The sequence below is a fragment of the Aliagarivorans marinus DSM 23064 genome, assembly GCF_000429485.1.
Classification (GTDB): Bacteria; Pseudomonadota; Gammaproteobacteria; order Enterobacterales; family Celerinatantimonadaceae; genus Aliagarivorans; species Aliagarivorans marinus.
The window spans coordinates 1-115343 of the sequence record NZ_KE386910.1 but is presented as its reverse complement, the minus strand read 5'-3'; the positions used below and the strand labels follow the sequence as shown (position 1 = coordinate 115343).

The following is a 115343-nucleotide window of genomic DNA, read 5'->3' as shown; positions in this document are numbered from 1 at the left end:
AAACGACATTAGCAATTCCTTCTGTTTCTGTTCACGTAACATGCACATTGCATTTACATTAATTTAACAGGTCAAACCAGAAGTGGTATTGTGATTGAAACATTTGTTTAAAGTTTGTGCTCTAGTGCACAACTAAGGAAGGATATGCACCCGATCGCCCCCCACCTCTATCAAGCCGCTGATAACTCTCTTAAAGACAAAGTGATTTTGGTCACTGGTGCCGGTGATGGCATCGGTAAACAAGCAGCACTCAGTTATGCGGGCCTAGGGGCCACGGTGATCTTGCTCGGTCGCACAGTGGCTAAGCTCGAGCAGGTCTACGATGAAATTGTGGCCGCTGGTGCACCAGAGCCGGCGATTGTGCCCCTCGATCTAAAAGGGGCTACCCGCCAGAACTATCTGGATATGGCGGCCACCATAGAGAGCCAGTTTAGTCGACTCGATGGCGCTTTGCTTAACGCCGCCAATATTGGCGTGCTCGGCCAGTTTAACCAGATCCCAGAAGATGAGTGGGACCTGATCATGCAGGTGAATGTAAAGTCCCAGTTCCTGCTCGCCCAAGCACTGCTGCCGCTGATGCAAAAATCCGCCAAGGCCTCACTGATCTTTACCAGCTCCAGCGTAGGCAAAAAGGGCCGCGCGTATTGGGGCACCTATGCCATCTCCAAATTTGCCATTGAGGGCATGTCGCAGACAATTGCCGACGAATATCAAAAGCTTGGAGTAAGGGTTAACTGTATTAACCCCGGCGCTACCCGCACCTTAATGCGCGCTACCGCCTACCCGGGCGAAGATCCGATGACCTTAAAGACCCCGCTGGACATTATGCCGACTTACTTGTACTTGATGAGCGACGACAGCGAACAGGTCACCGGCCAAAGTCTGGACGCCCAGCCCAAGTAGCCGACTCAGAGCCGGGCCGTACGCTCGGCTTCCTGCTCCCCCACCATCTGAGGTGAATGCTTATGTCTACCAGCCCGCGCGCCAAATCAACCCTCGAGCAATGGCGGATTTTTCAGGCAGTCGTAGAACATGGGGGCTACGCGCAGGCAGCAGATAAACTTAGCAAGAGCCAATCTTCACTTAACCACGCCGTGGCCAAGCTGCAAAGCCAACTCGGTATTCAACTGTTAGAAGTCGTTGGGCGCAAAGCTCAACTCACCGAAGCAGGCGAAGTAATGCTGCGGCGCAGCAAACTACTTACCGAAGGCGTACATGAGCTGGAACAGTTAGCTACTAACCTCGGCCAAGGTTGGGAGCCTCAGCTTACTATTGCCTATGACAAGGTGGTATCGCGCGCTTTAGTCATAAAAGCACTCAAGCGCTTCTTACCGGAGTGCCGTGGCACCCGGGTTAGAATGATGGAAACGGTGTTGTCGGGCACGGTAGAAGCCATAGAGCAAGCCAGAGCGGATTTGGTGATTACCGCCACCTTGCCGCAAGGGGTACTGGGCGAGTTTTTCGGCTATATCGACCTCATCCCTATTACCCACTGCAGCCATCCACTTGCCAGTGTGGATCAGTCCCTTAGCATCGATGAACTAAGCCAAGAACTGCAGCTAGTGGTTGCAGAGACTGGCTCGAAACCCCTGCCGTCTCGCGGCTGGTTGCTCGCCGAACAGCGCTGGACCGTGGAGAGTTTTGAAGCGGTGCTTGAGGTCCTGGCGCAAGGGATAGGCTTTGCTTGGGTGCCAAATCACCTAGCTGATGCGCAGGTAGCAACTGGGGACTACAAGGTGTTAAAGGTACAAGGCGGCGCGATAACCCGCCTTTCTGCCTATCTGGTTGCCCCGCAGCCTGAGCAACTCGGGCCAGCGGGTCAACGCATGAAGCAGCTATTGCTTGAGCAATCTAGTTAGAGCAACCGTGCTAGAAGCTTAGCCAGTGGCGCATAGCGTTCACCGCATGTTGTAGCTCGCTGCGCTCGCGGATCTGCTCCATCGTCTCGAGCACCATCTCCGGGTCATCGGTGATCACCCCATCTACGCCCAAGTAGAACAGACGCTCCACTTCGCTAGGCTGGTTTACCGTCCACACATAGACCTTTTGCTGGGCTTGGCTACTGGCGAGCAGACTCAAGGGGCTTAGCCAACGCTGGCTGACCATCAACATGTCGCGCTGCTGTTTAAACGGGCTAGCGCCGATACTGGCCGCTTCAATCAGCGCCAATAGCGGGGTATGTTCGAGGGGGAACTCGACCATGCGCTCAGCGGTGTACTCCAACAGTTGCGTATCCAGCGAGCTGATGATCACCCGATCCGGGTAGCCCACCAGCATCTCCAACAACGCATCCACCAGTGCAAGCGAGTCGTCATAACGCTTGAGTTCGATGTTTAACTTGATCTGCCCTTCAGCAACCGCTAACCAGTCTTCAAAGGGCAACGGCGCTGGTTTGTTGGCCTGCACAAAGGCTTGCTGAATATCGGCCAACGAGCTTTGGCTGACCACTAACGGACTGCGGGTTAGCCGGCCAAGATCGCGGTCGTGGATCACCACAATGCGACCGTCGGCAGTCAACTGAATATCGATCTCGGTAGAGGGTAGCCCCAGCTCGATCGCCGCTTGTAGCCCCTCCATAGAGTTCTCTTCTGCCATCCATCCACCGGCGCGATGGCCCATGACCTCGAAGCTACGGGCCTCACTAAACCAACCGAGCATATCCCGGTTGGTGGAGACCACCTGAAACGAAGCCAAGACAAAACCGGCTAGCATGACATAACGCACCAGAACGGGCACCCGACGCTCTTCACGGATCAGGTCTTGATGCTGATTAATACCAATCGCTCGGGTCCTGCGGCGTTGGATCCGGAAGTAGTAGTACTGTAGCGCCGCATAGAGCAGCGAATCGATAAAACTCAGCAGGTAACCAGTTAGCAGCATCGAAGCTACCAGCAGGAACACCCCCACCAACTGCTCATCACTGGGGCTGATCCAGCTGATGAGCCAGCGGATCACCCACACATAACTGGCAATTACAGAGGAGTAGATCACTGCCCGGAGCAGCAGCCAACTAAGGTTTAGCCCGAATATTTGCTTGAGATAACCTCTGCTTAGTTGGTTGGCAGTGCCAAGCATTTGCAGCAGCGGCTCGCGACTTAGCACCGCCAGCGGCAGCGCCAACCACCAGCTAAGCCAGCGACGCAGCAGCCAAACCGCGACGGGCAGCCCTACCACACTTAACACGCCCACATACAACCACAACGAACTGCGCTGCTGATCCAAGTAGAAGTTGATATCCCAATCGGCCAATAGTAAGCCAAACAATGCACGCCCTAGGAACAGCAAACACAAGGCCACGCCCATCAGCATCGCAGATTGCAGCAGCGCAAAACGCGCAATCAGCCACGCCCTGCCCAGCCAAATCTGAATCGCTTGGGAGACGGACTTGCGCTTATGATCATGCTGCGCCAGTAACAGCACGAACACCGCATGCTGGCAAAATGCGCCAAACAAGCTCATGCCGACCAGCCAGGTCGCCAGCAGGTAACCAAGCGGAGACAGGAAGAAGCCGAGCAAGTCCTCATTGGCCACGCTGCCTTCGCCATAAAGCTTCAGCAGCCCGCCGCTTACCGCCAGCGTGAGCGGCGCCATGGTTAACAGCCACAGTGATTGCACTGATACGAAGCCGGCAAACAACGCGACGCCTCGGTGTTTCAGGCTGAGATAAAAGTAGTGGAAGAAATGTCTAATTCGGCGAAAGTTCATAAGGCAAGATTCGATGATTGAACAGATTCGGTGAGTGAATAAAAGCAGCGCGAAGATGCTCACCGCTCGTCATGTGGGATAACTCGTTAAATGCGGAGACTGATAGTAGCAACACCACAAACCTTTTAATAGTAATACCAATCCATTTAGGTAACTGCGCATTCTTGCTGGTTAAAATCATTGATGACAGCGTCAACGCTTTTGTAATTAGCCCACTAGTCACGGCAAGCGCTTCCTCGTCCTCAATGACTTTCCCTGCGCATTCTCTGTTCATTTATCTATATGGATTGGTATAAGCAAATCAAAGCGAAGTGCGGAACACAAAACTGAGTTTATATTGTTAACAATGTAGACAGATGCGCGTGAAATTAGGTAAAACAACATGGCCGTCAACAACATAAGGATAGACATGCTGGCCCCTCGCGTTTTTTCACTGCTGATAGCCTCCGTTTTGCTGCTCACTACCCCACTCAAAGCCAATGAGTATTTGTTCATGGGTACCGGCAACGTCAGCGGTGTTTACTACCCCATCGGGAACGCTCTGTGTCGGCTAATGGAAGTTAACCAGACCCAACGCAAAATCAGTTGTACCGCGGAGAGCTCCGGCGGCTCCATCGACAATGTGTCCAACTTGCTCAAAGGCGAGGTAGACTTAGCCATCGTTCAATCAGACATTCACTGGCAAGCCTATTGGGGGCGTAACAGCTTTGCTCAGCAAGAGCGCTTTAGCAAGATGCGCTCGCTGATGTCACTGCACTCAGAAGCCATCACCTTGTTGGCCCACCAAGACCTTGAGCTAAGCACCCTGCTCGATCTCAAAGGCAAGAATGTAAACATCGGCCCCTCTGGCTCGGGCCAGCACACCACCATGCGTTTGATTATGGACTCGCTCGGTTGGCTGGAGCCACCGCAAGTCGCCCTTAGCGAACTCAAGCCCGACGAGCAAAGCCGTGCCCTATGCACCCGTAAAGTGGACGCGGTGGCTTACGTGGTCGGCCATCCCAACGTGTCTATCGACCAAGCCACCACCATGTGCGACTCCACCTTGCTGTCGTTTCCGGAGAGTGTGATTGATTCACTCACACAGGAGTACAGCTATTTCCGCCCGATTACCATCACCCCGGGGATCTATCAGGGTAATCCAACCAGTGTTTCCACACTCGGGGTAAGTGCCACCTTAGTGGTGACATCTGATATGTCCGAGCAGACTGCCTATAACTTTGTCGCAGCAGTAATGGAAAACCTCGATTATCTGCGCAGCCTGCACCCGGCGTTAGCGCAGCTCAGCGAAACAGAGATGGTGAAGGTGGGACTCTCTGCACCTCTTCATCCCGGCGCACTGCGTTACTACCGCGAGCACGGCTGGCGTTAGGCCAGCCCCTTCAATTGCAGTCTAACGGTCGATAATCGCATCTAACTGGCTTTCGAGCAGGCAGCACAAGCGGTCCAACTCTTGGTCGAGGTGTGCCTGCCAATCGCTTGCTACACCACTCCAGCCAAGTTGCCTTAACCACGCTTGGGTAAACACCTGGTTCTCGAACAAGCCATGCAGATAAGTCCCTGCAATGTTGCCTTGCTGCCAACCGGTGCCCTCTTCAATATATGCCTCAGCCATAGAGGTGGTGACAGAACTGCCAACGTGGATCTCGTAGCCCTCTAGCATATGTCCTTGCCACGCAACTTGCCGTTTTTCAGTAGTTTTACTAGGCGTAAGCTCGGTCTCGATGGGCAATAAGCCCAAGCCGCTAACGTCGCCGCCCTCTATCTGATGGGGATCGCGGATTGCACCGCCCAATAGCTGCATACCGCCGCAAATACCTAGCAATGGCTTATCGCTCGCGGCGAACTTCGCTATCTCCTTATCCAAACCGGTGTCACTTAAAAAGCGGCGCGCTACCGCCACCTGCTTAGCGCCGGGGAGTATCGCCGCGTCAAAATCACCAAGGGTCTCGTAACGGGTCACCGGTACGATATTAACGCCGGATTGGTAGAACAGCGGGTCAAACTCTTCGAGGTTGGAGGCAAAAGGGTAAGCGATTAAGGCAACGTTTAACTGTTTGGCACGCCAGCTATAGCGGTGCTTAAAGCTGTCTTCTTCCGGCAGTTGGTTGGCGGTATAGGGGATCACCGCAACAATCGGTACCCCGGTTTGCTGCTCAATCCACCGGTTGGCATCATCCAGCAGCGCCTGTTCACCGCGAAATTTGTTGATAACGAAGCCTTTGACCAATGCCCGTTCTTGCTCGCTCATACACTGCATGGTGCCAAGCAAATGGGCGTAGGCACCACCTCGGTCGATATCTACCACCAGATACACATCGGCCTTGCAGGCCAGCGCCACTTCCATGTTTACAATATCGCTTTTGCGCAGATTCACCTCGGCTGGTGAGCCGGCACCTTCAATTACGATTTGCTGATGCTTGGATTGCAACCTGCCGAGGCTACTCTCAACCGCGGGCCACAGTATGGCTTTGCGTTCATGCCAAGCGTGGGCATGGATATCATCCACCCGTTTGCCCTGCACGATCACCTGCGCTTGGGTGTCACAGTGAGGCTTGATCAACACCGGATTCATATCGGTAGTAGCCGCGACCTTGGCCGCTTGCGCTTGCAGGTACTGCGCGCGGCCAATCTCGCCACCATCGTCGGTGGCCGCCGCGTTGTTACTCATATTCTGGGCTTTGAATGGTGCGGTATCGACACCCCGCTGAACCAGACGGCGACACAGCAGCGCAGCAATCCAAGACTTACCTGCATCTGAGGTACAGCCCATTAGCATGATAGGTTTGTTGTTAGACATAGCTTGAAGCATGGTTACACGTTACCGCGAACCATAGCGAACTCATTGAATAAATTCAAAAAGTTGTCATCGTTTGGGGAGATAAAAGAATTTGAAGAGAGAGTAAGATGGAGGCGGAACCCGGAGTCGAACCGAGATCCACGGATTTGCAATCCGCTGCATAGCCATTCTGCCATTCCGCCGTACTTACTTAACTAGAAGAGTCTAGTTGAAGATTGGTGTTGCCTGACGATTGTCATTCACACCATAAGCCATGAGGCTTAAATTGGAGCGGCACACGAGGTTCGAACTCGTGACCTCAACCTTGGCAAGGTTGCGCTCTACCAGCTGAGCTAGTGCCGCTTCGTTGTAAAGTTTTAAGTGAGAATCTTAAAACTTGTTTCCTTTTTAAAGAAAGTGGTGCCCGGGGCCGGACTTGAACCGGCACGCTGTTACCAGCGAGGGATTTTAAATCCCTTGTGTCTACCAATTTCACCACCCGGGCGTTATGGAGGCGGAACCCGGAGTCGAACCGAGATCCACGGATTTGCAATCCGCTGCATAGCCATTCTGCCATTCCGCCATCGTACTTTCTTAAGAAAGTTTGGAGCGGCACACGAGGTTCGAACTCGTGACCTCAACCTTGGCAAGGTTGCGCTCTACCAGCTGAGCTAGTGCCGCTTCATTTTAGAATCAAAACAGTGACTATTCTGACTCCAAGCAAGAGGTCTTGCTGATATCGAAGAAGCTGGTTTAGCGCCCTGCCCCCTCGATGTGCTGTGCATTGTAGCGGCCTCAGGATTTAGGTCAACAGTCTTTTTTAATGTTTTTGACTGTTCGAGTAAAAACTAGCCCGCAACGTTTATTTAGTGCACTTAACGCATTAATTCTGGCCAAGCTGCACGTAAATAAACCACCATAGACCAAAGAGTTAGGCCGGTTGCCGCCCATAAACTTACCATGCCAACGATATGCAGCATTGGGTGTAGCTGAGCGATTAGCACAATTAGCGAGATCATCTGGAAGGTGGTCTTGTATTTGCCGATATTCGACACCGCAACCGTGGAGCGTTTACCCAGTTCTGCCATCCACTCACGCAGTGCCGAAATGATCACTTCACGCGCCACCATCACTACGGCAGGAATAGTTACCCACAGATCTTGATAGTGATGAACCAAGACTACCAAAGCGGTAACAACCATCACTTTATCGGCCACAGGGTCCAAAAACGCCCCAAATGGGGTGCTTTGCTCTAGTTTGCGCGCCAGGTAACCGTCAAGGTAATCGGTGATTGCCGCCAAACTGAAAACCAGTGCTGCAGCGATATATGCCCATTCGACAGGAAGATAGAAGGCGATAAGAAAAAACGGAATCAGTACGACTCGGAACAGCGTCAGTATATTTGGGATATTGTTCATAGTGTGTCATTAACAGCATTGATGGCGCTATGGTGCATAAAAACGGCTAGTGATGCAATGCATCATGAATATTGTGCGCCAGTTCATTGCTAATCCCTGGCACTTTACTTAACTCCTCCACGCTGGCTTGCTTAACTTGCTGCAAACCGCCCAGATAGCTTAGTAGAGCTTGGCGTTTCTTCGGCCCAACTCCTGGGATCTTTTCTAAACTGCTCTGCTGGCGTGCTTTGTCGCGGCGATTTCGATGACCGGTAATCGCAAAGCGGTGGCTTTCATCACGAATATGCTGGATGAGGTGCAAGGCCTTAGAATCGGAAGGTAGATGCTCTTCCCTGCGGCTTTCGCCTATCAGCAGCGTTTCAAGACCGGGCTTACGCGTCACACCTTTGGCAACGCCGACCAGCAATGGCTGGCGTTCCATATCGAGGGATTCAATCACGTTAAAGGCGGCATTTACCTGCCCCTTTCCGCCATCGATAAACAGAATGTCGGGGATCTTATCCGCTGACTGCTGTTTACCATAGCGGCGCAGCAGCGCTTGTTGCATCGCCGCGTAATCATCACCGCCGGTAATACCTTCGATGTTGAAGCGGCGATAATCGGTTTTAAGCGGCCCTTCCCGGTTGAACACCACGCACGAGGCCACGGTCAGCTCGCCTTGGGTATGGCTGATATCGAAACACTCCATACGCTTGATGGGCTGCTGCATATCCAACACGGCTTCTAACTCGGTAATGCGCTGATGCACGGTGCTACGCTGAGTTAGCTTAGTTTGTAGGGCGTTCTGGGCGTTGGTATTAGCCAGCGCGACAAAACGTTGCTTCTCGCCGCGCTTAGGCACCCGTAATGACACGCTCAGTTGCGACTGCTCTGACAGCACGCTGGCAATCGCGTCCCAATCTTCGTCCACGCTCGGCAGTAAGATCTCCTCGACCCGGCTACTCTGGCGCTGCTCTGAGAGGTAGTACTGCAACACAAAGCTGCGCAGCACTTCTTCTGGCTCAACTTGCGCGGGCACCTTGGGGTAATAGGAGCGACTGCCCAACACTTGGCCATCGCGGATCATCAGCAGATGGACGACCGCTACGCCATTGGAGAAGGCAAAGCCAATCACGTCGCTGTGACCGACGTTACCGGTTACAAACTGCTGCTCTTGTACTGCACGCATCGCCTGGATCTGATCGCGTAGCGCCGCGGCTTTTTCAAAGGCCAACTCACTGCTGGCTTGCTGCATCTTCTCCACCAGCAGGTTAATCACCTCTTGGCTTTTGCCCTTGAGGAACATTCTCGCCAGATTAACTTGCTGCTGGTAGTCGTCATCGCTAATCAAGCCTTTCACACACGGGCCAGAGCAGCGCTTTAACTGATACTGCAAACATGGGCGGGTACGGTTGGCGTACTCGTTATCACTACATTGGCGAATAGGAAACAAGCGCTGCATCAGGTGCAGGCTTTTGTGCACGGCCCCACCATTGGGGTACGGCCCGAAATACTCGCCTTTCGCTCGACGAGGCCCTCGGTGCATACCAATACGCGGGTGCTTATGATCGGTAACCAGAATGTATGGATAGCTTTTGTCGTCACGCAACAACACGTTGTACTTGGGTAAGTACTTTTTGATCAGGTTGTGCTCGAGGATCAGCGCTTCGGTTTCGGTATGGGTGACCGTTACTTCAATGCGCGCAATTTGGCTCACCAAAGCGCGGGTTTTCGCGCTGTCGACCCGCTTGCGAAAATAGGAGCTTAAGCGTTTCTTGAGTGACTTTGCCTTGCCAACGTAGATAACCTCGTCGGCGGCGCTATACATACGATAGACGCCACTTTCTTCGGTCACTCGCTTGAGGAAGGCTTTACTGTCAAAGCCTTCCGTATCCGCGGAGTCAGGTTGAAGCGGCTGCGACATTACAGTTTTTCGGAATCGATCATTCCGTGGCGGATCGCCAAATGGGTTAGCTCTACGTCACCTTTAATACTGAGCTTTTCGAACAGGCGATAACGGTAGGAGTTAACGGTTTTCGGGCTCAGGCTAAGCTGCTCTGAGATGTCGTTAACCTTCTCACCCCGTGTGATCATCAGCATGATTTGCAGCTCTCGCTCAGACAGCGCGTCGAAAGGGTTCTCTCCCGGCGAGCTAAACTGGCTAAGCGCCATCTGCTGAGCGATCTCTGGCGAGAGATAACGCTGACCGGCATTAACTGCCCGGATGGCGTTGAGCATCTCTTCAGGTGCCGCGCTCTTGGTCAGGTAGCCACAGGCGCCGGCCTGCATTACCTTGGCGGGGAATGGGTTCTCGGTATGTACGGTGAGTACAATGATTTTGGCATCAGGGTTATAGCGCAGGATCTTGCGGGTGGCTTCTACCCCACCAATACCGGGCATGTTCATATCCATCAGAATGACGCTGGCTTGGTTCTGACGACACCATTGCACCGCTTCTTCGCCACTCTGTGCTTCACCGATAACTTTAAAGCCTCTTACGTCCTCTAATATGCGTCGAATTCCTTTACGAACAAGCTCATGGTCATCAACCAGAAAGACATTAATCAAAGGGTATACTCCAGGCTGTTGGAAACATCGTTAGTTGAGCAGTTGCGCAACCAGAAAACTTTATATCCCAACGATATAAAAAAGAAAAGTATTTACCACTGATAATGTTAGTCGAATTAGTAGGAAAAGAGTCTAAAAGCGAAGTACCTACCAACGCAGGCAAAAACAAGACATAAAAAAACCGAGCTAGAAGCTCGGTTTAGCAGATGGCGGAGGGGGAGAGATTTGAACTCTCGGTGAGCTATTAACCCACGCCGGTTTTCAAGACCGGTGCATTCGACCACTCTGCCACCCCTCCGCAGAAGACGGGCGCATAATACTGAGCGATTTGCTGCTTGTAAACAGTTAAATCGCTAAACTGTGTTGTTTGCTTATTTGCCGATCAATCTGTGTGTTTTCAGTGCTCTAGTGCTTGGTTAAGCAAGTTGCCCGTTAAGCAAATACAAAAAGGGCCCGCCGTAGCGAGCCCTTTTATTTCAACAAACGTTTCGCTTAGCGAGGCAGGTAGCTCTTACCCATCAAGAAGGTGTCGATGGCTTGTGCAGCACCACGGCCTTCGTTGATAGCCCACACGATCAGGCTCTGTCCACGACGGGCATCGCCCGCAGCAAACACACCTTTCGTGCTAGTGGCGTACTCACCGTATTCAGCTTTCGCGTTGCTGCGTGCATCTTTCTCTACACCCAGCTCGTCGATGATTGCTGCCTCTGGACCTAAGAAGCCCATTGCCAGCAATACCAAGTCTGCCTTGATGACTTCTTCGCTGCCCGGTACTGGCTGAGGCACCATTTGACCTGAAGCATTCTTGGCCCACTCGATTTTCACGGTGTGAACGGCAGTCACTTGGCCTTGCTCGTTGCCTTCCAGTTTTTGCGTCATCACCAGGTAACGACGTGGGTCTTCACCCTGAATAGCGATGGCTTCGTCTTGACCGTAGTCACGCTTAAGGGTGCGCTTGAACTCAGGCCATGGGTTGTCAGCTGCACGCTCTTCTGGCGGCTGAGGCATGATCTCAAGCTGTGTTACCTGAGCACACTTGTGGCGCAGCGAGGTGCCCACACAGTCGGTGCCAGTATCACCACCACCGATAACCACAACATGCTTGTCTTTTGCACTGATGTAGTTGCCATCTTCCAGGTTGCTGTCCAGTAAGCTCTTGGTGTTTTTGCCCAAGAACTCCATGGCGAAGTGCACGCCTTCAAGCTGGCGGCCTTCTACTGGTAGATCGCGCGGCACAGTTGCACCGGTCGCAATTAGCAGCGCATCATAGTCATCGTTTAGGCGCGTTACTGGGATGTCTTTACCCACTTCCACGCCAGTCTTGAACTCAATGCCCTCTTCGCGCATCAGGTCGATACGGCGCTCAACGATCTCTTTCTGCAGCTTCATGTTCGGAATACCGTACATCAGCAGGCCACCGATACGGTCGGCACGCTCGTATACCGTAACCTTGTGGCCGGCAGAGTTAAGCTGCGCAGCCGCGGCCAGACCGGCAGGGCCTGAACCGACAACGGCGACCTTTTTACCGGTGCGGGTTTTCGGCGGATTAGCCTTCACCCAGCCCTCTTTAAAGGCACGCTCGATGATGTTGTACTCCTGATTCTTGATGGCCACCGGTGGCGCATTAATCCCCAGAACACACGAGTCTTCACACGGCGCAGGACAAACCCGGCCGGTGAACTCTGGGAAGTTATTGGTCTTGTGCAGACGGTCGATGGCGTCTTGCCAGCGGCCGCGATACACCAAGTCATTCCACTCAGGGATCAGGTTGTTAATCGGACAACCGGCTACCCGAGGGGCGACCGATGAGTCGCCGGAGTGACAGAACGGGATACCACAGTCCATGCAGCGTGATGCTTGGTCCTTGGTAGCCTGTTCACTCATTGGGCTTTTTACTTCTAGCCAATCAATTAGACGCTCAGCCGGATCTCGGTCCGCAGCCAGCTTCCTTTCTATCTCTAAAAATCCAGTTGGATTAGCCATTTCTCTCTCCTAAACTGTCGCTGGCTTGGCAGCTTTGGCCGCTTCTTTCGCTTCGTTGACTTTGGCAAGGTGCATATCAAATGCCGCTACCGCAATATCGTAGTCGTTGTCGTACTGACCAGACTCACGCGCTTGCTTCATGTAACCCTGCATGCGCTCGTAGTCAGTCGGCATAACACGTACGAACTGCTTAACCGCTACCTGCCAATCGTCCAACAGCTCTTTAGCCACGTCAGATTCGGTGTTCTGATAGTGTTTCTCGATAAGCGCTTTCAGCTCTGAGGCTTCCTGCTCATCGTCGATGCCAGATAGGCGCACCATCTCCATGTTGCAACGCTCAGCGAACTTGCCGCTGCGATCCAGTACATAAGCCACACCGCCCGACATACCGGCAGCGAAGTTACGGCCGGTCTCACCCAAGATGACGGCTTTACCACCGGTCATGTATTCACAGCCGTGGTCGCCCACGCCCTCAACAACCGCGGTCACACCGGAGTTACGTACACAGAAACGCTCACCCGCTATACCGCGAATAAAGGCTTCACCAGAGGTGCCGCCAAAGAAGGCCACGTTACCAATGATGATGTTATCGCGCGCGGCGAATGGCGCTTGTTTAGCTGGGTAAACCACCAGCTTGGCACCGGACAGTCCTTTACCGAAGTAGTCGTTGGCATCGCCTTCCAGCTCGAAGCTCACGCCCTTGGCGGCGAAAGCTGCGAAGCTTTGACCGGCACTACCATCGAACTTCACTTTGATGGTGTCTTCGGCCAGACCTTCTGCGCCGTAGCGCTTGGATACTTCGTTCGACACCATGGTACCAACGCTTCGGTTAGTGTTGATGATGTCATAGCTCAGCGATACCGGCTTGGCCGACTCGAGGGCTTCGCTGGCATCTTTGATTAGCTGACGGTCCACGATGTCGTGGATCAAATGTTGCTGCTCGCCACTACAATAGTTGGTTTCGCCCTCGCCCAGAGGTTCCTTGAACAGGATTGGTGATAGGTTCACGCTCTTCTGCTTAGCGGTTTCCAGATCTTCACGTGGTGACAGACACTGAACCTGACCGACCATCTCATTGATGCTACGGAAGCCCAGCTCAGCCATAATCTCACGCAGGCCTTCAGCCAGCATGGTAAAGAAGTTCACCACGTGGTCTACCTGACCTTTGTAACGCTCACGCAAACGGCGGTCTTGCGTTGCGATACCCACAGGACAGGTGTTCAAGTGACACTTACGCATCATGGTACAACCTTCTACCACCAAGGCAGCGGTTGCTACGCCCCACTCTTCCGCACCCAGCAAGGTTGCGATAGCAAGGTCGCGCGGGGTCTTCATCTGACCGTCGGCCTGAACCACGATACGCGAGCGCAGGCGGTTCTTAATCAGGGTTTGGTTAGTTTCAGCCAGCCCCAGCTCCCACGGCAGACCCGCGTGCTTAATCGAACTCAGTGGCGATGCACCGGTACCACCATCGTGGCCAGCAATCAGTACCACGTCGGCATAGCCCTTACATACGCCCGATGCGATGGTGCCAACGCCCGCCTCAGATACCAACTTCACGTTGATACGCGCTTCGCGGTTAGCGTTCTTCAGGTCATAAATAAGCTGCGCCAAATCTTCAATCGAGTAGATATCGTGGTGTGGCGGTGGCGAAATCAGGCCTACACCCGGAGTAGAACCACGGGTCTTACCGATCCATGCATCTACTTTATCGCCCGGCAACTGACCACCTTCACCGGGCTTAGCACCCTGGGCCATCTTAATCTGCAGCTCTTCGGCGTTGGCCAAGTAGTGGCTGGTTACACCGAATCGACCAGAGGCAACCTGCTTGATCTTGGACAGCATCGAGTCGCCATTTTCCATCTTCTCGAAACGGATTGGATCCTCACCGCCCTCACCCGAGTTGGACTTACCGCCAATGCGGTTCATCGCAATCGCCAAGGTGGTGTGCGCTTCCCAAGAGATCGAGCCGAAGCTCATCGCACCGGTAGCGAAACGCTTCATGATATCATCGGCAGACTCCACTTCGCTCAGCGGAATACTTGGGCGATCGGAGTTAAACTTCAGCAAGCCACGCAGGGTGTATGACTCTTTAGCTTGGTTATCAACGTGACGTGCATAGTCTTTGAACACATCGTAGTTATTGGTGCTACTGGCGTGTTGCAGCAAACGAATGGTGTTCGGGTTGAACAAGTGACGCTCACCATCTTTACGCCATGCATATTCGCCGCCAGATTTAAGCAGCAAATCACCGAATGGGTTGTCGTCGGTTGGGAAGCCTTCACGGTGACGAGCCAGTGCTTCGCCAGCGATGTCATTCAGGCTCAAGCCTTCTACACGGCTTACGGTGCCGGTGAAGTATTTATCAACCACTTCTTGGTTGATACCCAGCGCTTCGAAGATCTGCGCACCTTGGTAGGATTGCAGGGTTGAGATACCCATCTTCGAGAAAATCTTCAACAGACCGCTGCCAATGCCTTTGGTGTACTTGGCGATCACCTGATCATTGCTCAGATCAGTGCTCAAGATACCTTGGTCGCGCATGTCGAACAGGGTTTCGATGGCCAAGTACGGGTTAACCGCGGCTGCACCAAAGCCCAAAACGGTGGCAAAGTGATGAGTTTCGCGGATATCGCCAGACTCAACGATGATATCAGCTTGCGCACGGATACCTTCGCGGATCAGGTAGTGGTGAACCGCCGCTGTAGCCAGTACTGACGGAATTGCAGCGTGATCACTATCGACCTTGCGGTCACTCAGGATGATGATCGAGAAACCATCTTCGATGTAATCTTTGGCGTGACGACAGATACGCTCTAGCGCCTTCTCCAACTCGCCTTCTTTGCCATTGGCCTGGAAGGTGGTGTGGATAGTGGCAGCCTGGAAGTGGTTTTGATCCACATGGCGCAGTTTGGCCAACTGTTCGTTGGTCAGCAACGGCTGTTTGATCTCTACCTTTCGACAATGCAGCGCGGTCTCTTCAAGCAGGTTCAAGTCGGCGCCCACGTAAGTGCGCAGCGACATCACCATCTCTTCACGGATAGGGTCGATTGGCGGGTTGGTTACCTGGGCAAACAACTGCTTAAAGTAGTGGCTGAGGTGCGGGTTCTGCTGAGACAGAATCGCCAATGGCGTATCGGTACCCATTGCGCCCAGCGGCTCTTTACCGCCATTTACCATCGGCTTAAGGATGGCATTAATGTCTTCTTGGCTGTAACCGAAGGCCTTTTGGCGCTTCTCCAAGCTATGTTGGGTGGCGAAACGGTCGTTACCGGTAGGCAGTGGCAGCTCGTCCAAAACAATCTTGTTGTTCTCGACCCAATCGCCATAAGGCTGGCTTGAACATACGCGATGCTTCACTTCGTCATCGGCGATGATGCGACCTTCTTCTAGATCGGCAATGAAGATCTTACCGGGCTGCAAGCGGCCCTTCTGTACCACTTTGCTTTGGTCAACGACCAGGGCGCCGGTCTCCGAGCCCATTACCACCAAGCCATCGTCGGTTACCAAGTAGCGCGAAGGACGCAGACCGTTACGGTCTAGGGTGGCGCCAATCTTTTTGCCGTCGGTGAATGAGATAGAAGCAGGGCCATCCCATGGCTCCATTACGCACGAGTAGTACTCGTAGAATGCGCGCTTAACCGGGTCCATGTCGTCCTGGGTTTGCCAAGCTTCTGGCACAACCATCATCATCACCTGCTCTAGCGGGCGACCGCTCATTACCAACAGCTCAACACACATGTCGAGGTTGGCCGAGTCAGAGCGCGACAGGTCGCACACTGGGTAGATCATCTCCAACTCTTCTTTAGAGAAGTTGATGTTGGCAAACAGCGCTTCGCGGGCACGCATCCAGTTTACGTTGCCTTTTACGGTGTTAATTTCACCGTTGTGGGCAATGTAGCGGAATGGCTGAGCCAAACGCCAAGCTGGGAAAGTGTTGGTAGAGAAACGCGAGTGGAACATCGCAATCGCTGACACGACCCGCTCTTCTTGCAGATCCAAGTAGTACTTACGTACCTGCGCGGTAGTTAGCTGACCTTTATATACGATGGTGCGCGATGACATAGAGGAGATATAGAAATCTTCGTCAACGCCGCTAACGGTGGCATCGGCCAAATGCAGGGTGTATTTGCGCAGTACAAACAGCTTACGCTCGAACACTTGCTGTTCAAGGTTAGCGGGTTTGGCAATAAACACCTGCTCGATTTGTGGCTCGTTATCCAGTGAGGCTTGACCCAAGCTGCTGTTGTCTTTTGGTACCAAACGGTAGCCCAGCAGTTTAAGCCCAAGCTTTTCAATGTTGCGGTTCAGAATCGAGCGACACTCATCACGTAGTGACGCGTCGCTTGGGAAGAACACCATCCCCACGCCGTAGTCGCCGGGCTGTGGCAGGTTAATGCCATTCTTGCTGGTTTCTTCTTTAAAGAATTCATGAGGAAGTTGGATCAGAATACCCGCGCCGTCGCCGCTGTCGACGTCGCAACCGGTTCCACCCCGGTGTTCCATGCAGGTGAGCATAGTCAGGGCATTTTCAATTACATCATGGCTCTTGCGCCCTTTCAGGTGCGCAACAAAGCCGATGCCGCAGCTATCGTGCTCGAAGTCTGGCCTGTACAGGCCCTGATGGTGTTGAGTTGTGTTTGTCATCCAGTAATTCCTATTTACTGCTACTTTGGGCGTTCCTAACCGCTAGTGCTATTCATCCCAAAGCACGTTTAGTTCTCGCTGGGAGTGACCACCTTTATTAATGGTGGCATTACCGCAGATTGTTAGTCGAATACTCTGCTTTCCCTTGATTTTCCAGTATCTACCAGCAGAAGCTTTGTCGCTTTTTCGGCAGACCGAAAGGACACCTTACCACAGGTCGAAAGTAAATTTCACACTTGACAGATAATTTAGTTAAATAATTAACTGTGGTTATGCGAAATATTGACCATATATGCCTAATATCTCAGTATTTTTGCAAATTGATGCATCATCTTCACTACTTAACTAGTGCCAACAACACGTAAGTAATTAAATGACGAAAGTTTTACTCATTGGTAAGTCATTTTACGGCGTTCAGACAGAAAAAAGCCGGGCAAATGCCCGGCTCATCAAAACCCAGTCGCTTATACGTCGAAACGGTTCTGCAGCGGTGGCATCACCTGCTTCTTACGGCTTACGACGCCTGGCAGGTCGATCATTTGACCTTCGAAGCTGCCGCCTAGTGTTTCGGTTACCAGCTCGGCTTCTTCACTGCAGATCAGGCCTTTTGAGGTTAAGGCGTTGATGTCAGTCAGAATCACCAGCGCAGTGTGGTAGCCTTCGTTGTCTTTCAGGCTTTGTAGCGCGGTTTGCAGCTCTTCTTCACGGGCCAGTACCGGGTCCAGAGAAGTCAGCTCAAGCTGAGCGATAGCGAATTGCTTGCCGCCGATCTCGTAGACTTTTTGATCACGCAGCACCAGCTCATCGGCAGGTACCTTGCTTACATCGGATTTAGCCGCAAACTGCTCGTCGGCGAAGGCTTCAACATCGCTAACGCCCGCCAGCTCGGCCAACGCCATTGCCGCAGTGCGGTCTTCTTCTACAAAAGTAGGCGAATTAAACTTCACGGTATCGCTAAGAATGGCGCCCAGCATTAGGGTAGCGGCTTCTTTACTTGGGGTAATGCCTGCTGCTTTGTACATGCTGTAGACAATGGTACAGCTGCAGCCAACTGGGCGGATCCAGCACTCTAGCGGTTCAGCGGTGGTGATATCACCGAGTTTATGGTGATCAACGATGCCACGAATGGTGGCTTGTTTGGCATCTTTTGGCGCCTGGCCCCAATCTGAGTAATCGATAAGCCAAACTTCTTCACCCGCGATTTCGGTGCGCACTTCCGGGGCATCAAAGCCGATCTTGTCTAACAGGAACTGAGCTTCTGGATTCGGTGTGCCTTGGGCAATCGCGGTAGCCGGGGTACCTTTCTTGGTTAAAAGCTCTGCCAGTGAGATAGCACCAGCGATACTGTCGCAATCGGGATTGGTGTGTCCGAGAACTAACATCTAAATATCCACTCTAAGTTGTATAACGGTAACTGTCTGGCGATGATAGGGCGCAGCGCCTTTGAGTTCAACTAGACCTTGATATTAGGCTGTAAAAACGGCATAAAATGTTAAAGGTTTGCTAATAACCTGAGTGTTTTACTCAATTATTTGACCTTGATCTTTGATCTTTTTGGGATTTTTGCCGTTATACTAGGGCGAACTCTTGCCCGAGTGGTTTGATTTGAATTACGGAGTCATGACATGAACCAACCAAGCACCATTAAGTACTCTGCGGTTTCTGCCTTAGAAACCAACAAAGTACTTCGTAACACCTACGCCCTGCTCTCGATGACCTTGTTCACCAGTGCCTTGGCTGCCTTATTTGCTATGGCGATTGGCATTGGACCTATGGCTTCTTTGGGCATGATGATTGGCGCCATCGTAATCGTATGGTTTGTTTTGCCACGCAGCATTAACTCTTCAATGGGTATCGTTTGGACCTTTGTGTTCACCTCGTTGATGGGCGCATCGCTTGGCCCAACACTCACCTACTATGTGAGCTTGGACCAAGGCCCAATGATTGTTATGCAAGCACTTGGCATGACCGGCCTTATCTTCTTTGCGATGTCAGGCTATGTACTGACTACCAAGAAGAACATGAGCTTTATGGGTGGCTTCTTGGGCGCAGGCCTGATTGTGTTGCTGATTTGTATGGTACTGAACATCTTCTTCGGTACGCCTGCAACTAGCCTGGCTATCAGCGCCGCCGTAGTTATGTTGTTCTCTGGTTTCATCCTATATGACACCAGCCGCATCCTCCGCGGTGAGGAGACCAACTACATCGCAGCAACTGTTAGCATGTACCTAAACCTGTTCAACATCTTCGTTCACTTGTTGCACATCCTTGGTGTAATGAACGACGATTAAACCTTAATTAAGCAGTACTAAACGCCCCGCTAGTCGGGGCGTTTCTTTATATGACACAGACTATTTCGACTCTTCTTAATCAACTCGATTGGCCTCGGGCACTACGTGCCGGATTACTCACAATCGTTTTTTGTGCGCTCATTCCTTGGCTCGACAGCGATACCATCCTTACGATGGTATTGGGCCTGATTGCAGCAGGCTTAGCTGACGGGCCAGATTTCTATCGCCAACCTTTTGCCAGCATCACCATGATGTTGGTGAGTTTTAGCCTTGCCAGCCTCTCAGTCACACTATTGTTCCCCTACCCCTGGCTGTTTGCGCTCGGGCTGGTGGGCTCTACCTATCTGTTTATGCTGATGCCGGTAGTTGGGCAAAAATATGGGTCCATCGCACTGAGCTCGTTGATTGTTGCGGTGTATACCATGCTTGGCTACCACAGCATCGACGAACCATTGATGCAGCCAGTCTGGCTGGTGACTGGCGCTCTACTCTACGCCTGTTCGGCGCTACTGTTCGATCGCGCCTTCCCAACCCTTAGCTTAGATAAACAGCTGCGACAGATGTATCGCCAACTGAGCGGATACGCTGTGTGTAAGGCGCGCCTGTTTCAAGATGGTGCCAATGCGCAGGAGATCTTGCAGCAATTGCGCGAGCGTGCCGCGGCGATCTCCGAACGTGGCAGCCAGATCCGCTACGGCCTGTTTTTGCAGCAGCAGCGCCGTCGCGGCCAGATTGGCTCAGAGCAAATGGATAAGTTTTTCCTTGGTCAATTATTGTTTGAACGACTTAGTGCCGCACACTTTGCCTACTCAGATATTCAGCGCCTGCAGCTCAAGCCACGCTTGCGGGCGCAAGTACGCCAGGTTCTAGTAGATCTCTCGCGTTGTATTACCAATGACGAGAACGATCTCGCAGCTGTAGCCCAACGTGCAAAGGCACTGGCGGGCAGCGAACCTGACTCGCCCGCGCTTATCGGCCTGCTGGATAACGTGCAGCACTGTATCGAGCTGCTTGCCGAACCACCTGAGTTCCCAGAGCCAGAGCATCAGTTTACAACCCGCACTGGTAGTGGGTTGATTGGCTACATTAAGCAAAGCCTGACGCTCAATACCAACATCAACCGCCATGCCCTGCGCGTGTCGAGCTTAATGCTGATAGGCTATGGCGCAGTGCTGTTGTCTGGGCACGATCAAGCATTCTGGCTAATGCTCAGTTGTGTACTTGTCACTAAGCCTAACTACCAGGACACTAAAAGCCGCTTTTCTCAGCGTAGTATTGGAACTGCAGTCGGCATCTTGTTGGCAGCGCTGTTAGCCCAACTATACCTGCCATGGTTTGCCGCATCGCTATTGTTAGCGGTGCTGGTGCTGAGCTTCTTTTTGTTCTTCCACCACAACTATGGCTTGGCGGTGTGCCTGATCACGCTGTTCGTTGGGCTGTCACTGACCTTACAAGGTAGCCAAGGCGGTGAAGTATTGGTGATTCGTCTTGTGGCCACGCTAAGCGGCAGCTTGATGGCGCTCGCTGCATTACGCTGGTTTTGGCCAGATTGGGGCGAAAAACATACTAAAGGCGCGGTAGCCGATGCCTTGCTGCACGGGCAACAATACTTGCACTCGGTATCGCTTCAATTATTAGAGCAGCAAAGCGATGAGCTGCAAGAGTTTCGTATGTCCCGCTACCACTCTCAGCAAAGTAGCGCGCATTTGCTGCGTCACTGGCAACAGCTGATGGCTGAGCCCCAATCAAAACGCGCTACCAGCCCGCAGTTGTATCGCTTTATTGGCCACTATCAAAACTTTCTTAGCCATACAGCCGCGCTGTCTGCCCACCGTACGCAGCAAATCAGCCCTAAAGCGCTTAAAGAGATTGACGGGATCTGTCAGCTATTTTGCAGCCAACTGGGAAGCTTGCATGCCTATCTGGAGAAAAACGAACTGTGGCAGGCCTCGGTGAACGACCTGACTACGGATGTGGCACTGGCCAATAGAAGGTTGTTGCCACTACTACAAGGCAGTGAACAAATCATCGCTTTTCAATTACAATTGCTCGCCGAAGACGTAAGCCGCATGCAAGCTGAGATCAGCGAAGGCGGATGGTAGCAGCTTACTAATAGAGAGAAACACCATGACACTGAGCCTTAACGGCATCGAGATCGCCACCGACAAACACGGTTACCTGAGCGACCACAACGACTGGAGCGAACAACTCGCAGAGATCATCGCCGAACAAGAAGCAATCGAACTAGAAGAACCCCATTGGGAAGTGGTGCGCTTTGTGCGCGAGTTTTATCTGGAGTTCAATACGTCCCCTGCCATGCGCGCACTGGTTAAAGCGATGGCCAAGCGATTTGGGCCAGATAAGGGGAACAGCCGCTATCTGTATAAGTTGTTCCCAAAAGGTCCAGCGAAACAGGCGACTAAGATTGCCGGGCTGCCTAAACCGGTTAAATGTATTTAGTGCCAACAACGACAAAAGCCACCGCGAACGGTGGCTTTTCTTTGTCTAACTAACTGAATGTTAGATTAGAAGTAGTAACGAACACCAACAGCGAACAGGTCGTCATCAGCTTTGCTACCACCAGCTTTCTCTTCTACGTTAGCGTATTCACCGTAGAAACGAACGCCAGCGATGTAGTAAGCAGCACCCAAGATGTACTGGGTGTCGCGAGTGCTAGCTGCATCGTAGTCCAAGTAGTTGAAACCTGCGTACAGTTGTACAGAGTTAGGGAAGGTGTAAGCTACAACACCTTCGTAACCGTTTGACTTACGGTCGTACAGATCTTTCAGGTCTGCGTAAACAACAGAAGCGTACCAAGCATCAGTTGCGTAAGTAGCAGCCAGAGCTAGTTGCTTGCTGTCTTTTTGACCAGCAGCAGTGTAGTCAGCTACGTGGTATGCAGCGCCGATGTTCAGACCAAAGTCGAAATCATAGCTAGCAGCAAGTGCGTAGCTTGAGTCACGGTTGTTGCTTTCGTTTTCGAACTGGTATTGAGCAGACAGGTTGAAGTTACCGAAGCTGTTATCGTACTTAACAGACTCATCTGCACGTGCAGTACCGCGCTCATCACCGCCACCGTAGATACCTACAGCAGTACCACCATATACCCAGAATACATCAGTTGCGCCAGCAACTTCGTAGTAGGTTGACCATTGCTTACCAAAGCTGATAGAACCAGCTGAATCGTGGTCGAAAGCGATGAAAGCAAGACGGTTGAAGAAAGAAGTACTGAAACCTACTTCTTCGTCTTCAGTACAATCAGCATCACCACAAGCAACTTTTGAGTTGTTGTTCTGAGGGTTGCCAAGACCATACTCGAGAGTAGAGCGAGCAGTTACACTGTCGGTAATAGACTTGCTGAAGTTGAAGTTAATGCGAGATGAGTTGTTAGTCAGCTCAGTTGAAGAGTCGCTGTTTTCAATCATCAGATTTAAACGACCACCAACGCTGAAGGTCGCGCTGCCATCGTTATAAAGTTCAACCGCTTGAGTAGCGCCAGTTGCTAGAAGCGCTGGTACAGCCAAAGCTAATACTGTTTTTTTCATTGTTCCACTGCCTTTGTAGTTTTAATCCATTTCCCTTGCCCATTTTTGGGCAACAAAATATTTTGCAAATGCAACACCCGTTCAGATGTTCCGTTTGCTGGATCACAATTTTGCAAAAGCTTACGCTGCGTTCAAGCTTTTTTTTCATTTTTGTTGAACTTTTATGACAGTTTGATGTCCGCTGAATAATGACAATTTCATGTCACATTTGTGTCACGCAGGATGTACCGCTTTATGCAACACGAGCAGCACATTATACCACCCAAAAAAGCTCACGCAGCTGCACATTCCTTCACGTCACATCCGGGCAACATATAGCCATCACGCGCAACATTATCATCGTAAGAGCACATCTTTCAGGCAAGCAGTATTGCTTTTAGTAAATCTCGGGCAAAAAAAAGCCACCCAATGGGTGGCTTTCATACTCAGGCCTTAAATAGCCTTAGAAGTGGTAGCGTACGCCAACAGCACCTTTGTTGTCGTTGGTCTTACGACCAGCAGACTTGTCTTCGATAGCTGCGTACTCTGCGTAGAACAGAACGCTGTTCCAGTTGTACATGCCGCCGAAGATGTATTCGCTGTAGCTGTCGTCAGAACCAGCAGTCTTGTCATTAATCAGGTTGAAGCCACCGATCAGTTGGATGCCCATAGGCAGATCGTAGGTTACAGCCAGCTCGTGACCGTGAGCTTTCTCTGAAGTCACGTTACGAGTTTCTGCGAAGTTGTATGCAGCAAACAGGTTGCCCAGGGTGTAGTTGGTGTTCAGAACGTACTGACGCTGATGATCGAAATCAGAGGTGCTCATAGACTCTGGAGTAGGCGCCATGAATACATTGTTTTCGTAGTTAGTACGGTGGAATGCAGCACCAAAGCCCAGACCGAAGTCGAAGTCGTAGGTCGCAGCGAATGCGTAGCTGTTGTCACGGCCGTTGCTAGACAGGATGTTGTCGTAGTCGTCTTTAACTACTTCCAGGTCACCAGAGAACTGGTACATAGCAGACAGGTCAAGGTTACCCAGGCTCAGGTCGTACTTGATTGCTTCGTCAGCACGTGCAGTACCGCGAGCGTCACCGCCGTTGTCGTAGATACCCAGTGCAGAACCACCGTATACCCAGAATACATCGGTAGCACCAGCTACTTCGTAGTAAGTAGACCACTGTTTACCGAAGGTAACAGAACCGAAGTCAGCGTGGTCAAGAGCAACAAAACCCAGACGGTTAGTGAAAGAAGTGTCTACGTTCTTCTGAGGATCACGCATAGCGTATTCCAGAGTAGCACGCGCTTGAACGTTATCGCTCAGCTGACGCTTGAATTGGAAGTTGATACGTGAAGACTGGTTGTCTTGAGCAAAACGACGCTCGCCATCAGCTTCTTTACGAGACTCAGCTTTCAGGTTGATACGACCACCAACGGTGAAAGAGTTGGTGCCATCGTTGTATAGTTCTACTGCTTGAGTTGCGCCTGCAGCCATCATAGCTGGAACGGCCATTGCTAGAATGGTTTTTTTCATTTGTCCACTGCCTAAAGTTGTATGTAATTCATACTCTCCTTGTAGCGATATATATAACCGCAATAATCTTTTGCGGTAGCATATCCATTTGCGGATACAGATATTTGCCGAATATCGAACCTAGTTCAAGCTTTTTTTTAAAAAATTGTGGAACTTTTATGTCAGCGAGATGACCATTGGTACTTAATCTCTTAAGTATCCAGAAGATACTAAGAAACAATATGTTGCAGTATTAGGCGGGAGATAAGTGAGTACTGCCGAGTAGCTTCTAGCTTTAATTACGCAGGACTTCAGCCACAAAAAAACCCGCCGAAGCGGGTTTCTCGTAATTCCAATTGACTTACGTCTGTCAGGACAGCTTAGAAGTTGTACTGAACAGAGATGTCCCACTGGTCATCTACACCAGAGATTTGCTTAGCTGCGTACTCTGCCCATACTTTGATGTTGCTGTTGAACTTGTAGCTTGCGCCCAAGGTGAACACATCAGAGATATCCATTGAACCACCCGCTACATCAACTTCCGAGGTTGCGTAACCTGCGTATAGATCGGTTTGACCCAAGTTGTAAGAAGCTACTAGGTCAAAACCGTCGATATCGGCATCAGCCGCACCAACCTCTACATCTGAGCTTACATAAACTGCTGCTAGGTAAAGAGCGTCCAAGCTGTAGCTAGCGGAAAGCGCGTAGCTTGTTTTCTCTGCGTCAGCTTCGAAATCTACAGAATGGAAACCACCGTAAACAGCTAGACCGAAATCAGTGCTATAACCCAAAGTAGCGGCAACACTGTTGTCGATTTTGCCGAAGGTGAATTCGTCGGTTGGGGTGTCAGGGTTACCAGCAGCGATGGTGTAAGAGTCATTGGTGAATTGGTAAGAAGCACCTACGTACAGACCACCAAACTCACCGGTGTAAACAACTTGGCCTTCTTGACGACCATCTTCAACACCTGCGAAAGCTTCGTAACCGAATTTGTTGAAGATATCGGTAGCAGCCACTGCTTGATAGAAGGCTGTATCTGTTTGGCCAAATACTACAGAGCCCCAAGAGTCGCCTTCAAAACCCGCGTATACGTGACGAGCGTCGAACTCTTTTCCATCTTCAGCGCTGTTTTCTGCAGCGACTTGCCACTCGCCGCGAGCAATACCGTAGAAACCATCGCTAATCATAGATTTTGCTTTGAAGCCCAGACGAGCAGAACCTACACCATTAGTATCTTCGCCTTTGTCGATAATATCGAACTGAGCACGGCCGTAGATGTTCAGAGTAACATCTTCACTATCGTAAACGGTTGCCGCTTGTGCTGATGCTGCGAATAGAGCTGAAGTAGCTACTGCAAGAATTGTCTTTTTCATTTTATGTGCCTTTCTTTGCGATTAAACACTTGTTCCATTATTCCCTGTGTAACAGCGATTTCTCACTGCCAAAAATAATTTATCAACTCATAATCATTTTGCAATATTTTTTGTGAACTTTTTCGCAACTCCGTAAATGCGCCATTTATCATGTGGTTACATATCACGCTGGTTGTAACTGTTCTAAAAGGCGAAACTTTCAGCGAAATATGTCAAAAATATGTATTTTTCACGTGCTGCAAATTTTGCCTAAATCAGCATATTTATCTTCGGCTTCGAAGATGGGCGAGGTATTCTAAGTAGTCATGCGGGAAACCGAGGGAAACGCCTCCATATATAATGTTGGCAGGCGCTACTTCTGGTGGCGGTAAATCAATCAAGTTAAAGAGCTGATTTTTGTTAAGTAGCAAACACAAATCCACCATTCGACACTGGTACAAACAACTGCAAGAGCAGAACCCGGGCTTTGTTACACGCCCGGCGCAGGCCTCACTCATTGCGCAGATTTCACGCGCCATTGCCGGTGATATAGATCGTAAGCAACGTATTTTGCTGGCCGAAGCAGGTACCGGTACTGGTAAATCTCTGGCCTATTTGCTTGCAGCCATTCCACTGGCCAAGGCGTTTAACAAGACCTTGGTGGTCTCCACCGCGACGGTATCGTTGCAGCAACAGTTGATTGAAAAAGACCTGCCTTTATTACACTTGGCCGCCGAAGGTAAGTTTTCATTTGCACTGGCCAAAGGACGCCACCGCTACTGCTGTACCCACAAACTTGCCAACCTTGAATTCAATGGCAAAGGGCTGAGCGATAGTCAGAAGAGTTTGGCAAAAAAGCTTCTGGCGGCGATTCAGCAAAACAAATGGAAAGGCGATCGAGATAGCTGGCCGACCAAGATCTCCGACAGCTTGTGGAAGCAGATCGAGGCCGATGGGCTCAGCTGTAGCCCGCAGTTCCCGCGACACCGCAACTGCCCGTTTCATAAGGCACGTCATGGGCTGAAAAAACAGGATGTGATTGTCGCTAACCACAGCCTGCTGCTAGCGGATTTGTTGGCGGGCAGTGGCCATATCCTCCCTCCCGCCCAGGACTGCATCTATATATTGGACGAAGCCCATCAGTTTCCCGAGATTGCCCGCGAGGCCAATGCCAGTGCACTGGCGGTAAAACATGCCGACAAGCAACTCAAGGCCATCGTTCAGTTCGATAAGCTGCTGGTTAGCAAACTCGATCTACACGGCTTACACGGCCACCGACTTACCCTTAAGGAGTGTTGCGCCAGCCTAGCCAGCTGCTTTGCCAGCTTGAGCGATTTCGCGTTTCAAAACCCCACTAAGTTTGATGACAACCACAACTGGCGCTTTGCCAATGCTGAGCTGCCTAGTTTTTTGACTAACTTGGCAAATAACGCCCGTCCTGCAGCGACCAAGCTGCGCTCCTGCCTGCAAAGCTATGCAGGGGCTATCCAAGAGGCCTTTAACGACAACAAACTAAAAGCCGGTGTTGCCGAGAACTACCTCACCCAGGTCAACCAGCTACTTTATTTTGTAGAAAGTTGGGCGGAGTGCCTTTATGCCTATCAAGAGCCCAGCACCAACAACGCCTATTGGCTGCAACGCAGCGAGCACGAGCTGCTGCTTTGTCATTCGCCCATTGAGATTGGTGGGGTTTTGCAGAACATATTGTGGCAAGAAGCCTTTGCCGCTGTGGCGGTCTCAGCCACTCTCAGTGCATTAGGGCGCTTTGACTTCTTCTTACAACAAGCCGGTTTGGTGAAAAAGCTCAGCTCAGAGCAGATCGTGAAACTGCCTTCGCCCTTCGACTACAAACAGGTCGATTTACTGGTACCCAAACAGCAGCCGGATCCTAACTCCGCCGAGTACCCCGCGTTTGTTGCTGAGCGAGTGCTAAAAGCCTACCAAGCAGGCGCTGCAGTACTCGTGCTGTGCAACTCCTATCGCTTGGTCGATTCAGTGCGCCAAGCCATGGATCCGCGTATCCACAACCTGTGGATACAAGGGGAGCTGAGTAACAACCAGCTATTGGATAAACACCGCCGTTGTTGCGACAGCAAAAAGCCATCGGTGATTCTCGCCACTATTGGCTTTAGCGAGGGCATCGATCTGCCTGGCGATTACCTTACTCACCTGATCATCGCCCGCCTTCCTTTCGCGGTACCGACCGATCCGGTGATGCAGAGCCACTCGGAACTGCTAGAGTCGAAAAACCTTAGCCCCTTTATGCAGTTAACTCTGCCAGCGGCGAGTCGTAAGTTGCTACAAAGCTGCGGAAGACTGATGAGAAAGGAGCAAGACTCAGGTACAATCGAGCTCCTTGATCAGCGCATCCTCACCCGCCGTTACGGAAAACAGCTGATAGCCGCGCTACCACCCTATAACCACAAAGAGTAATTTGCATGCTAGAACTGGGTTTTGACCTTTCCGTGTTGCTGCTGGTCGTTGGCGTTGGCCTAAGCGCTGGATTTATCGATGCTATTGCCGGAGGCGGCGGTTTGCTAACCGTACCCGCGCTGCTCAGCATAGGTCTTCCCCCTCACCTCGCCCTGGGCACCAACAAGCTCGCGGCCAGTTTTGGCTCTTCTACTGCCGCCTGGACCTATTATCGCAAGCAGCTATTTAACCCGGTGTTCTGGCGTTGGAGTTTTGTCGCCACAGCGCTTGGCGCCACAGTTGGCACCTTTGTGGTCGACTTTATCTCAACTGCTTGGCTGGACAAGCTACTGCCACTGGTAATCATCGCGACCGCCATCTACACCATCATCAATCGCAAGCAGGCCGAGGGCAAAGATGCCCTGCCAGAGGTAAGCCCCCAGCACCATCGGCGTACTGTTACCCAAGGCTTTAGTCTGGGCTTTTATGATGGAGTGGCAGGCCCTGGAACCGGCGCATTTTGGACCGTATCGTCCATGGCGCTGTATAAGATGAATATTTTGCTCTCCTCTGGCCTGGCCAAGGCAATGAACTTCACCAGCAACTTTGTCTCCTTCCTCACCTTTGTGTACTTGGGGCATGTATCCTGGGCGCTGGGCCTGAGCATGGGCGTAAGCATTATGGTTGGGGCCTATATCGGCGCCCACTCGGCGATTAAGTTTGGTGCTAAGTTTATTCGCCCGGTGTTTATTACGGTGGTGCTGATCATCGCTGGTAAGTTGGCGCTGCAAGCATGGTTCAGCTAGACCGTCTAAATCGCCAGCTCTACGAGCTACGCTTGCTGGCAGAACAGATCGACCAAAAAGGCGAGCGCCACGCCTATGCGCGCTTAAGCGTGTTAGACGAGCGCTTTTCCTGCCGCAGCGACAACTATCTCGACTATGTAGAAGAGCTTACTCACGATCTGCAGCGGCTGGTGAAGCTTAGCGAACTTAGCCAAGATATCGATCTGCTCGCCCTGTACCGCGACCGCTTTGTCGGCAAGTTCGCCATGCTGAGAAAACAGCTTAACAGTGCCAACTATCGTAGCCACCAGCAACAAAGCAACCAACAGCAGCAACAGCGGGTGAAACAGTGGAAGCGCCAGCTAAACCAAACACTACAAAATGATGACTTAAGTGCGCTGCAACGTCGCCTTGAGCAGCAACGGCACTTCGAAACACAGTTAAATCAACAAATAGCCGCAAAAAATCAACAGCGTAGCAATAGCGTTAACCCCAAGGAAACTGCTAGACTGGGCGCCGAATTGTTGGCTTTACAGGCTCGCTTAGGTGAGTGTCAGAAAGCCACGTGGAAAATCGAACACAAAATGGAACTCATCCGCAATCGCTTTAAGGAGTAAACATGCACCTCTTTACGAAAGCTATGACAGCTGCTGTCGCTGCCCTGGCCAGTGCCCAACTAGCTGCTGCGAGCTTTTCTGTCCCGACCAATTTCGAACTGCTTTACGTGGATAAAGAGAAGGTCAGCTCATTTTTTACCAGTAAATCTAAAGTTGATCTCGACGGTGGAGTTCACCAAGTCGTAGTGCGCTATCGCGATACCGTTGGCGGCTCAGACAACTCAGAAGTTATTTCGTCTGGCCCTATCGTGATCAACCTCGAGCTCAGCGCCGATCAAGACATCGTGCTAAAGGGTGACTCACCGCGCACCGTGCGTAAAGCCGAAGAGTATGCGAAGAAACCTCGCTTTAGTGTTAGTGATAAGCGTGGTGGCCAAGTTCGTCACGAGTACTACCACCTACCGCTTAAGCCTGGCTTTCAGCTAAACCGCGACTACCTCGAAGAGATCGCGGCCTACGAAACCCAAAACGCTAGCCAGATCATCGCCACGCCAGCAGGCGCGGCTGCAGCGCCAAAACCAAAAGCTATCCAGCCTGCGGCGGCAGCGACCACTGCAGCGGCCACTACCGCTGTTGCGGCAGCACCAGCAGCCTCTACGCCAGCGGTAACCTCCACCAGCAACACCACCGAAATGGAGATGTTGACCTTCTGGTTTAATAAGGCCTCGGTTGACACGCGCAAGCAGATTCAAGTGTGGGCGATTACCGGCGAAGCACCTGAAGCTGCCGGTACCGAAATGGAAATGCTGCAGTTCTGGTACGGTAAAGCGGACGAAGCTACCCGTAAACAGTTCCAAGTATGGGCTATTCAGCAGTAGAATCTGAGTAAGCCAGCAACGTACAAAGGCCGGTTATCCGGCCTTTGTTTTATCTAACGAATAAGGTCCCTATGTCTTTAGAAACCGCCCCCGCCCATATCAAGCTCGCCGTCGACCTGATCCAGTTGCTGGAAGAAAACCAGCTTGAGCCGCAAGTGGTATTAGACGCGCTAGCAATAGTTAAGCAAGACTACCAGCGTAAGCTAGAGCAACAGCGCAGTGAGTAGCAATACTTATAGGCACTAGCGCCCTCCTCGCTCCAAGTCGCGCATAACAGCTTTGCTATTGTTCGGCCACAAAAAAGCCCGGTATTCACCGGGCTTTTACGTTTAAGCGAGTTTGCTTGTTAGGCGCTCTGCCCAACGGGTGCGTTTTGACAGCCTTTGATTACCAGCGCTGCCAGAATCGCTAAGCCAAGGCCCAGTGCCAGAATCACGCTACCGGTAAAGCCATATACCAAGTAGCTAACCACGCTGATACCACCGGCCAGCAGTGCATAAGGCAGCTGGGTGTTAACGTGGTCCATATGGTCACAAGCCGCACCGGTCGAAGAAAGTATAGAGGTATCTGAGATAGGCGATGCGTGGTCACCAAATACTGCACCGGCAAGTACTGCCGACAGCATTGGCAGCATCAGACTGATATCGGTACCTGCCGCCATGTCAGCAGCGATTGGCAACATAATGCCGAAAGTGCCCCAGCTAGTACCAGTAGAGAATGCCATGATGCCCGCCAGAATGAATACCAATAGCGGCAGCAAGCTTGGGCTTAGGGTATCTTCCACCATGGTGGCCAGGAACTTACCGGTTTCCAGGTCGCCAATCACACTACCAATCCCCCAAGCGAACAGCAGGATAAGGATGGCAGGTAACATTGACTTCGCGCCTAGCAGGGTAGCGTGGCCAATGCGGCCAGCAGATTCACCTTGAGCAACAGTGAAGCCCAGCGCTACAACGGTGGCCAATACTGCACCGATGACCAGTGAACGGGTCACATCGGTGTTCTCCAGCGATGCCAGAATCGAGAAGCCGGCTTCCGGCTCAGAGGCCATGTGACCAGTGATCACAAAGCATGCGAAGGTAGATAGGATCAGCACCAAGATTGGCAGGATCAAACCCATAGCGTGGCCATTTGGCGAATGCTCAAACTCTGCGCTTGCGCCAGCAGGCTCAGGTTTAGCCGGGTCAAACAGCAGGCCTTGGGTCTGAGCGCGCTCTTCGTGCACTTTCATGCCGCCTAGGTTGATGTTGAAGTAGGCAACCGCCAAGGCCAACATCAGCGCAAACAGGGCATAGAAGTTAAATGGGATCATCGCAACAAAGGCGGTTAGCGGCGCCATCTCGGTCATGCCATGGGTAACCAGCAGGCCACCCACTAGCGCGATGATGTAGGCACCCCAGCTAGAAAGTGGCATCAATACACACATTGGCGCTGCTGTTGAGTCCAGCAAGTAAGCCAGCTTGGCGCGGCTTACCTTGAATTGGTCGGTCACCGGGCGGGTAACGCTGCCCACGGCCAGGCTGTGGAAGTAATCATCCACAAAGACCACGAAGCTTAGCAGTGCCGTTAGCAAGGTGGCATCACGGCGCTTAGTCAGGCGTTGCTTGGCTTTCTCTGCAAAGGCGTGAGTAGCACCGCTTAGGGTCATGATGCTGGTCATCGCACCGAGCACCAGTAGGAAGATGATAATCTCAACGTTCCATAGCTCGAGTCCGCCCGCTTCAAGCAGATTACCAGCGGCGTCGTATTCGGCTGATTCCCACACCAAAGCCAGTGCAGTATCGAAGATGTATTGTGCGGTTTCGCCAGGGACAAAATTGTTGACCAGCAACGCGCCAAGGATGATACCGCCAGCCAGCGACAAGATAACCTTGCGGGTAATCAGCGCCATACCTAGTGCTAGAAGTGGTGGCAGCAATGACAGTGCGGGATAGGTTGTAAGTAGTGTTTGCATATGTTCTCTGTGTTTCTGTGTAACATCTTAGGAGCGATACACGAGATCAGAGAACCACTATTGCGAAGGGAGCTGATCACCGGTAGCGCTCCACGGTATAAAACCATGACAGTACTGTACCTGTTAAGTACAGCACCAGCAGATAACATTGATGTGTTATCCACTTCGGCTTTGGCCCCTTTCTCACAACCCCATAGGCATCACCCGGTGTTGCAATACTCTTGACTAAAGCTCCTCTACCAAAAGATTAGCCGACATTATAGGGATATTCACAATACTTACAACTAGCCACGGCTTAATATTACGAATATTTGTCTAGGAGCAAAATTTAATCATCAAGCCCCAGCGAACCAGCTGCTTTCGTCTATATTCAAGTAGTTACATTTTTCGACCCGAGACAATTGCTTGAATAAACACCGCTTTCTGTCGTTTTCCTTTGCCGTTACCATCACCTTATTGGGCACGCTGGCGCTCACGCTGATCTTCTCCAGTTGGCTGTTTCGCGAGCAGCAGCGATTACTTGATAGCTATTTAAACCTCGCTGATAAAGTGTTTACCTCGGTAGCCGGCTCCCTTGAGCAGCTTAATCAACTGCCCTCTGAGCAATGCGACGAAGCGCTGTTACTGCATATGCGCCGGGCGGTGTTTCTTAACCCCTTTATTCAAGACATCGGCCTTATCGATAACGATCACCTCTCCTGCACCACCGCCAGTGGACCGATTGAACCGCCACTGCCGATTCAAGCGCCCAGCTATCGCACCGATCAGCAGATCAGCGTGTGGATCGATGAAGAGCTATACATCTTCGATTTCGCCTACCGCGCCCATATCATGCAGTTGGGCCGCTTTAATGCAGTGGTCGATGGTAACCAATTGAACCCAGCGGACATCACCAGCCATCGCTGGCAAATCGTTGGGCGCAGCAGCAATGGCCTGATCCCAATATTTGGCGAACCTGAGCTGTTCAACATGACCCAACCGGGCACTCTTTTGCACCGTAGCGCGCAGTCCCACCTAAGCCAACGTTGCGCTATTCACTCGCGTTTTTGCATGGGCATAGAGACTGACCATCTAAGCATCCTCAAGACTCGCCCTGAGCTGGTGCTTATGTCGTTAATGGTCTTGCTGCTAATGCTGCTGCTGAGCTACAACTCGGCCTTTTATTGGTTGCAGCATCGTGCCACCATTGCCAGCCGGGTACGCCGTGGGCTAAGTCGCCACTGCTTCTATCCGGTGATCCAAGTGATTGTCGATATCAACACCGACAAGGTGATTGGCGGTGAGATCTTGGCGCGCTTTAACGATGCGCAAGGCAGCCTAACGCCCGATCAGTTCATCCCCGAGCTGCAGCGCCAAGGTCTGAGCTGGCGCTTCACCCAACACATCGTCACCGAAAGCCTGCAACGGATGATTGGCCCCGGCGAGCAACTCAAACACCTCAAGCTCAGCTTTAACGTGTTCCCGAGCGATGTGGAGTCAAACAAGATTGTCGAGCTACTCGACTGGCCAGAAGTGCAGGCCTTTCCCGGCTCTATCACCTTAGAAATAACCGAAGATCTACACCTCGATGCCCCGCAAGCGAGACAGAATATCCAACATTTAATTGACCATGGCTTGGAGATCGCCATCGACGATTTCGGCACCGGCTACTCCAATTTGCAGCAGCTCAAGCGATTCTCTTGTCATTACCTGAAGATTGACCGCAGCTTCACCTATGAGCTGGAAGAAGGCGCAATCCGCTCATCGTTGATCCCAATGATTATCGATATTGCCCACAGCAGTGAGCTGAAAGTAGTGGCCGAAGGGGTCGAGAATATTATGCAGGCCCGCGCGCTGCGCGAGTTAGGGGTGGAGTATGCTCAAGGCTGGATGTATGGCAAACCCACCAGCATCGAGCAATTTTTAGATGGCTTGGGCGACTAGCGTTCAGCCTGTCGCCCATGAGTCATTAGCACAAACGCACGCCGATCTGTTGCTCAGGCTGCCAATACAGGGTGAATTGCTCACCGATCTGACAGCCGCAACTGCCCGAGCAGCCCGGCAATGATTGCATGGTCAGACGTTGCCGGGCGACCCAAGGCTGCAGCATGGCGCTGCAGGCATCTTCGCTCAGTCGGAACTTTCGCGCCAGCTCAGCCAGGCTAATGCCCGGCTGATCGATAATCGCTTGTTTAAGCTGCTGCAAGATCATAGTTTTTTACGCTGCTGCAAGGTCATAGTTTTTTACGCTGCTGCGAGGTCATAGTTGCGGCGCCCCATACGTTTTAGTGCGATAACAAATATCCCTACGGCAAGGGCGACACCGAGTAAGGTTAAGCTAGACTTCAGCGGCGCGTGGCTAAAGTTCATCACTTGGTAATAGCCGGTTGCGCTGCAATAGGCCAGCAAGGTGCTCCACACCGCAATCAAGCGGGCCCAGGCGTTGCCTAACTCCTTCACTATCGCCCCCATCGCCGCCGCGCAAGGCATATACAGCAAGATAAACAGCATGTAGGCCACCGCAGAGGCGCTGGTAAAGTGCTGCTGCAGCATGTTCATGGTGGTCAGGTCCACTTCCAGCTCGTCGGCCGCTTCTTGCTCGCTTAACCCCTCTTCCACCGCAATCCCCAGCGGATCGCTAAAGCTCATATCGAATAGGTTGTCGGGAATCGTGGCAAAGGCCTCGGCAAAGCGCTCGCCATAGCTCCAAGCCTCGTCTTCACCGGCATCTGAATAGAGGGTATTAAGAGTGCCGATGACCGCCTCTTTGGCGAACAGGCCAGTTACAATCCCCACAGTAGCCTGCCAGTTGTTCTCTTCCACGCCCATCGGCGCGAATACCGGCGTAACCAGCTGCGAAGCCTGAGCCAAGATGGCGTCATCGCTGCCCGGATCGGTAGCCTCCCCTTTCAGGGTAATCGAGTTAAGCACACTTAAGATGGCGACTACCACCACAATGGTTTTACCCGCCCCCATGATAAAGCCGCGTACCTTCTGCCAGGTCAGCAGCAAGATATTGCTAACGCGGGGGATCTGATAGTCAGGCAGCTCCAACAGGTTTTCCTGGGCGCTCCCCGGTAGCAGGGTGTGCTTGAGTAGCAGACCGGTAACAACCGCGGCCAAGATCCCCAGCAGGTAGAGCACAAACACCACGTTCTGACCATTGTGGGGGAAGAAGGCCGCTACAAACAATGCGTATACCGGCAGACGCGCCCCACAGGACATAAACGGACTCATCGCCGACGTAAGAATACGCTCGCGCTCTTTTTCCAACACTCGGGTCGCCATCACCGCAGGCACAGTACAGCCAAAGCCCATCAGCATCGGTACAAAGGCCTTGCCCGGCAGGCCGATTTTCTGCATAAAGCGGTCAACCACGAAGGCTGCACGGGCCAGGTAGCCAGAGCTCTCCAACACTGCCAAGAACAGGTATAAGAAGGCAATCACCGGGATAAAGGTGGCAACGGTTTGGATACCGGCACCGATCCCTTCAGAGAAGATCATCACCAGCCAGCCCGGGGCGCTCAGCGCCTCCAGCAGCTGAGCCACGCCATCGACAAACACGGTGCCAAAGGTGATATCGAAGAAGTCGATGAAAACCGCCCCACCGTGGATGGCAAACATAAACATGGCGTACATGCTTAGCAAAAATGCCGGGATCCCCAGCCATTTGTTCAGCAATACCTTATCCAGGCGCTCACTAACATCTTGCGATAGCTGCCCTTTTGCCTTCACGGCAAACTGGGTGATCTCGTAGATTCGGCTATAGCGTGCTTCTGCCAAGCCCAGCTCAATGTCGTAGTTGCCAATATTGGTGCGCAAGCGCTGAGCTTGTTCGCTCAAGGCCGAATCGCCTTCAACACAGGCGGGCTGCTCATCATTGAGTAAATCAAAGGCGTCGCGGCGGCTTAAGCCAATCGCCTCAGCGCCTAGGAAGAATTGATTGATGGCATCGGGGTAGCTCACCGCGGGCTGGCCAGCTTGCTGGGCCAAAACCGTTTGGGCGATAAGCTTGCGCTTGAGCTTTTCCACATCGCCTTTGTGAGTGGCGCTTAAGGCCATTACCGGCATCTTTAGCGCTTCGCTTAGGGCGGCGGTGTTGATATCCAGCTGCTTGGCTTTGTCGGTATCCATCTTGTTAACGACCAGCAGAACCGGCAAACCCAGCTCTTTAAGCTGTAGACTCAAGAATAGGCCGCGCTCCAGGCTCGAGGCATCCACCACGTTAATCACCAAGTCCAGTTGATGCTGCTCCAGGTAATCACGCGCCACCTTTTCATCCAGCGCGCCCTTGTCGCCCATGCTTTCCAGGCTATAAACACCCGGCAGGTCGACTAAGTTAATCTGCTTATCGCTGGCAGTGAATTGGCCGCTGGCCTTCTCAACGGTCACGCCGCTGAAGTTACCCACACGCTGACGGGCACCGGTTAAGGCGTTAAATAAGGTGGTCTTCCCGCTATTCGGGTTACCGATGGTGGCGATATTCAAACTATCCCTGTTCAGTATCGCTTGTTCACGTTGGCTGTCGCAGCAATCCTTCATAGCGCTTGTACCTCGATTTTCTTCGCTTGATCCAAATCCAAGGCGAAACTGATCCCTTTAGCCTTAAGCTGCAAAGGGCTGCCAAACGGCGCGGTTCGGATAAGCTGGAGTTCTGTATTGGGCAAAACACCCACTGATAAGAGCTTGCGACGCATCGCAGATGATAAAAGATTGAGGTCGAGCACTTGTGCACGCTGGCCCGGAGTTAACTGATTGAGTCGCATCCCTTACTCCAAATAACAATTATTACCATTTGCATCTTGAACCGATCCAGCTCACATTACCTTGATACATATCAATTTCATCTTGCTTCACAAGATAATTGCCACAACGTATTATTCGCGGGGTAATTTCTCTGCTTTTGAGGCAACTATGTCATCGTTACGCGATCAACTGTCGCAATTGGTGTATTCCACCGACCAAGGAAAAATTGAGGCTGAGCCACAGCCGGAACAGATCCCCGCCTCCGACGGCTTTATCAAGATGCGCCGCGAAACCAAAGGCCGCAAAGGCAAAGGCGTCACCTGCCTGAGCGACTTTGGCGTGGAAGCCAGCGAGCTTAAAGGTCTGTGCAAACAGATGAAGAAGCTGTGTGGCGTTGGCGGCAGCGTCAAAGACTATGTCATCGAGATCCAAGGCGATCAGCGCGACAAACTGCAAGCCTGGCTGGAGCAGCAAGGCTATAAAGTGAAGCGTATCGGCGGCTAATCGCCTCTATCGAGGCAAACTTGCTGTTACTTGGCACTCACGCTGAGCGCATGCGGCAAGGCCTTACGCAACAGAGGCAGTAAAAACTGCCTCACTAAGTACTTTTTATGCGGTGCGTTATCCGGAGTGACCGAGATAACCCGGGCCAAGGCGGCGCGATGCTCCTCGCTACACAACACCCCCATTAGGCGCTCATCCGCCTCTTCCAGCACATGCTTGGCTTGATCCACATCGTGATGATGAAACAGGTTGTCCAGCCACGGACGTGAGCTAAACGGAATAAACGCCGAACTCAACCACTCTTCAATGGCCTGGCGTAATTCGCATTCTTGGTGTGGGATATCGTATTCGGTAAGCGGGGTATTGTTAGGTAGGGGTTGGCGATATGTCAGATCGTCTGCTGCATCGACATAGGTCCAGCTCATGCTCAAAGGCCTCCATGCATTGCCTTGGCACCTAACCTAATCCTGTCGTGAATGAACAAGCCACTACACTGCGCGACAACTGCCTGTAACGCGTAAGAAGACAGCCATTATTGTACCGACAATGACACGCTTCTTTTCTCAGGCACTCACATAAACCTGAACACCCACCATGGCGATAACAGCAAGGTCATCGCTCGCCAAACTCACTTGGCGCTTTGCTCGAATTAGCACCAGATAGCCAGCCCAGCCTCGTGTTTGGCTGGCACGGTTTGCTATCTCGGTGTGCGGTGTGGTCGGCAAAAATTAATGATTAAATTAACTGCAGCCACATTAGACCTAAGTCGCAATTCAGACTTTGAAGTTCATCACATGATGGGCAATTTCACGCTTGTTTTTTAAGCGGTTTTTACTGCACCCAAGGGGCTAACCAGATTCCGGTGCTTGCGATGTGGCGTATCGCAAAATATACTGTATATAAATACAGTATATACAGTGCAGCATCGTATTATGAGTCTCGAACAACTGCTCGCCCACCAGCAAGTCTGGCGAGGCTTTAAAACCCAGAATCTCCCCAAGAAAAGCAGTGGCTACCCCGAGCTGGACGAGCTGTTACAAGGCGGCTTTCCGGCCCAAGGGGTCACCGCCTTACATACCCAACCCGCGGTGGGCGAGCTGCGCCTGCTTATGCCCCAGCTGCAACAGCAGCAACGGCTGTGGATCTTGATTAATCCCCCCGCCCTGCCCAATGCGGAGTTTTTTGCCCAGCACGGTATTGGCAACCATCAGCTATTGGTGCTGCGCCCCAATAGCGCCAAGGAGACCTTGTGGGCCACCGAGCAGTGCCTGCTCAGCGGCAGCAGCCATGTACTGTTATGGCAACAGGGAATGAATGTGGCACAACTCAAGCGCTTGCAGCTGGCCTGCCAGCACGGTGACAGCCGCCTATTTGCCTTCTACCCGCCCCACGACAGCCAGTTCTCGCTACCCTTCGACCTGCAACTGGAACTACAGGCGCATCCGCAAGGTTTGCAGGTCACGGTACTCAAACGCCGCGGTGGCTGGCCGGGGCAAAGCCGCTTGATTCACTTTACCCGCCACTGGCCAGAGCTAACCCAGCAGCAAGCCTCTCAGGTTATCCCTTTCCCACAGGAGAAGGTGGGATAGATGTTCTGGCTCTACCTGTATTTCCCGCGCCTGCAGCTCGATAGCATGGTCATGCCTGCAAATAATAGCGATGCTCAGATCTGTACTGAAGAAGGCGTCCCCCAAGCACTTGAGGCGGTAGTCGACCCACACAGCCACCAGTTGGTGCAGCTCAGCGATACCACCATTAAAGAGGGCCTGCAGGTAGGTATGGGGCTAGCCAGCGCCGCAGCCTTGGTGGAAAAGCTGCAGGTCTATGCCTATCAAAGCGAATTGGAGCAAGACGCACTCGAGCAACTGGCCGAGCAGCTATATAGCCTGAATGGCGATATCAGCCTCGATCCGCCCCAGGGCTTGGGCTTACGCCTCGATACCATGGGCCAGCTATATCAAGATCTCGGCAGCTACTGGCAGCAGCTACAAGCACAGCTCGCGCCGCTGCCGCTCCGTTACCACTTTGCCAGCGCCACCACCTTATTAGCCGCCAAGCTGCTGGCTCGGGCAGAGACCGACCAACTGCTTACGCATGAACAAAGCGCGCAACGCTTGCAGGCCCTGCCCTTGGCCTGCTGCGACTTTCCAGACAAGCAGCTCAGCCACTTTGAGCGGCTAGGCCTGCAAACCGTGGGCGAGCTGGAGGCCCTGCCCCGCAGCGAGCTGATTGAACGGCTCGACCCTGCATCGCAGGCCTACCTAGCACAGCTGCAAGGCAAGCTGCCGTTAAACCTCCCCGGCTATCAAGCGCCCGAGCAGTTTCAGCGCCACTGCGAGCTAAGCTACGAGATAAAGCAGAGCCCCCAGCTACTCAAGATACTCGAGCCATTGCTCAAACAGCTCGAGCAGCATCTGCGTCAACGCCAGCTGGGCGCACCGCGAATGCAGCTAAGCTTGATCTTTCGCGAACAGCCAGAGCAAACGCTACAAATCCACGCCCCCGCCGGGCAAAACAGTGCCGCCCAGTGGCTTAAGCTGTTTGCGCTGCGCCTGGAGCGTCATCCACTGGCCGCACCGGTTTATCGGCTTAGCCTGAGTCTTTGTCATGCGCAGCCGCTGGCTGGTGATAAGGCCGATCTGTTCAACCAGCAGCACGCCGCTATTCCGGCTAGCAGCTTGGTGGCGCAGCTGCGCACTCGGCTGGGTGATGTCTGCCTGACCGGCATCGATCGCTTCGATGATCTCCGCCCTGAACGAGCCAGCGTCCCCCATCCCGGCGATCTGGCCCCCGCCAGTGCCCTCATCGCCGAGCAGGTACTGCGCCCTAGCCTGCTGCTGCCATCTCCCCAGCCGTTAAAGCATCCTATCACCCTGCAGCAAGGCCCGGAGCGGCTTGTTGCTGGCTGGTGGGATCAGCAGCCCATCGAGCGTGACTACTTTATTGCGCTCAGCGGCGACGGCCAGTATCTGTGGGTGTTTCGTACCCCGCAGCAGCAATGGTTTGTCCATGGGTATTTCAGCTGATGGGCTACGCCGAGCTATTTAGCCAGAGTAATTTCAGCTTTCTGCATGGCGCTTCTCACCCGGAAGAGCTGGTGGAGCGCGCCGCCGAGCTGGGCTATCACTCGCTGGCGCTGTGCGATGAGTGCTCCTTAGCCGGGGTGGTGAAAGCCCACCAACGCATCAAAGAGTTACAGTTACCGCTCAAGCTGATCGTTGGCAGCCTGCTGCGTTTTGAGGGGATCAGCGTGGTGGCGCTCTGCCCTAATCAGCCCGCTTATAGCGAGTTGTGCCGGGTGATCACCAATGCCCGGCGCCGGGCTGAGAAAGGCAGCTATCAGTTCAGCCAGTGGGATCTCAACACCATGAAGCACTGCCTGCTATTGTGGCTGCCCCGTGGCGATGAACGCGACCACCAGCACTTACAGAGCCTTCTTAGCTACCACCGCAGCCGCCTGGCTATTGGTTTTCGCCGCTATTTACGCGCTAATGATCACCACTATCAGGCCCACTGCGAGCAGTTAGCTGCCCAGCACCAATTGCCGATTACGGCCTGTGGCGGAGTGCTGATGCACCACCCCGAGCGACTGCCGATGCAGCAAGTCCTGCATGGCATCCGTCTGCGCAGCCCCTTAGACAAGTTGGGTCGCAAACTACTGGCCAACCAAGAGTATGCCCTGCGCCCCTTAGACAAGCTGCAGCATATCTTTCCCCCCACTTGGCTGGCCGAGAGCGTTACATTGGCCGAGCGCTGCGACTTTAACCTCGACTCGCTACGCTACCAATACCCTGCCGAACTGGTGCCCGATGGCGACAGCCCCGACAGCTATCTGCGCAAACTGACCTATCAAGGCTGTGAGAAGCGCTTCCCTGAAGGCGCCGATGAGCAGATCCTCACTCTCATTGAAAAGGAGCTGGGCCTTATTGCCGAGCAAGGCTATGCCCACTTTTTCTTAACCATCCACGATGTGGTGCAGTTTGCTCGCCGCCAACAGATCCTCTACCAAGGGCGTGGCTCAGCGGCCAACTCGGTGGTCTGCTATTGCCTGGAGATCACCTCGGTGGACCCACGCCAGATCTCGCTGCTGTTCGAGAGGTTTATCAGCAAAGAGCGCAATGAGCCGCCGGATATCGATGTCGACTTCGAGCACCAGCGCCGTGAAGAGGTGGTCCAGTACATCTATCAAAAATACGGCCGGGAGCGCGCGGCGCTGGCCGCCTCGGTGCGCACCTATCGCTTTCGCAGTGCCCTGCGTGAGGTGGGTAAAGCCCTTGGGCTGGCCGAGCACCAGCTGGACTTCTTTATCAAAAACATCGACCGACGCGATCGCCATTCCAGTTGGCAGCAACAACTGAGCGAGCTAGGCCTCAGCCCCGACTCACCCAAAGCGCGCCAGCTGGTGGCGCTGGTAGAGCAGATTATGGGCTTCCCCCGCCACCTCTCCCAACATGTGGGCGGCTATGTAATCAGCGCCGGTCCGCTCTATCATCTGGTACCAATTGAGAATGCGGCCATGCCCGGGCGCACCGTGATCCAGTGGGATAAAGACGACTTGGAAAGTCTTGGTCTGCTCAAGGTGGATGTACTGGCGCTGGGCATGCTCACTGCACTGTCCAAGTGCTTTGGCCTGTTGAAGCAGCACTACCAGCGCGAACTCAGTCTGGCCCAGCTCACCGCCATGCAAGATGATCAGGCGGTCTATCAGATGATCCAGCGCGCCGATACCGTGGGGCTATTTCAGATTGAGTCGCGGGCGCAGATGAGCATGCTGCCCCGGCTAAAACCGCGCAGCTATTACGATCTGGTTATCCAGATTGCCATCGTCCGCCCCGGACCGATTCAGGGCGATATGGTGCACCCTTACCTAAAGCGGCGGAACGGTGAAGAAGCGATCAGCTACCCCTCTGAGGCGGTCAAAGAAGTGCTAGCGCGCACCATGGGCGTGCCGATCTTCCAAGAGCAGGTGATTAAGCTGGCCATGGTGGCAGCAGGCTTTAGCGGCGGCGAGGCGGATCAGCTGCGCCGGGCCATGGCCTCTTGGCGTAAAAGCGGCGAGCTGCAAAAGTTTCAAGACAAGCTGGTCAAGGGCATGACCAAGCGCGGCTACGATAAGGAATTTGCCCTGCAGATCTACCGCCAGATCGGTGGCTTTGGTGAGTATGGCTTCCCGGAGAGCCACTCCGCCTCCTTTGCGGTGCTCGCCTACGCCTCCGCTTGGCTCAAACACTACTACCCAGCCGCCTATTTTTGCTCCTTGCTCAATAGCCACCCGATGGGCTTTTACAGCCCCTCTCAGCTGGTGCAAGACGCCCGTCGCCATAAGGTTGAAGTGCTGCCGGTGTGCATTAATCACTCCGACTACGATCACCTGCTATGCGATCACAATGGCGACAAAGCATTGCGCTTGGGGCTGCGTTTGGTAAAAGGCCTAAGCCAAGCTGCCGCAGAATTGCTGGTGGCAGAGCGCCCATCGGATGGCTACCAAAACATCTCCCAGCTACGCCGATTGGATATCCACCAAGGCGAGCTGGCGGCCTTAGCCAGCGCCGATGCCCTAAAAGCACTCAGTGGCAACCGCTATCAAAGCCGCTGGGAGCTGATGGAGCCACACACCCTGCCGCTGTTTGCAGACCTCCCCGAGGAACAGTCACCGCCGCCGCGCCTTGCCAAGCCACAGCCGCTTGAGCAGCTTAAAGAAGACTACGCCGCCTTGGGCCTGAGCCTGGAGCACCACCCGGTGACCTTACTGGAGCAGCACGGCCGACTCGGCAGCTTTCGCCGCGCCGAACAGCTTAAACAGGTGGAGCATGGCACCTTGGTCAGCGTAGTGGGCGTGGTCACCGGGCGACAATCCCCTGGCACCGCGGCCGGCGTCACCTTTATCACCCTGGAAGACGATACCGGCAACATCAACGTGGTGGTGTGGTCAGCCACCTCACACAAGCAAAAGAGCGCCTTTTTGCGGGCCAAAGTGTTGAAGGTAGTGGGCGTATTAGAGCGTGAAGGCGACGTCATCCACGTTATCGCCGGACGCCTTGAGGACTACACAGAGCGCCTTGGTGAGCTAAGGGCAGAGTCCCGGGATTTTCATTAATATCCGGGACTTGTTATCTTCGAGCAAGCTTAAACATTATCAGTCACCAAATCTGGTTGCTCTGCTTGCTGGCCTGCATCACAGCTTTGCTGATCAAGGTAGCGCAAAGAGTGACCTTCAGTGTTAAACAAGTGAACCTTATCCGCCATTAGCGACAGGTGCACAGTTTGGCCCTTATGTAGCTCAATAATCCCCACCAACTTAGCAACAATAATGCTGTCTGACTCTTTACACTTAACGTGTATCAGCGTCATTTCACCGAGTGACTCCACAAACTGGACTTCGCCACTTAGCAAGGCATTTAGCTTATCGCTGAGCAGTAGGTCTTCTGAGCGGATACCTAGTTGCAGCTCAGCTCCCTCCTCCATTAGCTCACTTGCCACTGGCACACTCAGCGTCTTACCTGATGTGAAGCGAATCAAAGAATGGGGACCTGATTGCTCAAGAACCACTGGCAATATGTTCATCGCAGGCGAGCCAATAAAGCGAGCGACAAATAAATTGGCCGGGTTGGTATAGAGCTCAAGCGGCGAGCCAAACTGCTCAACTTTCCCAGCAGAAAGCACCACGATACGGTCAGCCAAAGTCATCGCTTCAACCTGATCATGGGTTACATAGATCATGGTAGTGCCAGGCATGTTCTCCTTAAGGTTGGCAATCTCAATGCGAGTCTGCACTCGCAGAGCGGCATCCAGATTCGACAAGGGTTCGTCAAACAAGAACACCTTCGGGCTGCGCACAATTGCACGGCCGATCGCTACCCGTTGACGCTGCCCGCCAGATAAGGCCTTAGGCAAACGCCCTAAATACTCGGTTAACTGCAGTAACTCAGCGGCCTGATGTACCTTCTCATCGATGACTTCCTTGGACTCCTTGGCGATACGCATAGCGAAGGCCATATTGTCGTAAACCGTCATATGTGGGTAGAGCGCATAGGTCTGAAATACCATGGCGGTACCCCGCATGGAGGCGGGAATATGATTAACCAGCGCACCCTCTATGTACATCTCACCGTCGCTAATACTCTCAAGACCAGCAATCATTCTCAGCAAAGTGGATTTGCCACAACCAGAGGGTCCAACAAATACCACAAACTCGCCAAGTTCTATTTCTAGATCAATGCCATGTAGTACTTCGTTACGCGCATAAGACTTGCGAATATTACTCAGCTTTACGCCTGTCATAATCCTTTACTCCTATTTCACTGAGCCAGAAAGCAGCCCGCGAACTAAGTAACGCTGCAACGAGAAAAACACCAACAGCGGCACTGCCATCGACACAAATGCTGACGCGGTCAGCACTTCCCAGTTTCCGCCATATGAACCGAGCATCTCCCGCAAACGAGCGGTAAGCACCATTTGCTGCTCACCAGTGCCCAAGAACACCGTCGCCACCAACAGATCATTCCATACCCAAAGAAACTGGAAGATGGCAAACGAGGCTAGCGCCGGAAATGATAATGGAAGGATGATGCGCGTGAAGATCTCGAAATCGTTCGCCCCATCCACCCTCGCCGACTCGATAATCTCTTTGGGCAGATTAGCAATATAATTACGCAGCAAATAAATCGCTAAGGGCAAGCCAAAGCCGGTATGGGCTAACCAGATCCCGAGGTAAGACTTGGCATCAACCCCAAAGGTACTGCCAATTTGGTTATACATGCGTAACAAGGGGATCAGTGACATTTGCAAAGGAACAACCAGCAAGCCGACAATCAATGCAATCAACAGTCCCCTTCCAGGCATTGCCATCCAAGAAAGCGCGTAAGCCGCGAAAGCGGCGATCAGTATCGGGATCACGGTCGCAGGGATGGTTACTGTTAGTGAATTGATAAACGACTGACCGATGCCACCAGTAGTAAGAACTTCTCGGTAGTTATCCAGACCAAAGCGGGGTGGGATCTTGGCGGTATAAAATAGCCGCTTGCCACGCGCCCCGGAAAAAGGCTCAGGTGAACTGAGTTCGTACTCACCATTGGAGGAAATGCTCAAGGTTTGGCCTTTACGCATCTGGGCGACATCGCCGACGGCATAAGCCGCAGGCTCTCGTGATGACCAACCAAATGCCAATACCTGTAACGCTTGGTCGTCAGAGACCTTGCCACGCAACACATAACGCCCCCCCTCTTCGAGCTGTGCGTCTGGCGGGACTGAACGCACCATTAAGCGCTGGGTAGATGGAGATAGCGAGGTCCACCAGCCCGATACCGCCAATTGCTCTTTGTCACGTAACGAAGAAATCAATAAGCCCGCAGTGGGCAGCGTCCACATCACCACGATTACAATCACCGATAGGTGAGTCAATAACGTGAGTGGAGAGCGCCTAAGCGTGCTAAGCAAACCTCTGGATTGATATGGGCTGTCTGTGGAAGACAGCGGTTTAGTGACTGTCACCATCTATCGCCCCTCCATTTGTGCATTCGCTTGGCGAATATTCCAGATCATCACAGGGATAACCGCGACCATAATAATCACCGCAATCGCCGCTCCACGGCCAAAATCGCCACCACCTCGGAACATCCAGTCATACATCATGTTGGCAAGCACTTGGGTCTTCCATTGCCCATTAGTCATTGCCAATACAATGTCGAACACTTTCAACACGGTAATGGTGATAGTGGTCCACACCACTGCGATGGTGGACCAGATCTGAGGAATCATAATTTTGAAAAAAATCTGTACGCCATTGGCGCCATCTAGCACGGCGGCTTCAACCGTTTCTTCGGGTATGCCACGTAAGGCCGCAGATAAGATCACCATGGCAAAACCGGTCTGGATCCAAACGAGAATGACCATCAGGAACAAATTGTTCCAAAAATGCAGGGTAATCCAGGGCTGCGCAGTACCGCCGAGGTACTCCACTACCGCGTTGAGCAAGCCAATCTGCTCTGAGCCTTCGCCCCGATACTCGTAGATAAACTTCCAAATAATCGACGCACCGATAAACGAGATAGCCATGGGCATAAACACTAAACTCTTGGCGATATTGCCCCACCGCACCTTGTCGGTCATGGCAGCAATTACCAGCCCAAGGAAGGTAGAGCAAGCAGGCACCACCAGTAGCCACAGTAGATTGTTCAGCAACGACTCTTGGAACTCTTCACTGGCAAACAGCCAGCGATAGTTGGCCACGCCGACAAAAGCGTCGCCACCACGGTCAAATAACGATAGCCGCACAGACTCGACGACCGGATAAACCAGATACAACCCCAGGAACCCTAAGGCGGGAGCCAAGAACAGCCAAGGGCGTATCAGCGCAGCTCGTTGAATGTTGACCGCCTGTTGCTGCAAAGAAACCCGTCGAACAGGAAAGATCCTGAGCAACAGCCAGTTACTAAACACAAAATAGAAACCACATGCTGCAACACCCAGCAACATGATCACCAGCGAAGAAAGCAAATGGGTCATTTCAACCTCGCAAACCGCATATCAACAGAGGCGTTTGTCGCCCCTGTTGATTGCAACGGCTTATTTCAGGGTATCCCAGGTGCTTTGAATAAAGTCACCAACCTCTTTAGCACTCTTACCGCCGGTATAGTCAACCATGCCGGTCCAAAAAGCGCCTGCGCCGATTTTGCCAGGCATTAGGTCAGAGCCATCAAAGCGGAAGGTGCTAGCGTCAAGCAAGATCTGCCCTTGCTTTTTCAGCGTGTCGTTACCGTAGGCTTCAACATTGGCAGATTTAAATGGCGTCAAGAAGCCCGACTGTGCCATCCAGACCTCATGGGCAATTGGGGTTTGCAGGAACTTGATAAACTCTCGAGCTGCCGGAGTGTCGTTAGTAATACTCCAGAGGGTACCGGCCCCCATAACGGGCTTGCCGAGATCTTTAGACGCGTAGGCAGGAAAATAGAAGAAGTCTGCGTCCACGCCCAATTCACTACCTTCAGGAAAGAACGAGCTGATAAACGATGCTTGACGATGCATGTAGCAACGCGGCGGAGAGCTAAACAAGCCTTTAGGGCTATCGCGGAAGTCGGTAGCGGCAACCGCACGCGCACCACCATCGACAAAGCCGTCATTCTTAACAAACCACCCAAAGTCCTCAATAGCTTCAATCACTTTATCGTCGTTGAAAGGAATCGCGTTGGTGGTCCACTGATCGTATACCGTCGGCTCAAACAGGCGCAGCATGATGTCTTCAACCCAGTCAGTAGCTGGCCAACCGGTAGCACCGCCACTACCTACACCGATACACCAAGGCGTTTCGCCATCATCCACTATCTGTTGGGTGAGTGTTTTCAGCTCCTCCATCGACTCGGGCACTTCATAGCCGGCGTCTTCGAAGTTCTCTGGAACAAACCAAACCAGCGATTTGAGGTCGATTTTGTAGAAGAAGCCAAATAACTGTTCCTGCCCTTGCTGATCGGGAAAGGTGCCTAAATCCACCCATGAGCTACCAGCGGCATAATTCTCTTCAACCCACTTGCCGAGTTGTTCATCCAACGGGGACAGGAAGCCTTTTGCCGCGAGATCTGCAGCCAAGCCGGGCTGAGGGAAAATAGCGATATCCGGTGGGCTGCCAGCTTGTACGTCGATGACGATTTGCTGCTCAAATGAATCTGAACCGGCGTATTGGATATCAACACCTGTTGCCGCCTCGAAATAGGCGAGTACGCTTTCTGCCAGCTCTTTATCAGCACCCAACCATGGTCCCGCGATGGTTAACGTTTGACCTTTCAAATCAACTTTTTTCAGTTCACTATAACTATCCCAGTTAAAGCGGCTGTCTTTGCCAGGCTCAAACAATAGATCGCTTGCAGTCACACTACCTGTCCCAATTGAAGCGAGTAGCGTTATCGTTAATGCAGAGGTTTTCATCGTAGTAGCTCCATGCGTTATTTTTATTGTCCAATTACGTTCAATAACATTTTTACAATTACGAGCTACTACATAATAAAATAAGCCAAATAGTTTAATGTGAGCTAGATATCAGAAAACACCACCACAACAAATAAAATCAAAAACTTAGCAAGCAAAAACCAAAGCAACTAAAAATACGATAATAAATTCATTAATTTAAGTTTCGTTTAAAGCGCATAGATTGAGCGCTTACTAGGAGAGCCACACTATGGAACGTAAATGGTGGCATAACGCCGTTGTGTATCAGATTTATCCACGTAGTTTTTGTGACTCAAACGCTGATGGAGTCGGCGACATCCCGGGCATTATCAGCAAGTTATCGCACATCGAAGAACTTGGCGCGAACGTGATTTGGCTCAGCCCGGTATACGCCTCACCGATGAAAGATAATGGCTATGATATTTCTGATTATTACGAAATTGCGCCCGAGTATGGCTCAATGGCTGATATGGAAGAATTAATCACCGAATGTAGTAAACGCAACATTCGAATAATCATGGATCTAGTGGCCAATCACACCTCAGAACAACACCCTTGGTTTATCGAATCAAAATCATCGAAAGAAAACGAGAAACGCGACTGGTATATATGGAAGCCCGCTAAAGGCGATGGTAGCGAGCCAAATAACTGGGAGTCCTTTTTCACAAAAAAAGCGTGGACTTATGATAATGCGAGCAAGCAGTACTATTTACACCTATTCGCCCCTTCCCAACCCGATTTAAATTGGCATAACCCACAAGTAAGACAAGCTATTTACCAAGTCATGCATTTCTGGTTGAGAAAAGGCATCAGTGGCTTTCGCATGGATGTGATTAACATGATCGCTAAACCGTCGGACTTCCCCGACGCAACCATCTTTGATGAAGGAGTAGCTGGTTGGGAACACTGGGCCAATAACCATGGCTGCCATCAGTACTTACGTGAAATGTACCGCGAGGTACTCTCGCACTACGACGTGCTAACCGTAGGAGAAACTCCCTTCACAACGCCTTTAGATGGTCGCTACTACAGTCATCCAGCGCGCAATGAACTAAGCATGATCTTCCAATTTGATCATGTCAGTATCGACCGCGAGGAACACAACGCCCGGGCCTTGCCATTTAGCTTGCTCGAATACAAACAGGTAATGAGCAAGTGGCAACTTGCCTTACATGGTCAAGGCTGGAACAGCGTTTACTGGAGCAATCACGACCAACCCAGAGCGGTTTCCCGCTATGGCGACGATTCTCCGCGCTATCGAGAAACAAGCGCCAAGATGCTTGCAACCGTGCTCCACTGTATGAGCGGTACACCCTATATTTATCAGGGGGAAGAGATCGCTATGACCAATCAGTGTTTTTCGGACATCAGCGAGTACAATGATTTGATGGCGCACTTTCACTACCAAAAGATACTGGCTCGCGGTGACAGTAAACAGCAAGCCCTCGACTTTCTAAATCGCTTCTCGCGCGACCATGCGCGCTGTCCAGTTCACTGGAACAAGCATGAGAACGCGGGCTTCAGCCAAGGTGTTCCGTGGCTAAGTATTAACCCCAACTACCTAGATATAAATGCCGAAACGGCAAGAGCAAACCCCAACTCTACATTTCATCACTACCGCGCCTTGATTGCCCTACGGCAAAGCCCACAATATGGCGACACCATCACCTACGGGCATTATCAACTCCTTGATCCTGAAGACTCCGAGGTATACGCCTACCTTCGTTATGACCAGCACCAGTGCCTGTTGATTGTGGCTAACTTTACAGCAAAGCACCTAGAACGAAGCTATCAAGAAAAATTACTCGAGGTCTTACTCAGCAATATTTCAAATACTCCCACTAGATTGACAGGTCTAAAGCTCGAACCTTATGCCGCTTTGGTGATGGAAGTAGATGCCACCCGATAGCGGTTACCTCCTAGTGTCTTCACCGAAAACGCCGGCATTTGCCGGCGCTCAAGTAAGCAGTCTGGCCGATTTTTAGAAATAGTGATGGAAGGTCAAGTTGTTCTTCAGATTCAAGATCTGCTTCAGTACCACGCTTTGCGGAGCATCACGCTTGTACTCTTCGTGGTCACGGCAGTCCATCACCAATGAGAACACTTTGTAGCCCTGCTTCTCAGCCAGCTCGTAGTAATAGTCAAGGTCGGAGTTTTGTGAGAACGAGTTGGTTACCGCGATCACTTCACGGCCTTCTTGCATAAAGGTGTCTACTTGCTTGTGGCAGTAGTTATCAGCGAAGGGCTTAAGATCTTCATTCCATTTGTTTTCGCCATGAGAGGCATAGTAATCCCAGCACGAGACCACGTTACTGGTAATGGTACGGGCAAACTCGGTTTTGCCGGTTCCAAATGGGCCACGGACAATGTATAGATATTTCATATTGCGATCCTTAATTGAACAAAAATATCTGTTTCAACGGATATTCTGATTGCAGATGCGGCCAGTGTACGGCGCGGTGACAAGCCAAAACAATCGCAATAAATCATATCTAAATTATGGTATCTGGTTATTTTGATGTGAGTTCGCTTAAGTCAGAAACTAAAAAAGAACCGACTAAACTGCGATCAAAAGGTACTTGCTAACACCAAGCACTAATTTTAAAAGTAGATGGTTACGATATTTGTTAGATATAGACAACTCAACTTACAAGGATCAGACAATGAGCGGTGAAACCGATCTAGCCAAACTGATAAGCAGTATGCAGCCCCAACTGATGGCGCAAGAGTATGTATTCATCGCCCTGGAGCAAGGCGCTTATGGCGATGGTGCCCAGCTCAATCCGGTAGCGATGTTTCAAGAGCAAGAAGCCATGACCCTAGTGGTGCCACGTGAGCAGGCGCAGGCCCAAGGTGTGACCTATCAATCGGTGTTCCGCTGCATCACGTTGTCGGTTCACTCCAGCCTCGACGCGGTGGGCTTAACCGCTGCAGTGTCGGCCGCACTGGCCTCAAATGGCATTAGCGCAAACGTGATTGCCGCGTTCTACCACGACCATATCTTTGTACCCGCCGATCAGGCGCAGCTCGCGGTGAGCGTACTAGAGGAAACCGCCCGCTCGGTTAGCTAATAATACCAATCCGGATAAGTAACTGCTCATTCTTACCGGTTAAAATCATTGATGACAGCGTCAACGCTTTTGTAATTAGCCCACTAGTCACGGCAAGCGCTTCCTCGTCTTCAATGATTTTCCCTGCGCAATCTCTGATCACTTACTTATCCGGATTGGTATAAACCCGCTTCCTGAAAACAGAAAAGCCGCAGCCTGTATACAGGACTGCGGCTTAATGACTTACGCGATTAACGCTTAATCGTAATACGGCTTGATGGTCTGGATACGGCCGTCTTCATCATAATGCAGCTCAGACATCTTGATGCTACGCAGGTGGGTTTGACCACCTGACAGGCTGCTGTCGTGATAGAACAGGTACCACTTGCCTTCAAACTCACAGATTGAGTGGTGGGTGGTCCAGCCCAATACTGGCTCCAAGATCACGCCTTGATAGGTAAACGGTCCATAAGGTGAGTCACTGGTTGCATAGACAATCTTGTGGGTATCGCCGGTGGAGTACGACAGGTAGTATTTGCCCTGATACTTATGCACCCAAGGGCCTTCAAAGTAGCGACGGTCGTTGTCGCCGGCCGTTAGCAGATTGCCCTGCTCGTCTAAGATATCAATTTCCAGCGGGCTCTCGGCAAACTGCAGCATGTCGTCGCTAAGTTTGGCGACAATCGGCTTAAGCGCTGGCTTGTCGTCGGCTGGGAACACTTCCTCACCAAACTCGCCATTACGCCAGTTTTGCAGCTGACCGCCCCACAGACCACCGAAGTAGATGTAGTAGGCGCCGTCATCATCTTGCAGCACCGCAGGGTCGATACTGAAGCTGCCTTCAATAGGCTTAGCTTCTGGAACGAATGGTCCTTCTGGCGCATTGCCAACCGCGACACCGATGCGGAAGATCCCATCGTAATCACGCGCAGGGAAGTACAGGTAGTACTTGCCGTCTTTTTCCGCAGCATCAGGTGCCCACATCTGACGCTCGGCCCATGGCACGTCTTTAACATCCAGTGCATTGCCGTGGTCAGTCACCAGACCTTGTGGGCGTTCTAGCGAATACACGTGATAGTCGCGCATATCAAAATGATCGCCGTTGTCATTCAGCGGCTGACCGTTGTCGACATCGTGCGAAGGATAGATATAGATCTTGCCATTAAATACATGGGCAGAGGGGTCTGCGGTATACATATTGGTCACCAGCGGCGGGTTGACCGGCTTGAGCGCATTGGCGCGTGCCAAATCGAGCTCGCTTACGCGCTCTGCATCACTGATTTCTACATTCGCCTGTTCGGCATCGATTACATCAATAGTCATGGTGTTCTTCACTTTATTAACAGCTGCAGCGAGGATAACAAAGCCACTGCCCCGGTAACTTATGATTTGTGACAACCCATGTTGTTAAATCTTAATAATCCGTAGGTTTTTAATGGCTTTATGACAAAGGCAACGCATGTCGCACTGACCATGAAACTTATGAAATTCTAGCCCGCAAAATGCGCAACAGCGCGAAATACCCATTAGCAAACGGCGCATTCAAAGGCTCCTATCGACAGGAAGACACAAAAAAGGCGCCAATCGGCGCCCTCTATCAATGACTAACGCGGCATTAAAACAACGAGCCGTTTAGCCAAATATGACATGCCACCGAGGCCAGATAGCCCAGCGCGATCACCGGACTCCAGCGCAGATGGCTGATAAAGGTGTAATGGCCGCGCGCCTGCCCCATCAAGGCCACGCCCGCTGCCGAGCCGATGGACAGCATGCTACCCCCAACTCCGGCGGTTAAGGTAACCAGTAGCCATTGGCCAAGGGACATGCTTGGCTCCATGGTTAGCACCGCAAACATCACCGGGATGTTATCGACGATGGCGCTAAGCACACCCACCGCGATGTTGGCGTAGGTGGCATCCCAGTTGTTGTACATCAGGTTCGAGGCCAGCTCCAGATAGCCGATAAACCCAAGGCCGCCGACACAGATCACCACCCCGTAGAAGAACAACAAGGTATCCCATTCGGCGCGCGCAACCCGGTTAAACACGTCAAACGGGACGATGCTGCCGAGCGAGCGCAAGCGCGCGTCATCACCATGTTGAATCGCGCTAAGCGCCTTACGGTGAAGGCTACGCGCCAGCGTTTTACGCAGGAAGAAGCCGAAGAACTGCAAATAGCCCAGGCCGGTCATCATGCCCATCACTGGCGGCAGGTGGAACAGGCTATGGACCATCACAGCGGTGGCTACGGTGAACAAGAACAGCAACACAATCCGCTTGGCACCGCGCTTCATCTCGACTTTTTCGTCGGAGGCTTGCACCACTTCATTGCCGATAAACAGCGAGATAATGGCGGCGGGGATCACCGCATTCACCAGCGAAGGAACCATCAACGCGAAGAACTGGCTAAACTCCACCAAGCCTTTTTGCCAGACCATCAGGGTGGTGATATCACCAAAGGGGCTAAACGCACCACCAGCATTCGCTGCCACCACGATGTTGATACAGGCCAAGTTAATAAAACGGCTGTTGCCCTTAGCCACCTTAGTCACCACCGCACACATCAGCAGCGCGGTGGTCAGGTTATCGGCAATCGGCGAAATCACGAAAGCCAAGGCACCGGTGAGCCAAAACAGCTTACGGTAGGTCAGATTCTTGCTGACCAGCCACGCACGCAGCGCATCGAACAAGCGCCGCTCTTCCATCGCGTTGATATAGGTCATCGCCACCAGCAGGAACAGCATCAGCTCAGCAAATTCAAGCAAGTTATGGCGGAAGGCATCGGTCACCAAGTGCTGCTGATCGCTGCCATGATAGAACATGGCAATAAACAACCAGATAAGACCGGCCGCCACCAGTACCGGCTTGGATTTGCGAAGGTGAATCACCTCTTCACTCATCACCAACAGGTAGGCAATGGCAAACACCACTAACGAACTGGTGCCCACCCATGAGTCGACCAGACTAACACCGGCTTCAGAGGCAAAAGCTTCAACAGGAAAGATTAAAAAAACGAGGGGTAATAAAAAGGGTAATAAAACGTGCATGTATTCCACTCCATTGGCACACATTTAAAACGAAGAAATTGATACTGTGGCCGCAATGAGCCACGCACTCATCACAGCGAAAATCTTGTCACGCACCGAGTTTGAACTCTGGCCAAGCGAAGAAATGGCGAACGCAAGTCAAGCACATACAGGCAAACCGGGAGTTGAAGAACTCGCAACCGGTGCAGCGGTGAGCGTGTGAATAGCGCGCTTTAGGTATCCGACAAGGTCGGCGCTTTGAGATAACTACCAGAATAACCCGACAAAAAACGCGCATACTATAGCGCTTCGGCTGCAAATTTGGGAGAGAAAAATAAACATTTTCTCATTTCACCATCATCCAGATAGTAAGGTCTCAGGTAGCTGGATTAGCGCGGTACTTGGAACTACAATAAAGCCCTTTTAATCAAGCCGAACAAGCGCGTGAGCCAAACAGCATTTCGATCTCTCTTTCCATGTTTTTCAACTAAAGATCGCTTCCCGGTATACCTGGATAGTGCCGCTTCCACTCAACTTCCCCAGAGTGTTATTGATGCACAAGTTAACTATTGTCGCGCCGGACATGCGAATGTCAACCGCTCCGGCCACACTTTGGCACGTCAGGCTACCGACAAATTTAACAAAGCACGTCAATTAGTTGCGGCACATATCGGCGCGCAAGCCGAGCAACTTATCTGGACCTCAGGCACCACCGATGCCATCAACACGGTCGCATCCGGGCTTACCCATTTGCTCACAGCCGATGATGAAATCTGGACCACAGAGCTTGAGCACCACGCCAACCTGGTGACCTGGCAACAGCTCGCTGCCACCACTGGCGCCAGCTTGCGCTACATTCCCGTACTGGAAAATGGCGACCTCGATATCGCCTACTTCGAGGCGCAGCTATCTAAGCGCTGCAAATTGGTGGCAATCGCCCATGTCTCGAATACCACGGGTGCGATCAATCCGGTCGCGCGGGTTGCCCGCCTGGCCCAGCAGTTTGGTGCCAAGGTATTGGTAGACGGCGCACAAGCGGTGGCCCACCTCAAGGTCGATGTGAACCAGTTAGATTGCGACTACTACGTGTTCTCCGGCCACAAGATGTATGGTCCCACCGGCATTGGCGCCCTCTATGGCAAACCCGCCGCGTTGGACGCGCTGCAACCCAGCAAGTTTGGCGGTGAGATGATCAGCAAGGTAAGCCTAAGCGGCAGCGAGTGGAACCAACTGCCCTACCGCTTAGAAGCAGGTACCCCGAATATTATCGGCGCATTGGGCATGGGCGCTGCCGCGCAGTTTTTGGCCGATATCGAGTTTAGCGAGCGTCATCGCCATGAGCGCCAGCTTCTCAGCTACGCCTTACAGCAACTCGCCACTCACCCCGAGGTAGAGCTGCTGGCTAAACCGATGCTACAAACCTCGGTCATCGCCTTTCGCCTACGCGATATTCACCCACAGGATGCCGCCACCCTGCTAGACCAGCAAGGGATCGCCCTGCGCTGTGGCCATCACTGTGCCATGCCACTTAGCGCCAAGCTGAGCGACGTAGGCAGCCTGCGGATCTCCTTTGGTCTGTACAACGAGCCTGCTGATGTCGATGCACTGATGCAGGCCATCGATCACTGTGTGGAGCTATTAGGCGATGACTAAACTGCTGCAACTTGACTTAGACGCCATCGAGCAGCGCTTTAGCGATTGCCGTGCTTGGGAAGAACGTTATCGCCAGCTGCTGTTGCTGGCTAAAGGCTTGGGTAAAGCCGACCCGGCGCTGCGCCAAGAGGCCCACCTTATCGATGGTTGTGAGAGCGATGTATGGCTGAGCTTCGAGCAGCAGCAACTGCAGTTGGACAGCAACGCTAAGATCATTCGCGGCCTGCTGGTGATGCTGCTTGCCTGCCTCGATAGTTACCCCCTTTCTCAGGCACAAAGCGAGTTTGCCGCCCTACTCACCCGACTCGGGCTAGCCCAACACCTTAGTGAGTCACGGAACAATGGTTTGCAAGGAATATGGCAGGCCCTGCACGCAATCGCCCAAGGCGACGAACAGACCTTTTGTCGCTAGTGATAAATCGCCGCTATACAGCTTTAAATCAGCCGATGACTCGAGCCCTTAGCCAAAGTCCTTAATCAAACCCTTAGTTAGCGCCGGGGCAACTTTTCGCTAGCTTGCTTGGGTCGAGCGCTTCACCCCGCTGACGCAGCAATTGGCGCGCTTGTGCATCGGCTAAGGTGTCGGCGATAACATCAAACTGCTTGGCAATGTCATTGATGGTGTTGGCATCCCAACGGTCGCGGTTACCCGCTTCGACAAAATCCTCAGGCCTGTCTCTGAGCGCCTCGGCAATCGCCCGGAGCCGCTGCGCACTCAGAGGATGGGTTTGCCGCGGCGACCCGGCGCTTAGCGGGTCACGCACTGCCACCACAGAAAACCACAACGCCATCCCCATCGGCGGCAGGTGCACTCGACGCAAAATGGCTAAGGCAAAGGCATCAGACTGGGCCTCTTGGCGCTGGGCTTGCTCAGCACTAATCAGTTCATAGCCCTTGTGGCGAAAATGCACATGGCCAAGCTCGTGTAGCAAGATAAATCCCAGTGCCGACTTGAGCAACTTTTGCGACACATCATCAACATACTCATCGAGCAGATAGGCCTTATCGGGTACTCCCAAGGCCTTAAGCGGTGCGTCCAGCGGCTGTGCAGAGAAATCCAGCGCTGCCAGATAATCGAAAATCGCCTGCTTGTCGCAAGCAAAACGCTCGAACCAGGCGGTAGCGATGGCCAAATCATCGAGAAACTTTACTGAAAGAGCGGGAATCAAGATAATCCCCTGCGCGCTATCGGCAGCAAACTCAAAGGGGTCTTCGGTGCGTTCCCAAGGTTGATACAAACGCACTCGCGCCAGCGATGCCAGCTCGTCTTGGGTCAAGTGAGGGCGCAAGTCGTCGTACAGCACCGCTTCAATATTGGCCCCGTAAACCTCACTCACGCGTTTAAGTTCGGCGGCTGAGTACATCGCGCTATAGTCGCGCGCCAAGGCCGCACCGACACTTGCGGCGAGTCCCAGAAATACCGTCAACACAACTGCTAGCTTGGCTACTACTGAGCGCATACAACCTCCGTATACAGCGCAAGCAAGGCCTCGTTCTCGATACTTGCTTGACCAAAACGTAGCTGTGCTTGCTCGCCCCATTGTTCGCTCCAAACAGATGCTAGCATCAAGGCCTTGGCTTCTGCGACAGCCGCGGAGCTGCGTTGATAGAGGGCGGTGTTTTCCGCTTGTTGCTGGTGAAGGCAGTTAAGTTGCCCGATCTGCTCGATAATGCGCGCCCGTGCCCTGTCTACATCGGCATCGTCGACCGGAGCAACACTGCTCATGCCAGTGAAGCTACCACTGATAGCGCTCGGCTCTGCATCGGCCACCAATCCATCACTGGTAGACGCAATCTGTTGGGTAAACTGACTGGAGACCGGTTTAGCCAGCGCATAGGCGATAACCAGACAGCCAAACGCGCAAAAGAAGATCCCCGGCCCCACTTTGCTCAGGGTGACAGACAACCCGGGAAGCTCAATCTTACCTTGCTGATTGGTCTGCAGCGGCAAGTTAATAAACAGCCGGTAGCCGAGATAGATGGTTAGACCGCCGATGGCAACGACCAATAGCCGCTCCAACATGCGTAAAATGATTGGGGTAACAAACAGTGTCGCGTCCACTGCGCCTCCGGCTGCTAGCAAGCACTGCTACTAAAGCTAGGCGGGAAGCGCAGGCGCGACAAGTTGTGCGGGAAAAATAGCCCTTAGTTAAACCACTGCCACCAGACAAAGACGGCGGCAAAGCCGAACAGGAACAGCAGTCCACTGAGCGACCATAGCTTCATCCATCGGCCCGGACGCTGGTCTTCGGGAACGTGATCAGAGTGCATCAAGGCGCGGTTGATCAGCGCGATAAACGGCGTGGTTAAAAACGCTGCTAACATGGCAAAGTGCAACATGCCCAGCAGGCTGCCGGGGAACAGCAGCACCATCGCCAATGCACCGGCGCTGATCACACAGATCATCAATGGGCTCTCGCTGTCGTGGGGATCTTGCCCGGCAAGGTTAGAGATCGCCGACCAGGTCACCCGGCCGTAGCCATCGGTACACGACAGTGCAGAGCTGTAGATACAACAGAGCGCTGCAAACACAACCACATAGCGAATACCGCTGCCGAAGATCGCCGCATAAGCATCGGCCAACTGACCGGCAAAGCTGGCGCCGTTTCTGGAGAGCTCTACCCCACTGCCATGCATAAGCTGCGCACCGATTACTAAAAAGCACACCGCCAGAAATGCGGTGGCGATGTAGCCGACGTTCATATCGAACAACACCGCTTTAAGGTTGGGCTTACGGTGCTGGTACTTGGCCTTAGCCCATACCGAGTTCATCGCCGAGATCTCAAGCGGCGCTGGCATCCAGCCCATCAGGGCAATCAAAAAGCCCATGGAGGCCAGAGTCCACGGCGACGGGCTAACAAAATCGGCTTGTGCAACACTCGGCTGAGTCAAGGCCATAGCCGCTACCACAACGGTAATCAGAGCCAGTAACGCCACGATTATCTTGGTTACCCGATCCACCATTTTGTAGTGGCCAAGCAGAATCAATGCAGCGCTGATAGCCGTTAGGGTACAGGCAACTACCGCCTTGGATGCTCCGGGCAAAAACCACTGAATCAAGGCGGTGCTCAAGCCAATCAGCGCCGCCACACTTACCACACCAGCGAACAGGCATAGCAGCAAGAACGCCACCAGCACTGGTTTGCCTAAGCGGCGGTAGCCAGCCAACAGGCTCTCTCCCGTGACAGCGGTGTAACGGGCGCCAAACTGGTAGAACGGATACTTAAGGAAGTTAACCAGAACAATCAGCCCGAGCAGCGACCAGCCGAATAAGGCGCCGGCTTGGGTAGACGCCACCAGGTGCGAGCCACCGATGGCGGCCGCAGCCATCATAATGCCGGGACCGAGGGCTGAGAGTTTGGTACTGAAAGAGGGAGAGGAGCTAACCGTTTGATCGGCTACTACCGTTTGCTGTGCGCTTTCCATTGCGTTTCCTTAAGGTGTTTCTACAGAGCTACTACTCTGCTTTATTGGTATAGTAAACAGTCAGTTACTAATATACCTAAGTGCTCAGTCAATTTCGATTTGGCAGCCAATTCGAGCCACCACAAGCGTGCAGCGATCAGATTTTTACGCATTTTTTCGATAAAAAAACGGGCCATCAAGGCCCGCATCGCTGTTTATTTTGTATGACAAAATAGCGCTTACTGGCGCTGCCCGGCATATACCACGATAACCCGGCTATCATCCTTCACACGGCTAAAGGCGTAAGGCTGCTCACTAATCACCTTGTGTTGCCCTGCGCCCACGGCGGTGTGCTTGTCGCGGAACTGACCCAGTGTTTGCCAGTGCTTCAGCAAGGCTTGGCGCTCAGGTTGCTTATCTAGCTGCTCCCAGTTCATCAAAGAGCGGGTTGGCGAGTCGAATGCATCAGTTAGCGGGCCGGCTGGGCGCGCGCTCTCATCGCCATAGTAGAGCTGAACGCCACCGGGCATTAGCATCAGGGCACTGCCCGCACCGGCTTGCAGCGGAATGTCTTCATAGTTCGAGAAGAACAGCTTGGTGTCGTGCGAGCTGATGTAGGTCAGCATGTTGAAGCTGTCATCGCTGTTAATGCTATCGGCGTAACGCTGATAAATCGCATCGTTTTGCGCTAAACACTGGGCGCCACGTACCGCATCGCTGGCGTCGGCGTACTCAAAGTTAATCAAGCTGTCCATGCCATTGTCGAAGTAGAAATCGCGATATACGCCGTGGTGCCACACCTCGCCCACCATCCAAAACGGCGCATCATCGACTTTCTTATCGGGATTTTCTGCTTTCCATTCGGCCAGAGCTGCGGTGGCGGACTCTTTGAGTTGCAACCAGGCCTCTGGCTCAACATGCTTCACCGTGTCGGCGCGGAAGCCGTCTACGCCAAAATCGCGTACCCAGCGGGTGTGCCACTCGACCAAGTAATCAAGTACGGTGTAGCCTTCGCGCTCAACCGCATTGGTATCGGGCTTGTTCTTGAGGATTGGCGGCAGACCGACATGTTTGGTGCTCTCAGTGAGCAGATCGGGCAAGCCCGCCAGATTCATGGTGATATCGTCGGCGCCGGGCTTGGTGTATCCGCCCATACCGGAGCGTACCCAGTCTGGCCCCCACCACTTCTCGACCCAATCGCCATGGTTCCAACGAATGTAGTCGTTGTAGCGGTGCCAGTTCTCGCCGCGCTCTTTACGTGGCTCCCATTCATGCCAGTTTTCGGGCACGGGGGCATTTTTCGGAATGGCGTCGATGCCAGCGTTTTGCATGTCCAACATGGTGGGATAACCCACATGGTTGATCACCGTGTCCACCAAAACTCGAATGCCGCGTTTGTGGGCCTCGTCAACAAAACGTCCGAAGTCTTCTTCCGAGCCCAAGTTCGGGTCAATCTTGGTGAAATCCAGCGCCCAATAGCCGTGATAGCCATAAAACGGGAAGCTGCCCTTTTCGCCGCCGCCGATAAAGCCGTGGATCTGCTCAACAATCGGCGTCACCCAGATGGCATTCATGCCCAGTTCTTTGATGTAATCCAGTTTCTGGGTAATACCGCTGAAATCGCCGCCATTAAAGGTGCCAATCTCTCGCTCACCATCAGCGCGGCGACCTAGCGGATAATCGTTCGACTCATCGCCGTTATAGAAACGATCGGTCATCACAAAGTAAACGCTGGCGTTATCCCAGTGAAATTCGCTGGCCTTAGCGTCAGCCGGCTCGAGCAACAACAGGCCACCACTTTCTGGCGCAGGCATCATCGTTACCTTACCTTGGACTACCTTGGCAGTCTCACCGCTATAGAAGTCTTTGACCATCTCACCGTTGGCGAATACCGAGGAGACATCCACGGTAACTGGCTGGCCATCCCACGCGATACATTCCACCGCAGGTGGCGTGCGCTTGAAGGTAGACTTTTTGGCTTGGCGGGCAACCGATACGGTCAGCGGCTTAGCGCTGCTATCGAGGGTTAACAGATAATCACCGGCGAAGCGGATATTGAGCTCGAGGGCAGTCTCGCCACACTTTTCCAGTGCCAATGGCTGAGAAAAGCGCACCTTGGTATCTGGTGCGGCGCCCCAGGCGCAATCTTCGCCTGAACGCTCGATAAAGATTGGATAGCGCTGCTTTTCAAGCGAAACCACGGCTTGCAATTGCTCACCCTGCTGCTCAAAGCTGACCGCAGGCAACTCGCCCTCGGCAAAACGCACCTGATAGTCGGTCGCCCACGCAGTACCGACACTGCTACCTGCGACCATAAGACTTGAAACTAACCAACTAAGCGATTTCACACGCTACTCCCTGCTGTTTTCTATCGTTTTATCCGCTAATCAAATCAAAACTCACTGCAAGTTTCACTGTTAGCCGCGCATCGCTTGTTAAAACTTTGATTGACAGCGCTTTCAACCTCACTGGCGAAATCCATGCGATAAATAGAAGCTATGGCACCGTTAGGCTATTTCAGGCAGAAACAACAGCACGCATTGCGAAAGACACAAACATACGGCAATTACTAACCCCTTTATTGTCATATCACGGCATACTGTTGCTAATTCCGCTCACTATCTAGCAACCAAAGCAAACACATACTAATGCTAAGGCGATATACTGCTTGCACGGTAGGGGTTCGTACCAACTCAGCAACATAAACCAAGTCATCACTCAACTACGGCAGTTGCCGGATATATATGCTTGATTTATGATTGTCCGTCTATTTGTTCGCCCCCCATTAATTTGGCAAAAATGTTTTGGCAAATCTGAATTAGCAAACGCGAATAAAAGCAAACACGCATGTAAGCACCAGGAGAGCACCGTCGAGGTGCCAGTGAAGGAAGCAATGAAAAAGACCATGTATCAAAAGATATGGGATGCCCATCTGGTTCATCAGCCAGAAGGAAGCGCAGCCCTGTTGTATGTCGATCGCCACTTAATGCATGAAGTGACCAGCCCACAGGCGTTTGAAGGCCTGCGGATCGCCAACCGCCCGGTGCGTAACTCTCACAGTATTCTGGCCACCATGGACCACTGCGTGCCCACCAAGGTTGAAGAGCGCGCGACCCTGCCTGATCCTATCGGTAAAAAGCAGATCGAAGTGATGGCGCAAAACTGTGCCGACAACGACATCAACCTGTACGACATGAACAGCGCCAATAACGGTGTGATTCATATTGTGGTCCCTGAGCATGGCTTCGTTCACCCGGGTATGGTGGTGTGCTGTGGCGATAGCCACACCGCCACCCACGGTGCCTTTGGTGCCCTGGCCTTCGGTATCGGTACCTCTGAGGTTGAGCACATCATGGCCACTCAGACCATCCAACAGAAGCAATCGAAAACCATGCTGGTGAAAGTGGATGGCGAGCTGAGCCCATTCGCAACAGCTAAAGACATCGTACTGGCGATTATCGGTAAGATTGGTACCGCCGGTGGTACTGGCTATGTGATTGAGTTCGCCGGTTCCGCCATTGAAGCGCTGACCATGGAAGGCCGCATGACCGTGTGTAACATGGCCATCGAAGGTGGTGCTCGTGCTGGTCTGATTGCCCCTGACCAGAAAACCATCGACTTCCTGAAAGGCAAAGAGTTTGCACCAAGCGAAGAGCACTGGGACCAAGCGGTTGACTACTGGCTGTCACTGAAGAGCGACGACGGTGCTGAGTACGATGCAGTGGTTGAACTGAACGCTGCCGATATCGCCCCACAAGTAACTTGGGGTACCTCACCTGAGCAAGTACTGCCAGTCGATGCGGTACTGCCAGAGCCAAGCCAAATCAACGATTTGATCAAATCTCAAGCCGCTGAAAGCGCGCTTAAGTACATGGGCCTAAAAGCCGGTCAGAAGATGACCGATGTAGGCGTTGATGTGGTATTCGTCGGTTCTTGTACCAACGGCCGTATCGAAGATTTCCGGGCAATCGCAGAAGTCAGCAAAGGCAAAAAGGTTGCCGATGGCGTACAAGCTATCGCCGTACCTGGCTCTTACCCTGTAAAAGCTCAAGCTGAAGCAGAAGGCATCGACAAGGTGCTGATTGAAGCGGGCTGGGAATGGCGTGAGCCAGGCTGTTCAATGTGTTTGGCGATGAACGGCGATTACCTGCAACCTGAGCAGCGCTGTGCTTCGACCTCCAACCGTAACTTCGAAGGCCGTCAGGGCAAGGGTGGACGTACCCACCTGGTATCCCCTGCGATGGCAGCAGCCGCTGCTATTGAGGGTAAGTTCGTTGATCTACGCAGCTGGAAATAAGTCACTGACAACTTGGAGTTAAACCATGGAAGCATATAAGAAACATTCGTCGGTGGCCGCGGTAATGAACCGTAGTAACGTGGATACCGACCAGATCATCCCAAAACAATTCTTGAAGAAAGTCGAACGTAGCGGCTTTGGCGTGCACCTGTTCCACGACTGGCGCTACCTGGAAGACGGCAGCGACAACCCTGAGTTCGAGCTGAACCGCCCTGAGTTTAAAGGCGCCAAGATTTTGGTGGCTGGCGACAACTTCGGTTGTGGTAGCTCACGCGAGCACGCCCCTTGGTCGATTGCCGATTACGGCTTCAACACCATTATCTCAACCAGCTTCGCCGACATCTTCTTTAACAACTGCTTTAAGAACGGCATCCTGCCTATCAAGGTAGACACCGACACCCTTAAAGCACTGATGGACGAAGTGGAAGCCAACCCCGGCATTGAGATCACCGTCGATTTGGCTGCACAGCAGATCACCACCCCGGGCGGTCAGGCCATCAGCTTTGACGTTGACCCCTTCCGCAAAGACACCCTGCTTAAAGGCCTGGACGATATCGGCTGGACCCTGCAGTTTGAAGACAAGATCAGCGAGTACGAAGTACAGCATCGCCAGCAGCTGCCTTGGCTGTGGCCGAGTGCTTAATCCTCTGTCACTCCTGCAATAGCAATAATAAGTGCGGCGCTTAAGCGCCGCCTTTCAACATAATGAGATGTGGTTTATGGAGCCAAACCGCTCGATAGAGATAATGGACACCACCCTGCGCGATGGCGAGCAAACCCATGGCGTATCCTACTTCCCCGAAGAAAAAGTCAGCATCGGCAAAGCCTTACTGCAAAACCTAAAAGTTGATCGTATCGAAGTAGCCTCAGCGCGGATCTCCGATGGCGAGCAAGCGGCGGTGAAAAAGCTCACCGACTGGGCCAGCGATGAGGGCTTGGTTGAGCGCATCGAGATCCTAGGCTTTGTCGATGGCAATAAGAGTGTCGACTGGATTGTCGACGCTGGTGCCAAGGTGATCAACCTGCTGACCAAAGGCAGCCTTAATCACTGCCAGAATCAGCTCAAGAAAAGCTTGGAACAGCATCTGGCCGATATCGCCGCCACCATCGACTACGCCAAGACTCGAGGCCTGACCGTAAATGTCTATCTCGAGGATTGGTCAAACGGTTATGCCGACAGCCCAGAATACGTCTATGCGCTGATGGAAGGCCTGCTACAACATGACATCCAGCATTACATGTTGCCGGATACCCTCGGCGTGATGACCCCCGATGAGGTCTTTGCCAGCCTGTCCGATATGCAAAGCCGCTTCCCAAGTGCTTTCTTCGACTTCCACCCCCACAACGATTATGGTCTGGCTACAGCCAACGCTATGGCGGCCGCGCGAGCCGGTGTCAGCGCCCTGCACTGCACCATGAACTGCTTGGGCGAGCGCGCTGGTAACGCGTCGTTGGCCGAGGTAGTGGTTGTACTTAAAGACAAGATGGGCTTCGCGCTGCAGGTTAACGAGAAAGAGATCCATAACCTGGCCAAGCTGGTAGAGAGCTTCTCCGGCAAACGGCTGGCGGCCAACGCACCGATTGTCGGCGCCGATGTGTTTACCCAAACCGCCGGGATCCACGCCGATGGCGATCAAAAGGGCAACCTATACCACACCGAACTCAGCCCAGAACGCTTTGGCCGTGAACGCAGCTATGCCTTGGGCAAGATGGCCGGTAAGGCCTCGGTACTGAAAAATCTGGAAGCGATGGATATTGAGCTCTCCGCTGAAGACCAGAAAAAGCTACTTAGTAAGGTGGTTCAACTGGGCGATCAGAAAGCGACCATCACTCCCTATGATCTGCCGTTTATCATTGCCGATATTATGGAGAGCAACGATTTCTCCCATATCGAGTTGCTCAACTGCTCGATAACCTCGGGCCTTGAGCTGGAATCGTCTGCCAACATTCGCTTGCGGGTTTTGGATGAGATCTACAAAAGCTCGGGTCACGGCAATGGCGGCTTTGACGCCTTTATGAAGGCGCTGCAAGAGCCCTTGGCCAGTGCCGGTATTGAGATGCCAGAGCTGTTGGACTTTGAGGTGCGCATTCCTCCCGGTGGTCAAACCAATGCACTCACCGAGTGTGTGATCACCTGGCAGGGCCAAGATGCCAGCTTCCGCAGCCGCGGCGTACATGCCAACCAGGTATTTGCAGCAGTTCAAGCGACCCTGCGTATGCTTAACGTCAGGCTACACCGCCAAGTTGAAGGACCATCTGGTCGCTAAATACCAAGCATACTGCCTTTATCGAGGCAGTATGCTCTCCCGCGCTAGGATTATTAGTTAATCGTCGACAGGTAGCGGCCGCCTTCAAAGCTGACTCGCCCTAACACCTTCACCGCAAGATTCAGATCCGAACCCAAACGCGAGTTCTGCCGCTTAATATCTTCTAACACCCGCTTGCTGGGATAGCGCTCCAATAAACGTTCCTGCTCGCCGATTCGGGCAGCGATATCGTCCAGCAACACCACCGCATCTTGGGCTAGGTCGGAGAGGTTATCAGCACCGTCTCGAAGCTCTTGGTAGCGAGGGTTAGCAGAATCAGTGCGCTCGAATACATCGTTCAATCGAAGTTCAAGGCGGTAAACACTGTCGCGGTATAGCTTGCTGCTCTTATCGGCGCGTTCTCGGTAGGATGCCAGTTCCTGACTGCCACGCTCAACGCTGCTCGCAGCACTCAGGCCATCAATCAGTTGGGTGAACCGTTGGGTATCGATAGCCAACAAGCGGCTAACCTCGGCGAAGCGTTCCACCTCTGAGAACAGGATCTGCGCGGCGGTATCAGCGGCTAGCGGCTCAGAGGATTCGGCCGGATTTTGGCTGACAACAGAGCCATTGGACGGACTATCGCCGGTGGACGAACAGCCGCTCAGCGCCACCATAACGGCAGCCGTGTAGAGAACTCGTTTATTTAACATCGCTATTATTATTGTTTGGTTTGACGCTAGTGTACTGAAAGCGGGTTACGCAATAAAGACGCAACCCTTGCCGGCAGCTTTGGCGTGATAGAGAGCAGCATCTGCTTGTTTAAGCAGTACACTGGCCGAATCTGAGTGCTCATCGGATTCTGCAATGCCCACTGAGCAGCCAAGCCGGGGAATTCGCTCACTCGACATATGGGTTACTACTACCAACTCAGGCACAAAGTAGCCGCGCTCGGCAAGGCGCTCCAGGATCCGCTCTACCACCGACTGGGCTTGCTGCTGGGTCGTATTCTTAAAGGCAATCACAAACTCATCGCCGCCCCAACGCGCAGCGATATCGAGCTCTCGCAGACTGTCTTGCAGCAAGGTGGCGAACCACTGCAGCACCTTGTCGCCCGCATCATGGCCAAGGCGGTCGTTGATCTCTTTAAAGTTATCCAGATCGACATAGGCCACCGAGAAGCGTTGCTGGTCTTCGAGCATCTGTGCCATATGGCCATGCATCGCGCTGCGATTTAGCAGGCCGGTTAAGCCATCGGTGCTGGACATCTTAAGTAGCTGGCGCTGATGGCGAGCTTGCAGCAGCTGGGTGCCCAACTGCTGGGCCAACAACATCAGGATCTCTTCATCCTGCTGGTCAAAATAGCGACTGCCATTGGTGTTGGTTAAACACAGCACCGCCCGCCCCTGCTCGTTATCGTAAAGGCTGAGGCAGAACACTGCGTTGTAGCGGGCTCGCAGGCCCGATTTAACACTCAAAGGTACTTGCTCGAGTAAGCGCCCTTGCTCATTGGCGTGATAACGCGCCAAGTACGGTGCCAACTCAACGGTTTCTTGGTTGTGTCCATAGTGGCACCAAGGAATATACTCCTCACCTCGATAGCGCAAAATCGAGGCGCGCTGCAGGTTGAAGTTATCACAGATAAGCTTGAGCGCAGATTCCGCCAGCTGCTTAGGCACGCGAATTCGCGCCGCCAAATCATGCAGCTGGGATATCAGACGAAACTCCCGCAGGCGCTGATTGGCCGCGGTCAACTTGGCCGAGAGCCTAGCAGCCTCCACCAAGCTTTTCATTCCAAGGTCTACTGTCGGTAGCTCGACTGGCACCGGCAGCTCATCGGAGTAGACTGCTTCACAAGCGTCTATCTTCTGCTGCACATAGGTAAACGCAACACCCAGCTGCTTGAGCTGGAAGGTCGCGCATATCTCATGGCAGTTGGCGAGCAGCTGCTGCGCCGCGTCCCACTCAGAGAGTTGCGATAGCACCAACAGCTGCTCCATATAGCACTGCGGCACCAAACGAGAGTCGAGATCAATCACCGAGCCTAACAGCTGAGGCGTGCCTTCAAAACACTGTAGGGCTTGCTGCAAATGGCCCTGTTCAGCAAACAAACTGCCTCTAAGCATCGAGCCCATAAACTCGCCAGTTTTTGAGGGGCCAAATGGCAGCCCATCGATTTTGTCCAGGCAGTGCTTAGCGCTACTCAGCTCATGCAAACGCACATGGCACATCCCCTTGAGGGTGAGTACATCGTGCAGATTACGGAAGGGGAAATGAGTTAAACGCCGTATACGACAGATCTTCACCAAGTTATTGAGGATATCGCAGGCGCGCTGATAGTCGCGCGCGCAATAAAACAGCCAAGCGAAGTTATACAGAGTGACCAGTAGCTCACTATGTTCACTCAGCTCCCGCGCCTTAGAAAACGCCAACTTGTATTGTGTAAACGCTGTCTGATAGTTCTCGGTGAGCGTATTGAAGTAGCCACTGCCGTTGTAGATCCGCACACATTCCATATCGTCGCCGAGCTTTTCGCGGATCTTCGAGCTAACGGCAAAACAGCGCAAGGTATTGCGATAATCGTTGAAGTAGGAGCAGATAATTCCCTTGCTGTGGTAGCAGGCAGCAATACCTTGGGTGTGGCCAATGGTACGAGCCAAACGCAGTGCCTGATCGGTTACGCTACGCGCTTCGCGTCCGGTAAGGTCGTCATAAAAACGCAGATAAGAGTAAAAGTTACGCAGACAATAGAGCAGCGAACACGGCATATCTTGTTGCCGTAACTGAGTAACCAGGCTGCGGAAGTCATCTAATGCAATGGGCGTACAGCTTTTGTCATGGGCAAAAAAGCTGATAAACAGCGCCTGTACCCGATTGCGCTGATGAGAATTACGCGCGGCAATCTGATAAGCAAAATCGGCGCTCTCCAAGGCCCGCTCAAAGCTTTGCAAACGCACGTAACAGAGGCTGCTAAGCAGTTGAACCATACACAGCTGCTGTGGGTAGTGTTCCAGCAAATCGGTTTCCTGCACCAGCTTAAGCTGGTTAAGCGCTTGCTCGCACTCCCCTTGATTTACCAGTGCTTCCGATAAATTCAGGTGCAAGGTAAGCAGTTGCCGTTTGTTCCAACGCTCCGGCTCACTCAGGCACTGTCTGGCCGCAAGCTCAGCCTCTGGCCACGCCATCAGCTGAAGGTTCTGCATCACCAGTTCCGGCTCGATATCATTGAAGTACTCTAGCCGCCGTTTGCGCAAGGCCGAGCAATTAGCAGGCGGCGCCTGCAAGGTGAAATTATCATCCACCCAATCGTGAAAATTGTCCCACACCTCGTCTTCTTGACGAGTCGAGAAACTGGCTGAGGCGTCCATCCCAACCATCAACCACAATGTCTTTTTCTGCGGAAATTCGCTTAGGCTGCGCAGCCACAGCAGGCTGGAATGAGATAAGTGCTCGCCGCCTTCGATAGCAATAACAGCGTTGTCTTCAAACACCTCGTCCATCAGCGCTGTTAGCGCTTGGAACATTAACCCCTGCTCAAAGCTTAAATCTTCGAGGATGGCAAGCTCATCACGCCCTACCACGCGACCGTCCAGCCAGTTGCTTAGCGCTTGTTGAATCGGAATGTACTGGGTCACGCTGTGTGCCAGCGTCTCCACGTCTAAGCGTTGGCGATGGACCTCACGGCGCAACAACGGTAGCAAGCCCGCCATTGGCGAGGTCATAGCCGAACTATTTAACTGAATCGGCCAAAACGGGCTATTTAGCGCCGACGACACGCTTTGGGCATAGGGGAAAAGCCCATGCTCATGGGTGGAGAAAAAATGTAAGCCTGGAGGGATGCCTGCTTGCGCCGTCTCTGGCGCTTGTGAACTAAGCCTTTCCAATCAAGGTAACTCGTTGAATCTTATTGACTAAAGGCTATGTTACTGGAACACGAGGTTAGTAGCCGCAAACTGGGTCACAATTTGCGGCTATTTGCTAAGAGCAGTTACGAAAAATAGTTATATCCGCTATAGGTGTTGATTAAAGCGCGCCAAACCCGCGTCAAGATCGGCAATCAGATCATCAACATCTTCCAGGCCGATATGCACTCGGATCAAGCTGCCTGTTTGCTGCCATTTGGTCGCACTGCGCAGCTTATCCACGCCGTTGACACCCAAGATCAAGCTCTCATAACCGCCCCAGGAGTAGCCCATCTTAAAGTGATGCATCCCATCGAGCATGGCGGTAAGCGCCTGCTGATTACCGCCCTTCATCACGAAGGAGAACAAGCCACAGCTACCGCTAAAGTCACGCTCAAAGAACTCGTGGCCCGGACAGCTTGCCAGCGCAGGATGGCGTACATGATCAACGTCATCACGTGCAGCTAGCCAGTTCGCGACTTTCAGTGCGCTCTGTTGATGCTGCGCCAAGCGCACGCCCAAGGTGCGGATGCCACGCATCGCCAGATAGATATCATCCGGTGAGGCACACTGGCCTAGCAGGTAGGAATTCTCACGTAGCTGATCCCAACAACGTTCGTTTGCAGTAGCGGTACCGAGCATCACATCCGAGTGCCCCACCAGGTATTTAGTGGCAGCTTGGATGGAGATGTCGACGCCGTAATCAAAGGCATTAAAGTACAGCGGCGAGGCCCAGGTATTGTCCAGCATCACCACGATGTCATGTTGCTTGGCCACGCGGGTGATCGCTGGCACGTCTTGCACTTCCATCGTGAGCGAACCGGGAGACTCGAGAAAAATTACTCGGGTATTCGGCTTGATAAGCTGCTCAATCCCCTCGCCAATCATCGGGTCATAGTAAGTGGTCTCGACGCCCATACGGCTGAGCATCTTGTCGCAAAAGTCGCGAGTCGGCTCGTATACCGTATCCACCATCAATAGGTGATCACCGGCTTGCAAGAACGATTGCAAGGATGCAGTGATCGCTGCGGTGCCACAGGGATAGATGGCACAGCCTGCACCACCTTCGAGTTCGGTCATCGCTTCTTGGAAGGCGAAGCTGGTTTGGGTGCCACGGCGTCCGTAAAACAAGGTCTTGTCATGACGTTTGCCGGTGGCTTCTTTCATCTGTTTAACGCTATCGAACACCACGGTGGAGGCGCGAGATACCGGTGGGTTCACCAATCCCTGGGTCCAGCGCGGGCTGCGGCCTGCGTTTACGATCTTGGTATTATTCTTCATTGGGTCGATCCTGAGGACAAAAAAGCCAGCCGGCGGCTGGCTTAAACTATTTTTACCGCGTTGGTAAACGCTTAAGGTTTAGGGCAAGCATTCAGCGCTTCAACCACCAGATCACCGAAGGTATCGGTATCGATCAGCTTGGCATCTTCGCCCTTGGCCAGATCAGGCGTACCGTAACCGTCGGCGAACACGCTCTTCATAGCGTGCCACAGGTTTTTGGCCTCTTGCTCCATGCCAAAGCTCATCTCCAACATCAGCGCTACAGAGCCGATCATCGAGTATGGGTTAGCAATGTTCTTGCCTGCAATATCTGGCGCACTGCCATGGCTTGGCTCGTAGTATGACTTCTCAGGGCCGACACAAGCAGATGGCATCAGGCCAAGTGAACCCAAGATACCGCCGCCCTGGTCACTCAAGATGTCACCAAACATGTTTTCCATCACCATAACGTCGAACTGACCGGGGTTCAGACACAGGTAGGTAGCAGCGGCATCAACCAAGATGTGCTTCACTTCTACGTCAGGGTAGTCGGTGGCCACTTCTTCCAGGATCTCGTTCCACAGAACACTGGATTTAAGCACGTTGCTCTTGTGGATATTGTGTAGCACCTTCTTACGGCGCTGGGCAGTTTCGAAGCCCACCTTCAGGATATTGCGGATCTGGTCTTCATCGTACTCCAGCACTTCACGCACATAGCGCTTACCGCTGTCGTCGGTGCCGACTTCTTTCTCACCGAAGTACAGGCCACCCACCAGCTCGCGGATGATCATCAAATCAACGCCCTCGCCCACCACTTCCGCTTTCAACGGAGAGAAGTGCGCCAGCTCTTTTGGCAGATAAACCGGACGGAAGTTTGCGTAGGTATTGTAGCGACGACGCAAAGGCAGCAGTGCACCGCGCTCAGGTTGCTCGTCTACTGGGATCTTTTTCGACTCTTCATGAGACAGGCCAATGGTGCCTTTTAGGATCGCATCTGCTTCGTCGCAGATATCAATGGTCTCTTGGGGGAAGGATTTACCTGTTTCGAAATAGGCAGCCGCGCCAAACAGTGCATCTTTAAGGTCGAACTTCACGTCTGGGTTACGCACTTCAACGGCACGCATCACTTTAACGGCTTGTTTCATTACCTCTGGGCCAATACCATCGCCCGCCAACAAGGCAACTTTATAGGTTTTCATCGTTATTGCTTCTCCATTGCAAACAGCTTCCCCGCCCCAGTGAACTTACGTCACTTTTTTCAGGGAAGAATATGTTGTGTCGAAGCATCATAGCAAAACACCACTCAGGTTACAGCCTACCTGAGTGATATCTTTTCAGTGGTTTATCTGCCGCTAACAGACCGCTTAGTTTTCCGAGCGGCTATTGCGGATATTATGCTCACGCAGCTTATTGGCAATGGCTGTATGGGAGATGCCCAACTTTTTAGCCAGCAGCCTTGATGACGGATATTGCGGGAAATGGTAGCTGAGCAATAGGTGCTCAAACTGGCCCATGGCGCTGTGGTAATCCTGCTCCAACAGCGATTCGATATTGACGTTCTCCGCTAAGCTGCCGTGGTGGTATTTCACATCACTGACCTGCCAGCGTTTAAGCTGGGCCCCATTAAGCGACTCTTGCAGCACTTGATAGAGCTGAGGGATGTTGCCCGGCCAAGACTGGGAGCTCAAGAAACGTTTGACTTCTTTAGTAAGTGGCGGCGCTAGCTCTTGATGCTTGGCGAAATGGCGGTTTAGCCACGCCTCAGCCAGCGGCACAATGTCTTCCCGGCGCGAGCGTAGCGCTGGAATGGCAATACTGTTTTTGACGAGATCGTAGTAGCGACTGTCTCCCCACAAACTGGCTAGCTGCTCCGGGCTTAAGCGGCTGGCAACCAAGATGTGCAGTACCCCATGTTGTGGCTGGCTCAGCTCATTGAGCGCTGCTTCCACCTCTTGATTGGTGAGTTGATCAACATTGTGCAGTAATACCGTTAGGGGTTGCTCGGCGACAATTTCGGCCAAGGCGCTAAGCAGCTCGCCCTTGCGCTTACGACAGTCAAAACAGACAAAACGCTGCGCGCTGCCCCCTGATATCTCGTTAAGCAGCTCTGCCAAAAAGCGTTTACCGACCCCGGCCTCCCCAAACAACAAACTGGGCATGGGATGATCGACCAAGCGCTTTAAGCTACTGAGGATGCTACGCATCTCTGCGCTAGTAGCAACCAAGGACCCTTCACTGAGTTCACGTTCAATCTGCGACAAGTCAAAGCCCTGATCGAGCCATTCCGCCGACTTAAACAGCATAATCGCCCCGGGCTGGTTGGCCTGCAGCTGACTGTCGGCTAGTGGGATGATATCCACCAAGTAGTGCTGGCCATTGAGCTGCAGCTCGTGTAGTTCACGCTTACCCGCACCATTACCAAACCAACGGCCGATACTAAAGCCGCGCAGGTAGCGGTTAATATCTTGCTCAAGCAGGCTGCCTTCGCCATCGCCACAGGCGTGTTCGAAGCTGTGGTTAAACTGACGAATCAAGCCGGACTTATCGATTAGCACCACCGGATAAGGCACGTTGTCGAGCAAGATCTGCACTTCTCTGTTTTCAATCTCGGAAGGTAGCGCCGCAACAATGCGCGCATCGTTGATGCCGCTGATGCAGCGTAACTCCGAGAGGAGGGTTTGGGTAAGTGGCGTATCGAGGTCGTCTATCTGTAGGTAGAGGCGCTCGTCTGCGGCGGTTTGCATCGCCATCAGGGTCAACTGATGCTTCTTCAGCAAGCTGATTACCAAGCCGAATACTTCGGTACTGTGCTGGCAGGCAAGTTCGATACGCATGTTAGTGGGGCGTGCTCCTTCACTGTCTCTGGATAAGCTTAGCTACTGAGCGCGCTACGACTAGAAGCATTGCAGAGAATGATTTAGATGTGACTTAAGTCTAATCAAAGTTTTACAGTAGGCCAAAAAATTTAACATTAGCCTTAGCTGTAAACTCCCGTGATACCGCGGGCTCTAACGCCCACGATACAACGGGAACACATCTATCACTGAGTGAAGAGCAGACTTACAAATCGCGAAATTGCCGGTGGGTTTCAAAGTCACGACGTGTCACTACTTTCTCCAGCTGCTGTAGACGATTTTCAATGTTAGAAAACTCATTTTCTAACTGACCCAGCACACTGTGGGGATCTTCCCCTTTCTGCCAGGCTCGCGACTTCACTTGGGGGGTGGGTTCTTGATAGGAGTTGGGCAACTTATCGAGAAACAGGGCCGCCGCGCCATAGAGAATCAGCATCATCCATGGATTAAACAGGCCTAAGGTCACCACCAAGATGCGCACTACCCAAGTCTCAATCTCAAATCGGCGAGCAATACCAGCACACACCCCGGCGAGTTTGCCGTTCGCTGTGTCACGGAACAGTTTACTCATAGCTCATCCCTCCAGTCGGGCACGTTCTGGTCAAGCAGCTGCTCCAAGGTGGTCAGGCGCTGGCTTAACTGGCGGGCCCGTTGGCTCAATTGATCCAGACTCTCCCTCTCCTGCTCTGACAAGCCGCGTTCAACCCGACGCTGGCTGCGATAGTGAAGAACCAGCCATAGTGGAGCCACCAGCCCCATAAAGATGATTAACGGTACGATGAACAAAGCGCTCATAGCTAATTATTCCCCTTTCTCTTGATGCTTGTCTTGGTGCTTTTTACGCAGTGATTCCAGCTCTTGCTCCACCTCGACGCTGGCCTGTAGGTCTTGGAACTGGCGGTCGAGGTCGCTGGCGCCTTTATCGACCCGGTAGCTCTCAGCCTGTGCTTCCAGCTGGTCGATGCGCGCCTGAAACTGTTCGAACTTCTCGCGGGTTTTCGCGTAGCGCTCTGTATCTAACTGTTGACGCACGTTGACCCGGTTTTGCGCTGACGCCTGACGGGCCAGCAAGCCGGCTTGGCGCTGTCGGGACTCGTTAAGTTTTTGCTCTAGCTGCTCAATCTCGTCTTGCAGCTGCGAGAGACTGTCTTCCACAGCCGTCATCTCATGGTTAAGAGCATCGATAGTTTGCTGCAGATGCTGCTTTTCAATAAGCGCGGCTTTGGCCAAGTCTTCTCGGCCTTTTTGAATGGCCAGCTCAGCTTTTTCTTGCCACTGCTGTTGCACGCCCTGAGCCTTGTCGATTTGCCGGGCGAGCTGTTTTTTATCGGCCAGCACTTTGGCGGTACTAGCGCGCACCTCTACCAAGGTGTCTTCCATCTCTTGAATAATCAGCCGAAGCATTTTTTGCGGATCTTCAGCCCGGTCCAACAGCGCCCCTACGTTGGCATTGATAATGTCTGCAATTCTAGAAAACATTCCCATGGTAAACTCCTGACGATTTAGCCTGATGTTTGTACTCGATAACCTTCTTCAGCACATGCCATATAGCGAATACCGGGCCAAAAATGTAAGTCACTGAATTGTCGAGGATTGGCTATTTGTCTAAAATGCGAGCAGTGACTATATTGGTCTATATGCTCACTATTTGGTCTAAACAGCTTGGATAATTCGCCAAATCTAATTGGCTCCAGCAGCCACTTTCTGGAAGTGCTCGATAAAGTCTCGCTGTATGCGCCATTGGAGCGGCCGGTGCTGGTGATTGGCGAGCGCGGCACCGGTAAAGAGCTGATCGCGGCGCGGCTACACTTCCTCAGTAGGCGCTGGGACAGCAACTACTTGTCACTTAACTGCGCATCACTCAATCCTAATCTTATAGAATCCGAGCTGTTTGGCCATCAAGCCGGCGCGTTTACTGGCGCCAGTCAAAAACACAGCGGGCGCTTTGAGCAAGCCGATGGCGGCACGCTATTCCTCGATGAGCTAGCGAACCTGCCCGCCAGTGCCCAAGAAAAACTACTGCGGGTACTCGAATACGGCAGCTTCGAGCGAGTCGGTAGTAATCGCACGATTCATGTCGATGTTCGGGTGATTGGCGCCACCAATGAGGACCTGCCGGCCTTGGTAGAACAAGGTCGCTTTCGTGCCGATTTGCTGGATAGGCTGGCGTTTAGCGTGATCACCCTCCCCCCGTTACGTGAGCGAATCGACGATATTCCCCAGCTGGCGCTGCAGTTTGCCGCTAATATTGCCCGCGAGATTGGACTGAGTGAGATAGCGCTAGCGCCCAATGCCATCGACAAACTTGCCAGCTACCAGTGGCCAGGCAATGTGCGAGAACTTAAAAACGTTATCGAACGCGCAGTGGTGCACCAGCCTGACAGCACCCTCGATGCCGACAGTATCCAGTTCGACCCCTTCGACTCTCCTTGGCGACCAGGCGAGCTGAAAGCCACTGCACCGGTAAGTTCAACAAAGCGGAAAGAAGTAGCGTTAGGTTCAACTGCCGAGCCGGCACTGCAACCGGAATTTGATCTGCGCCAGCATATGCTAAATGAAGAAAAACGTTGGCTCGAGCTGGCGCTTACCACCCACCGGTACCAGCAAACCAAAGCCGCTGAAAGCTTAGGCTTGAGCTACCACCAACTGCGCGGGCTTTTGAAAAAACACCATTTACCAACAAAAGCATAAAGTTGGATCGCGCCGCGCATAGTGGTAAATTAGACCTAATTCAGAATCATACTCCCCTTAATGAACGTATTACTTCGCTGCACAGTGATGTGTCTTGGTCTTAGTCTGCTAGGTTGCGAACAGCCACAAGCAATTAAGAACATGGGACTAATCTATTGCGCTGAACGCGCGCCTCGCACGCTAAATCCTCAAGTTGAGAACTCCCACGAAGCGATTGCCTTAAGCTCGCGCCATGTCTACAACCGCTTGATCGATATCAACCCGATCACCCAGCAACTTGAGCCGGGATTGGCTAAAAGTTGGCAGCGCAGTGATGATGGCCTGAGCTACACCTTCACGCTGCGCCAAGGCGTCAAGTTTCATCACACCGACTATTTTGAGCCAAGCCGCGACTTGAATGCCGAAGACGTCGCGTTTAGCTTTTTGCGCATTATTGATGAGTCGCACCCCTATCACAGCATCGGTGAGGGCTATCCGTTCTTTGAAACCACCCGCTTCACCGACAACGTAGTCAACATTGAAGTGCTTAATGACGTGCAGATCCGCTTTGATCTGCAGCGCCCGGATGCCTCGTTTATTGCCTCCATGGCCAGTGATTTCGCGGTAGTGCTTTCAGCGGAGTATGGCGAGCAACTGCTCGAAGAGCTGCGCCCTTCGCAGTTGGACTTTTTGCCCATTGGCACCGGCCCATTTTTGTACGCCAATCAACAAGATGGCCATTTCCTTCGCTACTATCATCACCCCTACTACTGGCAGGGTATCGCGCCGATGCGCCAGCTAGTATTTGATATCACGCCGACATCGTCTGCGCGCATGGCCAAATTGCTAGCCGGCCAATGTGACATAATGGCGCAGCCCGCCGCCACCCAGATCGAGGTGATCAAACAGCGTGAAGACCTGCTTATCTCCTTGCAAGCCGGCCTCAACGTCTCTTATCTGGCCTTTAACACCCAGCGTCCACCGTTTGCCGATGTGCGGATGCGCCGCACCATTGCCGCCAGTATTGATAAGTATCGCCTGAAGGATGCGGTTTATCAGCAAACCGCGCAAATAGCGAATAGCGTGTTATCGCCCTCCTCCTGGGCCCACCGCAACCAGCCGCCGCGCGAGTACAGCGCGGATTTGAATGCGGACTTCGTTGAGCAAGCACGGCAAAATCCGATAACCCTATGGGTATTAGGCACTCCGACCAGCTTCAACCCGCAGCCACAACGTAGCGCCGAGGTGATCCGCAACGAGCTTAGTCAATTAGGTTTTCAGGTAGAGGTGCGGCTGCTCGACTGGGCAGTTTTGCGCACCCAGTTGCAACAGGAGCAACCTAACTACGACCTATTATTGATAGGTGCGGTAAGTGAGAACACCGATCCCGATACCTTTTTCCGTCAGCAATTCAGCTGTGATGGCATCGAAAACGGCTTCAACTTCAGCCGCTGGTGTAATGGTCGCTTCGACGACATGCTAGAGCAGGCCTCGCAAGCTGGGCGCTTGGCCGAGCGAGTGAAGTTCTACTTTGCCCTGCAGGAACTGCTTGAAGATGAGGTGCCAGTGCTGCCGCTTACCCACGCCATTAAGATGTATGCTTACAACGACTCTCTAACCGATATCGGCTGGCATGCCTTCGGCGGGATTTCGTTTGACGAAGCGCGCCGGAGGTAACCATGCTGCATTACTTTATCCGGCGTATGAACCTGTTGATCATCACCTTCTTGGTGATCAACCTTATCGCCTTTCTGTTTCAACCCACCCACGACGCCAACCTGTCACCGAATCTGTGGCTGGCTGAATACTGGCGCTTTGTCGGCGCGAACCTGCGTGGCGACCTTGGGATTTCGGTGGTAAGCGGTAAGCCGGTTGCGGAAGAGGTGCTGCGCTATCTGCCCGCGACCCTCGAGCTGTGTATCGTGGCGTTCGCCATCTCGTTTGTCGTCGGCGTGCCAATTGGTACCTTGGCAGGTGTCTACCAGCAACGTCCACTGGGTAAGTTTATTAACGCAGGAACCCTGATTACCCAGAGTATTCCGGTGTTCTGGTTGCCACTGCCGCTGATGATGAGCGTGGTGTCACTGCAAGGCTGGTTCCCGATATCCGGGCGCTACGATCTATTGTTAGAGATCCCTCAGCACACCGGCTTTGCCATGCTCGACGTGTTCTGGCTGCCTGAGAGCCAGCGCTGGCCAGCTATGTACAGCGTGCTCAGCCATATTGTATTGCCGGGTATTGTGCTGTCAGTCATTCCCACTACCGAGCTGGTCAGGCACTTAACGACCTCCACCGCGAAAGTGATGGAGCAAAACTATGTTAAGGCGGCGGCCACCATGGGTAAGTCTAAGCTGAGCATCGTGCTGCGCCATGTACTGCACAATGCCTTGCCACCGATCTTGCCAGGCTTAGGCTTGCAGTTTGGTAGCGTACTAACCGCAGCGATGGTGCTGGAGATGGTGTTCGCATGGCCGGGAATCGGTCGCTGGCTGATTAACAGTATCTACTTCGAAGATTATGTGGCCATTCAAGGCGGCATGCTCGTCATCGCCACGCTGGTGATCACCACCTTCGTGGTGACGGACTTATTTACTGCCCTGATCCACCCCTTGCGCCGCAGAGAAGTGTATGCCCTACGCTAAGATATTTACCGAAGACATCACCCCCAGCAACGCACAAAAGGTGCTGCTGCGCTTTCAGAAGAACACCTTTGCGGTGATCGGCTTCTGGGTGTTGGCCCTGTTTCTGGTGATTACGCTGTTTGCTCCATTTATCGCGCCCTACGCCTTGGAGTTTCAGGGACAAAGTCTTTTCCAGCCTCCTTCGTGGCACTCCAGCGGTTCGGTGGACCACTTCCTCGGTACCGATGGTTTGGGCCGCGATATTCTTAGCCGGCTGATCTATGGCGTGCAGCTCACCGTTGGCGGTGCCACCTTCGTCACGCTGATTGCGGTGGTGATTGGCCTGCCGCTGGGGATCTTCTCAGGCATGAGCCAGGGCATCAAAGCCAGTGTGCTGCACCACTTGATGGATACTGCTCTGTCTATCCCCACCCTGTTGATTGCCATCATGATTGTGGCCTATCTTGGCCCGGGCCTGGGAAACACCCTGATCGCGATTACCTTGGCGCAAATCCCCCAGTTTATTCGCTTCACTTACATCGCGGTGTCTAGCGAGATGCAAAAAGAATACGTCACCGCGGTGCGCCTCGATGGTGCCACCAACCTGCGTATTCTGCGCTATGGCGTGCTGCCGAACATTAGCGATTCGATTGTGATGCAGCTAACCCGCTGTTATACCAATGCCATTTTGTATATCACCGCGATGGGCTTTATCGGTATTGGTGCGCAAGCGCCGCTGCCAGAGCTTGGCGCCATGATTGGTCAATCGCGCGATCTGTTGTTTGTCGCCCCTTGGACCATCTCCCTGCCCGGTTTAACCATCATGCTGTGCACACTGAGCGTTAACGTGGTGAGCGATGGTGTTCGCAAGGCCCTGAGTGAGGGAGTGGACTAATGGCACTGATTGATATTCGCAACCTCACCATCGAGATTGACACCCCCACTGGCACCGTAAAAGCGGTGGACAAGGTGAGTCTGACCCTGGCCGAGGGCGAGATTAAAGCCTTGGTGGGCGAATCTGGCTCGGGTAAAAGCCTGATTGCCAAGGCCTTGTTGGGGGTAACTAAACCAAGCTGGCGAGTTCGCGCCGACCGGATGCGCCTTGGCGACCAAGACCTGTTATCTCTGTCGCCCAGCCAACGTCGAAAAATCCTGAAAAACGATATCGCGATGATTTTCCAGGAGCCCAGTTCATGTTTGGACCCATCGGTCGAGGTCGGCAAGCAGATTGAGCAGGCCATCCCACTCTCCAAGGTAAAGGGTGGCTTTTGGCGACGCTTCCAATGGCGCAAACGCCAAGCGGAAGCACTGCTACACAAGGTGGGCATCAAAGACCACCGGGCGGTAATGCAGAGCTTCCCCTATGAACTCTCCGATGGATTGTGCCAAAAGGTGATGATTGCCATGGCGATTGCCTCGCAGCCGAAGGTATTGGTGGCCGATGAGCCCACCACCGCCATGGAAGCCACCACTGCCAATCAGATCCTGCGGCTACTGCACAAGCTCAACAAGCTGAACAATACCGCCATCTTGCTGATTACCCACGATGTGCACACCCTGGCCGATCTCGCGGATACCATCAGCGTTATTTACTGTGGCCATATCGTGGAGTCGGGCCGCTACGATCAGGTGCTCGGTCAGCCCTATCATCCCTACACCGGCGCGCTGCTTGATGCCATGCCTACTCACAACCGCGATTTAGAGAAAAAAGCCAAGCTACCTACCCTGCCCGGGGCTATCCCAGCCTTGCAGCATCTGCCCATTGGCTGCCGCCTTGGGCCGCGTTGTCCAAAAGCGCAGCGCGAGTGTGTCGTGCAGCCGCAGCTTAAAAAGTTTAAAGGCCATTTATATGCCTGCCATCACCCCAATAATTTCCAGCAGAAGGAGAATGGCTAGTGGCTAGTCAGTTAATCGTTCGCCACCTTAGCCAAGACATCCACGTCCACTCCGGCTGGTTGGGGCGTAAGAAGGTCAAGGCAATCGATGATGTCAGCTTTGAGCTAGATGCAGGCGAGACCTTGGCGATTATCGGTGAGACTGGCTCAGGCAAGTCTTCTCTGGCAAAGCTGCTCGCAGGCATCAATAAGCCCACCAAGGGCGATATCTTCGTTAATGGCGAAGCGCTACGTTTTGGTGATTACACCCGCCGCTGCCGCTTGGTTCGGATGATTTTCCAAGACCCCGATAGCTCGCTCAATCCTCGCCTGCCGATTGGACGGATCCTATCCGCCCCCTTGGTGCTGAACACAAAAATGAACGAGCAGGAACGCAAACAGAAGATTGCGTCAGTGCTGCGCACCGTGGGCTTGCTCGAAGAACATGCCGAGTTCTATCCGCAGATGCTCTCCAATGGGCAAAAACAGCGGGTATCTTTAGCGCGAGCAGTGATCTTAAGCCCCAAAATCATCATCATCGACGAGAGTATCGCCGCTCTAGATATCTCCGTGCGCTCGCAAATCGTCAACCTGCTACTCGAGCTACAACGCAACTTCGCCATTAGCTACGTGTTTGTGTCGAACGACTTAGCCTTGGTGCGCCACATCAGTGACAGCGTGCTAGTTATGCAGCGCGGACGCGCGGTGGAGTATCGCCCCACGGAAGATCTGTTTAACGAACCTCAACACGAACTTAGCCAACGCCTGCTGCAAGCCTATCGCAGCGAGTTCAGAAAATAGCCGCTACTGCTCTGATCAGACAGGCATTTTGCTGATATCTCCGGTAAGCATGCTAGAATCGCCAACAAGATGATTGGAGGCCCAAGCGGCCACCTCAGGTTAAGGACAAGTAATGATTATCAAACCTCGTATTCGTGGCTTTATCTGTACCACGACCCATCCCGTGGGCTGTGCCGCCAATGTTCAAGAGCAGATTGCCTACACCAAGGCACAAGGCAAGATCGGCAATGGCCCGAAAAAGGTGCTGGTTGTAGGCTCTTCTAGTGGCTACGGACTCTCCTCGCGTATCGCTGCTGCCTTTGGCTCAGATGCCGCCACCATCGGTGTGTTCTTCGAAAAGCCCGGCACCGCTAAAAAGCCAGGCACTGCTGGTTGGTACAACGCCGCTGAGTTTGACCGCGCGGCTAACGAGGCAGGCCTGTACGCCAAGAGCATCAATGGTGATGCCTTCTCCCATGAGGCCAAGCAAAAAGCGATTGAGCTGATCAAGCAAGACCTTGGTCAAGTGGATATGGTGGTCTACTCTCTGGCATCGCCAGTGCGTAAACACCCAGAGAGTGGCGAGCTGATCCGCTCTAGCCTTAAGCCTATCGGCGATGTGTATACCGCTACCGCCGTTGATACCAATAAAGACACCATCATCGAGGCGTCAGTAGAACCCGCCACCGAGCAAGAGATCCAAGACACTGTCACCGTGATGGGTGGTGAAGACTGGGAACTGTGGATTGATGCGCTCGACAAAGCGGGCGTATTGGCAGAAGGCTGCAAAACCGTCGCCTATAGCTACATCGGTACCTCGATTACCTGGCCTATCTACTGGGAAGGCGCGCTAGGTAAAGCCAAGATGGATCTGGACCGCGCATCTACTGCTCTCAACCAGCGCCTGCAAGCCAAGGGCGGTAGCGCCAACGTGGCGGTGCTTAAGAGTGTGGTCACTCAAGCCAGTTCGGCGATCCCGGTGATGCCACTGTACATCTCAATGGTATTTAAGCTGATGCGTGAGCAGGGCCTGCACGAGGGCTGTATGGAACAGATCTACCGTATGTTCAGCCAGCGAATCTACCGTGAAGATAAGGCCGCTGCAGAAGTGGACGAGGCCAACCGCCTACGCCTAGACGATTGGGAGTTGCGAGAAGATATTCAAAGCGCTTGTGTGGCGCTGTGGCCAACCATCACCACCGAGAATCTGAAAGAGCTGACTGACTACGCCCAGTACAAAGACGAGTTCTTGAAGCTATTTGGCTTTGGTATCGAAGGCATCGACTACGAAGCTGACGTTAACCCCGAAGTCGACTTCGCGCCAGAATCGCTGTAGTTCGAAAATCAAGTAACGCTAAACCCGCAGCTAGCTGCGGGTTTTCTATGAGTGGGATTTTCTATGCGAGGGCTGTTCTATCCTACGAGCCTTCTGAGCTAGAGATTCTCTGAGCTATTGGTTATCGTAGCTATTGATTATCAGAGCTGGGCGTAAACAAGTCCACACTGTCATCCAGCTCAGCCTTCGGCGCCGAGCCACTGGCGATTATCTTGTGGAAGATCACCTTGCCCACTCTCGGGTAAAAGGTCGTTAGCATCTCCCCACTCGGGCCAACCAAGTACTCATTCTCCCGCGATGGCGAGACCACCGCCACTCGATTGCCATCTATCTTAAACTGGGTCGCCACATAGCGACCGTTCTCTATCTGGCCGGTCTCAGTAAACTCGAGTATCTCGCGCTTGCCGTAGAACTCCACTTCAGACTGCCAGCGCCCCACTAAAGGGTTGTGCTGCACCCGCTCAGGTAGCCCGAGCCAAGCCGGAAAGAACCAGTATATGCCCGCAAGGATTACCACCGTTGAGGCCACACCAATCAGCCACTGTAGTTTGGGTTTTGTTAACACCTGCTTCTCCCTAAGCGATAGCGACAAAAAAAGGGCGCTATGATGCGCCCTTTCGATGATTACTTAAAATGCTAATTATAACAACTCTTTGATGTCCGCTTGGTTGCGAAGCACATCAATTAGCAGGCGCATACCTGAGTCTAGCTTGCTATCTGAAAGACGGCCTAACCACTCATCTAGCTGAGTCTCACTCACGTACTCGGCATCGGTCACGCTGTTTAGCTTCAGCACAATGATATCGCCGGTCATGCTGCTAGCTTGGCTGACTACCGCGCTATCAATCGGCTTAGCCATAGAGAAGATATGATTCATAACAGCTGGCTCATAATCTACCGAGGTACGGGTCAAACCGGTGTTCTCTTCCAAGCTCAGCGATTTGCTTGCCAGCAGCTCTGTCAAGTCTTGCTCGCCTGCTAGCAGCTCAACCAGCTCAGCGGCAAAATCTTGGGCGGCTTGCTCTGCATCGTCGATTCGCAGCTCTTCGATCAACTGTTCTTTCACGTCGCTCAGTGGCTTCACTTCTGCTGGGTGGAACTTGTTGACGCGAACTACCAAGGACTTGGTATCAGTCAGTTGCAAGGCTTCGCTGTTCAGGCCTTCGGCGATAAAGTCGCGGTCGAACACCTGATTAAACACGATTGGGCTGGCCAGCTCGCCTTGGGCATTTGCGCGGGTAAAGCCATCAACGGCGATAAGCTCAAGGCCAGTTTCACCAGCAACCTCATCCAGTGAATCTGGCAGCTCAAACGCCAACTCACTTAGTTGCTGTGCCTGCTGGTAGTAGTTATCAGTTGCCAAACGCTTAGCCAGTTGCTCACGGATTTCGTCTTTCACATCATCCAGTGGCGATGCTTGCTCAGCTTGCACCTCTAATAGCTTGATAATGTGCACACCAAAGGCAGACTCAACCGCAGCGCTTGTTGCATCATCTTCGCTTAAGGCAAAGGCGGCATCTTCAAAGGCTGGGTCCATCACACCACGTTCGAACCAGTCAAGCTCACCGCCATTTTGGCCACTGAAGGTATCGTCTGACTCGCTTTCAGCCAAGGCTGCGAACTCTTCGCCAGCGGCCAACTTCGCCAGAACCTCTTCGGCGCGCGCTTGCGCGTCGTCGCCAGTGAACAGGATATGTGCAACACGACGCTTCTCAGCTTGAACGTAGTTGGCCTTGGTGGCCTGATACTGCTCTTCGATTTGTGCATCAGTCACTTCGATAGCGTCAACCAGCGCGTCGCCGTCGACCAAGATGTACTGAAGGTCTACCGCTTCATCAGACAGCAGGCTGTCTTTACGTTGCTGGTAGTACTCTTCCAAACGCGCATCGTCGATCGGGTCTTCACTGCGGAACTTACTCAGGCTCAAGGTCACGCTGCTAACATCGCGCTTTTGCTCGTTAAGTTGCAGCAGTTGCCGGGCTTCGGCAGGCAAGGCAAACTCACTGCCTAGCAGAGCGAATTGCAGCTGCTGACGGCTCAGGTCACCACGGATCAGCTCACGGAACTGATGGTGTTGGTAGCCAGCGCGGAAAATGGCCGATTGGTAGCGCTCGGTATCGAATTCCCCGTCAATCTGAAACTCTGGCATGCTGCGGATGGCCGCGCGCACTTGCGCGTCGCTGGCACGCACTCCCAAGCGATTCGCCGCTTGGTCAATCAGTCGCTCGTTGATCATGCGGTCAAGCACGTTACGACGGAACTGGGCCATGTAAGCCGGGTCACTGGCAAAGTGATTGAAGGTTTCACCAAACTGCGCTTCCATACGGGCGCGCTCATTTTGATAGGCTTGATCGAATTCAGCGCGGCTGATCTCCTCGCCATTGATCTTGGCAGCTAAAGGCTCTTGGGGTGTGGCTACGTAGCTACCAACACCGGCAAGGGCAAACGACAGGATAACCAGACCGAGGATAACCTTGGCAGCCGTACCTTGGCTTCCTTCTCGGAACTTTTCCAACATGCTTAGTTCACTCTTTTACAACGATGACTTACGAAAAGGCGCACCGGGTGATGCGCCTTGAGAGACTGTGGTTAGCCCACAGCTAAAATTAGTTAACAGCGTCTTTTAACGCCTTTCCAGCTTTGAAAGATGGAACTTTTGCCGCAGCAATTTGAATTTCTTGACCGGTCTGAGGGTTGCGACCAGTGCGCGCAGAGCGTTCTTTAACTTGGAAAGTACCGAAACCAACCAGTGCTACGCTATCGCCTTCTTTCAGAGAGTCAGCTACCGCTTCGATTAGAGAATCTAGCGCGCGACCAGCAGCAGCTTTAGAGATATCTGCACCTTCTGCAATCTTGTCTACGAGTTGAGCTTTATTCACTTTGTATTCCTCTTTTAGTTATTCCTTTGTGTTACCGCAGGTCGATCCCTAAACGTGGGTCTTATACGACCGCTAAGTTAGCCTTTACCGGAAAGTCCATCAAATCTATCCCTGCAAGGGCTAACTTATAGCCCTTGCTATGGGCTTGCAAGCCTTAGGTAACAAACACGTTTAAATTATTTGCTTTGACTCAAGATTTCGCAGAATCAACGCTGAAACGCTCGGGACATTGCTCCAAAGCCACGTCCAAAACTTGCTCGATCCAACGCACTGGAATGATCTTCAGATCGCCAATCACGTTCTCTGGGATCTCCTGCAGATCGCGCTCGTTTTCCTGTGGAATCAATACCGTTTTGATACCACCGCGATGCGCAGCCAACAGTTTTTCTTTCAGACCACCGATCGGCAACACCTCACCGCGCAGGGTAATTTCGCCGGTCATCGCCACGTCGGCCTTCACCGGATTGCCGGTTAAGCTGGAAACCAGTGCGGTACACATTGCGATACCCGCGCTTGGGCCATCTTTTGGCGTAGCACCTTCCGGTACGTGCACGTGAATGTCGCGCTTCTCGTAGAAGTCGGCATTGATGCGCCACTTATCGGCACGCGAGCGCACTACGGTCATCGCAGCTTGAATCGACTCCTGCATCACATCACCGAGCGACCCAGTGTAGGTCAGCTTGCCTTTACCCGGTACCGATGCGGTCTCGATAGTCAGCAAGTCGCCGCCTACCTCAGTCCACGCCAAACCGGTCACCATGCCGATGCGGTTGTTCTCGTCGGCCTTACCGTAATCAAAGCGCTGCACGCCCAAGAAATCTTTCAGGTTATCTTGGCTGATTTCGATCTTCTTGATCGACTTATCCAGCAAGATGTTCTTCACGGCCTTACGACATAGTTTAGAGATTTCGCGCTCCAGGCTACGTACCCCGGCTTCACGGGTGTAGTAACGGATGATGCCGATAATCGCACTATCGTGGATCTCAATCTCGCCGGGTTTCAGGCCGTTACGCTTAATTTGCTTGGCCATCAGGTGCTGCTTGGCAATATTGAGCTTCTCGTCTTCGGTGTAACCGGACAGACGAATCACTTCCATACGATCTAGCAGCGGACCGGGGATATTCATCGAGTTAGAGGTGGCTACGAACATCACATCGCTCAGGTCATAGTCCACTTCCAAGTAGTGGTCGTTAAAGCTGTTGTTTTGCTCTGGGTCGAGTACTTCAAGCAGGGCCGATGCTGGATCACCGCGCATGTCTGAGCTCATCTTGTCGATCTCATCGAGCAAGAACAGTGGGTTTTTCACCGCCACCTTAGACATCTTCTGAATCAGTTTGCCCGGCATGGAGCCGATGTAGGTACGACGGTGACCGCGGATCTCTGCCTCATCACGCACCCCACCCAACGCCATACGGACATACTTACGGCCGGTGGACTTAGCGATAGACTGACCCAGCGAGGTCTTACCCACACCCGGAGGCCCTACCAAGCAAAGGATTGGGCCCTTGAGCTTGTTGACGCGGTTTTGCACCGCCAAGTACTCAAGGATGCGCTCTTTCACTTTCTCCAGGCCGTAGTGGTCTTTGTTAAGCACCTCTTCGGCTTTAGACAGATCGCGCTTCACCTTGGAGCGGGCGGTCCATGGTACGCCCAACATCCAATCGATGTAGCTACGCACCACGGTGGCTTCAGCTGACATCGGCGACATCATCTTCAGCTTGTTCAGTTCGGCCTGCGTCTTCTCTTTGGCCTCTTCTGGCATCTTGGCTTCTTCGATACGCTTGGTCAGTTGCTCAAACTCATCTTGGCCTTCGTCCATCTCACCAAGTTCTTTCTGAATGGCCTTCATTTGCTCATTCAGATAGTACTCGCGCTGGCTCTTCTCCATCTGCTTTTTCACCCGGCCGCGGATTTTCTTCTCCACGTGCAACAGGTCAATCTCAGACTCCATCATCGCCATCAGGTATTCAAGACGCTCAGTTACACTGGCGATCTCCAGCACCGATTGCTTGTCTTCAAGCTTCAACGGCATGTGCGCGGCCATGGTATCGGCCAGGCGCGCTGCATCGTCGATGCCGGATACCGAGGTGAGCACCTCAGGTGGGATCTTCTTATTGAGCTTGATATAGCCTTCAAACTGGTTGATGGCCGAGCGTACCATCACTTCCTGTTCGCGCTCATCGGGCAAATCAGACAGCAGGTACTGCGCTTGGGCTACGTAAAATTCGTCGTGATCAACAAACTCTTCCAGGCGGGCACGCTGGCTACCTTCCACCAACACCTTAACGGTGCCATCGGGCAGTTTAAGTAGCTGCAAAATATTGGCGACGGTGCCGACTTCATAGAGGTCCTCGACTTGAGGATCGTCATTGCTGGCATCCTTTTGCGCTACGAGCAGTACCTGTTTGTCCTGAGACATTGCATTTTCTAAGCAACGAATCGACTTCTCACGGCCTACAAACAGCGGAATAACCATGTGCGGATAAACAACCACATCGCGCAATGGTAATACGGGGATTTCAAAACGCTCGGAACGCTCTAAGGTCATGTCTTCCTCTTCACCTTAGTTAATCATCTTGAATCAGTATATTGGGGCTCGCGCAGAGGATTCAATCGGCGAGTGTCGATATTTTTTGATTTCGCCATCAACTGCTTAGTTTTTCCGCAAGACTCAGCGTAATCGACGCCGAACCGTGCCAGTAACCTTACCTGCCATACGGATTAAGCTCTGCTGGGTATGACAATGACACAAGGCAACCGCCAGCGCATCGGCCGCATCCGCTTGAGGTTTGGCAGACAAATTCAGCAGATGCATCACCATTGCCTGCACCTGAGTCTTATCTGCCCCACCCTTGCCAACCACCGCTTGCTTGATTTGCCGGGCAGAATACTCAGCCACCGGCAGCTCTGCGTTCACCCCTGCCACAATCGCTGCTCCACGCGCTTGGCCGAGCTTCAAGGCAGAGTCGGCATTGCGCGCCATAAACACCTGCTCAATGGCAAACTCATCGGGACTAAACTGGGTGATGATCTCGCTGACGCCAGCATAGACATGTTTAAGCCTCGCTGGCAGCTCTTTCTCTTGAATCCGAATACAACCGCTCCCCAAATACTCAACGCCGCGAGCTGTCAATCTGATCACGCCGTAGCCAGTGAGTCGCGAACCGGGATCGATACCTAGAATAATACTCACGGCTTACAGGCTCTCTGCCAACTCATCAGAGATCTGGCCGTTGTGATAGACCTCTTGCACGTCATCATCGTCTTCGAGCATGTCGATTAAGCGCAACAGCTTGGGGGCCGTGTCAGCATCGAGCTCAGCAAAGGTCGAAGGCAGCATGGTCACCTCGGCATTCACCGATTCAAAGCCAGCAGCATCTAGCGCATCTTTTACCGTGCCAAACTCTGCAGGCTCGGTGTGCACATCAACGCTACCATCTTCATGGGTGAGCACGTCATCGGCGCCGGCTTCCAAGGCTTGGTCCATGAGCTGCTCTTCATCAATGCCGGGGGCAAAGCTGATCACCCCTTTTTTCGCGAACAAGTACGCAACGCTGCCATCGGTTCCCAGGTTACCACCACTTTTAGAGAAGGCATGGCGTACGCCGGATACGGTACGGTTGCGATTATCAGTCATGGTCTCGACCAGCACCGCAGTACCTCCCGGGCCGTACCCCTCGTAGATAACCGTTTCCAGCTGTTGGCCTTCAAGCTCGCCAGCACCGCGTTGAATTGCGCGAGTAATGGTGTCGCGGGTCATATTGCTCGATAAAGCCTTATCTATCGCTGCACGCAAGCGAGGATTGGCGTCGGCATCTGAGCCACCTTCCCGGGCAGCGACGGTAAGTTCGCGAATCAGTTTGGTAAAAATCTTGCCGCGCTTGGCATCTTGGGCGGCTTTGCGGTGCTTAATGTTCGCCCATTTACTATGTCCGGCCATATATTCTCCTGTAGAACGTAGGCCGTCGTTACTCCTTACATCAGAGATAAGGTGCGTGGCCTTTTGGCGCGACTATATCATAAGTCTCTTCCAGCACCGGACCTTGGCTCACAGAAAAAACCGCCTATTTACGGGTAATTAGACCAGACAGCCGTAAAAGCTACGCTATAGTGTTAATAAACAATACACAGTGGCAAGGACGTCATACATTGTGGCTTGCAGGCAAGGACGCATAATAACGCGCTGGTCGCGAAGAAGTACGCTAAGGTCGGTCCTCATCTCCGCCCTGTTTTTATTAGTGCTTCAAACACTCTCTACGGTAGCTCACGCAACCAGTGGCCTTTGGGTTGTTACCAATAGCCTGAACAGTGTTGCGCTCACCGAGCGACAGATAAAGACCATCTTCTCACTCAAGCAAAAGTCATGGCCCAACGGCTCGCCCATTCAGATTGTGGTGCTACCACAAAACGACATCCTGCATGAGCGTTTTTGCTTGGATACCCTGGACCTGTTTCCTTATCAACTAAACCGAATATGGGAGCGTCAAATCTATACCGGTAATGCAATTGCTCCCATTGTGGCGCGCAGCCGTAAACAGCTTCTCGATTACGTTCTTACCCACCCCAACGCCATTGGCTACATCGATTCGGAGGTAAGTGATGACAGTATCACGCTGTTTGCTATTGATTAGCCTGCTCAGCCTGGGCACAGGTATAGCCAGAGCTGAACAGCAGTTTAGCTGGGGCGGTTTTCTGTCTGCCGCCTACTTGGACGTATCAGATAACAGTTTCTACGGCTACGACAGCGGCGACAGTGGCCCGCTACTAGAAGCCGGGCTTCATGGCTACTGGTACTTGAATCGCTACTTCTCAGTAAGTGGCTTGGTCATCGCCAGAGAGAGCGGCGATTGGTTCGAGTCGGGCTTGGAGATTGATTATCTCAACCTTACTACGCAGTTGGCCGAAACTGAGTCGTGGTCAGCCAGCGTGCAATTGGGCCGCTTTAAACTGTCCAACGGGATCTATGGTGCGACCCGTGATATCCCGTTCACGCGCCCTAGCATCGTTATGCCTCAGTCTATCTACCACAATATCTTTCGCGAACAAAACCTGCGTGCTGATGGCGTGCGTTTCAATCTCAGTTACTGGACGGAGAGTAACCAAGAGATCACGTTTTCAGCATCAGTGGGCAAAGAGCCTTTAGATGAAAGCTTCAGTCGCCGTTTCTTCGGCCCCGAGCAAGGTGGCGAGTTTGAGGCAGATTGGAACACCAGCATTGGCCTACGCTACCGGCCAAGTAGTGCGTGGTTGTTTGGCTTTGACTATCGTCGACTGAAACTTAGCCTCAAAGATGAAATCGTAATTCCGCTGCCAATTTCAGAAACACAGTTTGCCCCAGTCCCAGTGGATTTCTATTTCGATACTGACCAATACCTTCTGTCGGTGCAGTATTCCCAGCGCTACTTTGAGATCACTAGTGAACTAACCGTTCGTGAGGGCGGCACCTACGCTAACAGTGATTCGCCTTTTGGTGGTTTCGTTACCCCAGCGTTCGATGGCAGCACCGACATGCAAGCCTTCTACCTGCAAGGTGTCGCCTATGTTCATCCTCAGTGGCAGGTGCTGTTGCGCTATGACCGAGTACACTTTACCGAAAGCGATATTCCACGAAACTTGAAGGACTTACATGATGTAGTTATTGGCGCGAGTTGGCAGCCTACCAACGACTTGTTGGTGCGCCTTGAGCACCACTGGCTGACGGGAACCTCGACGCTGCCGCCAATTAACGATTTACCCCCAGTCTCTTCCACATACAACCCAGAGCGTCACTGGCGCATGTTTGCGTTAGAACTGAGTTATCGTTTTTAGCGGGTAAGGAGCTGTCGATGCGTTCATTGAATCACTTTCCCTTACTCGACGTCGCTAACCGCTTCGTCAGTGTCAGGCTAAAGCTGGTGATTGGCCTGTTTGTGTTGGCGATCACCGCGCTTAGCCTGTTTGGCTACAGTGCCGCTACCTACTACCAAAACCAGGAGCAGCAGCTGCGCTCCAGTCTGTTTAATAACTACTTTGAAGAGTTCAACGACCAGATCGTAAAGCTCAAAGACAGTATCACCTATATCTTTGAGGCGCAGGTGGTGCTCAGCCAAGCAGACAGCTTTGATGCGCTGCACGACTATTTGGAACAGTCGCTTCCTGAGTTGCAGTGGCTGCTGCCCATCTCTGATGCCTGCATCGCCCAATACAACAAGATCCCAACCTGTTTCCAACAAGCCTTACTGCCTCCCGATAGCCTCACCGAGCAGGTTCAGGCTAACTCAGGCCCTTCCCATGTTATTGATTGCCGCGATTACTGCTCGCTGTGGATCGCTTTACCAGTGCGCACCGCGCGGAACCAACGAGGCATATTTTCGTTTAAGCTCGACTTAGCCGAAGCGCTGATTAACGTCGCCCACCGCGACAACATTGACGTGGCCATCATCGATATTCGCCCACAGGCAGATAAATCGATACTGATCGCCACTCAGACCGAACGTCAAAGTAACACCTGGTTTGACAATGCCCTGAAGCAATCAAACACCAGTGCCACCAGCTTCCAGGTCGACGGCGAGTTTATCGAGACCCAGCAGTTCTCGCTGGCCAGCCAAGGCAACCACAACCAGCGCTTGCTAATTGTAAAAAACTGGAGCGAGCAACATGCGAGCAAGCTGTCTCACTATCAGAACCTGATCTTATTGTTACTGGCAACCGGCATCATGAGTGTGGTTACCGGCTTCTTGCTGATGAAACGGCCACTGCGCAGCCTGCGCTACCATGCCACCCACCTGCCGGCTATCCTAGACAATCGCGGCTATCGCCCGCAGCCACCGCGTAGCGGACTGCTTGATGAGTTTGATTCACTGGATCGCATATCGCTGGAGCTGGCTGACAAGTTCGGCACCATGCAACAGCGCATCGAAGCAAACACCGCCAGCCTTGAGCGAATGGCACTGATAGACCAGCTCACCGAGCTGCCCAACCGCACCTCGTTCCGCCAACAGCTCGATAAGTCGATGAAACAGGCTCAGGAGACCAACACCGATCTCAGCTTGCTGTATATCGATATCGACGATTTCAAAACCATTAACGACAAACTCGGCCACAAGTTTGGCGACCAACTGCTCAAGCGACTGGCAACCCGGCTAGTACAGCTCTGCCCCTCCGATAACCGGGCGTTTCGTCTCGGTGGCGACGAATTTACCGTGATCCTGATTGGCCACAATCACGACTCGGTGATGGCCTTTGCCGACAACTTAGCCCAGTGGTTAGCCCGTGACATCACCATCGACGAAGTCACTATCAGTGTCACTCCCAGTATTGGTGTCGCCAACGCGCTGCAATCCTCTTATGACAGCGACCTGATAACCCAGTACGCCGACTTGGCCATGTATGCCTCGAAGCGCAAGGGTCGCAACTGCGTCAGCCACTTTAATATTGAACTCGCCAAGCACAACGATTTGGTGTTTACCATCGATAGTCAGTTTAAAGAAGCGATGCGCAACGATGAGCTGGAGCTGTTTATGCAGCCACAGGTCTCCATGCTGGAGCAACGGATCATCGGCTTTGAGCTACTACTGCGTTGGCGCCATCCCGAGGAGGGCCTAGTAAGTCCGGGGCGCTTTTTGGATGTGATTGAGAATGGTCGGCATATCATTCCTCTTGGTTACTGGGTGATCGATAAGAGCATCACTCTGCTCGAAGAGATCGAGTTTCTTGGGCTCAAAGACCTGGTTATCGCGTTCAATGTGAGTGGGAGGCAGTTTGATGATAAGAACTTCGCCAACCGTTTGATTCAGAAATTCCAATCCGCTGGCGAGCTATCCAACATCCTTGAGCTTGAGATCACCGAGAGCGCGGCGCTAACCAATTACCAGCAAGTGCAAAGCCAACTCTCGGCTATACGTGCGGCGGGAATACGCGTGGCCTTCGATGACTTTGGTAAGGGCTTCACATCGCTTAGCTACTTAAGCAAACTCGACTGTGACAAGATCAAGTTTGACCGGGAGTTCGGCCTGAATGCCATCTCTTCCTCTTCTTCCCAATACATCTTGCTTAGCATGCAAAAGCTGATGAACCAGCTTAACTACGATGTGTTAGTTGAGGGAGTTGAGACGGTTGAACACGCCAATTGGCTAAAATTTAATGGCTTTGACAAGGTCCAAGGCTATTTGTTTGGCAAGCCAGTGACCAAAGACCAAGCCTTGGAGATGCTGGCCAGAAGCAAACAGACCTCGTCGCTGATTAACGAGCAAGGTTATCAGATTGAACTGGCCCAGCAGCCAACGGCGTCGGCGCGCCACTGACCTTGAGCCTATCTTTCCAAGGCACAAAAAAGGAGGCTGACGCCTCCTTTTAAATTTGCTCTAGCAAACGCTAATTACGCTTTCTTTTGCGGGCGAATCGTCAGAGCTAGCTCTTCTAGCGCTGCAGGGTTGGCCGCGCTTGGTGCGTTGGTTAGCGGACACGCGGCGGTGGTGGTTTTCGGGAATGCCATCACGTCACGGATCGAGCTTGCGCCGGTCATCAGCATCACCAAGCGGTCAAGACCGAAGGCCAGGCCAGCATGTGGTGGCGCACCGTACTGCAGTGCATCCAACAGGAAGCCAAACTTGTCTTGCGCTTCTTCGTCGCTGATACCCAAGGCTTCGAAGGCTGCTGCCTGCATTTCCTGGCGGTGAATACGCACACTACCACCACCCAATTCAACACCGTTCAACACCATATCGTAGGCGTTTGAGTCGATGTTGGCAGGATCGGCCAGCAGTTGCTCTGGGCTTACGCCCTCTACTGGCGCGGTAAATGGATGGTGCATAGCGTGGAGCTTGCCGTCTATCTCTTCGAACATTGGAAAATCAACAACCCATAGCGGCTTCCACTCGTCGCTCACTAAGCCTAGATCTTCGCCCACTTTCAAACGCAGCGCGCCCATCGCTTCACACACGGTGCGCGCATTATCCGCGCCGAACAAGATAAGGTCGCCATCTTTTGCGCCACAACGCTCTACGATTGCCAGAGCAATCTCAGGGGTCAGGAACTTAAGGATTGGCGATTGCAGGCCATCTACGCCATCGGCCAGTGCATTGACTTTCATCCATGCCAGACCTTTCGCGCCGTAGATGCCCACGTACTTGCCGTAGTCATCAATTTGCTTACGTGACAAGCTGGCACCGCCCGGAACGCTAAGTACTGCAACACGGCCTTTCTCGTCGTTGGCAGGGCCTGAGAATACCTTGAACTCAACCTCTTTGAGTAGGTCAGCCACATCCACCAGCTGCATAGGGTTACGCAGGTCTGGCTTGTCTGAACCATACAGGCGCATAGCTTCAGAGAATGGCATCACAGGGAACTCGCCTAGGTCAACGTCCATCATCTCTTTGAACAAATCACGGATCATGGTTTCAGTCACCGCCATCACCTCGTCAGAGCTCATAAATGAGGTCTCGATATCGATTTGGGTGAATTCAGGCTGGCGGTCGGCACGCAAGTCTTCATCGCGGAAGCACTTAACGATTTGGTAGTAACGATCCATGCCCGACATCATTAGCAGCTGCTTGAAGATCTGCGGCGATTGTGGCAATGCAAAGAACTCACCCTTGTGAGTACGGCTAGGCACCAAGTAGTCGCGCGCGCCTTCTGGCGTTGCCTTGGTAAGAATTGGGGTTTCGATGTCGAGGAAGCCATTATCTTCCATAAAGCGACGAACAAAACCGGTTACCTTGGCACGGAACATCATACGCTGAGTCATCTCAGGACGGCGCAGGTCCAGGTAGCGGTATTTAAGACGTTGCTCCTCGCTGTTATCTTGGTTGCTGTCCAGTGGCAGCGGCGCTGCACGGTTGAGGATCTCAAGCTCCAGGCCTAGCAACTCCACTTCACCGGTGGTCATGTCGGCATTCACCTGGCTCTCCGGGCGAGCACGAACACGGCCTTTCAGCTTCACGCAGAACTCGTTACGCAAGCTGTTAGCAATCTCGAACACCTCTGCGCGATCAGGGTCAAACACGACCTGCACGATACCTTCCCGGTCTCGTAGGTCGATGAAGATCACGCCGCCCAAATCACGACGACGGTTCACCCATCCAACCAAATTAATTTCCTGATCGACCAATTGCTTGGTCACCTGTCCACAGTAAACACTACGCATTAAGCTATCCCGTTATAATCTTTTTGAAGCGGGGCAAGATTGCACCCTCACCTCGGAGCGAACCTGTTCGCCCTCGATGATTACCTATAAAAGCGGATAGTATAAAGAAACCGCCACGAAAATCAGTAGCCTCAGACAAATTTGTGGTGTTCTTGCAAAATCAGCTAGAATCGCCGCCGTCTAATGTAGGTAGAAAGTATGAGTAACAACAAAGACACCCTGTTTTCCCAGCCTATTACTGAACTCGGCGGGTTTAGCTTCGATAAGCAAGTGGTCGAGGTGTTCCCCGATATGATTCAGCGCTCGGTACCGGGGTATAGCAACATTATCAGTACCATCAGCCATCTCACTGAGCAGTATCATCAGCCAAACAGCCGACTGTACGATCTCGGCTGTTCATTGGGCGCAGCCACCTTGGCGATGCGCCGCGGCGCCAGCAAACCCGGCGTGGAAATCATTGCCGTGGATAACTCTGAAGCGATGGTTGAGCGCTGTCAGCTGCACTTGAGCGCATTTAAAGCCGACGTACCGGTCGAGGTGCGCTGCGAGGACATTAGCCAGACCGAGATTAACGGCGCCTCGGTAGTTGTGCTCAACTTTACTCTGCAGTTCATTCCCCCCGAGCAGCGCCAAGCGCTGATCGACAAGATTTTTAAGGGCATGAAACCCGGCGGATTGCTAATTGTCAGCGAGAAGTTTCGCTTCGAAGATAGCGATATCCATGACGTACTGGATGAGCTTCACTTGGACTTTAAACGCGCCAATGGCTATAGCGAGTTGGAGATTAGTCAAAAGCGCAGTTCGCTGGAGAACGTGCTAGTGCCCGATACCATTGAACAGCACAAGCAACGCTTTGCCACCGCTGGGTTTGCCCACAGCGATATTTGGTTCCAGTGTTTTAACTTCGGATCCTTGGTTGCGATTAAGGCCTAGTTTCAACCTTATTCAGGACGGGTCACAACCAGCATAAAAAAGGCGCTAACAGCGCCTTTTTTATTACTCAACCGCCGCAGTAATCTTATCTGCCAGTTCTTGCAAGCTGGCCGGGTCAACCATCTCCTTGGCATGCGCCTTCGCCTTAGCAAACGAGCCTGGAACAATGTGAAAGTGCAGGTGTGGCACTGTTTGCCCGGCTTCCGCGCCATTGAACTGTACGATGGTCACGCCCGCCGCGCCGGTGGCTTGTTTTACCGCCTTGGCCATCTTCTTCACCACTTTAATGGTTTCGGCTGCCGCCGCATCGCTAAGGTCAAGCAAGGTTTCAGCGGGTTCTTTGGGTAATACCAAGGTGTGGCCTTCAGCTTGAGGCATGATGTCCATAAACGACAAGCAGTGCTCATCTTCGTAGACCTTTACACAGGGCATCTCGCCGCGCAGGATTTTAGCGAAGATGTTATTAGGGTCGTAGCTCATGTAGGTATCTCTGTATTGGCTATATAAATCTATAGTCTGAAAAACACCGGCCAATGTACAGCACTAAAATGTGCATCGTACCAGCGCATGACTTTTCGAATATGGCTTATAAAACAATCCTTTTGCCACTTCCATGGTGTATCAGGAGCGGCCTAAAACAGCCCGCTAACGCTTATTTATAACCGCAAACAACAAGGGCGCCAGTGTTAACAGGCGCCCTTTCCAAGCTATCGGCTTGTTCATCAAATCTTAAACGTAGAAACTTCTTTGTGAAGCTGGCTCGAGATACGGTCTAGATCGGTTGCCCGCTGAGCGCTGGCATGGGCCTGCTCCGCCAACTCCAGAGAGGCATCTTGAATGCCTTGGGTGTTACGGCCGACTTCCTCGGTCACCGCCCGCTGCTCCTCTGCTGCGCTGGAGATCTGTGTCGCCATATCACTGATTTGGTTAATCGAACCAGTAATGTTCTCCAGCATCTCAGTGGCGCGAGCTGCATCCTCAACGCTCACTCGCACCAGCTGCTGGCTCTCTTGCATGGTGGTCACAGTGCTGTTGGTGTTGGACTGCAAACGCTCTAACATCGCTCGGATCTCCTCGGTTGAGCTTTGGGTACGCTGTGACAGATTACGCACTTCGTCGGCCACTACCGCAAAGCCCCTACCCTGGTCACCAGCCCTCGCAGCTTCAATTGCAGCGTTCAAGGCTAACAGGTTAGTTTGCTCGGCAATGCCTTGAATGGTGGAGAGGATCGCGCTGATCTCTTGGGTGTTCTTCTCAAGCTCTTGTACGGTGTTGGCGGCATCATCCAGCTGACCAGCCAGACTATCCACCTGCTGTTGATTACGACCGATCAAGCGCTTGCCTTGCTCACAGGATTCGGCTGACTCTCGCGCCGACTCGGCGGTTTGCTCGGCATTGTTTGCCACTTCGTTGGCGGTTGCCGCCATCTCATTAACCGCGGCAGCAACTTGGGTCACCTCAGATTGCTGGGCAGCAATCTGGGCGTTGGAAGTTTCGGTACTCTGATTGGCCAGCTTAGCGGATTCCTTCAATTGATCAGCGTCGGTAGCAATCGACTTGATTAAACATTGCAGCTCCGCGATAAAGGTATTGATGTGGTTAGCCAAAGCACCAATCTCGTCATGGCGCTCAATATCAACCCGTTGGGTGAGATCGCCCTCTCCCGAGGCCAAGGCGCTAACCGCATCGTTAAGTTGCTCAAGCGGCTGTAGCAAACGGCTAATCAACCAATACATCACCAAGGCAATCACCACAAAGCTAAGCAGAATAAACATGATATTGCTCACCACAAACTGACGCACTGGGCTCATCACCGCACTTTCAACATGTGCCAGCAACAAGTACCAACCGGTGCCGGGTACCACAGACACCTTTAAGAGCACCGGCTCTCCATCTATATCGGTACTGATGAGCTCATGACTGCCACTTAGTCGCTGTAGGGTGGCACCGTTTAGCGCCGGCGCTATCTGGCTGAGCGGCTTAAGCACTTTGCTTTCGTCTCGGTAGATTAGTACCGTTCCTTCGGCATCGACCATCAATGGGAACAGCCCTTCATCTTCAAGCAAGCTAACCATGTCGGTGACCACATCCAAGGTCAGATCGCCGGCGAACACCCCACCACTGACACGCTTTGCAACGGAGATAACCAAGCCACCCAAGCTGGCGTCCTCATAGGGACTGGAGATAAACTCGCCCTGATTAACCGCACCCTGATACCAAGGTCGCGTACGCGGATCATAGCCTGGCGGCAGCGGATCGTCTGGGTCATCCATGATCATATCGCCCTGTTCACTGCCGAAGTAAAAGGCACGGAAATCACCGCTGCGGGCAGCTTGCTGCAGATGAGCAAGAAAATGCGGAGAGTCAGAGCTCACATCAATGGATGATGAAATAGCCAGTTTGGAGTGGAACCAGCCTTCAATCTGATCCACTGCTGACTCAGACAACTGACGCGCATCAGACTGGGTGATTTCCAGCATGTTGTTTTTGATCAGGCGGTACTGAAATACTCCACTGACCAGGCTCAAAAGCGCCACAACGGCGATTACCGACAGCACCAAACGCTGACGTATAGATAATTTGTTCATTGTTCGCTCCCCGGCAGCGAATTACTTGATATTTTTAGCTCTATGTCTGCTGGACTGTGTTAGCATTCGCTAATCCTAAACATGACTTAAGCGACCATGATTAACTGTAGCAGAGCGTTTCTACTGGCATTTTTGTCAATGTTAACGACGCCAAGTTTGGCAACCGTGCAGATTAGTCCTCTCGATACCGCCTCTGAAGTACTCTGGGATTGCCCCGCCTCGGCCTTTATCGTGCGAAACCTCCCCGCAGCTAAAGAAGACAAGGGCGACGCCGATCTGGTTTTTCAGATCACTACCGAGCCGCGCAGCAGTGGCGACTATCAAATCGCTCACTACCGCCATCGCCAGTCAGAGACCCACTATCAGATGCTTTGGTCAGACAGCTTTGAGTGGCTCAAAGCCTTTCCATCAAGCGAAGCCAAGCCCTTGGATAAACCCTTGCTACTGGCGCTAAGCCGATTGGATAACAGCAGCCTGAGCCTCGGATTGATTCCACTAAACCCAGAGCAAGACTGGATAAACAGTTTGATGCTCGACAGCCACATACAGTCGCGCACTCCGCTGCTAGTATCGCTGCTCGGCGCCAAGCTGAGCTCTCAGCAGCAGGCAACTCTGCGGGCCGGGAACTTAACGCTTCACCATGGTTCGAGTCAAGCATGGCTCAGCCGCGGCTTAAACGTTTGCCAACACCGTGCAGGCGATGACGGCTCTAGCGAGGTCCGCTTTACCTTTGCTCCGTAACGGCTAAAGCGATGCGTCTGAACTATGGCGCCTTAAGAAATGCGTCTAAACAATTGCGTCTAAACGAATGCGTCTAAAACCAGACGTCTACACTCAACACAGTGACCCTATACACCAAACAACCATGTTAGATTTTTCAAACTTCTACCAGCTGATCGCTAAGAATCGACTGCAACACTGGCTGATTACCTTGCCAGCACAACTGGCTAACTGGGAAAAAGAGCACGCCCACGGCGACTTCCCAAAATGGCAACGGGTGCTCAATAAGCTGCCCGACATCAACACTGAGCACTTGGAGCTGAAAGATTCCGTCACCATCGGTAATGGCCAGGAGCTGAGCAGTGGCGAACAGAAAAAAGTCGAGAGCTTACTTCATCATCTCGAGCCTTGGCGCAAAGGCCCGTTCTTTATTCACGGTATTCATATCGACACCGAATGGCGCTCTGATTGGAAGTGGGAGCGCTTGTTGCCACACATTAGTGACCTAAAAGACCGCTACGTGCTCGATGTAGGCTGCGGCAGCGGCTATCACATGTGGCGGATGCGTGGCGAAGGCGCAAAGTTTGTCGTGGGGATTGACCCCTCTTCGCTGTTTTTGATGCAGTTCGAGACAGTGCGTCACTTTGCCAACAACGACCAGAATATTCACCTGCTGCCGCTAGGTATTCAGCAACTGCCCGCACTAGAGTGCTTCGACACGGTATTTTCCATGGGCGTGCTGTATCACCGCCGCTCCCCCATCGACCATCTGTTTCAACTGAAAAACCAGCTCACCAAAGGCGGCGAGTTGGTATTAGAAACCTTGGTGGTAGATGGCGATGAGAACACGGTACTGGTGCCAGCGGGCCGTTATGGCAAGATGCCCAACGTGTGGTTCTTGCCCAGTACTGCAGCATTAAAGCTTTGGTTGGAGAAAACCGGCTTTGTTGATGTCAAAGTGGTCGACGTGGATGTAACCAGTTTGGAAGAGCAACGCTCCACCGAGTGGATGAAGTTTGACTCACTGGAGACCTTCCTAGATCCACAGGATCGCAGCCGCACGGTGGAGGGCTTGCCCGCGCCTAAGCGCGCCGTTTTGGTGGCAACCAACCCAGACTGACAACGTCGTTAACCAATAACAGTGATGAGCCAGCAATTTCTGTAAGACTGGCTTATGCTCTGTGTGACAAATCGTAACAGCGCGCCTTTTTGCACTATTATGAACTTATAAAAACCCTTATATTTAGGTTACTTGCCGAGTAATGGACCAATCTATGATTAAACGCATTCCTTTGTTGGCGGCTGCACTGCTGAGCGCCTGCGCCAGTCAGACCTCACTTGAAAACCAAGCCCAAACCAGCCAGCAGCTCACTGCCCTCAGTGACGCACAGCAACAAACCTTAACGCTATGTCAGGAAGCCGTTTCACTGTTGGGCATCCAACAGCAGCAGCAGCAATCGTTGCAAGACCAGCTAAACCAACTGAACAACGGCGAAACAGCTAGCAGCGTGCCAGCTGAGCAAGCCCAGTGCGGACCTTCGTCGGTCAGCTATGAGCTAGGCAACAAGCAAATAGTCGGTGAAGTTGAATGGGTCAGCGTACAGCAATTGCCAGTGGCCCTTGAAGCGCGCATCGATACCGGCGCCACCACCTCTTCGCTGAGTGCATCCGACATTGTGACCTTCGAGCGCGACGGCAAGAACTGGGTGCGCTTTACCCTGCGTGTCCAAGAAGGACAAGACGAGATCCAGGTCGAGCGCCCTATCGTGCGTTTTGCTGAGATCAAACAAGCCTCCTCCAACAACATCGACCGACGCCCAGTGATCTCCATGCTGATTAAACTTGGCGGTTTGTCGGAAGAAACCCAGATCACCTTGGCTGATCGCAGCCACCTGCGTTACCCGATGATCTTGGGTCGAAACTTCCTAAAAGACATTGCCGTTGTCGATGTCAGCTTAAGTCACTCCCAACCTAAACCCAGTTTTGAGGACGCCAACTAATGGCCTCACGTAAGTTTTTCTATCTTATCGTTTCGCTATGTATGTTGATCGGCGGGCTGATGACCTATCACCGCCATATCACCTTTGAGGTGCCATGGCTGCCCGGCGAAAAACGCCAGATTTGGTCAATTGAAGGCAAAGTCGAGCTGGACGCTGTCGGCGAGCCGGTATCGGTCAGCCTGGCCTTGCCTTCCACTCAGCAAGGCTTTACTCGCCTAACCGAGACCACTGCATCGCTGGCGTATGGCCTGTCATTTGTTGATGAACCTGGAGATTACCGGGCGATTTGGACCAAGCGTGAAGCGCAGGGCCATCAGGAGATGTACTACAAGGTCGACTTTTTGGTGGACCCCAAAGCAGTCGACATCTATCAGCCTGAGGCGCCGCAAGCCCTGTATACCGAGTATCCGGAGCCCTATCAAACAGCAGCCAAACACTTAATCGAGCAAACCCAGCAGCTCTCGGCCGATGCGTATAGCTTCACCCGCGAACTGCTCAAAGCGCTCAGCGATGCTAGCAGCGCCAATCAAAACACCGACCTACTTCTGGGCTACAAGCCTCTCAACCAGCTAACGGTGGAACTGCTTAACAATGCTGAAGTGCCAGCCCGTATCGTGCGTGGTCTGAGCCTGGAAGATGGCCGCCGCCGCCAAACGTTGACCGAGTATATTCAGGTATTCCAAGATGAAAATGAGTGGCAGATCTTCGATTTAGCCACTGGCCAACAAGGCCGCCCGGGCAACACCCTGCTGTGGGAGTACAACGGCAACAGCCTGCTTGAAGTACAAGGCGGTCAAAACTCTCGGGTTAGCTTCTCGATGTTGCTGCAAGATCGCAGTGCGCGCAGTGCGGTAGCACCGAAGATCCAACGCGCCGATCTACTCAACTTCTCCATCGACAGCCTGCCTCTGGAAGAACAAGCGCTGTTCAAGGGCATTCTGCTGATCCCCATCGGCGTGTTAATCGTGGTGCTGCTGAGAGTACTGGTGGGCGTTAAGACATCCGGTACCTTTATGCCGGTGTTGATCGCGGTAGCCTTTATGCAAACCTCGCTGGTAACTGGCTTGGTGGGTTTCCTATTAGTTGTCGGTACCGGCCTGATTATTCGTGGCTACCTGTCCCACCTCAACTTATTGTTGGTCTCGCGAATATCGGCGGTAATCATTACCGTGATTGGGATTATCTCCATCTTCAGCGTGCTGAGCTTTAGCATCGGCCTCACTGAAGGCCTGAAGATTACCTTCTTCCCGATGATCATCTTGTCATGGACCATCGAACGTATGTCGGTGCTATGGGAAGAAGAAGGCCCGAAAGAAGTGCTGCTACAAGGCGGTGGCAGCTTGGCGGTGGCGGTGCTGGCCTATCTTGCCATGAACAACGAGTATGTACGCCACCTCACCTTTAACTTCCTAGGCATTCAGCTCATTATCCTTGGCATCATCCTGTTGCTAGGAAACTACACCGGGTACCGCTTGCTTGAGCTGCGGCGCTTCAGCCCTCTGGCGAATAAGGATGATTAATGTTTAGTTCTTTCTCCAGCCCGTTCAAGCTGGCGCGCAAAGGCATTATGGGCATGAACCAACGCAATATTGGTTACATTGCCCGCTACAACCCGCGCAAGCTGTTCCCTTTGGTGGATAACAAACTGAAAACCAAGATCATTGCCGAGCGCGATCAGGTCACCGTTCCACAGCTTATCGGGGTGGTGCGCACCCAGCACGACGTTAACTCGGTGGTGGATATCCTGCGCAAGCATCCCGGCTTTGTGATTAAGCCGGCCAAGGGCTCCGGTGGTAAAGGGATCTTGGTCATTACCAAGCAAGAAGACGGTAACTTCTTTAAACCAAGCGGCTCTGTCGCCACTGAAGAAGATATCAAACGCCACTGCTCCAACATTCTGGCGGGTCTGTTCTCGCTAGGCGGCAGCGCGGATGTCGCGGTAATCGAAGCGCTGATCGAGTTTGACCCCTGCTTCGAGGGCTTCAGCTTTGAAGGGGTTCCCGATGTACGGGTGATTGTCTTCCAAGGTTATCCGGTAATGGCGATGATGCGCCTGTCCACCGCCGCCTCTGACGGTAAGGCCAACCTGCACCAAGGCGCAGTGGGCGTAGGCATCGATATCGGTACTGGCAAGGCGCTGCATGCGGTGCAGTTTGACCGGCCGGTTAGCGAGCACCCGGATACTGGGCGGGTGCTCTCCGAGCTGGCGGTGCCCCACTGGGAGCGACTGCTTGAGCTTTCAGCTAGCTGTTATGAGATGTCGGGGCTTGGTTATCTGGGTACCGATATGGTGCTAGACCAAAGTAATGGCCCGATGCTACTGGAGCTGAACGCCCGACCCGGCTTGGCGATTCAGATCGCCAACGGCGAAGGGATCCTCCCTCGTCTGCGTATGGTAGAAAAGCTCAAGCGCGATGGCATCGAGCATAGCCCACAGGAGCGAGTGGAGTTTAGCAAGCAGCAGTTCAGCCGTTTGTAACCTCACCGCACTAACACGAAAAAGCCCCGGCTATGTGCATAGCCGGGGCTTTTATTTATCTGAAGCGCTAGCGAGATTAGTTCTCTTCGTTGTGCAGCTCTAGGTTCGCCACTTCTTCTTGCGCTTGAACCGCTTTGGAGTCGTCGTTACGCAGTTGGTCAAGGTAGTTCAGGTACTCCTGATCCACATCACCGGTCACGTAAACGCCGTTGAACACCGAGGTCTCAAAGTTTTGGATCTCTGGGTTGCCCTCTTTACAGGCATCAACTAAATCTTCCAGGTCTTGGTAGATAAGACCGTCAGCACCGATAAGCTCACAGATCTCCTCACTCTCGCGGCCATGGCCGATCAACTCATTGGCCGATGGCATGTCGATACCGTAGACGTTCGGGAAGCGGATTTCAGGCGAGGCAGAGGCGAAGTACACTTTCTTCGCGCCTGCTTCACGGGCCATCTCAATAATCTGCTCTGAGGTGGTACCACGCACGATGGAGTCATCGACCAGCAACACGTTCTTGCCGCGGAACTCTACATCGATAGCATTCAGCTTACGACGTACCGACTTACGACGCTGGGTTTGCCCCGGCATAATAAAGGTACGGCCAATGTAACGGTTCTTCACGAAGCCTTGGCGGTATGGCAGGTTAAGCTGCATCGCAATCTGCAACGCGATGTCGCACGAGGTTTCCGGGATTGGGATAACAACATCGATATCGAGGTCTTCCCACTCACGCTTGATCTTCTCACCCAGCTTGGTGCCCATGTTCACGCGAGCGCCGTATACCGATACCTTGTCGATGGTCGAGTCAGGACGCGCAAAGTACACGTACTCGAAGATACACGGGTTGTAGCTTGGGTTCTCAGCACACTGCTCGGTGAACAGTTGGCCATCTTCACTTACATAAACCGCTTCGCCTGGCGCTACATTGCGCACAAACTCAAAGCCTACCGCATCCAGCGCTACGCTCTCAGAAGCCACCATGTACTCCATACGCTGAGGATTCTCATCGCTCACACGCTTGCCGATAACCAATGGACGAATACCGTAAGGGTCACGGAAGGCCACCATGCCTTGACCGATGATCAGTGCAACCACCGCGTACGCACCACGCACCTGTTGGTGTAGCGCTTTAACCGCAGCAAACACATGACGCTGGTCGAACTCTTCTTCTACCAGTTTGTCCAGCTCGTGCGCCAATACGTTCAGCAGCACTTCAGAGTCTGAGGTGGTGTTGATGTGGCGACGCGCACGCTTGCTCATGGCTTCGCGCAGGTCTTTAGCATTGGTCAGGTTGCCGTTGTGGGCCAGAGCCAGGCCAAATGGCGAGTTTACGTAGAAGGGCTGAGCTTCTGCAGCGCTTGAGCTACCGGCAGTTGGGTAGCGCACATGGCCGATACCCAAATCACCCTGCAGTCGTTGCATGTGTTTAATCTGGAACACATCTTTTACCAATCCATTGGCTTTACGCTGTTTGAATTTGCCCTCAGTGATAGTCACGATGCCTGCGGCGTCTTGGCCACGGTGCTGTAACACCGTTAGCGCATCGTATATTGCTTGGTTAACCGGACTAGTGCCGACGATACCGACAATACCACACATGAATATTTTCCTTTTAAGATTGGTAGTTATGCAAAAAACTGGATGAGTCTTTTAAGAACTCAAAAAACCACTGCACGATAATCGAAAACTCCGGGATCAACACCGATGCAGACCACCAGTGCGACTCAGGAAATGCAGTGAAAGATAATAAAAACAGCAGCGCGCTGACCACCAGTACCCCACGTACTGCGCCAAAACAGACGCCTAACACCCTATCGGTGCCACTAAGGCCGGTGGTGGTAACAAGTTGAGAGAAAAGGTAGTTGACGAGCGCGCCGACGACAAGGGTAGAGATGAACAATACGAGGATGGCTAGACCGCTGCGATAGTAAGGATTTTCGACAACGGTGAAATAGCTTGCGAGGTCGGCATAAAAGCGGCTGGCGATAAAAAACGCCGCCACCCAAGACGCCAGCGACAAGGCTTCTTTAACAAAGCCCCTGACTAAACTGACCACTGCTGATAAGCCAATAACGCCCAGTATGACGTAGTCTACCCAAGCCATAATATTCTTCTAAGGATTAAGACGCGGGGGATAATATCAGAAACCTTTTTGAATTACTCGCTAACTTTTCCACTATCGAAACAGCGGGTCGAATGTGCGTACAGCGCCTTTCAGCCCAGTCAACGCTTCGAGATCGCCCTGCAACGCCTCAAGTGCTTGTTTGGAGACATTCGGGCCAACAAATACCCGATTAAGCTCATCTTGTACCGCGGGCTGCGGATAAGAGTGGGCTTGGTAGCCCGCTTGGCGAAGCTTGTCCACCAAGCGCTCTACGTTAGCGGCATTCTTAAAGGTGCCCAACTGGATAATGTAGGCCGGCTTGGCGAGGTCCACCTCGGGTTCTTTGTCAGGAGCGCTTGCCACTACTTCGGGCTGTTGATTCTCTTCAGGCTCTGGCAAGGCATCACCTGGCGCTTGCGCCTGCTCAGCTTGTGGGGTTTCCGCTTGCTGAGCCTCGTCATCGTGTTCTGCCAGCTCTAAGGCATCGCCATCAGGGTTTAGGTCAATCAATAGCGGCGGCAAATCGCTAACTTCTGGCGAGAAAGGGATCGGATTGAACTCTTCCTGCAGGCTGGTTTTGCTACCATCGAGCACGTCGGGGATGAAGATCACCCCAAGCGCGACCAAAACAATGGTACCTAAAAGTCGATTTTTAAACTGTTTAGTCAATGGCTTACACGTGTCCGACGGGAGTTGAGGCCAATTCTATTACTTCAGCGACAGTAAAAAAAGAACCAAACACCAAGACTAGGTGGTCAGGCTGTAGATTCTGCAGTGCTGTGCGATAGGCGTCGGCGACCGAAGAATAACGCGTCACAGACTGACCAACTAACAGCTCGGCCAGGCGGCTACCATCGTCGCCTCGCGGCATCGCCAAACCGGCAATATGCCAATGCTCGATGAGCGGCGCGACGGCATCCAATGTGGCAGCAGCATCTTTGTCAGCAAGCATTGCCACCACAGCGTGAACCTTACGCCCGTCGGCAAGCGCTGGCAGACGCTGCGCCAGATATTGGGCCGATTGCGGGTTATGCGCTACATCGACCAACACTTGATCATTAAGCCACTGCAGCCGCCCAGCTAGTTGCCAGTTTCGCAAGCCATCATTGAGCTCTTCTAGGCTAAGCACAACTCCCAAGTGCTCAAGTACCGCGAGCACGCCCGCGGCATTCATTAGCGGCAGCTGAGGCAGTAACAGCTTGTCAAAGCTGCTCTGGGCGCTCTGATAGCGCCAGTGACCGTCATCTATCTGGAACTGGTAGTGCACACCCGCCTGGAGCGTCTGGCAATGTAACGATGCGGCTTGCTCAGCCACCGAGCCAACCATCTCCGGGTCGGCAATCACCGCGGGGCGGCCTTCTCGGAAGATGCCGGCTTTCTCGCGGCCGATCTGCTCGATATCATCGCCCAGCCAGTCGACATGGTCTAATGCCACGGTAGTCACCAATGCCACGTCGGCATCGACGATATTGGTGGCGTCCAAGCGTCCGCCCAAGCCCACTTCAAGAATCACGTAATCGAGGGGCAGCCGGCGGAACATATCCAGCGCCGCCAAGGTAGTAAATTCAAAGAAGCTCAGTGAGACGTCGCCACGTAGCTGCTCGATGTGCTCGAAGCTACTGCAGAAATCTTCGGCTGGTGGCAACTGCCCATTCACTCGGACACGCTCACGAAAGTCCACCAAGTGAGGTGAGCTGTATACCCCGACCTGATAGCCTTTGGCCAGCAGCAACTGTTCAAGTAAGGCACAGGACGAGCCCTTACCATTGGTGCCAGCCACGGTGATCACCTTGGCCGATTGCTGGTGTAGATCGGCGCGCTGTGCCACACGCGCAATTCTGTCTAGCCCCAAATCGATGGCGCTATGGTGCTGCTGTTCTAAATAACAAAGCCAGTCTGCAAGAGACCGGCTTTGATTGTTGTTGGTATTACTCATAAATCAGTCTTGCGGGTTGATGCTGGGTGCGTCCTCGGCATCTTCTTCTATCGGTTCCACCAATACTGACGGCTCCGGCGCGGCGATTTGGCCGGTTAACTTCGAGATAATGCTGGCCAAGCGGTCACGCATCTGACGACGGTCGATAATCATATCGATGGCGCCCTTCTCTAGCAGGAACTCACTGCGTTGGAAGCCCTCTGGCAATTTCTCACGCACGGTTTGCTCGATAACCCGCGGCCCGGCAAAACCAATCAAGGCTTTCGGCTCCGCTACATTTACATCGCCCAGCATAGCAAAGCTTGCCGATACGCCGCCCATGGTGGGGTCAGTCAGTACTGAGATGTAGGGCAGCCCCTGCTCGCGCATCTTGGCCAGTGCGGCTGAAGTTTTGGCCATTTGCATTAGCGACATCAGCGCCTCTTGCATACGCGCACCGCCACTGGCGGAGAAGCAAACTAGCGCACGGCCTTCTTCGAGGCAGGTGTTTACCGCTTCAACAAAACGGGCTCCAACCACCGCCCCCATTGAGCCGCCCATAAATGCGAACTCAAAGGCACAGGCGACAACCGGCAGGCCCTTCAGCTCGCCTTTCATCACGATCAGCGCGTCTTTTTCACCGGTGCTTTTCTGCGCAGCAGAAAGACGGTCTTTGTAGCGCTTATTGTCTTTAAACTTAAGCTTATCTTTGGGTTCCAACTGGGCACCCAGCTCTTGTTGGGCGTCGCTGTCTAAGAAGCGCTCGAGACGTTCACGCGCATTAATGCGCATATGATGGTCACATTTGGGACACACATAGGTGTTACGCTCAACTTCAGCGCGATAGAGCGTTTGCTCACAGTTACTACACTTGGTCCACACCCCTTCAGGGATGTTACGGCGTTTAACTGACACGCTCTTACTTTTTGGCAGAATTTTCTCTAACCAGCTCATCAGAATCCTTTATAAATGCTCTACGATGTCAGCGACACCGCGTTGTTGCTGGGACAAACTCAGGCAATTAAACCACATTCGCCCTAAAAAATTTACTTAAAACTGGTCTAACCCTTTAAGCGTAATTGGATTATTTTTAATCATCCAAGAATAACGGCCCAAGGGCTACCCTGGGAAGTTCAAACTGTGCGGGATAGTCGACATCCACCAAGTACAGCCCCTCGGCCTTGGCCGTTGCTGCCGCTTGAGTGCGATCTTTTAGGCTAAGTAGCTCCGCTATCCACTCAACCGGGCGCTCGCCCTGCCCAACTTTAAGCAGGCTACCAACGATGTTACGCACCATATGGTGAACAAAGGCATTGGCCTTAATATCGACAATCACGTAATCGCCTTGGCGAGTCACCTTAAGGTGGTGCACGTTGCGCCAAGGGCTCTTGCTTTGACATTGCACCGCACGAAACGAGGTGAAGTCATTCTCACCCAACAGCGCCTGACCAGCTTGCTCCATCAAGGCCACATCAAGCGGTTGATGATAAAAGCTGACGCCGCGGCCTAAGATGGCCGGTCGTAGTGACTGGTTGTAGATGACATAGCGGTAGCGACGGGCGGTGGCGCTAAAACGTGCATGAAACTCATCATCGACCACCTTGGCCCAACGCACCGCGATATCACGCGGCAGGTTGCCATTAATGCCCAGTGTCCAGGCAGCCATTTTTCGCTCAACCGGGCTGTCAAAATGGACTACTTGACCGGTGGCATGCACGCCGGCGTCGGTGCGCCCGGCACACTGAACCTCAATCGGGTTGTTTGCCACTTTGGATAGCGCTTGCTCTAGCTCTTGCTGAACCGAGTTAACCTCACGCTGTCGTTGCCAGCCTTTATAGACGGCGCCATCGTATTCAATGCCTAATGCTACTCGCATCTATCCGCTCTCTGAAAAAGCGCCAATATTAATCGCTCACTCTCGCTTAAACAAACAAAGGGCCGGAAATTTGCGGCCCTTTTTGCTTGGTTGCAGTTAAATTACGCAAATCGCGACATTAACTTCTCAGCTTCTTCGCGTAAACCGGGGTCATCGCCATCGATGACCTGCTGCAATACCTTGCGAGCGCCATCGTGGTCGTCGATCTCCATATAGGCCCTCGCCAAATCAAGCTTAGACGCCAGCTCGGCATTTTGGTCCACGTCACCGCCTTCGGTGTCATCGAGCAGATCCGGGAACTCATCCATGCCTACATCCAGATTGGGCTGCTCGTAAGGGTCCGCGTCAGCCTGCTCGCTGCCCACCGCATCTTGCAAAAGCGTATCGATGTCCACGAACTCCTCATCGCTGACTTCATCGCGGCCCGGTAACACTTCTGCATCGGCCGGTACGGCCTCTTCGTTGAAGGCATCGGCGTTAAAGCCGGCAAACAGCTCATCGATATCATCCTGTCCGCTGGTTTGCTGCGGCGGCTCGGCTGGCTCTTCGTCTAACGCTGGCTCTAGTTCCGGCTCTTGCGCAACTGGCTCAGGCTCGGGCTCAAGCTCAGCATCGTCGAGCGCGACGTCTAAATCGCCATCGTCTTCGGTCAACTCTTCGAGCGCATCTTCAACGACCAGTTCAGGTTCTGGCTCCGCAGCCTGCTCGAATGCTTGCTCCAGCTCAGGGTCTAAGGCCTGCTCGGGCTCTACTTCTAATTCGGGTTCTGACTCCAGTTCAGGTTCAGGTTCCAGTTCTGGCTCCGGTTCTAGTTCGGGTTCTGGCTCTGGCTCTGGCTCTGGCTCTGGCTCTGGCTCTGGCTCTGGCTCTGGCTCTGGCTCTGGCTCTGGCTCTGGCTCTGGCTCTGGCTCTGGCTCTGCAGAGAATAGCTCTTCGTCAGATAAGTCAATATTTTCCAGCTCAGGCATCTGTTGCTTGGAGTCGGCCAACTCGGCTTCCATCTGACGCTGCTGCTCGAGCGCCTCTTCAAACGACACATCGTCCATGTCGTCTGAGCCAAACTCTGGCAGCGAATCCAAATCACTGCTGTCTTCGTCGGTCACTTCAAACAGATCATCGCTACCGTCATCGTCTAGGGCCAGCGCCAACTCCTCAGCACTGATCAGCCCTTGATCTTCACTCGACTCTTCGGTGCTGTCACCGGTATCAAACAAGCTGTCGAAATCATCGTCCGTTTCCGCTAAATCAGGTTCGAGAACCGGGTCACTACTGTCTTGCGGAGATGGCACCAGATCATCAGTGGAGAATGGGTCGTCACTCACACCTTCTAGCGGGGCGTCCTGGTCATCATCGAGATCGATGGCCAAGTCGGGATCTTCTTCTTTGACAAAGTCATCGAAGCTAGCCTCTTCGGCCTCAGGCTCAAGATCGTCGTCGCCAAGGTCCACGCTAGCTTGCATCGGATCGCCTAAATCGGCATCCGGCATACTCAGGTCAGGATCTTCTTCCATCACCGAATCGAGTGGGTCTTCCTCAACACTCTCACTAAATAGCTTGGAGAACTCGTCTTCATCCTCTTCCATCAGATTGATAGAGGCGGCTTCTAGATCTTCTTCCTGCTCTAAGTCTTTGTTGCCACGGCGACGCCAGAGCAGCGTTGCCAAGGTGGCTAGTAGCAGCAATGGCAGCACAATGATCAGTGCCAAGTTAAGAGGTGACGCTAGGAAGTCGCCGCCGCTGCTTGGTTGGCTACTCGCTTGTGGTGCTTGAGGCTGCTCCAGCAGCTGTAACAGGCGGCTTTGGGTACGGCGGTTGTCGCTTAGCTCTTCGCGCAGCAGTTCAAGCTGTTCACTAAGCTCTTGAACGCGGATCTTCAAGCGGTGGTTAACCTCGGCCATTCCCACCACTTGCTTGCTGCTTTCATCCATTTGCTGCTGCAACACATCGAGCTCTTGACGGCGTAAGCGCTCTAGCTCGTCGATACGCCCAACCAACTCATCGCGCAGCATCGACAGCTCTTCGTTGGCTTCTTCAAGCTGTTCAAGGCGAACCAAGTCCTCAGGTAGACTGACTTTGGCGGGCGTAGGTGTGCTTATCACTTGAGGCTGCGGCGTGGCTGCGGGCTTGGTTGGCGTTGCTGCCGGCTTAGGCTCGCGCTTCTTAATACCAAGCGCTTCGACAGCGCCGAGATGACTGGTGGTTTCGGCATCTTGTACCGTCGGCAGTATCAGATACGCACCGTTTACCAGAGAGTTAATATCGCCGTCGTTAAACGAGTTGGGATTCAACTGGAGAATCGCATACATCGTTTGATAGACACTGATATTGGGAGAAGGACGATTGGCGCTGGCTATCGCCCAAAGAGTGTCACTGTTGCGTATCGGTCCGTAAACGCTCGGGGCAGCTTCGCCAATCACTTCGTCGGGGCCGACTAGCTCGACGAAAAACTTGCTGCCTTCCTCACTGGCCGGAGCTTGGGCAGATAGCATCAGACCAGCGACTAAAAAGATGAGGGATGTTTTCCGCCCCATTTCCAATCCTTTTAATAATAAAATTATTCTACAGATACCTTAACCGGTGCTTTATCACTATAACTAGCGACAACTCTCCAATCCAGCGCGCTCTGTTGCACTTTCAAAGTAGGTCGCAGAATAGTTGTTCGTCGTCTTAGGTATCGGCATGTATTCGCAATACTAAAGCAAACTTAATTTAAGGTATTGATCTAAAACGCTTTAGCATGGAGAACAAGGTACTGGTAAGGCTAGGTGTAAGTAAAGCCCAGCTCTGCCAAAGCTTGCTCAAACGCTGAATTAATCTGCAATACCGAAAACTCGCGGCGCTCCGGATAGGTTTTTCTCAGTCGGTCAAAGCCCTCTGGCGTCAACCCGAACTCTCGAAAGCGCTTATCATCCCCTTGCAAATCGTAAACCAATCTGGTCAATGCGGCGACCTGTTGTTGACTGATTGAGTGTTGGCTAAACGGCGGTTGTAAGGTCACAGTTGGGAGGCCCGCTTCTGGCAATAGCTGCTGGGACAGATCGTTAGGCTCGATATCCAGCGCCTGGCACATTGCATGGTAGATCATGCTGGTGCCGGTCATCTTACCCTCGAGGCTATAACCGGCAATATGCGGCGTAGCGATAAAGCAATGCTCCACCAACTCGGTGATGACCTTCGGTTCGTGCTCCCAAACATCCCAAATCAGCAGCGGCGCACGGCCCGCCTTGGCTTGGGCCAACAAGGCATGGTTGTCAACGACCGCGCCGCGACAGGCATTGATCAGCACTTGCTCCGGCGATAAAGCTTGCAACTGTTCGGCGCCAATTAGGTGGCGGGTTGGAAGCTCTGGGTATTGGTCAAGTGGCACATGCAGGCTGATCACATCTGCTTGCAAGGCTTGCTGCAGGCTAATACCGCCAGCGAGCTTTCCTTGCTGCTCAAGTGGCGGGTCACAAAACAGCACCTTCATCCCCAAGGCTTGGGCACAACGCGCTGTCGCACTACCTGTGTTACCCGCACCGATAACGGCAAAGCTTTTCCCTTTTAAGGATTGCTGGCGGAACTGTGCTGCCGCCAACAACGCACTGGTCACATACTGCGCCACCGAACGGGCATTGCAGCCCGGGGCCGAGGCGAAGGCAATACCCTTCTCGGCAAGCAGAGTTTGGTCGACGTGCTCAGTGCCGATGGTTGCAGTACCGATAAACTTAAGGCGCTGTGCTTGGCTAAGCAGTGCGGCATTCACTTTGGTAATGGAGCGGATCAGCAAGGCATCAGCATCAGCTAACTGCTCCGGCGCAATATTCCTGCCATCCACTGGAACCACTTCGCCGTGTTGCTTTAATAGGGCCTGAGCGAAGGGAATATTCTCGTCTACTACTATCTTCATCGGTATATCGTCGTGCGGGTAAAACACGCATCATATCAATCGTTGCGAGTGGGTACAGCCTAATCGGCCAAATCGCGCTGAAAGCGTGATAGTAAATATCCACCTTCTAAAGAAGGTGGCTTTGAATGAGCCCCCTCGAAGGGGGCCTTTGTCTAGTGCAGCGCCAACTCACCTTGCTCTTGACGCTCAACTTTCTCTTGATGTCTTACATATCGGCGTATGATTTCTTCGTTAATACCCACAGTATCTACGAAATACCCTCGCTGCCAAAAGTGGTTGCCCCAAAGCTTGTTCTTCCTCAAGTACGGAAACTTGTTGAATAGCTTCAGAGCTATCTTCCCTTTTAGCGCCCC

93 protein-coding genes, 6 tRNA genes and 1 riboswitch (1 of these 100 running past the window's edge) are annotated in these 115343 nt (G+C 52.8%); of the genes, 39 read left to right on the top strand and 60 right to left on the bottom strand.

Going from position 1 to position 115343, the window contains the following annotated elements; all coding sequences use genetic code 11:
• A protein-coding gene (locus G461_RS0122135; RefSeq protein ID WP_035481137.1) for a VolA/Pla-1 family phospholipase crosses the window boundary here: on the bottom strand, positions 1-9 show its 5' end (the start). 2448 nt of this gene lie to the left of the window's left edge; only the first 9 of its 2457 coding nucleotides appear in the window; its start codon is at positions 7-9; the stop codon falls past the left edge of the window.
• Between the two features lie 135 nt (positions 10-144).
• Here G461_RS0122135 and G461_RS0122130 point away from each other — a divergent pair, with 135 nt between their 5' ends.
• Together G461_RS0122130 and G461_RS0122125 are read left to right on the top strand one after the other, a co-directional pair.
• Positions 145-903 carry a YciK family oxidoreductase gene (locus G461_RS0122130; protein WP_026960573.1) on the top strand — a complete coding sequence of 253 codons (759 nt, stop codon included), beginning with the start codon at positions 145-147 and terminating at the stop codon, positions 901-903.
• 62 nt (positions 904-965) lie between these two features.
• Positions 966-1859: a LysR family transcriptional regulator gene (locus G461_RS0122125; protein WP_026973493.1), complete on the top strand. Its 894-nt coding sequence runs from the start codon at positions 966-968 to the stop codon at positions 1857-1859.
• A gap of 10 nt (positions 1860-1869) precedes the next feature.
• Here G461_RS0122125 and G461_RS0122120 read toward each other — a convergent pair whose 3' ends face one another.
• The gene (locus tag G461_RS0122120) at positions 1870-3705 is read right to left on the bottom strand and encodes a glycerophosphodiester phosphodiesterase (protein WP_084429486.1); all 1836 of its coding nucleotides are present in this window, start codon (positions 3703-3705) and stop codon (positions 1870-1872) included.
• Positions 3706-4114: 409 nt separating this feature from the next.
• On the opposite strand from G461_RS0122120, the gene G461_RS0122110 reads away from it, so the two are divergent.
• On the top strand, positions 4115-5077 hold the full coding sequence (locus G461_RS0122110; RefSeq protein WP_026973490.1) for a TAXI family TRAP transporter solute-binding subunit: 963 nt from the start codon (positions 4115-4117) through the stop codon (positions 5075-5077).
• Between the two features lie 21 nt (positions 5078-5098).
• Here the strand turns inward: G461_RS0122110 and G461_RS0122105 are convergent, their stop codons facing one another.
• From G461_RS0122105 to G461_RS0122045, 13 genes are all read right to left on the bottom strand, one after another.
• Entirely contained in the window at positions 5099-6505 is a 1407-nt protein-coding gene (locus G461_RS0122105) for a cobyric acid synthase (protein WP_035481163.1), read from the bottom strand.
• A gap of 108 nt (positions 6506-6613) precedes the next feature.
• A tRNA-Cys gene (locus G461_RS0122100) sits at positions 6614-6687 on the bottom strand.
• Positions 6688-6771: 84 nt separating this feature from the next.
• Positions 6772-6847, bottom strand: a tRNA-Gly gene (locus G461_RS0122095).
• A 55-nt stretch (positions 6848-6902) separates the two neighbouring features.
• Positions 6903-6989, bottom strand: a tRNA-Leu gene (locus G461_RS0122090).
• A gap of 4 nt (positions 6990-6993) precedes the next feature.
• A tRNA-Cys gene (locus G461_RS0122085) sits at positions 6994-7067 on the bottom strand.
• 22 nt (positions 7068-7089) lie between these two features.
• Positions 7090-7165, bottom strand: a tRNA-Gly gene (locus G461_RS0122080).
• Positions 7166-7359: 194 nt separating this feature from the next.
• The gene (gene pgsA / locus G461_RS0122075) at positions 7360-7902 is read right to left on the bottom strand and encodes a CDP-diacylglycerol--glycerol-3-phosphate 3-phosphatidyltransferase (protein ID WP_026973488.1); all 543 of its coding nucleotides are present in this window, start codon (positions 7900-7902) and stop codon (positions 7360-7362) included.
• Positions 7903-7948: 46 nt separating this feature from the next.
• Entirely contained in the window at positions 7949-9805 is a 1857-nt protein-coding gene (uvrC, locus tag G461_RS0122070) for an excinuclease ABC subunit UvrC (protein ID WP_026973487.1), read from the bottom strand.
• Positions 9805-10449, bottom strand: a complete 645-nt coding sequence (gene uvrY, locus G461_RS0122065; RefSeq protein ID WP_026960580.1) for a UvrY/SirA/GacA family response regulator transcription factor — start codon at positions 10447-10449, stop codon at positions 9805-9807. Before uvrY ends, uvrC begins: the two co-directional genes overlap by 1 nt.
• A gap of 207 nt (positions 10450-10656) precedes the next feature.
• Positions 10657-10747, bottom strand: a tRNA-Ser gene (locus G461_RS0122060).
• 194 nt (positions 10748-10941) lie between these two features.
• Entirely contained in the window at positions 10942-12432 is a 1491-nt protein-coding gene (locus G461_RS0122055; protein ID WP_026973486.1) for a glutamate synthase subunit beta, read from the bottom strand.
• Between the two features lie 9 nt (positions 12433-12441).
• Entirely contained in the window at positions 12442-17079 is a 4638-nt protein-coding gene (gltB, locus tag G461_RS0122050) for a glutamate synthase large subunit (RefSeq protein WP_026973485.1), read from the bottom strand.
• A 464-nt stretch (positions 17080-17543) separates the two neighbouring features.
• A complete protein-coding gene (locus tag G461_RS0122045; RefSeq protein WP_026973484.1) occupies positions 17544-18461 on the bottom strand; it encodes a manganese-dependent inorganic pyrophosphatase in 918 nt (305 codons plus the stop codon).
• A 243-nt stretch (positions 18462-18704) separates the two neighbouring features.
• Here G461_RS0122045 and G461_RS0122040 point away from each other — a divergent pair, with 243 nt between their 5' ends.
• From G461_RS0122040 to G461_RS0122030, 3 genes are read left to right on the top strand one after another with little or no spacing between them, the layout of a single operon-like run.
• Positions 18705-19370 (top strand): Bax inhibitor-1/YccA family protein, encoded by a 666-nt coding sequence (locus G461_RS0122040; RefSeq protein ID WP_026973483.1) that lies wholly within the window; start codon positions 18705-18707, stop codon positions 19368-19370.
• Between the two features lie 50 nt (positions 19371-19420).
• Positions 19421-21472: an FUSC family membrane protein gene (locus tag G461_RS0122035; RefSeq protein ID WP_084429481.1), complete on the top strand. Its 2052-nt coding sequence runs from the start codon at positions 19421-19423 to the stop codon at positions 21470-21472.
• A gap of 25 nt (positions 21473-21497) precedes the next feature.
• A complete protein-coding gene (locus G461_RS0122030; RefSeq protein ID WP_026973481.1) occupies positions 21498-21830 on the top strand; it encodes a TusE/DsrC/DsvC family sulfur relay protein in 333 nt (110 codons plus the stop codon).
• A gap of 65 nt (positions 21831-21895) precedes the next feature.
• Here the strand turns inward: G461_RS0122030 and G461_RS0122025 are convergent, their stop codons facing one another.
• The 3 genes from G461_RS0122025 to G461_RS0122015 form a co-directional block, all read right to left on the bottom strand.
• Positions 21896-22915 (bottom strand): porin, encoded by a 1020-nt coding sequence (locus G461_RS0122025; protein ID WP_026973480.1) that lies wholly within the window; start codon positions 22913-22915, stop codon positions 21896-21898.
• A 442-nt stretch (positions 22916-23357) separates the two neighbouring features.
• Positions 23358-24425, bottom strand: coding sequence for a porin (locus tag G461_RS25750; RefSeq protein WP_051333764.1), 1068 nt, complete (start codon positions 24423-24425; stop codon positions 23358-23360).
• A 359-nt stretch (positions 24426-24784) separates the two neighbouring features.
• On the bottom strand, positions 24785-25777 hold the full coding sequence (locus G461_RS0122015; protein WP_026973479.1) for a porin: 993 nt from the start codon (positions 25775-25777) through the stop codon (positions 24785-24787).
• 396 nt (positions 25778-26173) lie between these two features.
• On the opposite strand from G461_RS0122015, the gene dinG reads away from it, so the two are divergent.
• The 5 genes from dinG (at position 26174) to rsmS (ending at position 30615) form a co-directional block, all read left to right on the top strand.
• Entirely contained in the window at positions 26174-28189 is a 2016-nt protein-coding gene (gene dinG, locus G461_RS0122010) for an ATP-dependent DNA helicase DinG (protein ID WP_026973478.1), read from the top strand.
• Between the two features lie 5 nt (positions 28190-28194).
• Complete coding sequence (locus G461_RS0122005; RefSeq protein WP_026973477.1) at positions 28195-28974, top strand: sulfite exporter TauE/SafE family protein; 780 nt, start codon at positions 28195-28197, stop codon at positions 28972-28974.
• Positions 28962-29570 carry a primosomal replication protein PriC gene (gene priC / locus G461_RS0122000; RefSeq protein ID WP_026960592.1) on the top strand — a complete coding sequence of 203 codons (609 nt, stop codon included), beginning with the start codon at positions 28962-28964 and terminating at the stop codon, positions 29568-29570. The genes G461_RS0122005 and priC overlap by 13 nt, the downstream gene beginning before the upstream one ends.
• A 2-nt stretch (positions 29571-29572) precedes the next feature.
• Positions 29573-30388 (top strand): YccT family protein, encoded by an 816-nt coding sequence (locus G461_RS0121995; RefSeq protein ID WP_026973476.1) that lies wholly within the window; start codon positions 29573-29575, stop codon positions 30386-30388.
• Positions 30389-30459: 71 nt separating this feature from the next.
• A complete protein-coding gene (gene rsmS, locus G461_RS26000; RefSeq protein WP_084429480.1) occupies positions 30460-30615 on the top strand; it encodes a pleiotropic regulatory protein RsmS in 156 nt (51 codons plus the stop codon).
• Between the two features lie 119 nt (positions 30616-30734).
• Here the strand turns inward: rsmS and G461_RS0121985 are convergent, their stop codons facing one another.
• The gene (locus tag G461_RS0121985) at positions 30735-32342 is read right to left on the bottom strand and encodes a Na+/H+ antiporter NhaC family protein (protein WP_026973475.1); all 1608 of its coding nucleotides are present in this window, start codon (positions 32340-32342) and stop codon (positions 30735-30737) included.
• A gap of 75 nt (positions 32343-32417) precedes the next feature.
• Positions 32418-32589, bottom strand: a riboswitch (Lysine riboswitch).
• A 158-nt stretch (positions 32590-32747) separates the two neighbouring features.
• On the opposite strand from G461_RS0121985, the gene G461_RS0121980 reads away from it, so the two are divergent.
• On the top strand, positions 32748-34265 hold the full coding sequence (locus G461_RS0121980; protein ID WP_026973474.1) for an EAL domain-containing protein: 1518 nt from the start codon (positions 32748-32750) through the stop codon (positions 34263-34265).
• Between the two features lie 25 nt (positions 34266-34290).
• Here the strand turns inward: G461_RS0121980 and G461_RS25180 are convergent, their stop codons facing one another.
• The 3 genes from G461_RS25180 to G461_RS0121965 are packed head-to-tail and all read right to left on the bottom strand — an operon-like array spanning position 34291 to position 37087.
• Positions 34291-34533, bottom strand: a complete 243-nt coding sequence (locus tag G461_RS25180) for a FeoC-like transcriptional regulator (protein WP_051326893.1) — start codon at positions 34531-34533, stop codon at positions 34291-34293.
• 32 nt (positions 34534-34565) lie between these two features.
• A complete protein-coding gene (gene feoB / locus G461_RS0121970) occupies positions 34566-36863 on the bottom strand; it encodes a Fe(2+) transporter permease subunit FeoB (protein ID WP_051333763.1) in 2298 nt (765 codons plus the stop codon).
• Positions 36860-37087, bottom strand: coding sequence for a FeoA family protein (locus G461_RS0121965; RefSeq protein ID WP_026960597.1), 228 nt, complete (start codon positions 37085-37087; stop codon positions 36860-36862). Before G461_RS0121965 ends, feoB begins: the two co-directional genes overlap by 4 nt.
• 148 nt (positions 37088-37235) lie before the next feature.
• On the opposite strand from G461_RS0121965, the gene G461_RS0121960 reads away from it, so the two are divergent.
• Positions 37236-37571, top strand: a complete 336-nt coding sequence (locus G461_RS0121960) for a translation initiation factor (protein ID WP_051333762.1) — start codon at positions 37236-37238, stop codon at positions 37569-37571.
• Between the two features lie 26 nt (positions 37572-37597).
• Here G461_RS0121960 and G461_RS0121955 read toward each other — a convergent pair whose 3' ends face one another.
• The gene (locus G461_RS0121955; protein ID WP_026973471.1) at positions 37598-37996 is read right to left on the bottom strand and encodes a hypothetical protein; all 399 of its coding nucleotides are present in this window, start codon (positions 37994-37996) and stop codon (positions 37598-37600) included.
• A gap of 507 nt (positions 37997-38503) precedes the next feature.
• Here G461_RS0121955 and imuA point away from each other — a divergent pair.
• Genes imuA through G461_RS0121935 form a run of 3 tightly spaced genes read left to right on the top strand, consistent with a single transcriptional unit; the run spans position 38504 to position 43668 of the window.
• A complete protein-coding gene (gene imuA, locus G461_RS0121945) occupies positions 38504-39160 on the top strand; it encodes a translesion DNA synthesis-associated protein ImuA (protein WP_026973470.1) in 657 nt (218 codons plus the stop codon).
• Positions 39161-40597, top strand: coding sequence for a Y-family DNA polymerase (locus G461_RS0121940; protein ID WP_026973469.1), 1437 nt, complete (start codon positions 39161-39163; stop codon positions 40595-40597).
• Positions 40597-43668, top strand: a complete 3072-nt coding sequence (locus G461_RS0121935) for an error-prone DNA polymerase (protein WP_026973468.1) — start codon at positions 40597-40599, stop codon at positions 43666-43668. Before G461_RS0121940 ends, G461_RS0121935 begins: the two co-directional genes overlap by 1 nt.
• A gap of 29 nt (positions 43669-43697) precedes the next feature.
• Here G461_RS0121935 and G461_RS25175 read toward each other — a convergent pair whose 3' ends face one another.
• The 4 genes from G461_RS25175 to G461_RS0121915 are packed head-to-tail and all read right to left on the bottom strand — an operon-like array spanning position 43698 to position 48434.
• Positions 43698-44852 carry an ABC transporter ATP-binding protein gene (locus G461_RS25175; protein ID WP_084429478.1) on the bottom strand — a complete coding sequence of 385 codons (1155 nt, stop codon included), beginning with the start codon at positions 44850-44852 and terminating at the stop codon, positions 43698-43700.
• A 12-nt stretch (positions 44853-44864) separates the two neighbouring features.
• Positions 44865-46064, bottom strand: a complete 1200-nt coding sequence (locus G461_RS0121925) for a carbohydrate ABC transporter permease (RefSeq protein ID WP_084429476.1) — start codon at positions 46062-46064, stop codon at positions 44865-44867.
• Positions 46065-47075, bottom strand: a complete 1011-nt coding sequence (locus G461_RS0121920) for a carbohydrate ABC transporter permease (RefSeq protein ID WP_026973466.1) — start codon at positions 47073-47075, stop codon at positions 46065-46067.
• 60 nt (positions 47076-47135) lie between these two features.
• Entirely contained in the window at positions 47136-48434 is a 1299-nt protein-coding gene (locus G461_RS0121915) for an ABC transporter substrate-binding protein (protein ID WP_245587202.1), read from the bottom strand.
• Positions 48435-48738: 304 nt separating this feature from the next.
• On the opposite strand from G461_RS0121915, the gene G461_RS0121910 reads away from it, so the two are divergent.
• Positions 48739-50418 (top strand): glycoside hydrolase family 13 protein, encoded by a 1680-nt coding sequence (locus G461_RS0121910; RefSeq protein ID WP_026973464.1) that lies wholly within the window; start codon positions 48739-48741, stop codon positions 50416-50418.
• A gap of 72 nt (positions 50419-50490) precedes the next feature.
• Here G461_RS0121910 and G461_RS0121905 read toward each other — a convergent pair whose 3' ends face one another.
• Positions 50491-50892 (bottom strand): hypothetical protein, encoded by a 402-nt coding sequence (locus G461_RS0121905; protein WP_026973463.1) that lies wholly within the window; start codon positions 50890-50892, stop codon positions 50491-50493.
• Between the two features lie 280 nt (positions 50893-51172).
• Between G461_RS0121905 and G461_RS0121900 the strand changes: the two genes are divergently transcribed.
• Positions 51173-51580 carry an ACT domain-containing protein gene (locus G461_RS0121900; RefSeq protein ID WP_026973462.1) on the top strand — a complete coding sequence of 136 codons (408 nt, stop codon included), beginning with the start codon at positions 51173-51175 and terminating at the stop codon, positions 51578-51580.
• Between the two features lie 237 nt (positions 51581-51817).
• On the opposite strand, the gene G461_RS0121890 is transcribed toward G461_RS0121900, so the two are convergent.
• Both G461_RS0121890 and nhaD read right to left on the bottom strand, forming a co-directional pair.
• On the bottom strand, positions 51818-52882 hold the full coding sequence (locus G461_RS0121890) for a glycoside hydrolase family 43 protein (RefSeq protein WP_211236309.1): 1065 nt from the start codon (positions 52880-52882) through the stop codon (positions 51818-51820).
• Positions 52883-53174: 292 nt separating this feature from the next.
• Positions 53175-54605 carry a sodium:proton antiporter NhaD gene (nhaD, locus tag G461_RS0121885; protein WP_035478594.1) on the bottom strand — a complete coding sequence of 477 codons (1431 nt, stop codon included), beginning with the start codon at positions 54603-54605 and terminating at the stop codon, positions 53175-53177.
• Positions 54606-55028: 423 nt separating this feature from the next.
• Here nhaD and G461_RS0121880 point away from each other — a divergent pair, with 423 nt between their 5' ends.
• Both G461_RS0121880 and G461_RS0121875 read left to right on the top strand, forming a co-directional pair.
• Positions 55029-56237 (top strand): aminotransferase class V-fold PLP-dependent enzyme, encoded by a 1209-nt coding sequence (locus tag G461_RS0121880; RefSeq protein WP_026973459.1) that lies wholly within the window; start codon positions 55029-55031, stop codon positions 56235-56237.
• Complete coding sequence (locus G461_RS0121875; protein WP_035481133.1) at positions 56230-56649, top strand: SufE family protein; 420 nt, start codon at positions 56230-56232, stop codon at positions 56647-56649. Before G461_RS0121880 ends, G461_RS0121875 begins: the two co-directional genes overlap by 8 nt.
• A 73-nt stretch (positions 56650-56722) precedes the next feature.
• Here the strand turns inward: G461_RS0121875 and G461_RS0121870 are convergent, their stop codons facing one another.
• From G461_RS0121870 to G461_RS0121855, 4 genes are all read right to left on the bottom strand, one after another.
• Entirely contained in the window at positions 56723-57697 is a 975-nt protein-coding gene (locus G461_RS0121870; RefSeq protein WP_026973457.1) for a M48 family metalloprotease, read from the bottom strand.
• Positions 57685-58299, bottom strand: a complete 615-nt coding sequence (locus G461_RS0121865) for a hypothetical protein (protein WP_157360402.1) — start codon at positions 58297-58299, stop codon at positions 57685-57687. Before G461_RS0121865 ends, G461_RS0121870 begins: the two co-directional genes overlap by 13 nt.
• 83 nt (positions 58300-58382) lie before the next feature.
• A complete protein-coding gene (locus G461_RS0121860) occupies positions 58383-59663 on the bottom strand; it encodes an Nramp family divalent metal transporter (protein ID WP_026973455.1) in 1281 nt (426 codons plus the stop codon).
• Positions 59664-59881: 218 nt separating this feature from the next.
• The gene (locus G461_RS0121855; RefSeq protein ID WP_026973454.1) at positions 59882-61990 is read right to left on the bottom strand and encodes an alpha-amylase; all 2109 of its coding nucleotides are present in this window, start codon (positions 61988-61990) and stop codon (positions 59882-59884) included.
• Between the two features lie 545 nt (positions 61991-62535).
• Between G461_RS0121855 and leuC the strand changes: the two genes are divergently transcribed.
• The 3 genes from leuC to G461_RS0121840 all read left to right on the top strand — a co-directional run bounded on the left by leuC (position 62536) and on the right by G461_RS0121840 (position 66206).
• The gene (gene leuC, locus G461_RS0121850) at positions 62536-63939 is read left to right on the top strand and encodes a 3-isopropylmalate dehydratase large subunit (protein WP_026973453.1); all 1404 of its coding nucleotides are present in this window, start codon (positions 62536-62538) and stop codon (positions 63937-63939) included.
• A 25-nt stretch (positions 63940-63964) separates the two neighbouring features.
• A complete protein-coding gene (gene leuD / locus G461_RS0121845; protein ID WP_026973452.1) occupies positions 63965-64582 on the top strand; it encodes a 3-isopropylmalate dehydratase small subunit in 618 nt (205 codons plus the stop codon).
• Between the two features lie 76 nt (positions 64583-64658).
• Positions 64659-66206 carry an alpha-isopropylmalate synthase regulatory domain-containing protein gene (locus tag G461_RS0121840; RefSeq protein ID WP_157360401.1) on the top strand — a complete coding sequence of 516 codons (1548 nt, stop codon included), beginning with the start codon at positions 64659-64661 and terminating at the stop codon, positions 66204-66206.
• Positions 66207-66259: 53 nt separating this feature from the next.
• Here G461_RS0121840 and G461_RS0121835 read toward each other — a convergent pair whose 3' ends face one another.
• The 8 genes from G461_RS0121835 to pspA all read right to left on the bottom strand — a co-directional run bounded on the left by G461_RS0121835 (position 66260) and on the right by pspA (position 75687).
• Entirely contained in the window at positions 66260-66898 is a 639-nt protein-coding gene (locus tag G461_RS0121835) for a hypothetical protein (protein ID WP_157360400.1), read from the bottom strand.
• A 45-nt stretch (positions 66899-66943) separates the two neighbouring features.
• Complete coding sequence (locus G461_RS0121830; protein ID WP_157360399.1) at positions 66944-70069, bottom strand: sensor domain-containing diguanylate cyclase; 3126 nt, start codon at positions 70067-70069, stop codon at positions 66944-66946.
• Positions 70070-70195: 126 nt separating this feature from the next.
• Positions 70196-71368 carry a cystathionine beta-lyase gene (locus G461_RS0121825; RefSeq protein ID WP_026973448.1) on the bottom strand — a complete coding sequence of 391 codons (1173 nt, stop codon included), beginning with the start codon at positions 71366-71368 and terminating at the stop codon, positions 70196-70198.
• A gap of 71 nt (positions 71369-71439) precedes the next feature.
• Entirely contained in the window at positions 71440-72546 is a 1107-nt protein-coding gene (gene leuB, locus G461_RS0121820; RefSeq protein ID WP_026960618.1) for a 3-isopropylmalate dehydrogenase, read from the bottom strand.
• 165 nt (positions 72547-72711) lie between these two features.
• Entirely contained in the window at positions 72712-74181 is a 1470-nt protein-coding gene (locus tag G461_RS0121815) for a TyrR/PhhR family helix-turn-helix DNA-binding protein (RefSeq protein ID WP_026973447.1), read from the bottom strand.
• A 226-nt stretch (positions 74182-74407) separates the two neighbouring features.
• The gene (gene pspC / locus G461_RS0121810; RefSeq protein WP_026973446.1) at positions 74408-74773 is read right to left on the bottom strand and encodes an envelope stress response membrane protein PspC; all 366 of its coding nucleotides are present in this window, start codon (positions 74771-74773) and stop codon (positions 74408-74410) included.
• Positions 74770-74997: an envelope stress response membrane protein PspB gene (pspB, locus tag G461_RS0121805; RefSeq protein ID WP_026973445.1), complete on the bottom strand. Its 228-nt coding sequence runs from the start codon at positions 74995-74997 to the stop codon at positions 74770-74772. The genes pspC and pspB overlap by 4 nt, the downstream gene beginning before the upstream one ends.
• A 6-nt stretch (positions 74998-75003) precedes the next feature.
• Positions 75004-75687: a phage shock protein PspA gene (pspA, locus tag G461_RS0121800; RefSeq protein ID WP_026973444.1), complete on the bottom strand. Its 684-nt coding sequence runs from the start codon at positions 75685-75687 to the stop codon at positions 75004-75006.
• Positions 75688-75864: 177 nt separating this feature from the next.
• Between pspA and pspF the strand changes: the two genes are divergently transcribed.
• The 7 genes from pspF (at position 75865) to fabV (ending at position 83483) form a co-directional block, all read left to right on the top strand.
• Positions 75865-76893: a phage shock protein operon transcriptional activator gene (gene pspF, locus G461_RS0121795; protein ID WP_026973443.1), complete on the top strand. Its 1029-nt coding sequence runs from the start codon at positions 75865-75867 to the stop codon at positions 76891-76893.
• Positions 76894-77034: 141 nt separating this feature from the next.
• Positions 77035-78549 carry an ABC transporter substrate-binding protein gene (locus G461_RS0121790; RefSeq protein WP_051333761.1) on the top strand — a complete coding sequence of 505 codons (1515 nt, stop codon included), beginning with the start codon at positions 77035-77037 and terminating at the stop codon, positions 78547-78549.
• 2 nt (positions 78550-78551) lie between these two features.
• Positions 78552-79514, top strand: a complete 963-nt coding sequence (locus tag G461_RS0121785) for an ABC transporter permease (protein ID WP_026973441.1) — start codon at positions 78552-78554, stop codon at positions 79512-79514.
• A complete protein-coding gene (locus G461_RS0121780) occupies positions 79501-80388 on the top strand; it encodes an ABC transporter permease subunit (protein WP_026973440.1) in 888 nt (295 codons plus the stop codon). Before G461_RS0121785 ends, G461_RS0121780 begins: the two co-directional genes overlap by 14 nt.
• Positions 80388-81389 carry a peptide ABC transporter ATP-binding protein gene (locus G461_RS0121775; RefSeq protein ID WP_026973439.1) on the top strand — a complete coding sequence of 334 codons (1002 nt, stop codon included), beginning with the start codon at positions 80388-80390 and terminating at the stop codon, positions 81387-81389. The genes G461_RS0121780 and G461_RS0121775 overlap by 1 nt, the downstream gene beginning before the upstream one ends.
• Entirely contained in the window at positions 81389-82168 is a 780-nt protein-coding gene (locus G461_RS0121770; protein ID WP_026960628.1) for a peptide ABC transporter ATP-binding protein, read from the top strand. The genes G461_RS0121775 and G461_RS0121770 overlap by 1 nt, the downstream gene beginning before the upstream one ends.
• Before the next feature lie 112 nt (positions 82169-82280).
• Positions 82281-83483, top strand: a complete 1203-nt coding sequence (gene fabV, locus G461_RS0121765; RefSeq protein WP_026973438.1) for an enoyl-ACP reductase FabV — start codon at positions 82281-82283, stop codon at positions 83481-83483.
• Between the two features lie 130 nt (positions 83484-83613).
• Here fabV and G461_RS0121760 read toward each other — a convergent pair whose 3' ends face one another.
• From G461_RS0121760 to G461_RS0121735, 6 genes are all read right to left on the bottom strand, one after another.
• Positions 83614-84048 carry a DUF2850 domain-containing protein gene (locus tag G461_RS0121760; RefSeq protein ID WP_026973437.1) on the bottom strand — a complete coding sequence of 145 codons (435 nt, stop codon included), beginning with the start codon at positions 84046-84048 and terminating at the stop codon, positions 83614-83616.
• A gap of 75 nt (positions 84049-84123) precedes the next feature.
• A complete protein-coding gene (locus G461_RS0121755; RefSeq protein WP_026973436.1) occupies positions 84124-86001 on the bottom strand; it encodes a SurA N-terminal domain-containing protein in 1878 nt (625 codons plus the stop codon).
• 88 nt (positions 86002-86089) lie between these two features.
• The gene (gene hupB / locus G461_RS0121750; protein WP_026973435.1) at positions 86090-86362 is read right to left on the bottom strand and encodes a nucleoid-associated protein HU-beta; all 273 of its coding nucleotides are present in this window, start codon (positions 86360-86362) and stop codon (positions 86090-86092) included.
• 190 nt (positions 86363-86552) lie between these two features.
• Positions 86553-88910: an endopeptidase La gene (gene lon, locus G461_RS0121745; RefSeq protein ID WP_026960633.1), complete on the bottom strand. Its 2358-nt coding sequence runs from the start codon at positions 88908-88910 to the stop codon at positions 86553-86555.
• A gap of 123 nt (positions 88911-89033) precedes the next feature.
• A complete protein-coding gene (ruvC, locus tag G461_RS0121740; protein ID WP_026960634.1) occupies positions 89034-89555 on the bottom strand; it encodes a crossover junction endodeoxyribonuclease RuvC in 522 nt (173 codons plus the stop codon).
• Positions 89556-89558: 3 nt separating this feature from the next.
• Complete coding sequence (locus G461_RS0121735; RefSeq protein ID WP_026973434.1) at positions 89559-90302, bottom strand: YebC/PmpR family DNA-binding transcriptional regulator; 744 nt, start codon at positions 90300-90302, stop codon at positions 89559-89561.
• Positions 90303-90600: 298 nt separating this feature from the next.
• Here G461_RS0121735 and G461_RS0121730 point away from each other — a divergent pair, with 298 nt between their 5' ends.
• Genes G461_RS0121730 through G461_RS0121720 form a run of 3 tightly spaced genes read left to right on the top strand, consistent with a single transcriptional unit; the run spans position 90601 to position 94644 of the window.
• Positions 90601-90993 carry a type 2 periplasmic-binding domain-containing protein gene (locus G461_RS0121730; RefSeq protein ID WP_026973433.1) on the top strand — a complete coding sequence of 131 codons (393 nt, stop codon included), beginning with the start codon at positions 90601-90603 and terminating at the stop codon, positions 90991-90993.
• Positions 90962-92170, top strand: a complete 1209-nt coding sequence (locus G461_RS0121725) for a TonB-dependent receptor (RefSeq protein WP_157360397.1) — start codon at positions 90962-90964, stop codon at positions 92168-92170. The genes G461_RS0121730 and G461_RS0121725 overlap by 32 nt, the downstream gene beginning before the upstream one ends.
• Positions 92171-92187: 17 nt before the next feature.
• Positions 92188-94644, top strand: a complete 2457-nt coding sequence (locus tag G461_RS0121720; RefSeq protein ID WP_026973431.1) for a putative bifunctional diguanylate cyclase/phosphodiesterase — start codon at positions 92188-92190, stop codon at positions 94642-94644.
• A gap of 74 nt (positions 94645-94718) precedes the next feature.
• Here the strand turns inward: G461_RS0121720 and aspS are convergent, their stop codons facing one another.
• A complete protein-coding gene (aspS, locus tag G461_RS0121715; protein WP_026973430.1) occupies positions 94719-96485 on the bottom strand; it encodes an aspartate--tRNA ligase in 1767 nt (588 codons plus the stop codon).
• A gap of 198 nt (positions 96486-96683) precedes the next feature.
• Here aspS and cmoA point away from each other — a divergent pair, with 198 nt between their 5' ends.
• Complete coding sequence (gene cmoA, locus G461_RS0121710) at positions 96684-97418, top strand: carboxy-S-adenosyl-L-methionine synthase CmoA (RefSeq protein ID WP_026973429.1); 735 nt, start codon at positions 96684-96686, stop codon at positions 97416-97418.
• Between the two features lie 63 nt (positions 97419-97481).
• Here the strand turns inward: cmoA and G461_RS0121705 are convergent, their stop codons facing one another.
• Together G461_RS0121705 and G461_RS0121700 are read right to left on the bottom strand one after the other, a co-directional pair.
• Positions 97482-97898 carry an HIT family protein gene (locus G461_RS0121705; RefSeq protein WP_026973428.1) on the bottom strand — a complete coding sequence of 139 codons (417 nt, stop codon included), beginning with the start codon at positions 97896-97898 and terminating at the stop codon, positions 97482-97484.
• A gap of 242 nt (positions 97899-98140) precedes the next feature.
• Positions 98141-100006, bottom strand: a complete 1866-nt coding sequence (locus G461_RS0121700) for a methyl-accepting chemotaxis protein (RefSeq protein ID WP_026973427.1) — start codon at positions 100004-100006, stop codon at positions 98141-98143.
• A 165-nt stretch (positions 100007-100171) separates the two neighbouring features.
• Here G461_RS0121700 and G461_RS0121695 point away from each other — a divergent pair, with 165 nt between their 5' ends.
• From G461_RS0121695 to G461_RS0121675, 5 genes are all read left to right on the top strand, one after another.
• Positions 100172-100747, top strand: a complete 576-nt coding sequence (locus tag G461_RS0121695; protein ID WP_157360396.1) for a hypothetical protein — start codon at positions 100172-100174, stop codon at positions 100745-100747.
• A gap of 124 nt (positions 100748-100871) precedes the next feature.
• Positions 100872-101846: a tRNA 5-methoxyuridine(34)/uridine 5-oxyacetic acid(34) synthase CmoB gene (cmoB, locus tag G461_RS0121690; RefSeq protein ID WP_026973425.1), complete on the top strand. Its 975-nt coding sequence runs from the start codon at positions 100872-100874 to the stop codon at positions 101844-101846.
• 154 nt (positions 101847-102000) lie between these two features.
• The gene (locus G461_RS0121685) at positions 102001-102726 is read left to right on the top strand and encodes an ATP-dependent zinc protease family protein (RefSeq protein WP_026960644.1); all 726 of its coding nucleotides are present in this window, start codon (positions 102001-102003) and stop codon (positions 102724-102726) included.
• Positions 102726-104246 (top strand): inactive transglutaminase family protein, encoded by a 1521-nt coding sequence (locus tag G461_RS0121680; protein WP_026973424.1) that lies wholly within the window; start codon positions 102726-102728, stop codon positions 104244-104246. Before G461_RS0121685 ends, G461_RS0121680 begins: the two co-directional genes overlap by 1 nt.
• Positions 104246-105205: an alpha-L-glutamate ligase-like protein gene (locus G461_RS0121675; protein ID WP_026973423.1), complete on the top strand. Its 960-nt coding sequence runs from the start codon at positions 104246-104248 to the stop codon at positions 105203-105205. The genes G461_RS0121680 and G461_RS0121675 overlap by 1 nt, the downstream gene beginning before the upstream one ends.
• A 76-nt stretch (positions 105206-105281) precedes the next feature.
• Here G461_RS0121675 and purF read toward each other — a convergent pair whose 3' ends face one another.
• The 9 genes from purF to G461_RS0121630 all read right to left on the bottom strand — a co-directional run.
• Complete coding sequence (gene purF, locus G461_RS0121670; RefSeq protein ID WP_026973422.1) at positions 105282-106805, bottom strand: amidophosphoribosyltransferase; 1524 nt, start codon at positions 106803-106805, stop codon at positions 105282-105284.
• Positions 106806-106818: 13 nt separating this feature from the next.
• The gene (locus G461_RS0121665; protein WP_026960648.1) at positions 106819-107310 is read right to left on the bottom strand and encodes a CvpA family protein; all 492 of its coding nucleotides are present in this window, start codon (positions 107308-107310) and stop codon (positions 106819-106821) included.
• 72 nt (positions 107311-107382) lie between these two features.
• Positions 107383-107979 (bottom strand): SPOR domain-containing protein, encoded by a 597-nt coding sequence (locus G461_RS0121660; RefSeq protein ID WP_026973420.1) that lies wholly within the window; start codon positions 107977-107979, stop codon positions 107383-107385.
• 4 nt (positions 107980-107983) lie between these two features.
• Positions 107984-109246: a bifunctional tetrahydrofolate synthase/dihydrofolate synthase gene (folC, locus tag G461_RS0121655; protein ID WP_026973419.1), complete on the bottom strand. Its 1263-nt coding sequence runs from the start codon at positions 109244-109246 to the stop codon at positions 107984-107986.
• A gap of 3 nt (positions 109247-109249) precedes the next feature.
• Positions 109250-110179, bottom strand: a complete 930-nt coding sequence (accD, locus tag G461_RS0121650) for an acetyl-CoA carboxylase, carboxyltransferase subunit beta (RefSeq protein ID WP_026960651.1) — start codon at positions 110177-110179, stop codon at positions 109250-109252.
• A gap of 136 nt (positions 110180-110315) precedes the next feature.
• The gene (gene truA / locus G461_RS0121645; protein ID WP_026973418.1) at positions 110316-111101 is read right to left on the bottom strand and encodes a tRNA pseudouridine(38-40) synthase TruA; all 786 of its coding nucleotides are present in this window, start codon (positions 111099-111101) and stop codon (positions 110316-110318) included.
• 101 nt (positions 111102-111202) lie between these two features.
• Entirely contained in the window at positions 111203-113632 is a 2430-nt protein-coding gene (locus tag G461_RS0121640) for a FimV/HubP family polar landmark protein (RefSeq protein WP_026973417.1), read from the bottom strand.
• 230 nt (positions 113633-113862) lie between these two features.
• The gene (locus G461_RS0121635) at positions 113863-114990 is read right to left on the bottom strand and encodes a 4-phosphoerythronate dehydrogenase (RefSeq protein WP_026973416.1); all 1128 of its coding nucleotides are present in this window, start codon (positions 114988-114990) and stop codon (positions 113863-113865) included.
• Positions 114991-115142: 152 nt separating this feature from the next.
• The coding region (locus tag G461_RS0121630; protein ID WP_026971944.1) for a transposase at positions 115143-115343 on the bottom strand (201 nt) is incomplete at its 5' end.

Coding starts and splice junctions, on each gene's coding strand:
- G461_RS0122130 (WP_026960573.1), top strand. CDS start 145: ATGCACCCGATCGCCCCCCACCTCTATCAAGCCGCTGATAACTCTCTT.
- G461_RS0122125 (WP_026973493.1), top strand. CDS start 966: ATGTCTACCAGCCCGCGCGCCAAATCAACCCTCGAGCAATGGCGGATT.
- G461_RS0122120 (WP_084429486.1), bottom strand. CDS start 3,705: ATGAACTTTCGCCGAATTAGACATTTCTTCCACTACTTTTATCTCAGC.
- G461_RS0122110 (WP_026973490.1), top strand. CDS start 4,115: ATGCTGGCCCCTCGCGTTTTTTCACTGCTGATAGCCTCCGTTTTGCTG.
- G461_RS0122105 (WP_035481163.1), bottom strand. CDS start 6,505: ATGTCTAACAACAAACCTATCATGCTAATGGGCTGTACCTCAGATGCA.
- pgsA (WP_026973488.1), bottom strand. CDS start 7,902: ATGAACAATATCCCAAATATACTGACGCTGTTCCGAGTCGTACTGATT.
- uvrC (WP_026973487.1), bottom strand. CDS start 9,805: ATGTCGCAGCCGCTTCAACCTGACTCCGCGGATACGGAAGGCTTTGAC.
- G461_RS0122055 (WP_026973486.1), bottom strand. CDS start 12,432: ATGGCTAATCCAACTGGATTTTTAGAGATAGAAAGGAAGCTGGCTGCG.
- gltB (WP_026973485.1), bottom strand. CDS start 17,079: ATGACAAACACAACTCAACACCATCAGGGCCTGTACAGGCCAGACTTC.
- G461_RS0122045 (WP_026973484.1), bottom strand. CDS start 18,461: ATGTTAGTTCTCGGACACACCAATCCCGATTGCGACAGTATCGCTGGT.
- G461_RS0122040 (WP_026973483.1), top strand. CDS start 18,705: ATGAACCAACCAAGCACCATTAAGTACTCTGCGGTTTCTGCCTTAGAA.
- G461_RS0122035 (WP_084429481.1), top strand. CDS start 19,421: ATGACACAGACTATTTCGACTCTTCTTAATCAACTCGATTGGCCTCGG.
- G461_RS0122030 (WP_026973481.1), top strand. CDS start 21,498: ATGACACTGAGCCTTAACGGCATCGAGATCGCCACCGACAAACACGGT.
- G461_RS0122025 (WP_026973480.1), bottom strand. CDS start 22,915: ATGAAAAAAACAGTATTAGCTTTGGCTGTACCAGCGCTTCTAGCAACT.
- G461_RS25750 (WP_051333764.1), bottom strand. CDS start 24,425: ATGAAAAAAACCATTCTAGCAATGGCCGTTCCAGCTATGATGGCTGCA.
- G461_RS0122015 (WP_026973479.1), bottom strand. CDS start 25,777: ATGAAAAAGACAATTCTTGCAGTAGCTACTTCAGCTCTATTCGCAGCA.
- G461_RS0122005 (WP_026973477.1), top strand. CDS start 28,195: ATGCTAGAACTGGGTTTTGACCTTTCCGTGTTGCTGCTGGTCGTTGGC.
- priC (WP_026960592.1), top strand. CDS start 28,962: ATGGTTCAGCTAGACCGTCTAAATCGCCAGCTCTACGAGCTACGCTTG.
- G461_RS0121995 (WP_026973476.1), top strand. CDS start 29,573: ATGCACCTCTTTACGAAAGCTATGACAGCTGCTGTCGCTGCCCTGGCC.
- rsmS (WP_084429480.1), top strand. CDS start 30,460: ATGTCTTTAGAAACCGCCCCCGCCCATATCAAGCTCGCCGTCGACCTG.
- G461_RS0121985 (WP_026973475.1), bottom strand. CDS start 32,342: ATGCAAACACTACTTACAACCTATCCCGCACTGTCATTGCTGCCACCA.
- G461_RS25180 (WP_051326893.1), bottom strand. CDS start 34,533: ATGATCTTGCAGCAGCTTAAACAAGCGATTATCGATCAGCCGGGCATT.
- feoB (WP_051333763.1), bottom strand. CDS start 36,863: ATGAAGGATTGCTGCGACAGCCAACGTGAACAAGCGATACTGAACAGG.
- G461_RS0121965 (WP_026960597.1), bottom strand. CDS start 37,087: ATGCGACTCAATCAGTTAACTCCGGGCCAGCGTGCACAAGTGCTCGAC.
- G461_RS0121960 (WP_051333762.1), top strand. CDS start 37,236: ATGTCATCGTTACGCGATCAACTGTCGCAATTGGTGTATTCCACCGAC.
- G461_RS0121955 (WP_026973471.1), bottom strand. CDS start 37,996: ATGAGCTGGACCTATGTCGATGCAGCAGACGATCTGACATATCGCCAA.
- imuA (WP_026973470.1), top strand. CDS start 38,504: ATGAGTCTCGAACAACTGCTCGCCCACCAGCAAGTCTGGCGAGGCTTT.
- G461_RS0121940 (WP_026973469.1), top strand. CDS start 39,161: ATGTTCTGGCTCTACCTGTATTTCCCGCGCCTGCAGCTCGATAGCATG.
- G461_RS0121935 (WP_026973468.1), top strand. CDS start 40,597: ATGGGCTACGCCGAGCTATTTAGCCAGAGTAATTTCAGCTTTCTGCAT.
- G461_RS25175 (WP_084429478.1), bottom strand. CDS start 44,852: ATGACAGGCGTAAAGCTGAGTAATATTCGCAAGTCTTATGCGCGTAAC.
- G461_RS0121925 (WP_084429476.1), bottom strand. CDS start 46,064: ATGGTGACAGTCACTAAACCGCTGTCTTCCACAGACAGCCCATATCAA.
- G461_RS0121920 (WP_026973466.1), bottom strand. CDS start 47,075: ATGACCCATTTGCTTTCTTCGCTGGTGATCATGTTGCTGGGTGTTGCA.
- G461_RS0121910 (WP_026973464.1), top strand. CDS start 48,739: ATGGAACGTAAATGGTGGCATAACGCCGTTGTGTATCAGATTTATCCA.
- G461_RS0121905 (WP_026973463.1), bottom strand. CDS start 50,892: ATGAAATATCTATACATTGTCCGTGGCCCATTTGGAACCGGCAAAACC.
- G461_RS0121900 (WP_026973462.1), top strand. CDS start 51,173: ATGAGCGGTGAAACCGATCTAGCCAAACTGATAAGCAGTATGCAGCCC.
- G461_RS0121890 (WP_211236309.1), bottom strand. CDS start 52,882: ATGACTATTGATGTAATCGATGCCGAACAGGCGAATGTAGAAATCAGT.
- nhaD (WP_035478594.1), bottom strand. CDS start 54,605: ATGCACGTTTTATTACCCTTTTTATTACCCCTCGTTTTTTTAATCTTT.
- G461_RS0121875 (WP_035481133.1), top strand. CDS start 56,230: ATGACTAAACTGCTGCAACTTGACTTAGACGCCATCGAGCAGCGCTTT.
- G461_RS0121870 (WP_026973457.1), bottom strand. CDS start 57,697: ATGCGCTCAGTAGTAGCCAAGCTAGCAGTTGTGTTGACGGTATTTCTG.
- G461_RS0121860 (WP_026973455.1), bottom strand. CDS start 59,663: ATGGAAAGCGCACAGCAAACGGTAGTAGCCGATCAAACGGTTAGCTCC.
- leuC (WP_026973453.1), top strand. CDS start 62,536: ATGAAAAAGACCATGTATCAAAAGATATGGGATGCCCATCTGGTTCAT.
- leuD (WP_026973452.1), top strand. CDS start 63,965: ATGGAAGCATATAAGAAACATTCGTCGGTGGCCGCGGTAATGAACCGT.
- G461_RS0121840 (WP_157360401.1), top strand. CDS start 64,659: ATGGAGCCAAACCGCTCGATAGAGATAATGGACACCACCCTGCGCGAT.
- G461_RS0121835 (WP_157360400.1), bottom strand. CDS start 66,898: ATGTTAAATAAACGAGTTCTCTACACGGCTGCCGTTATGGTGGCGCTG.
- G461_RS0121825 (WP_026973448.1), bottom strand. CDS start 71,368: ATGAAGAATAATACCAAGATCGTAAACGCAGGCCGCAGCCCGCGCTGG.
- leuB (WP_026960618.1), bottom strand. CDS start 72,546: ATGAAAACCTATAAAGTTGCCTTGTTGGCGGGCGATGGTATTGGCCCA.
- G461_RS0121815 (WP_026973447.1), bottom strand. CDS start 74,181: ATGCGTATCGAACTTGCCTGCCAGCACAGTACCGAAGTATTCGGCTTG.
- pspC (WP_026973446.1), bottom strand. CDS start 74,773: ATGAGTAAACTGTTCCGTGACACAGCGAACGGCAAACTCGCCGGGGTG.
- pspB (WP_026973445.1), bottom strand. CDS start 74,997: ATGAGCGCTTTGTTCATCGTACCGTTAATCATCTTTATGGGGCTGGTG.
- pspA (WP_026973444.1), bottom strand. CDS start 75,687: ATGGGAATGTTTTCTAGAATTGCAGACATTATCAATGCCAACGTAGGG.
- G461_RS0121790 (WP_051333761.1), top strand. CDS start 77,035: ATGGGACTAATCTATTGCGCTGAACGCGCGCCTCGCACGCTAAATCCT.
- G461_RS0121785 (WP_026973441.1), top strand. CDS start 78,552: ATGCTGCATTACTTTATCCGGCGTATGAACCTGTTGATCATCACCTTC.
- G461_RS0121780 (WP_026973440.1), top strand. CDS start 79,501: ATGCCCTACGCTAAGATATTTACCGAAGACATCACCCCCAGCAACGCA.
- G461_RS0121775 (WP_026973439.1), top strand. CDS start 80,388: ATGGCACTGATTGATATTCGCAACCTCACCATCGAGATTGACACCCCC.
- fabV (WP_026973438.1), top strand. CDS start 82,281: ATGATTATCAAACCTCGTATTCGTGGCTTTATCTGTACCACGACCCAT.
- G461_RS0121755 (WP_026973436.1), bottom strand. CDS start 86,001: ATGTTGGAAAAGTTCCGAGAAGGAAGCCAAGGTACGGCTGCCAAGGTT.
- lon (WP_026960633.1), bottom strand. CDS start 88,910: ATGACCTTAGAGCGTTCCGAGCGTTTTGAAATCCCCGTATTACCATTG.
- G461_RS0121735 (WP_026973434.1), bottom strand. CDS start 90,302: ATGGCCGGACATAGTAAATGGGCGAACATTAAGCACCGCAAAGCCGCC.
- G461_RS0121725 (WP_157360397.1), top strand. CDS start 90,962: ATGACAGTATCACGCTGTTTGCTATTGATTAGCCTGCTCAGCCTGGGC.
- G461_RS0121720 (WP_026973431.1), top strand. CDS start 92,188: ATGCGTTCATTGAATCACTTTCCCTTACTCGACGTCGCTAACCGCTTC.
- aspS (WP_026973430.1), bottom strand. CDS start 96,485: ATGCGTAGTGTTTACTGTGGACAGGTGACCAAGCAATTGGTCGATCAG.
- cmoA (WP_026973429.1), top strand. CDS start 96,684: ATGAGTAACAACAAAGACACCCTGTTTTCCCAGCCTATTACTGAACTC.
- G461_RS0121705 (WP_026973428.1), bottom strand. CDS start 97,898: ATGAGCTACGACCCTAATAACATCTTCGCTAAAATCCTGCGCGGCGAG.
- G461_RS0121700 (WP_026973427.1), bottom strand. CDS start 100,006: ATGAACAAATTATCTATACGTCAGCGTTTGGTGCTGTCGGTAATCGCC.
- cmoB (WP_026973425.1), top strand. CDS start 100,872: ATGTTAGATTTTTCAAACTTCTACCAGCTGATCGCTAAGAATCGACTG.
- G461_RS0121685 (WP_026960644.1), top strand. CDS start 102,001: ATGATTAAACGCATTCCTTTGTTGGCGGCTGCACTGCTGAGCGCCTGC.
- G461_RS0121680 (WP_026973424.1), top strand. CDS start 102,726: ATGGCCTCACGTAAGTTTTTCTATCTTATCGTTTCGCTATGTATGTTG.
- G461_RS0121675 (WP_026973423.1), top strand. CDS start 104,246: ATGTTTAGTTCTTTCTCCAGCCCGTTCAAGCTGGCGCGCAAAGGCATT.
- purF (WP_026973422.1), bottom strand. CDS start 106,805: ATGTGTGGTATTGTCGGTATCGTCGGCACTAGTCCGGTTAACCAAGCA.
- G461_RS0121665 (WP_026960648.1), bottom strand. CDS start 107,310: ATGGCTTGGGTAGACTACGTCATACTGGGCGTTATTGGCTTATCAGCA.
- folC (WP_026973419.1), bottom strand. CDS start 109,246: ATGAGTAATACCAACAACAATCAAAGCCGGTCTCTTGCAGACTGGCTT.
- accD (WP_026960651.1), bottom strand. CDS start 110,179: ATGAGCTGGTTAGAGAAAATTCTGCCAAAAAGTAAGAGCGTGTCAGTT.
- truA (WP_026973418.1), bottom strand. CDS start 111,101: ATGCGAGTAGCATTAGGCATTGAATACGATGGCGCCGTCTATAAAGGC.
- G461_RS0121640 (WP_026973417.1), bottom strand. CDS start 113,632: ATGGGGCGGAAAACATCCCTCATCTTTTTAGTCGCTGGTCTGATGCTA.
- G461_RS0121635 (WP_026973416.1), bottom strand. CDS start 114,990: ATGAAGATAGTAGTAGACGAGAATATTCCCTTCGCTCAGGCCCTATTA.